The 115,343-nt window shown below is 62.3% G+C and carries 97 protein-coding genes, 3 tRNA genes, 3 rRNA genes and 2 pseudogenes (2 of these 105 running past the window's edge); 63 read left to right on the plus strand and 42 right to left on the minus strand.

Annotated elements, in window-relative coordinates; all coding sequences use genetic code 11:
• Positions 1–1,309, plus strand: the 3' portion of a protein-coding gene (locus ACSMEV_RS11625) for an aminotransferase-like domain-containing protein (protein ID WP_459205295.1). Its footprint begins 74 nt before the window's first position; only the last 1,309 of its 1,383 coding nucleotides appear in the window; its start codon lies off the left edge, out of view; it ends in the stop codon at positions 1,307–1,309.
• A 159-nt stretch (positions 1,310–1,468) separates the two neighbouring features.
• Here the strand turns inward: ACSMEV_RS11625 and ACSMEV_RS11630 are convergent, their stop codons facing one another.
• A complete protein-coding gene (locus tag ACSMEV_RS11630; protein WP_459205296.1) occupies positions 1,469–2,695 on the minus strand; it encodes an FAD-dependent monooxygenase in 1,227 nt (408 codons plus the stop codon).
• Positions 2,696–2,835: 140 nt separating this feature from the next.
• On the opposite strand from ACSMEV_RS11630, the gene ACSMEV_RS11635 reads away from it, so the two are divergent.
• Positions 2,836–3,777 (plus strand): LysR family transcriptional regulator, encoded by a 942-nt coding sequence (locus tag ACSMEV_RS11635; RefSeq protein WP_459205297.1) that lies wholly within the window; start codon positions 2,836–2,838, stop codon positions 3,775–3,777.
• A 47-nt stretch (positions 3,778–3,824) separates the two neighbouring features.
• Here the strand turns inward: ACSMEV_RS11635 and ACSMEV_RS11640 are convergent, their stop codons facing one another.
• Together ACSMEV_RS11640 and ACSMEV_RS11645 are read right to left on the minus strand one after the other, a co-directional pair.
• Entirely contained in the window at positions 3,825–4,076 is a 252-nt protein-coding gene (locus ACSMEV_RS11640; RefSeq protein WP_459205298.1) for a hypothetical protein, read from the minus strand.
• 188 nt (positions 4,077–4,264) lie between these two features.
• On the minus strand, positions 4,265–6,973 hold the full coding sequence (locus tag ACSMEV_RS11645; protein ID WP_459205299.1) for a LuxR C-terminal-related transcriptional regulator: 2,709 nt from the start codon (positions 6,971–6,973) through the stop codon (positions 4,265–4,267).
• Positions 6,974–7,180: 207 nt separating this feature from the next.
• On the opposite strand from ACSMEV_RS11645, the gene ACSMEV_RS11650 reads away from it, so the two are divergent.
• From ACSMEV_RS11650 to ACSMEV_RS11680, 7 genes and pseudogenes are all read left to right on the plus strand, one after another.
• The gene (locus ACSMEV_RS11650; RefSeq protein ID WP_459205300.1) at positions 7,181–8,140 is read left to right on the plus strand and encodes a thiamine pyrophosphate-dependent dehydrogenase E1 component subunit alpha; all 960 of its coding nucleotides are present in this window, start codon (positions 7,181–7,183) and stop codon (positions 8,138–8,140) included.
• An 11-nt stretch (positions 8,141–8,151) separates the two neighbouring features.
• A complete protein-coding gene (locus tag ACSMEV_RS11655; protein WP_459205301.1) occupies positions 8,152–9,171 on the plus strand; it encodes an alpha-ketoacid dehydrogenase subunit beta in 1,020 nt (339 codons plus the stop codon).
• 2 nt (positions 9,172–9,173) lie between these two features.
• On the plus strand, positions 9,174–10,745 hold the full coding sequence (locus tag ACSMEV_RS11660; RefSeq protein WP_459205302.1) for a 2-oxo acid dehydrogenase subunit E2: 1,572 nt from the start codon (positions 9,174–9,176) through the stop codon (positions 10,743–10,745).
• Positions 10,746–10,754: 9 nt separating this feature from the next.
• Positions 10,755–12,152, plus strand: a complete 1,398-nt coding sequence (gene lpdA / locus ACSMEV_RS11665; protein ID WP_459205303.1) for a dihydrolipoyl dehydrogenase — start codon at positions 10,755–10,757, stop codon at positions 12,150–12,152.
• A gap of 56 nt (positions 12,153–12,208) precedes the next feature.
• The gene (gene budC, locus ACSMEV_RS11670; RefSeq protein ID WP_459205304.1) at positions 12,209–12,967 is read left to right on the plus strand and encodes a meso-2,3-butanediol dehydrogenase; all 759 of its coding nucleotides are present in this window, start codon (positions 12,209–12,211) and stop codon (positions 12,965–12,967) included.
• 233 nt (positions 12,968–13,200) lie between these two features.
• Positions 13,201–13,491, plus strand: a pseudogene (locus tag ACSMEV_RS11675) (formate dehydrogenase subunit alpha); the annotation flags it as partial.
• Positions 13,488–13,698 (plus strand): annotated as a pseudogene (locus tag ACSMEV_RS11680) (formate dehydrogenase subunit delta). The pseudogenes ACSMEV_RS11675 and ACSMEV_RS11680, both read left to right, overlap by 4 nt.
• Before the next feature lie 61 nt (positions 13,699–13,759).
• Here the strand turns inward: ACSMEV_RS11680 and ACSMEV_RS11685 are convergent.
• Positions 13,760–14,545: a sulfite exporter TauE/SafE family protein gene (locus ACSMEV_RS11685; RefSeq protein ID WP_413047911.1), complete on the minus strand. Its 786-nt coding sequence runs from the start codon at positions 14,543–14,545 to the stop codon at positions 13,760–13,762.
• Between the two features lie 312 nt (positions 14,546–14,857).
• On the minus strand, positions 14,858–16,741 hold the full coding sequence (locus ACSMEV_RS11690; RefSeq protein ID WP_459205305.1) for a methyl-accepting chemotaxis protein: 1,884 nt from the start codon (positions 16,739–16,741) through the stop codon (positions 14,858–14,860).
• Positions 16,742–17,083: 342 nt separating this feature from the next.
• Between ACSMEV_RS11690 and ACSMEV_RS11695 the strand changes: the two genes are divergently transcribed.
• The 4 genes from ACSMEV_RS11695 (at position 17,084) to ACSMEV_RS11710 (ending at position 20,186) form a co-directional block, all read left to right on the plus strand.
• On the plus strand, positions 17,084–18,547 hold the full coding sequence (locus ACSMEV_RS11695) for an aminotransferase-like domain-containing protein (RefSeq protein ID WP_313741244.1): 1,464 nt from the start codon (positions 17,084–17,086) through the stop codon (positions 18,545–18,547).
• A gap of 121 nt (positions 18,548–18,668) precedes the next feature.
• Positions 18,669–19,154: a hypothetical protein gene (locus ACSMEV_RS11700; protein WP_459205306.1), complete on the plus strand. Its 486-nt coding sequence runs from the start codon at positions 18,669–18,671 to the stop codon at positions 19,152–19,154.
• Positions 19,155–19,292: 138 nt separating this feature from the next.
• Positions 19,293–19,547 (plus strand): YkgJ family cysteine cluster protein, encoded by a 255-nt coding sequence (locus tag ACSMEV_RS11705; protein WP_459205307.1) that lies wholly within the window; start codon positions 19,293–19,295, stop codon positions 19,545–19,547.
• 33 nt (positions 19,548–19,580) lie between these two features.
• Positions 19,581–20,186 carry an START domain-containing protein gene (locus ACSMEV_RS11710; protein ID WP_459208332.1) on the plus strand — a complete coding sequence of 202 codons (606 nt, stop codon included), beginning with the start codon at positions 19,581–19,583 and terminating at the stop codon, positions 20,184–20,186.
• 90 nt (positions 20,187–20,276) lie between these two features.
• On the opposite strand, the gene gltA is transcribed toward ACSMEV_RS11710, so the two are convergent.
• Positions 20,277–21,566 (minus strand): citrate synthase, encoded by a 1,290-nt coding sequence (gene gltA / locus ACSMEV_RS11715; protein WP_296263807.1) that lies wholly within the window; start codon positions 21,564–21,566, stop codon positions 20,277–20,279.
• A gap of 352 nt (positions 21,567–21,918) precedes the next feature.
• Between gltA and sdhC the strand changes: the two genes are divergently transcribed.
• The 11 genes from sdhC (at position 21,919) to ACSMEV_RS11770 (ending at position 35,862) form a co-directional block, all read left to right on the plus strand.
• Complete coding sequence (sdhC, locus tag ACSMEV_RS11720) at positions 21,919–22,305, plus strand: succinate dehydrogenase, cytochrome b556 subunit (protein WP_313741241.1); 387 nt, start codon at positions 21,919–21,921, stop codon at positions 22,303–22,305.
• Entirely contained in the window at positions 22,299–22,667 is a 369-nt protein-coding gene (gene sdhD, locus ACSMEV_RS11725) for a succinate dehydrogenase, hydrophobic membrane anchor protein (protein WP_459205308.1), read from the plus strand. Before sdhC ends, sdhD begins: the two co-directional genes overlap by 7 nt.
• Positions 22,668–22,670: 3 nt before the next feature.
• Complete coding sequence (gene sdhA / locus ACSMEV_RS11730; protein WP_296263812.1) at positions 22,671–24,443, plus strand: succinate dehydrogenase flavoprotein subunit; 1,773 nt, start codon at positions 22,671–22,673, stop codon at positions 24,441–24,443.
• Positions 24,444–24,455: 12 nt separating this feature from the next.
• A complete protein-coding gene (locus tag ACSMEV_RS11735) occupies positions 24,456–25,160 on the plus strand; it encodes a succinate dehydrogenase iron-sulfur subunit (protein WP_296263814.1) in 705 nt (234 codons plus the stop codon).
• A 247-nt stretch (positions 25,161–25,407) separates the two neighbouring features.
• Entirely contained in the window at positions 25,408–28,239 is a 2,832-nt protein-coding gene (locus ACSMEV_RS11740; RefSeq protein ID WP_459205309.1) for a 2-oxoglutarate dehydrogenase E1 component, read from the plus strand.
• 40 nt (positions 28,240–28,279) lie between these two features.
• Positions 28,280–29,503, plus strand: coding sequence for a 2-oxoglutarate dehydrogenase complex dihydrolipoyllysine-residue succinyltransferase (odhB, locus tag ACSMEV_RS11745; RefSeq protein WP_459205310.1), 1,224 nt, complete (start codon positions 28,280–28,282; stop codon positions 29,501–29,503).
• 96 nt (positions 29,504–29,599) lie between these two features.
• Positions 29,600–31,036, plus strand: coding sequence for a dihydrolipoyl dehydrogenase (gene lpdA, locus ACSMEV_RS11750; protein WP_296263820.1), 1,437 nt, complete (start codon positions 29,600–29,602; stop codon positions 31,034–31,036).
• A gap of 172 nt (positions 31,037–31,208) precedes the next feature.
• A complete protein-coding gene (gene sucC, locus ACSMEV_RS11755) occupies positions 31,209–32,375 on the plus strand; it encodes an ADP-forming succinate--CoA ligase subunit beta (protein ID WP_296263821.1) in 1,167 nt (388 codons plus the stop codon).
• A complete protein-coding gene (gene sucD / locus ACSMEV_RS11760) occupies positions 32,375–33,259 on the plus strand; it encodes a succinate--CoA ligase subunit alpha (RefSeq protein WP_296263823.1) in 885 nt (294 codons plus the stop codon). The genes sucC and sucD overlap by 1 nt, the downstream gene beginning before the upstream one ends.
• 360 nt (positions 33,260–33,619) lie before the next feature.
• Positions 33,620–34,933: a branched-chain amino acid transport system II carrier protein gene (brnQ, locus tag ACSMEV_RS11765; RefSeq protein WP_459205311.1), complete on the plus strand. Its 1,314-nt coding sequence runs from the start codon at positions 33,620–33,622 to the stop codon at positions 34,931–34,933.
• A 164-nt stretch (positions 34,934–35,097) separates the two neighbouring features.
• Complete coding sequence (locus tag ACSMEV_RS11770; RefSeq protein ID WP_459205312.1) at positions 35,098–35,862, plus strand: DUF599 domain-containing protein; 765 nt, start codon at positions 35,098–35,100, stop codon at positions 35,860–35,862.
• Positions 35,863–35,914: 52 nt separating this feature from the next.
• Here ACSMEV_RS11770 and ACSMEV_RS11775 read toward each other — a convergent pair whose 3' ends face one another.
• Positions 35,915–36,205 carry a hypothetical protein gene (locus tag ACSMEV_RS11775; protein WP_459205313.1) on the minus strand — a complete coding sequence of 97 codons (291 nt, stop codon included), beginning with the start codon at positions 36,203–36,205 and terminating at the stop codon, positions 35,915–35,917.
• 341 nt (positions 36,206–36,546) lie between these two features.
• Here ACSMEV_RS11775 and htpG point away from each other — a divergent pair, with 341 nt between their 5' ends.
• From htpG to ACSMEV_RS11790, 3 genes are all read left to right on the plus strand, one after another.
• A complete protein-coding gene (htpG, locus tag ACSMEV_RS11780) occupies positions 36,547–38,454 on the plus strand; it encodes a molecular chaperone HtpG (protein ID WP_459205314.1) in 1,908 nt (635 codons plus the stop codon).
• 98 nt (positions 38,455–38,552) lie between these two features.
• Positions 38,553–39,278 (plus strand): dienelactone hydrolase family protein, encoded by a 726-nt coding sequence (locus tag ACSMEV_RS11785; protein WP_459205315.1) that lies wholly within the window; start codon positions 38,553–38,555, stop codon positions 39,276–39,278.
• A 129-nt stretch (positions 39,279–39,407) separates the two neighbouring features.
• Positions 39,408–40,412, plus strand: a complete 1,005-nt coding sequence (locus ACSMEV_RS11790) for an amidohydrolase family protein (protein ID WP_459205316.1) — start codon at positions 39,408–39,410, stop codon at positions 40,410–40,412.
• A 77-nt stretch (positions 40,413–40,489) separates the two neighbouring features.
• Here the strand turns inward: ACSMEV_RS11790 and fabB are convergent, their stop codons facing one another.
• The 4 genes from fabB to ACSMEV_RS11810 form a co-directional block, all read right to left on the minus strand.
• The gene (gene fabB / locus ACSMEV_RS11795) at positions 40,490–41,710 is read right to left on the minus strand and encodes a beta-ketoacyl-ACP synthase I (protein ID WP_459205317.1); all 1,221 of its coding nucleotides are present in this window, start codon (positions 41,708–41,710) and stop codon (positions 40,490–40,492) included.
• Positions 41,711–41,721: 11 nt separating this feature from the next.
• Positions 41,722–42,237 carry a 3-hydroxyacyl-[acyl-carrier-protein] dehydratase FabA gene (fabA, locus tag ACSMEV_RS11800; protein WP_459205318.1) on the minus strand — a complete coding sequence of 172 codons (516 nt, stop codon included), beginning with the start codon at positions 42,235–42,237 and terminating at the stop codon, positions 41,722–41,724.
• Between the two features lie 226 nt (positions 42,238–42,463).
• On the minus strand, positions 42,464–44,383 hold the full coding sequence (locus ACSMEV_RS11805; protein ID WP_459205319.1) for a response regulator: 1,920 nt from the start codon (positions 44,381–44,383) through the stop codon (positions 42,464–42,466).
• A complete protein-coding gene (locus ACSMEV_RS11810; RefSeq protein ID WP_459205320.1) occupies positions 44,380–45,267 on the minus strand; it encodes an ABC transporter substrate-binding protein in 888 nt (295 codons plus the stop codon). Before ACSMEV_RS11810 ends, ACSMEV_RS11805 begins: the two co-directional genes overlap by 4 nt.
• Before the next feature lie 358 nt (positions 45,268–45,625).
• Between ACSMEV_RS11810 and ACSMEV_RS11815 the strand changes: the two genes are divergently transcribed.
• The 13 genes from ACSMEV_RS11815 (at position 45,626) to ACSMEV_RS11875 (ending at position 59,686) form a co-directional block, all read left to right on the plus strand.
• Positions 45,626–46,651, plus strand: a complete 1,026-nt coding sequence (locus ACSMEV_RS11815; protein ID WP_459205321.1) for an NAD(P)H-dependent glycerol-3-phosphate dehydrogenase — start codon at positions 45,626–45,628, stop codon at positions 46,649–46,651.
• 15 nt (positions 46,652–46,666) lie between these two features.
• Positions 46,667–47,041: a DUF4389 domain-containing protein gene (locus tag ACSMEV_RS11820; RefSeq protein WP_459205322.1), complete on the plus strand. Its 375-nt coding sequence runs from the start codon at positions 46,667–46,669 to the stop codon at positions 47,039–47,041.
• Positions 47,038–47,493 carry a phosphohistidine phosphatase SixA gene (gene sixA, locus ACSMEV_RS11825; RefSeq protein ID WP_459205323.1) on the plus strand — a complete coding sequence of 152 codons (456 nt, stop codon included), beginning with the start codon at positions 47,038–47,040 and terminating at the stop codon, positions 47,491–47,493. Before ACSMEV_RS11820 ends, sixA begins: the two co-directional genes overlap by 4 nt.
• Positions 47,494–47,591: 98 nt before the next feature.
• Positions 47,592–47,939 carry a hypothetical protein gene (locus ACSMEV_RS11830; protein ID WP_459205324.1) on the plus strand — a complete coding sequence of 116 codons (348 nt, stop codon included), beginning with the start codon at positions 47,592–47,594 and terminating at the stop codon, positions 47,937–47,939.
• 97 nt (positions 47,940–48,036) lie between these two features.
• Positions 48,037–48,825: an alpha/beta fold hydrolase gene (locus ACSMEV_RS11835; RefSeq protein ID WP_459205325.1), complete on the plus strand. Its 789-nt coding sequence runs from the start codon at positions 48,037–48,039 to the stop codon at positions 48,823–48,825.
• A complete protein-coding gene (locus tag ACSMEV_RS11840) occupies positions 48,822–49,676 on the plus strand; it encodes an alpha/beta fold hydrolase (protein ID WP_459205326.1) in 855 nt (284 codons plus the stop codon). The genes ACSMEV_RS11835 and ACSMEV_RS11840 overlap by 4 nt, the downstream gene beginning before the upstream one ends.
• Before the next feature lie 108 nt (positions 49,677–49,784).
• Positions 49,785–50,579, plus strand: a complete 795-nt coding sequence (locus ACSMEV_RS11845) for a DUF4892 domain-containing protein (RefSeq protein WP_459205327.1) — start codon at positions 49,785–49,787, stop codon at positions 50,577–50,579.
• An 11-nt stretch (positions 50,580–50,590) separates the two neighbouring features.
• On the plus strand, positions 50,591–51,655 hold the full coding sequence (locus ACSMEV_RS11850) for an AI-2E family transporter (RefSeq protein WP_459205328.1): 1,065 nt from the start codon (positions 50,591–50,593) through the stop codon (positions 51,653–51,655).
• A gap of 333 nt (positions 51,656–51,988) precedes the next feature.
• Positions 51,989–53,683: a potassium-transporting ATPase subunit KdpA gene (kdpA, locus tag ACSMEV_RS11855; RefSeq protein WP_459205329.1), complete on the plus strand. Its 1,695-nt coding sequence runs from the start codon at positions 51,989–51,991 to the stop codon at positions 53,681–53,683.
• Between the two features lie 11 nt (positions 53,684–53,694).
• The gene (gene kdpB / locus ACSMEV_RS11860) at positions 53,695–55,749 is read left to right on the plus strand and encodes a potassium-transporting ATPase subunit KdpB (RefSeq protein WP_459205330.1); all 2,055 of its coding nucleotides are present in this window, start codon (positions 53,695–53,697) and stop codon (positions 55,747–55,749) included.
• An 11-nt stretch (positions 55,750–55,760) separates the two neighbouring features.
• The gene (kdpC, locus tag ACSMEV_RS11865) at positions 55,761–56,327 is read left to right on the plus strand and encodes a potassium-transporting ATPase subunit KdpC (protein ID WP_459205331.1); all 567 of its coding nucleotides are present in this window, start codon (positions 55,761–55,763) and stop codon (positions 56,325–56,327) included.
• A gap of 3 nt (positions 56,328–56,330) precedes the next feature.
• Positions 56,331–58,988 carry a DUF4118 domain-containing protein gene (locus ACSMEV_RS11870; protein WP_459205332.1) on the plus strand — a complete coding sequence of 886 codons (2,658 nt, stop codon included), beginning with the start codon at positions 56,331–56,333 and terminating at the stop codon, positions 58,986–58,988.
• Entirely contained in the window at positions 58,985–59,686 is a 702-nt protein-coding gene (locus tag ACSMEV_RS11875) for a response regulator (protein WP_459205333.1), read from the plus strand. Before ACSMEV_RS11870 ends, ACSMEV_RS11875 begins: the two co-directional genes overlap by 4 nt.
• On the opposite strand, the gene ACSMEV_RS11880 is transcribed toward ACSMEV_RS11875, so the two are convergent.
• The 7 genes from ACSMEV_RS11880 to gloB form a co-directional block, all read right to left on the minus strand.
• Entirely contained in the window at positions 59,683–61,293 is a 1,611-nt protein-coding gene (locus ACSMEV_RS11880) for an ABC transporter ATP-binding protein (RefSeq protein WP_459205334.1), read from the minus strand. The genes ACSMEV_RS11875 and ACSMEV_RS11880 overlap by 4 nt on opposite strands.
• 1 nt (position 61,294) lies before the next feature.
• On the minus strand, positions 61,295–62,314 hold the full coding sequence (locus ACSMEV_RS11885; RefSeq protein WP_459205335.1) for an ABC transporter permease: 1,020 nt from the start codon (positions 62,312–62,314) through the stop codon (positions 61,295–61,297).
• Position 62,315: 1 nt separating this feature from the next.
• Entirely contained in the window at positions 62,316–63,389 is a 1,074-nt protein-coding gene (locus ACSMEV_RS11890) for a microcin C ABC transporter permease YejB (protein ID WP_296263871.1), read from the minus strand.
• Between the two features lies 1 nt (position 63,390).
• Positions 63,391–65,232: an extracellular solute-binding protein gene (locus ACSMEV_RS11895; RefSeq protein WP_459205336.1), complete on the minus strand. Its 1,842-nt coding sequence runs from the start codon at positions 65,230–65,232 to the stop codon at positions 63,391–63,393.
• On the minus strand, positions 65,229–67,058 hold the full coding sequence (locus ACSMEV_RS11900) for an extracellular solute-binding protein (RefSeq protein ID WP_459205337.1): 1,830 nt from the start codon (positions 67,056–67,058) through the stop codon (positions 65,229–65,231). Before ACSMEV_RS11900 ends, ACSMEV_RS11895 begins: the two co-directional genes overlap by 4 nt.
• A gap of 167 nt (positions 67,059–67,225) precedes the next feature.
• Positions 67,226–68,668: a transglycosylase SLT domain-containing protein gene (locus tag ACSMEV_RS11905; protein WP_459205338.1), complete on the minus strand. Its 1,443-nt coding sequence runs from the start codon at positions 68,666–68,668 to the stop codon at positions 67,226–67,228.
• A gap of 99 nt (positions 68,669–68,767) precedes the next feature.
• Positions 68,768–69,547 carry a hydroxyacylglutathione hydrolase gene (gloB, locus tag ACSMEV_RS11910; RefSeq protein ID WP_459205339.1) on the minus strand — a complete coding sequence of 260 codons (780 nt, stop codon included), beginning with the start codon at positions 69,545–69,547 and terminating at the stop codon, positions 68,768–68,770.
• Positions 69,548–69,649: 102 nt separating this feature from the next.
• On the opposite strand from gloB, the gene ACSMEV_RS11915 reads away from it, so the two are divergent.
• The 3 genes from ACSMEV_RS11915 (at position 69,650) to dnaQ (ending at position 71,726) form a co-directional block, all read left to right on the plus strand.
• A complete protein-coding gene (locus tag ACSMEV_RS11915; protein WP_459205340.1) occupies positions 69,650–70,408 on the plus strand; it encodes a class I SAM-dependent methyltransferase in 759 nt (252 codons plus the stop codon).
• A 47-nt stretch (positions 70,409–70,455) separates the two neighbouring features.
• A complete protein-coding gene (gene rnhA / locus ACSMEV_RS11920) occupies positions 70,456–70,902 on the plus strand; it encodes a ribonuclease HI (protein ID WP_296263882.1) in 447 nt (148 codons plus the stop codon).
• A gap of 83 nt (positions 70,903–70,985) precedes the next feature.
• Positions 70,986–71,726: a DNA polymerase III subunit epsilon gene (gene dnaQ, locus ACSMEV_RS11925; protein ID WP_459205341.1), complete on the plus strand. Its 741-nt coding sequence runs from the start codon at positions 70,986–70,988 to the stop codon at positions 71,724–71,726.
• 171 nt (positions 71,727–71,897) lie between these two features.
• Here dnaQ and ACSMEV_RS11930 read toward each other — a convergent pair whose 3' ends face one another.
• Entirely contained in the window at positions 71,898–72,116 is a 219-nt protein-coding gene (locus ACSMEV_RS11930) for a hypothetical protein (RefSeq protein ID WP_296263886.1), read from the minus strand.
• A gap of 154 nt (positions 72,117–72,270) precedes the next feature.
• Between ACSMEV_RS11930 and ACSMEV_RS11935 the strand changes: the two genes are divergently transcribed.
• The 9 genes from ACSMEV_RS11935 (at position 72,271) to ACSMEV_RS11975 (ending at position 84,327) form a co-directional block, all read left to right on the plus strand.
• Positions 72,271–72,828, plus strand: a complete 558-nt coding sequence (locus ACSMEV_RS11935; protein WP_459205342.1) for an NADPH-dependent FMN reductase — start codon at positions 72,271–72,273, stop codon at positions 72,826–72,828.
• Between the two features lie 72 nt (positions 72,829–72,900).
• Positions 72,901–73,920 carry an AraC family transcriptional regulator gene (locus tag ACSMEV_RS11940; RefSeq protein ID WP_459205343.1) on the plus strand — a complete coding sequence of 340 codons (1,020 nt, stop codon included), beginning with the start codon at positions 72,901–72,903 and terminating at the stop codon, positions 73,918–73,920.
• Between the two features lie 75 nt (positions 73,921–73,995).
• Positions 73,996–78,486: an NEL-type E3 ubiquitin ligase domain-containing protein gene (locus ACSMEV_RS11945; protein ID WP_459205344.1), complete on the plus strand. Its 4,491-nt coding sequence runs from the start codon at positions 73,996–73,998 to the stop codon at positions 78,484–78,486.
• Between the two features lie 177 nt (positions 78,487–78,663).
• Positions 78,664–79,431, plus strand: a complete 768-nt coding sequence (locus ACSMEV_RS11950; RefSeq protein WP_459205345.1) for an SDR family NAD(P)-dependent oxidoreductase — start codon at positions 78,664–78,666, stop codon at positions 79,429–79,431.
• Between the two features lie 20 nt (positions 79,432–79,451).
• Complete coding sequence (locus ACSMEV_RS11955; protein WP_459205346.1) at positions 79,452–80,645, plus strand: acetyl-CoA C-acyltransferase; 1,194 nt, start codon at positions 79,452–79,454, stop codon at positions 80,643–80,645.
• 8 nt (positions 80,646–80,653) lie between these two features.
• Positions 80,654–81,781 (plus strand): acyl-CoA dehydrogenase, encoded by a 1,128-nt coding sequence (locus ACSMEV_RS11960; RefSeq protein ID WP_459205347.1) that lies wholly within the window; start codon positions 80,654–80,656, stop codon positions 81,779–81,781.
• Between the two features lie 13 nt (positions 81,782–81,794).
• Complete coding sequence (locus tag ACSMEV_RS11965) at positions 81,795–82,568, plus strand: enoyl-CoA hydratase (protein ID WP_459205348.1); 774 nt, start codon at positions 81,795–81,797, stop codon at positions 82,566–82,568.
• A 263-nt stretch (positions 82,569–82,831) separates the two neighbouring features.
• Complete coding sequence (locus ACSMEV_RS11970) at positions 82,832–83,236, plus strand: TraR/DksA family transcriptional regulator (RefSeq protein ID WP_296263902.1); 405 nt, start codon at positions 82,832–82,834, stop codon at positions 83,234–83,236.
• Between the two features lie 620 nt (positions 83,237–83,856).
• The gene (locus ACSMEV_RS11975; RefSeq protein WP_459205349.1) at positions 83,857–84,327 is read left to right on the plus strand and encodes a hypothetical protein; all 471 of its coding nucleotides are present in this window, start codon (positions 83,857–83,859) and stop codon (positions 84,325–84,327) included.
• 202 nt (positions 84,328–84,529) lie between these two features.
• Here ACSMEV_RS11975 and ACSMEV_RS11980 read toward each other — a convergent pair whose 3' ends face one another.
• From ACSMEV_RS11980 to ACSMEV_RS12010, 7 genes are all read right to left on the minus strand, one after another.
• Complete coding sequence (locus ACSMEV_RS11980) at positions 84,530–84,892, minus strand: Na+/H+ antiporter subunit G (RefSeq protein WP_459205350.1); 363 nt, start codon at positions 84,890–84,892, stop codon at positions 84,530–84,532.
• Positions 84,889–85,167, minus strand: coding sequence for a K+/H+ antiporter subunit F (locus tag ACSMEV_RS11985; protein ID WP_296263909.1), 279 nt, complete (start codon positions 85,165–85,167; stop codon positions 84,889–84,891). Before ACSMEV_RS11985 ends, ACSMEV_RS11980 begins: the two co-directional genes overlap by 4 nt.
• Positions 85,164–85,652 (minus strand): Na+/H+ antiporter subunit E, encoded by a 489-nt coding sequence (locus tag ACSMEV_RS11990; RefSeq protein WP_459205351.1) that lies wholly within the window; start codon positions 85,650–85,652, stop codon positions 85,164–85,166. Before ACSMEV_RS11990 ends, ACSMEV_RS11985 begins: the two co-directional genes overlap by 4 nt.
• Positions 85,649–87,328, minus strand: coding sequence for a monovalent cation/H+ antiporter subunit D (locus tag ACSMEV_RS11995; RefSeq protein ID WP_459205352.1), 1,680 nt, complete (start codon positions 87,326–87,328; stop codon positions 85,649–85,651). Before ACSMEV_RS11995 ends, ACSMEV_RS11990 begins: the two co-directional genes overlap by 4 nt.
• Positions 87,325–87,669, minus strand: coding sequence for a Na+/H+ antiporter subunit C (locus tag ACSMEV_RS12000; protein ID WP_296263914.1), 345 nt, complete (start codon positions 87,667–87,669; stop codon positions 87,325–87,327). The genes ACSMEV_RS11995 and ACSMEV_RS12000 overlap by 4 nt, the downstream gene beginning before the upstream one ends.
• Complete coding sequence (locus ACSMEV_RS12005) at positions 87,669–90,584, minus strand: monovalent cation/H+ antiporter subunit A (RefSeq protein ID WP_459208333.1); 2,916 nt, start codon at positions 90,582–90,584, stop codon at positions 87,669–87,671. Before ACSMEV_RS12005 ends, ACSMEV_RS12000 begins: the two co-directional genes overlap by 1 nt.
• Positions 90,585–90,739: 155 nt before the next feature.
• Positions 90,740–91,684, minus strand: coding sequence for a DMT family transporter (locus ACSMEV_RS12010; RefSeq protein WP_459205353.1), 945 nt, complete (start codon positions 91,682–91,684; stop codon positions 90,740–90,742).
• Positions 91,685–91,761: 77 nt separating this feature from the next.
• Here ACSMEV_RS12010 and ACSMEV_RS12015 point away from each other — a divergent pair, with 77 nt between their 5' ends.
• A complete protein-coding gene (locus ACSMEV_RS12015) occupies positions 91,762–92,328 on the plus strand; it encodes a helix-turn-helix domain-containing protein (protein ID WP_459205354.1) in 567 nt (188 codons plus the stop codon).
• Between the two features lie 312 nt (positions 92,329–92,640).
• The gene (locus ACSMEV_RS12020; RefSeq protein ID WP_459205355.1) at positions 92,641–94,449 is read left to right on the plus strand and encodes an aminopeptidase P family protein; all 1,809 of its coding nucleotides are present in this window, start codon (positions 92,641–92,643) and stop codon (positions 94,447–94,449) included.
• Between the two features lie 41 nt (positions 94,450–94,490).
• Here ACSMEV_RS12020 and ACSMEV_RS12025 read toward each other — a convergent pair whose 3' ends face one another.
• Both ACSMEV_RS12025 and rhtA read right to left on the minus strand, forming a co-directional pair.
• Entirely contained in the window at positions 94,491–94,772 is a 282-nt protein-coding gene (locus ACSMEV_RS12025; RefSeq protein ID WP_459205356.1) for a hypothetical protein, read from the minus strand.
• A 175-nt stretch (positions 94,773–94,947) separates the two neighbouring features.
• Positions 94,948–95,835 carry a threonine/homoserine exporter RhtA gene (gene rhtA / locus ACSMEV_RS12030; RefSeq protein ID WP_459205357.1) on the minus strand — a complete coding sequence of 296 codons (888 nt, stop codon included), beginning with the start codon at positions 95,833–95,835 and terminating at the stop codon, positions 94,948–94,950.
• A 612-nt stretch (positions 95,836–96,447) separates the two neighbouring features.
• On the opposite strand from rhtA, the gene ACSMEV_RS12035 reads away from it, so the two are divergent.
• From ACSMEV_RS12035 to ACSMEV_RS12060, 6 genes are all read left to right on the plus strand, one after another.
• A 16S ribosomal RNA gene (locus tag ACSMEV_RS12035) occupies positions 96,448–97,984 on the plus strand.
• A gap of 86 nt (positions 97,985–98,070) precedes the next feature.
• A tRNA-Ile gene (locus ACSMEV_RS12040) sits at positions 98,071–98,147 on the plus strand.
• 31 nt (positions 98,148–98,178) lie between these two features.
• Positions 98,179–98,254 (plus strand) — tRNA-Ala (locus tag ACSMEV_RS12045).
• Positions 98,255–98,511: 257 nt separating this feature from the next.
• Positions 98,512–101,404 (plus strand): 23S ribosomal RNA (locus tag ACSMEV_RS12050).
• 125 nt (positions 101,405–101,529) lie between these two features.
• Positions 101,530–101,645 (plus strand): 5S ribosomal RNA (rrf, locus tag ACSMEV_RS12055).
• Together the 16S, 23S and 5S rRNA genes with 2 tRNA genes alongside form the textbook arrangement of a ribosomal RNA operon.
• Positions 101,646–101,813: 168 nt before the next feature.
• Entirely contained in the window at positions 101,814–102,431 is a 618-nt protein-coding gene (locus ACSMEV_RS12060; RefSeq protein ID WP_459205358.1) for a MiaE family protein, read from the plus strand.
• 25 nt (positions 102,432–102,456) lie between these two features.
• On the opposite strand, the gene ACSMEV_RS12065 is transcribed toward ACSMEV_RS12060, so the two are convergent.
• Positions 102,457–102,777: a DUF883 family protein gene (locus ACSMEV_RS12065; protein WP_459205359.1), complete on the minus strand. Its 321-nt coding sequence runs from the start codon at positions 102,775–102,777 to the stop codon at positions 102,457–102,459.
• Positions 102,778–102,907: 130 nt separating this feature from the next.
• On the opposite strand from ACSMEV_RS12065, the gene ACSMEV_RS12070 reads away from it, so the two are divergent.
• Positions 102,908–103,171 (plus strand): hypothetical protein, encoded by a 264-nt coding sequence (locus ACSMEV_RS12070; protein ID WP_459205360.1) that lies wholly within the window; start codon positions 102,908–102,910, stop codon positions 103,169–103,171.
• 78 nt (positions 103,172–103,249) lie between these two features.
• On the opposite strand, the gene ACSMEV_RS12075 is transcribed toward ACSMEV_RS12070, so the two are convergent.
• From ACSMEV_RS12075 to ACSMEV_RS12110, 8 genes are all read right to left on the minus strand, one after another.
• A complete protein-coding gene (locus ACSMEV_RS12075; protein WP_459205361.1) occupies positions 103,250–103,738 on the minus strand; it encodes an LEA/WHy family protein in 489 nt (162 codons plus the stop codon).
• A gap of 89 nt (positions 103,739–103,827) precedes the next feature.
• On the minus strand, positions 103,828–104,799 hold the full coding sequence (locus ACSMEV_RS12080) for a glutathione S-transferase family protein (RefSeq protein WP_459205362.1): 972 nt from the start codon (positions 104,797–104,799) through the stop codon (positions 103,828–103,830).
• Between the two features lie 91 nt (positions 104,800–104,890).
• The gene (locus ACSMEV_RS12085) at positions 104,891–105,892 is read right to left on the minus strand and encodes a glycosyl transferase family protein (protein ID WP_459205363.1); all 1,002 of its coding nucleotides are present in this window, start codon (positions 105,890–105,892) and stop codon (positions 104,891–104,893) included.
• Positions 105,889–106,224: a TusE/DsrC/DsvC family sulfur relay protein gene (locus ACSMEV_RS12090; RefSeq protein WP_459205364.1), complete on the minus strand. Its 336-nt coding sequence runs from the start codon at positions 106,222–106,224 to the stop codon at positions 105,889–105,891. Before ACSMEV_RS12090 ends, ACSMEV_RS12085 begins: the two co-directional genes overlap by 4 nt.
• On the minus strand, positions 106,221–106,517 hold the full coding sequence (gene tusB / locus ACSMEV_RS12095; RefSeq protein WP_459205365.1) for a sulfurtransferase complex subunit TusB: 297 nt from the start codon (positions 106,515–106,517) through the stop codon (positions 106,221–106,223). Before tusB ends, ACSMEV_RS12090 begins: the two co-directional genes overlap by 4 nt.
• Positions 106,517–106,876, minus strand: coding sequence for a sulfurtransferase complex subunit TusC (gene tusC / locus ACSMEV_RS12100; protein ID WP_459205366.1), 360 nt, complete (start codon positions 106,874–106,876; stop codon positions 106,517–106,519). The genes tusB and tusC overlap by 1 nt, the downstream gene beginning before the upstream one ends.
• 2 nt (positions 106,877–106,878) lie before the next feature.
• Positions 106,879–107,271, minus strand: coding sequence for a sulfurtransferase complex subunit TusD (gene tusD, locus ACSMEV_RS12105; protein ID WP_459205367.1), 393 nt, complete (start codon positions 107,269–107,271; stop codon positions 106,879–106,881).
• Between the two features lie 76 nt (positions 107,272–107,347).
• Positions 107,348–108,727 carry a nucleobase:cation symporter-2 family protein gene (locus tag ACSMEV_RS12110; protein ID WP_459205368.1) on the minus strand — a complete coding sequence of 460 codons (1,380 nt, stop codon included), beginning with the start codon at positions 108,725–108,727 and terminating at the stop codon, positions 107,348–107,350.
• A gap of 166 nt (positions 108,728–108,893) precedes the next feature.
• Between ACSMEV_RS12110 and ACSMEV_RS12115 the strand changes: the two genes are divergently transcribed.
• A protein-coding gene (locus tag ACSMEV_RS12115; protein WP_459205369.1) for an IS3 family transposase occupies positions 108,894–110,113 on the plus strand; the annotation gives its coding sequence in 2 pieces (ribosomal slippage) (positions 108,894–109,242 and positions 109,242–110,113; 1,221 coding nt in all).
• Between the two features lie 106 nt (positions 110,114–110,219).
• Here the strand turns inward: ACSMEV_RS12115 and ACSMEV_RS12120 are convergent.
• Complete coding sequence (locus ACSMEV_RS12120) at positions 110,220–110,891, minus strand: Bax inhibitor-1/YccA family protein (protein ID WP_459205370.1); 672 nt, start codon at positions 110,889–110,891, stop codon at positions 110,220–110,222.
• 123 nt (positions 110,892–111,014) lie between these two features.
• Here ACSMEV_RS12120 and ACSMEV_RS12125 point away from each other — a divergent pair.
• Positions 111,015–111,102: transfer RNA gene (locus ACSMEV_RS12125), tRNA-Ser, on the plus strand.
• 188 nt (positions 111,103–111,290) lie between these two features.
• On the opposite strand, the gene ACSMEV_RS12130 is transcribed toward ACSMEV_RS12125, so the two are convergent.
• The 4 genes from ACSMEV_RS12130 to ACSMEV_RS12145 form a co-directional block, all read right to left on the minus strand.
• Positions 111,291–112,298, minus strand: coding sequence for an alpha/beta fold hydrolase (locus ACSMEV_RS12130; protein WP_459205371.1), 1,008 nt, complete (start codon positions 112,296–112,298; stop codon positions 111,291–111,293).
• Positions 112,299–112,482: 184 nt separating this feature from the next.
• Positions 112,483–113,409: a pyridoxal-phosphate dependent enzyme gene (locus tag ACSMEV_RS12135; protein WP_459205372.1), complete on the minus strand. Its 927-nt coding sequence runs from the start codon at positions 113,407–113,409 to the stop codon at positions 112,483–112,485.
• Positions 113,406–114,614 carry an MFS transporter gene (locus tag ACSMEV_RS12140; protein WP_459205373.1) on the minus strand — a complete coding sequence of 403 codons (1,209 nt, stop codon included), beginning with the start codon at positions 114,612–114,614 and terminating at the stop codon, positions 113,406–113,408. The genes ACSMEV_RS12135 and ACSMEV_RS12140 overlap by 4 nt, the downstream gene beginning before the upstream one ends.
• Positions 114,611–115,343: the 3' portion of an alanyl-tRNA editing protein gene (locus ACSMEV_RS12145; protein WP_459205374.1), read on the minus strand. Its footprint extends 59 nt past the window's final position; 733 of the gene's 792 nt are visible here — the last part of the coding sequence; its start codon lies beyond the right edge, outside the window — the gene reads right to left on this strand; the stop codon is at positions 114,611–114,613. Before ACSMEV_RS12145 ends, ACSMEV_RS12140 begins: the two co-directional genes overlap by 4 nt.

The following is a 115,343-nucleotide window of genomic DNA, read 5'->3' on the forward strand; positions in this document are numbered from 1 at the left end:
CCCAGGCGCCAGAGTGCCCTCGGTGCGGGCCATGGCCCAGGCGTTGCAGGTCTCTGTCTCGACCGTGCTCGAAGCCTATGAGCGGCTGATGGCCGAAGGCGTGCTCAGCGCACGTCCAGGCTCGGGCTTCTACGTCGCGGGGCCCGTGGCGCCGTTGGCGCTCACCGAGCTCGGCCCCAAGCTCGACCATGCCGTCGACCCGCTATGGATCTCGCGCCAGTCCCTCGAAACCTCCAGCGATGCCTTGAAACCGGGGTGCGGCTGGTTGCCCGCTTCCTGGATGTACGAGGCGGGCGTGCGCAAGGCGCTGCGCGCCCTGGCTCGCGCCGATGCGCCGATGCTGGCCGACTACGCAGCGCCCCTCGGGCATCCGCCGCTCAGGCAGTTCCTGTCGCGACGCCTGGCGGGCATGGGAATCGAAGCCGCGGCGGGGCAGATCCTGCTCACTGAATCCGGCACGCACGCCATCGACCTGATCTGCCGGTTTCTGCTGGCGCCGGGTGACACCGTGCTGGTCGACGATCCGTGTTACTTCAACTTCCACGCCCTGCTCAAAGCCCATCGCGTAAAGGTCGTGGGCGTGCCGTACACGGCAACCGGGCCGGACGTCGAGGCCTTCGGCGCCGCCCTCGGCGCGCATGCGCCGCGGCTTTACATCACCAATTCCGGCCTGCACAACCCGACCGGTGCCAGCCTGTCTCCGGTCACCGCGCACAGACTACTGAAGCTGGCCGACGCATCCGATCTGGTGATCGTGGAAGACGACATCTTCGGCGACTTCGAGACCACGCCCGCGCCACGGCTGGCCGCCTTCGACGGCCTGTCACGGGTGATCCAGATAGGCAGCTTTTCCAAGACCGTTTCGGCCTCGATCCGCTGCGGCTACATCGCGGCCCGCCGCGAATGGATCGACAGCCTGGTCGACCTGAAGATCGCCACCACCTTCGGCGGCGGCCGGCTGGCGGCGGACATCGTCCACCACGCCCTCACCGATGGCGGATACCGAAAGCACATGGACGGTGTGCGCCTCAGGCTCGCCCACGCCAGGCAGAAAACGCTGGCGCGGCTTCAGGCCATCGGCATCGAACCTTGGTTGGTGCCGATGGCGGGGATGTATCTGTGGTGCCAGTTGCCTGCGGGCAGGGATGCCGCGACGCTGGCCAAAGCGTGCCTGGAAGAGGGCGTGATATTGGCACCGGGCAATGCTTTCAGCCAGTCGATGACGGCGGGGGATTTTCTGCGATTCAATGTTGCTCAGTCGGAGGATGGCAGGATCTTCGAGGTGGTGAAGCGGGCGTTGCGCGCCTGAACGCGGAGTGAATCCACGCTCGCTGGAAAGTCGAACCGCAACGCGTCGCACTGAGCCGACGGCGCCCATGCCCATGCAGCCCGTCGCATCCAAAGCGGCGGGTAGCGCATCTGGCACCGGACCGAAGAGGCAAACCTCAACGGCGTTCGAGCATTGTCATTATTCGGTGCGGTATAGGCTGTCGAAGCTGCCGCTTTCGACCGATGCGCTGCCAACCACATCCTGCAGCGGCAGGCCTTGCGCCCAGCCGGCCGCCAAGGCCTGCACGTCACGCACCGGGTCGGACGACTTGGCCCTTTCGTTGCGCAGGCGGCAGGTTTCAGGGTCCGTGGCGAACAGGCCGCGTGCGAAGACGCGGCCTTGTTCGGCCAGTCTCGCGGTTTTTGGCGCGCGGATGTTGGCAAACGTCTCGAAGACTGTTTGCAAGCCTCCACGTGCGTCGGCGAGGCACCGGGCCAGATGCCACGCATCCTCGAGCGCCTGACAGGCGCCTTGCCCGGACGTCGGCAAGGGCGCATGCGCGGCGTCGCCGATCAGCAGGACGTTCGCGCGGCTCCAGCTGTCCAGCGGCTCCAGGTCATGTACCGCAATCAGCCGGATGGCCTCTTCCGGCGTCGCGCGGATGACCTTCGAAACCTGCTCCGGCCACTGCGCGAACAGGCTGTCGAGTGCCTTGCGCGGACTGGCGGCGGGCGTGGCCGCTTGCAAGGGCCGTGTCTGCGCGGCGGCCCAATACACCAGGTCGGGGCGCACCGCGACGCAGCCAAAGCGCTCGCCCATGCCCCAGAAGTCCTGGATCGACATGTCTTCCACCAGCGCCCTTGACGCCTGTGCCACGCCGACCCAATTCACGAAGCCTTGATAGACAGGGGTGTTGTCCCCTGCGACGAACCTGCGCGCCACGGAGGCCATGCGTCCGTCGGCGCCGATGAGCAGATCCGGGCGGATGCTGGCACCTTGTTCGAAGTGGGCCACGGCTTTGCCGTGATCGTCCAGCTCGATGCCCGTCGCCTGCCGTCCGAACTCTACGACGATGCCCGCCCTGGCCGCATGGTCGAGCAACACCGCCTGCAAGTGTCTGCGCAGCACGGTGTAGGTGGGGTAGCCCATGGTGCGGTCGAGCAGACCGATGTCCAGGCCGCCCAGTGCGTTGCCCGCTGCATCGTGGCGACGCATCGCCAGCGGACGACCGCCGAGGCGCTCGATGTCGTGCAGCAGCCCCAATTGCGCCAGCACGAAGCTGGCATTGGGCCAAAGCGTCACACCGGCACCCAGGGTCGCCGGCACCGTGCGCCGCTCGTACACCCGCGGCCGGTGACCCTGTTGGTGCAAGGCCAGTGCTGCGCTCAAGCCCGCTATGCCGCCGCCCAATATTGCGATGTCCACGTGGAATATCTCCTCGATCACGCCGTGCCCAGTGCACGACTGTGCGCCCCGAATCGGACTGGACCGCAGCTTAGATTTCACTGTTACTGAGCACTAGCGTGCAAGAATGGGACGCTTTCATACCTCGAACGGGATAATCGATGCGCGATGCACTCGATCTGAATACGGTGCGGGTCTATACGGCAGTGGTCGACGAGCAGAGCTTTGTCGGCGCCTCGCGACTGTTGGGCATGCCGTCCTCCAACGTCAGCCGCCACGTCGCGGCCCTGGAGCGCACACTCGGCGTGCGCCTGCTTGAGCGAAGCACCCGCCACTTGCGCATGACCGAAGCCGGTCGGCTGCTCTACGAACGTGCCAAGCCTTTGCTCGACGCTTTGCTGTCCACGCAGGAAGCGCTAGGTGCGGCGCAGCGCGAACTGCGCGGGCCTTTGAAAATGTGCATGCCCACGGAGGCGCCCAGGCTGCTGGCGCCCATCCTTGCCGAGTTTTGCAGCCTGCACCCTGGCATCGAGCTCGAATGCGATACCCGCATGACAGGGTTGGAAGCGCTTCGCGAGGATGTCGACCTGTCCATCGTCTTCCACAGGGGGCAGCAGGAAGACAGCACGTTCATCACCCGCGAGCTCGCCATATTGCCAAGCATCGTGGTGGCCGCGCCTTCGTTGCTCGCCAAGACCGGCCTACCGCGGCATGTGCGCGAACTCAAGGCCTTGCCCTGCATCACCACCCTCAGTGCACTGAAAGGCCAACCCTGGCAGTTTCTGGACGCCTCCGGCCGGATCGTAAAAGTGCCGGTGCGCAGTCGTTACCGTGTCAACAGCGGCGAGCTGGCCGTGGCAGGCGCACGGCAAGGCATCGGTTTCGCGATCGTGGCGGCCCACCCTTGCCAAGAGGATCTGGCCGCGGGTCGATTGCAGGAAGTGCCGCTGGACTTGTGTCCTGCGCCGTTGCAGTTGCTGGGGGCCTACAGCCACCGCCATTCCGTGACCCGGCGGGTCCGAGCGCTGCTGGAGTTGATACAGCTGCGGTTGGCGGGAGCGGGTGGCCCGTGCACTGGCCCTGCATCTTCTGGCGCGGTCTAGACCGAGGTGACGAAGCTCGGTTGCGAGTGGTGACCCAGCGCTACGGATCAACGCCCAGCCGATCTTTCCTCAAGCCGCGCCTGCACGGCATCGTCGAACAGGATGTAGAGCGCTTCGACCTGTGGGCCGCGGATCTTCTTCGCGGCCTCCATGGCCTGCACGAATTCGATCTGAATTTGCGCTTCCTGGGCGATCTCGTCGGCGTCGGTGGCATCGTCCAGGGCGCGCATCAAGCGTTCGATGGGGGTGCGCAGGTCTTTGGCGATGCGCAGGGTGTCCAGTTGTTCGTTTAGGGTCATGGGTAGTCCCGGCAGATGAGGTGTTGAGGTACGGCGTGTCATAGGACGGTGCGCGGCTGGTACAGTAGCGCGCGCATGGACAGGCTATGGCACCCCTATCAATGTACTGACCCTACGCGCTGGCAAAATTCACATTCAACTTCGGTCTGCCACGAGCCAGGCACTCGCCGCAAAAGCGGGGCCCCCCTTCAATCCAACAAACTCAACGCCCGCGCCCGATGCAACGCCTGTATCCGGCTGGTCACTTCGAGCTTGGCGTACACATTCTTCAGGTGCCATTTCACCGTCTCGCTCGAGATGTCCAGGCTGCGCGCGATCTCCTTGTTCGACTGCCCCCGGGCGACCAACTGCAATGTCTGGCTTTCCCGCTCGCTGAGGTTCAGGGCTGCCCCCGATGACGCCTCGGGCACGCTCTGCAACACCTGCTGGGCGTACGCCTTGACCGAGGCGCTGAGTGTGGCGCACCGCTCCAGCAGAGGGACGACTGCGGGGCCGGCATCCAGCAGCGTCCGCTGCAAGCCTTGCCGCTGACCCATCTCCAACACGGGGAGCATCACCTCGGCCGCGCGCTTGGCCTGGCCGCTGCACCACAGGTGGGTCGCCCACTGCGTACGGGCGCGCAGGCCTTCCAGGGTCTGGCCGGCCCGTTCGTCGTCCTCGGCCTGTTCCGCCCAGCACTGTGCGGCTTCGGCGTGCTGCCCCTCGGCGGTGAGCAGCCAGGCGTGGCCGATTCGCCGGCATCGCTCGAGGGCGGGTTGGGCGTTGGTATCGCTCGGGTGCTCAGCACTCAGGCGCGTCAGTTGCTGGCACAGCTGCCGGGCCTGGACAGGCGCGTTGGCCAGCACCTGTAGCCGCACCTGTTCGGCCAGCAGCAGGCCTTGCATGCGTGGCCACCGGCGTAGGGTTGCCAGTTGCTGGGCGTGTTCCAGCAGGCGCATGGCCTGGTTGGGATCGCCCGTTTGCAGAGCACTGCGGGCGAGGGCGCGGTAGGCGCCGAACAGCGCATCCAGGGGCGCGATGGCATCTATCTGTTGCAGCCGCGGTTGCAGTTCGCGGGCCAGTGCCTGCCAATCGCCGCGTTCGTACCACAGCTCGGCGAGCAGGGCGGTAAGGGTAGCGCTGCCGCTGGACTGTGCCCCGGTGAGGTGTTCGGCGTGGCTCAGGGCCTGGCGATAGTGGTGCTCGCCACCCGAAAGGTCGCCTTGGCGTACGTGAGTCAAACCCAGGATGAATGCTCGGTAGACGCTGACGAACAGGTTGTCCGCCGGGCTGCTCGGGCAGGGCATGTGCCGCTGCACCGCTTGCGCATCGGCGTAGCGCCCACGCACCAGGTAGCCGTAGCTGAGGATGTTGCACACCAGCCCATCGACCCAACGATCGCCGCACGGCACCTGGGCCAGCAGCGGTTCGACCTGGGCCAGGCCGACACTCAGGCGTTCCGCGAACGAGGCATTGATGGCACAGATGACCTGGTGCTTGACCAGCAGGCGCGGGCTGAGGCCTGGGCTGGTCAACAGGGGTGCCAGGTCCAGCAGCAGCCGTTCGGCTTCTGCGAAACGGAAGCGATGGGCCAGCGCCCAGCTCAGGTTCAGTTGCAGGTCGATGCGTTGTTCGTCCGGTGCCGCCAAGGCGCTGGGCGGCAAGGCTTGCAGCCAGCGCACCAAGGTGTCGACGTCGCCTTCCTCGGCCAGCGACTGCGCGCCTTTGTCGGCACAACCGGTGGGGTGGCCCGACTGGCCGGCGGCCAAGGCATGGCGGATGGCCTCGGCCCAGTGCTGATGGGCCGCCAGCCAGTTGCTGGCGCGCTGGTGCAGCTGCGCGACGTCGAAGTCGCTGCTGGCCAGCCGCTGTTGCAGGGTCTCGGCGAACAGCGCGTGGTAGCGAAACCACTGGCCCTGGCCGTCCAGGCACGACATGAACAGGTTGTGCCGTTCGACGAACGCCAGCATTCGCTCGCCGTCGTCGCGACCGGTCAGCGCATTGCACAAGTCGGGGGTGAAGCGGTTGAGCAGCGAGGTCTGCATGAGGAAATCACGCACCTCGGTCGGCAACGGTGCGAGCACCACGTCTTGCAGATAGCTGCCGATCATCCGTGAACCCCGCACCAGGTGCGCCCAGCGCTCGCCGGAGGCGGCACTGGCGGCGGTGGACAGGGAAGCCATCTGGATGCCGGTGATCCAGCCTTCGGTCAGGTGCAACAGGCGTTGCAGTTCGGCCGTGTCCAGGCGCAGCTCGGTGGCGCGGGCGAAATAGCGCTCGGCTTCCTCGAGGGTGAAGCGCAGCTGGTCGGCGTCGATCTCGACCAGCTGCTGGCGGGCGCGCAGGCGGCTCAGCGGCAAAGCGCTGGCCGTACGGCTGCCGAGCGCCAGGTGCAGACAGGCAGGGGCGTGCAGCACCAGTTCGAGCAGGTCATGCTCGATGGCCGGATGGCGAACCAGATGCGCGTCGTCCAGCACCAGATACAAGGGCGTCGGACGCTGCCCCAGGTGGTTGATCAGGGTACGCATGAAGCCTTCGGCCGCCGCGCTCGCGGGGCCATCGGGCGCGTTCAGGCCGGGCTCGACGCTGCCCAGGGCGGCCAGCAGGTAGCGGCGGAAATAGGTCGGGTCGTCGTCCTGTTCGTCCAGGCTCAGCCAGACCACCGCATGGCCCTGGTCGAGCAGACGCTGGCGCCATTGGCTGAGCAAGGTCGTCTTGCCGAAGCCGGCGCCGCCACAGACCAAGGCCAAGGTGCGTCGGTGCAGACGATCAAGGCTGTCGAGCAGGCGCGTGCGCAGCAGTTGCGTGCCGGCCGCGCGGGGTGGGCCGAGTTTGGTGCCGATCAACGGCAAGCCCTGGCCGAGGCTGTGGACGCTGCGGCCATAGGCCGGGGCGCTAGGGGGTATCAGGTGATCCATCGACGGTCATCCTGCGGCGGTCGGGTGGCGATCATTGTTGTTGTAGACACGCGTTTGGCAAGGGTAATCCGCGCGGGGGGTGTTTGCCTCCCCCCCCAACCGGGTGGTTATGGGTTCGGGCAGAGTTTCCTACCGTAAGCCAACCCTGTCGTCGGTCGGCTGATCCGCACCGATCCTTTCTAAAAACAACACAGATGAGGGCGAGCCATGCTCAGCAAGGCCCAACTGCTCCAGGCCTACCGCAAGATGCGCGAGATCCGCGTGTTCGAAGAGCGCCTGCACCACGAGAACACCACCGGGGACATTCCCGGCTTCATCCACCTCTACAGCGGCGAAGAAGCCATCGCGGTGGGCGTGTGCGAGAACCTCACCGATGCCGACTACATAGGCTCGACCCACCGCGGGCACGGCCACTGCATCGCCAAGGGCTGCGACCTGCACGGCATGATGGCCGAGATCTTCGGCAAGGCTTCCGGGCTGTGCCGCGGCAAGGGCGGCTCGATGCACATCGCCGACCTGAGCAAGGGCATGCTCGGCGCCAACGCCATCGTCGGCGGCGCGCCGCCCCTGGCCATCGGCGCGGCGCTCACGGCCAAGACCCTGGGCACGCGCAACGTGGCGGTGTCGTTCACCGGCGACGGCGGCTCCAACCAGGGCCTGGTGTTCGAAGCCATGAACATGGCCGTGGTGCTCAAGCTGCCCGCTGTGTTCGTGTTCGAGAACAACGGCTTCGGCGAGGCCACCGGGCACGACTATGCCGTGGGCGGGCGCGACATCGCCAGCCGGGCGGCAGGCTTCGGCATGCCGGCGGTGAAGGTCGACGGCACCGACTTCTTCGCCGTGTACGAGGCGGCGGCGCAGGCCGTGGAGCGCGCCCGCAATGGTGAAGGGCCGAGTGCCATCGAAGCGGTGGCGCATCGCTGGCATGGCCATTTCGAAGGCGACCCGATGCTCTACCGCGCCGACGGCGAAGTCGAGCGTCTGCGCCGCGAGCACGACCCCTTGCAGCACTTCATCCAGCGCATAGGCGATCAGTTGAGCGCCGAGGAACTGCGCGCCATCGACGACGAGGTCCAGGCCCAGGTCGACGACGCCGTGACCAAGGCCCGCGCCGCCGAGTACCCCTCGGTCGACAACCTGCTGACCGACGTCTACGTCGCCTACTGAGGAGCTGCACCATGGCAATGCGTACTTATCGTGAAGCGGTCAAGGAAGCCCTGGCCCAGGAAATGCAACTCGACCCCCGCGTGGTGGTGATCGGCGAAGACGTCTGTGGCGGCCAGGCCGGCACCGCCGAGGTGGGCAGCAAAGGCGAAGCCTTCGGCGGTGTGCTCGGCGTGACCAAAGGCTTGTGGAGCGAATTCGGCTCGTCGCGGGTGATCGACACGCCGATCACCGAGTCGGCGATCATCGGCATGGCCGCCGGTGCGGCGGTGACCGGCCTGCGCCCGGTGGCCGAGCTGATGTTCATGGACTTTTTCGGCGTCTGCCACGACATGCTTTACAACCAGGCGGCCAAATTCCGCTACATGTTCGGCGGCAAGGCCAAGGCGCCCCTGGTGGTGCGCGGCATGATCGGTGCCGGCTTTTCCGCCGCCGCCCAGCATTCGCAGTCGCCCTACAACATCTTCGCCACCACGCCGGGGCTCAAGGTGGTGGTGCCGTCCAACCCCTACGACGTCAAAGGTCTGCTGATCCAGGCGATCCGCGACGACGACCCGGTGGTGTTCTGCGAGCACAAGCTCCTCTACGACCTCAAGGGCGAGGTGCCCGAACACAGCTATACCATTCCCTTCGGCGTGGCCAACTACACCCGCCAAGGCACCGATGTCACCGTCATCGCCCTGGCGGCGATGGTGCACAAGGCCAACGAAGTGGCGGACAAGCTCGCCGCCGAAGGCATTTCGGTGGAAGTGGTCGACCCGCGTACCGTGTCGCCGCTGGACGAAGAAGGCATTCTCGAATCGGTGGCTTCCACCGGGCGCGTGGTGATCGTCGACGAGTCGGCCGCGCGCATCGGCTTTGCCCACGACGTGGCTGCGCTGATCGCCTCCCAGGCGTTCTACCACCTCAAGGCGCCGATCGTCCTGGTCACCCCGCCGCATACCCCCGTGCCGTTCTCGCCGGTGCTGGAGCAGGCCTGGATTCCCAGCGCGCAACGTATCGAAGCTGCCATACGCACCGTGATGGAGGGCTGAGCATGAGTGAGATCCGCGCGATCGAAGTGCCGAAATGGGGGCTGTCGATGGAGGAGGGCACGCTGACCAGCTGGCTGATCGAAGAGGGCGCTGCCTTCGCCGAGCAGCAGGAGGTGTGCGAAATCGAAACCAGCAAGATCGCCAACGTGCTGCAAGTGCCGTTCGCCGGGGTGTTGCGGCGCAAGGTGGCACAGCCCGGCGACACCATCGCGGTCGGCGGCGTGCTGGGGGTGGTGGCTGAGGCTTCGGTCGGCGAGGCCGAGATCGATGCTTATTTGGCCCAGCGGGGTAGTGCCTCGGCCGTGGCCGACGCGGCGCCGTCCGCGCCTGGCGCGCCGCCCTCAACGGCGCCGGAGGCGAATGCAGCGTGTGCGGACGCGCAGGCGGGCAAGCAAGCCCAAGGCAACGATCCGTCTCGGCCCGCACCTGACGCCGCACAAGCGCAGTCGACGTCCGCCCCTGCCGATGCCGATTGGCAGATCCCCCAAACCCTGCGTGGGGTCAGCGCGGAGGATACCTTCGCCACGCCCCATGCCCTCAAGCTGGCCGCCGAGCTCGGCCTCGACCTGGGCCAGGTGCCTGGTTCTGGCCGGGGTGCTCGGATCAGCGTCGCCGACATCGAGGCCGCCGTGCGCGCCGCTGGCGGCCAGGTCGCCTGCCGTGCGCCCGTGCACAAGGCCACACAGCCGGCAGCCTCGCGCGCCGACGACAGCCAGGTCGCCGCCACACCCCTGGCCCGGCGTCTGGCCCAGCAGTGGGGCATCAACCTGCACGATTGCCGCGCCACCGGCAGCCGTGGCCGGGTGTGCAAGGCCGACGTGCAGGCGCAACGCAGCATCGCCTCGCCGTCGCCGAGCAGCGCCGAGCAGCCTGCCAGCGCGCCCGCAGCGTTCGACACCCTGCCCATGAACGGCATGCGCAAGGCCATCGCAGCGCGCTTGCAGGCTTCCAAGCGCGAAGCGCCGCACTTCCGCCTGCATGCCGATTTCGACCTGGAGCGGTTGCTGGCGCTGCGCAGCGAGATCAACGCCGCGGTGCCGGCGGTCAAGCTGTCGGTCAACGACCTGCTGATCAAGGCCTGCGCCCAGGCGCTGGTGGAGGTGCCTGGGGTCAATGTGCAGTACGACGCCGAGCGCCAGGAGATCCGCCGCTATGCCGATGCCGACATCGCCGTTGCAGTGGCGCTGGACGGCGGTCTGATCACGCCGATCGTGCGCCAGGCCAACCGCAAGCGCCTGGCCGAGGTGTCGGCCGAAATGCTCGCCCTGGCTACCCAGGCCAAGGCCGGCACGCTCAAGCCCGAGCAGTTCCAGGGTGGCACCTTCAGCCTGTCCAACCTGGGCATGCTGGGCGTGCGTCGGTTCGACGCCATCATCAACCCGCCGCAAGGCGCGATCCTCGCCATCGGCGCGGGCGAACAGCGGGTGGTGGTGCACGAGGGGCAACCGGCGGTGCGCATGCAGATGAGCGTGACCCTGTCGTGCGACCACCGGGTGATCGACGGGGCCCTGGGCGCGGCCTTCCTCAAAGCGCTCAAGCAACGGGTGGAAAACCCCACCCTGATGCTGGTCTAGGAGGCCACCATGCACGACACATTCGATGTACTGATCGTCGGCGGCGGGCCCGGTGGCTATGTGGCGGCGATCCGCGCAGCGCAACTGGGCCTGCGCACCGCGCTGGTGGAAAAGCAGCATCTGGGCGGGATTTGTCTGAACTGGGGCTGCATCCCCACCAAGGCCATGCTCAAGGGCGCCGAAGTGGCGAATACCCTGCGCCACCTCGACACCTTCGGCTTCAGCGTCGACAACGTGCAGTTCGACATCCGCACCTTGGTGGCGCACAGCCGCCAGGTGTCCACCACCCTCACCGGTGGGATCGCCCATCTGCTGCGCAAGAATGGGGTAACGCTGTTCGAAGGGCACGCCCGGCTGACCGGCAAGGGACAGGTCAGCGTGTCCTCGGCCGAAGGCGAGCAGGCGTTGCGGGCCAAGCACGTCATCCTCGCCACCGGCGCCCGCCCGCGGCCGCTGCCAGGCCTGGTGCCGGACGGCGAGCGGATCTGGAGCTATTTCGAGGCGCTGGTGCCGCAGCAGGTGCCGGCCTCGCTGCTGGTGGTCGGTTCCGGCGCGATCGGTGTGGAGTTCGCCAGCCTCTATGCCGACCTCGGCAGCGCCGTGACCCTGGTGGAGCTGGCGGGGCAGATCCTGCCCGCCGAAGACCACGAGGTGGCCGCCCTGGTCCAGCGTGAGTTCGCCCGGCGCGGTATCCGGGTGCTGACCCAGGCGAGCGTCGGCGCCGTGCACAGCGAAGGCGAGCAGGCGCACTGCAACGTGCGGCTGGCCGATGGCCGCGAAGAGCGGCTCAGCGTCGAGCGTGTGCTGCTCGCAGCGGGTATCCAGGCCAACCGCGAAGACCTCGGCCTCGAAGCGCTGGGGGTGGAGATCGAGCGCGGCTTCGTCAAGACCGACGCCTGGTGCCGCACCAATGTGGCCGGCCTTTATGCCATCGGTGACGTCGCCGGTGCGCCGTGCCTGGCACACAAGGCCAGCCATGAAGGGGTGCTGTGCGTGGAGAAACTGGCCGGGGTGGCCGGCGTGCATCCGCTCGACAAGGCCTTCGTGCCCGGCTGCACCTATGCCCGGCCACAGGTCGCCAGCCTGGGCCTGACCGAGGCGGCGGCGCGGGCCACCGGCAGGTCGCTGAAAATCGGGCGCTTCGACTATCAGGCCAATGGCAAGGCCTTGGCGATGGGCGAGGCGCAGGGTTTCGTGAAGACCATTTTCGATGCCGACAGCGGCGAGCTGCTCGGCGCGCACATGGTGGGCCCGGAAGTGACCGAACAGATCCAGGGCTTCGGCATTGCCCACGCGCTGGAAGCCACTGAGCAAGCCATGGGCCAGGTGGTGTTCGCCCACCCTACCTTGAGCGAAGCCATGCACGAGGCGGTCCTGGCCGCCAGTGGCCGGGCCTTGCACCGATAAACCCCAGTACGGCGCCAGCGGGCGCCGTGCCCATTCATTCGCACAAGGACACCGCAATGCATCGATTCCACGACAAAGTCGTATTGATCACCGGCGCCGCCGCCGGTATTGGCGAAGCCACGGCGCGACGCTTCGCCGAGGAGGGTGCCCAAGTGGTGCTGGCCGACTGGAACCTGGGCCAAGCCCAGGCCGTGGCCGCCGAGCTGCCGGCCGAGCGCGTCCTGGCCGTGCAGGTGGACGTCTCGGACCTGGCGTCGGTGCAACGGATGGTCGAGGCCACCGTCGCGCGCTTCGGCGGGTTGGACGTGCTGGTCAACAACGCGGGCGTGCACATCCCTGGCACCACGCTTGAGACCAGCGAGGCCGACTGGCGCAAGATCGCTTCGGTGAACATCGACGGGGTGATCTTCTGCAGCAAGTTGGCCCTGCCGCACTTGATCGAGCGCCGCGGCAACATCGTCAGCACGGCTTCGGTGTCGGGGCTGGGCGGGGACTGGGGCGCGGCCTTCTACTGCGCCAGCAAGGGCGCGGTGGTCAACTACACCCGCGCACTGGCGCTCGACCACGGCGCCCAAGGCGTGCGTGCCAATGCGGTGTGCCCGAGCCTGACGCGCACGGCGATGACCTGGGGCTGGGAGCAGTCGATCCGCGACAGGTTCAACGAGCGCATTCCCTTGCAGCGCGAAGCCTTGCCGAGCGAAGTGGCTGCGGTGATCGCCTTTTTGGCCAGCGACGACGCCAGCTTCGTCAATGGCGTCAACCTGCCGGTGGACGGCGGGGTAACGGCTTCGGACGGCCAGCCCAAGGTGTCTTGAGCGGCGCTTGGGCGATGCGTGGCGTGGGCGGCCGCGCGGTCTTGCACTACTGCTGCTGCTTTTGATCGCAGGTCGATCAACGTAGATGAAGCTTTTCTTCTACGGGGGTTCGAGGCATCGCCCCTGCATGTAGTCGCTTTCAGCGCGCTCTGTCGTGCGCGAACTACCGAAAGTTCAAAACGGTGCCATGCTTTCAGGATTCCGGCGGACCTGGCGCGTATAAACGCCCGGCCGTCGGCGGGCAGACCCGGCGCACCGGCTACAACGCCTGGCACGCCGAGGACCGTCTGAAGATCCACCCGAGCGACGCTGAGAGCCGCGGCATCGACGATGGCGACACCACCGACAACTCCGATTGGGCCACCAACTGTCCGGAATACAAGGTCACGGCGGTGGAGGTGGCCAAGGTCTTCCACCCTTCGGAATGGCAGAAACGTTACCAGCACTTCAGCGACGAACAACGCCGCCTGCTCAAGGAGCGGCGCCAGCGCAACACCACCGAGAACGCCGAGGTACGCCGATGAGAAACGACGACAGCCTGGTCAAGATGGCCAACCACATCGCCCATTACTTCGACAGCGAACCGGACCGGCAGTTGGCGGAGCAGGGGCTGCGCCAGCACCTGCACAGTTTCTGGACGCCGGCGATGCTCAAGCAGTTGGGCGAGAAGGCGCAGGGGGGAGGCTGCGCAGAGGCTCGATTCGTTGGTGGTCAGGGCCTTGCGCGCCTGAGGCACAAGGCTGTGCATGGACGATTGCAGCGGGCGGGCCGCAACTTCGGTCGCCTGCTGCCTCAGAACGCCAGTTTGCACCCGATCAGCAGCAGCATGCCGGCCAGGCAAGGGCGCAACACCGCATCGGAAATTCGCCCGGTCAAGTGGCTGCCCAGGTAGATGCCCGGCAGCGAACCGAGCAGCAAATAGCCCAGCAGCGACCAGTCCATGTTGCCCATGCTGGCATGGCCCAGGCCGGCGACCAGGGTCAAGGGTACGGCGTGGGCGATCTCGGTGCCGACCAAACGGCGGGTGACCAGGAAGGGATAAAGCAGGAACAGCGCCACCGTGCCGAGGGCGCCGGCGCCGATGGACGTCAGCGTGACCATGATGCCCAGCACCACGCCGGTGACCACCGTGAGGACGTTCAACGTACGTTCGCTCAAATGGTAGCGGTCGCCGGCATGGCGGCTGGCGAAGGCTTGCAGGCGCGACTTGAGCAGGATGGCCAGCGCGGTGAGGATCAGCACGGCCGCCAGGCCTTGCTTGATCACCGCATTGAGCGCCGAGGTGTCGGCATGCAGGGTGCTGAGGAACCATAAGGTCAGCGCCGCCGCCGGCACGCTGCCGAGGCTGAGCCAGCCGGTGATCTTCCAGTCGATGTTCTTGTTGCGGCCATGTACCCAGACGCCACTGGCCTTGGTGATGGCGGCGTAGAGGAGGTCGGTACCCACGGCCGTGGCCGGGTTGATGCCGAACCAGAGTAGAATCGGCGTCATCAAGGAGCCGCCGCCGACGCCGGTCATGCCGACGATGAAACCTACGATCAAGCCTGCGATGGTGAAACCGAAAGAACCTACATCCATACGTTACTCGACTGCCCAACTATGCCCGTTATCGGATGGCAGCCAGCATATAGATTGTTTTTATAGCGAAATAGACTTCTTGGTTATGAGGTTATAACCGTACACCTGCATGCTTATTCCCAATGCGCAGGTGGATGACTCGGGTGCTCAGGTACCCTTGCGACCAGCGCGTGGGCTGGCCTGCTGCGCGTTGCATGGATTTCTCAGGTGCGCGGGCCGGGCTATGCGACCCGCACGGCCCTCTGGCGAGGGGATCGAAAAGGCTCGGGAGCCGCACCCGGAACATCGGGCGCGACCCCTCGAGGGTGCGGGTCAGATGCGGAAACTGCCCACCAAGTGCTTGAGGCGACCGGCCTGCTGGCTCAGGGCGTCGCAATGGCGCAGGGTTTCGTTGAGGTTTTCCACACCTTGCTGGTTGAGCGCGTTGATCTGCGTGATGTCCAGGTTGAGGCTCTCGACCACGGCGGTCTGTTCCTCGGTGGCGGTGGCCACCGACTGGTTCATGCCGTCGATTTCGCCGATGCGCGAGGTCACGCTGGCCAGGCGCTCGCCGGCCTCGTTGGCCACCTGCACGGTCTGCTCGCTGGAAACCTGACTGGCGTGCATGGTGTGCACCGCTTCGCGCGAGCCCACTTGCAGGCTGGTGATCATGCGGTGGATTTCCTCGGCCGATTCCTGGGTCCGGTGGGCCAGGTTGCGCACCTCGTCGGCGACCACGGCGAAGCCACGGCCGGCCTCACCGGCGCGGGCCGCTTCGATGGCGGCGTTGAGCGCCAGCAGGTTGGTCTGCTGGGAGATGCCCTTGATCACGTCGAGAATCTTGCCGATATCGTCGGTGCTCGCGTTGAGCACTTCGATCTGTTGGCACGACTCGCTGATCTTCTGCGACAGACTGGTCATGGCGCTGATCGCCTCGTCGACCACTTGGCGTCCGCCGTTGGCCTGTTCGCTGGCGCCACTGGCGTGTTGCGAGGCGTCGGCGGCGTTGCGGGCGATCTCCTGGGTGGCGGCGCCCAGCTCGTTGATCGCCGCGGCCACGCTGTTGGTGCGCATGCTCTGCTCTTCGGAGCCGGAGATCGAGGCGTTCGACGAGTTGACCACCTGTTCGGACAGGTCATGCACTTGGCGTGTCGCCGAGGCCACTTCGCTGATCGAAGTATGGATACGCTCGACGAAGCGGTTGAACGACTCGGCCACTTCGCCGAACTCGTCCCGCTGTTGCACCTCAAGACGCCGGGTCAGGTCGCCTTCGCCATCGGCGATGTCGCGCATGGCGCGGCCCATGACGGTCAAGGGGCGCATCAGCACCGGAATCAGCAGGCCCAGCAAGGCGATGATGGCGACCACCGCCACCAGCATGGCGATGATGGCGGAGGTGCGGAACTTGCTAAGGGCCGCGTAGGCCTTTTCCTTGTCGATCGAAAGGCCGATGTACCACTGCGCAGACGGCAAGCCGCTGACCGGAGCGAAGGTGATGAGGCGCTCGCTGCCGTTGAGGGTAACGTCCTGCAATTTGTCGTTGAGGGTCAAGGCGCCGGTGTAGATGTCCTTGATGTTCTTCATCACCAAGGTCTTGTCGGGGCTGACGATGACCTGGCCTTCGCGGTCCACCAAGAAGGCGTGGCCGATGCCGCCGAAGTCCACGGAGTTGATGATCTCCACGAGGGTGTCGAGGGTCAGGTCGCCCCCGACCACGCCCAGCAAGTCGTTGCTGGTCTTGCTCTTCACCGGTGTGGCGATGGTCACCACCATGCCGCCCACGGCGCCTTCATACGGCGGCGTCAGCACGGTCTGGCCGGCCTGGGCCGCCGCGCCGTACCAGGGGCGTTTGCGCGGGTCGTAATCGGTCGGCATGGTCACGTCGGGGCGCTGCGTGAACACGCCGTTGGCCTGGCCCACATAGGTGAAGAGGAAATTGCGTGTGTAGGAGGGCTGGTCGACCAAGCCGCCCAGGTTGTCGCCGGCGCCTTGCTGGGCGATGTCCTGGGCCAGGTTCTCCAGCACCAGGATGCGGCCGCTCATCCAGTTCTGCACACTGCTGGCGGTCAGGGCGCCGGATTGGCGCATCGAAGTTTCCAGATTCTGCGTGATGGTGTTGCGCTGCAAATAATCGTTGTAGAGCGTGAACAATGCGAACGCGAGGACCACGATCGCGCACGCGCTCAGGAGAATCTTGTGGCGAAACTTCAGGTTCATGTTTCGAGACCTTGCCATTAAAAGGGAGGAGCCGCGCAACGGCGCGCGGGCAGTGCCTGTCAGCTCGCTATCGGCATGCCGTGACTTTGTCTGAGAGGTCAGCGCACAAGACTTTATCGTCAGGCGACGAACGGTCAAGCGTTGCTTTGGTCAGGGTGGCGGGTTTGTCTGTCGGGCGTTTCGGTGAAGGGTGCGAGGCGCTCGACGAGTGCTGGTCGTACCGGGCTGCGCAGGTGAATAATCGCGCAGCTGTTCCCATACACTTCTCAACTGTTACGGTATCCTTAAGCCAGCGCTGCGCCAGACAAGAACAATGAAACTCGTGACCCGAGAGTCCGCCCCATGACCAACCTGTTGCTCTACCAGCGAATCGCCCAGCAATTGGCCGAAGACATTCGCCGCGGTGTCTATCAGCCGGGCGAGCGCGTGCCCTCGGTGCGCAAGATGAGCGCCCAGCTCAATGTCAGCCATGCGACGGTGTTGCAGGCCTACGCCAACCTCGAGGACCAGGGCCTGATCCGTGCCCGCCCGCAGTCCGGCTACTACGTGCACCAGACTCCAGCGCTGACCGCGCCCACACCGGACATCGCGCGGGTCGAACGGCCGGGGCTGGTGACGCGGGCCAGCATCATCCAGCAAGTGTTGGCCGAGGCGCGGCGCGATGGGGTGTACGCCTTCGGGGCCGCCGTGCCGCATGTCGACTACTTGCCGGTGCGTGCCTTGCACCAGCAATTGGCCAAGGTCACGCGCTTCCACAGCCCGCGCGCCTTCAGCTACATGTTCAGCCCCGGCTTCGAACCGCTGCGCCGGCAGATCGCCATTCGCATGCGCGATGCCGGGGTGCTGGTCGATCCTCGGGAGGTGGTGGTCACCCATGGTTGCGTGGATGCCCTGCAGATGGCCCTGCGCGTGCTGACCCGCCCCGGCGATCTGATCGCCGCCGAGTCGCCGACCTACTATGGATTGTTGCAGTTGGCCGATCTGCTGGGCTTGAAAGTCATCGAGATTCCCAGCGACCCCTCCACCGGCATCAGCTTGGAAGCGTTACAGCTTGCGGCCAACCAATGGTCGATCAAGGCCCTGGTGCTTACCGCGCGGCTAAGCAATCCGCTGGGCGGCACCATCCCCGAAGAGCGGCAGAAGCAATTGTTGCGTCTGGCCTCGGACTTCGACATCCAGATCGTCGAGGACGACATCTACGGCGAGCTGATGTTCGAGCAAGGTCGTACCAAGGCCTTGAAGGCATTCGACCGCCTGGACCGGGTCATCTATTGCTCGAGCTTTTCCAAGACCTTATCGCCGGGCGTGCGGGTGGGGTGGATGATTCCGGGACGCTACCAGGACGAGGTACAGCGCTTGCAGACGTTCACCACCCATTCGGCGTGCAGCGTGACACAGATGGCCGTGGCGTCGTACTTGGAAAACGGCGGTTACGACCGTCATCTGCGCTACATTCGTCAGGAGTACCGCAAGAATCTCAGCGCCTACCAACTGGCCGTGCAACAGCATTTCCCGGAAGGCACGCAGATGACGCGGCCCACCGGTGGCTTCATCCTGTGGGTCAGCCTGCCGGGGCGGGTGAATACGCAGGAGCTGCATGTGCGGGCGCTGGAGCAGGGCATCAGCATCGCGCCCGGCCTGATTTTCAGCAACACCGAGCAGTTCAACCACTGCATCCGTCTCAATTGCGGTATTCCATGGAACAACGAGTCCGAGCGCGCAGTCATTACCCTGGGCCTGCTGGCCCAACAGCTATGCAAGGAGGCCGCCGGCACGCTGTATCGTTCACTGCCTGAAACGTCTTGAGCGCAGCCGGGCTGCTTCATGCAGTACAGCCGGCTTCGAGGCTTTGCAGGTGTGACGCAGGCTTGTCAGGCAGTTGGGTAAGGTGGAGCATGTCCACATCGCTATCACGGTATGGTTGCCGATGGAAATTCTACGTCGTATCGCATTGGTGCTCTTGTTGGCACCCCTTGGGCTGACCATGCACAACGTGCAGGCGGCGCAGTCGTCGGCACAGCCTGCAAGCGGTGCGGCGTCTTCGAGCGCAACGCCTGCCAAGGCGGTGGCCAAACCGCCGGCCAAGGCCAAAGCCAAGAAACCGGTCAGAAAGCATCGCACGGCAGCCAAAGCCGCTGCCAAGGACACCCGTCCTGCCGTGGCCGATCGAATCGATTTGAGCCTGCCCAAGGACATGGTCAAGCAGCTCAAGCCTGAGGTGGACACCTCGCCGACGGCGAAAACCGTACAAACGCCGCTGTTGCCCGCCATGTTCCCGGACACGCCCAGCAGCAACGACAGCAGCTTCCAGCTCAATGGGCGTCTGATCAGCAACGAAATGCAATTACAATTGCGCAATGACAGCCGTCGCGATCTCGAAGGCGCCGCCATCGAGTTTCAATTCCGCCAGTAGGCCAGCAGTCCTCACTATGAACCTGCCGAACTGACTGATTGGTCACGGCAGGTTATTGCCGTACGGTAATTTCAAACGTCCGTTTGAGCCGCTACTATCCGAGCTGCGCTTGCCATTTTTCCAGGAGTTCGACCGTCCATGAATTGTCGTGAGGGCTGCGGCGCTTGCTGCATTGCCCCCTCTATCAGTTCCGCCATTCCCGGTATGCCCAACGGCAAACCGGCCGGCGTGCGCTGCCTGCACCTCTCCGTGGTCAACCTGTGCGGCCTGTTCGGGCTGCCGGAGCGGCCTGCGGTATGCGGTGGGTTCAAGGCCGAGGCGGAGGTCTGCGGCACTGACCGGGAAGACGCGATCAGGATCATCGGCTGGCTGGAGAGCGTCACGGCGGCGTAAGCGAGTGGATCATCGACAACAAGGAACAACATGATGAGATCGATCAAGCGTATTGCTCTGCTGTGTAGCTTCGGCGCATTGCTGGCGCCCCTGGCCCAGGCGCAAACCTGGCAGGTCGCCAAGGACGAGGAGGGGATCAAGGTTTCGCTGAGTGAAGTGGCCGGTTCCAAGTACAAGGCCTACAAGGGGGAAACGCTCATCAAGGCGCCGCTGGCCAAGGTGCTCGCCGTGCAGGAAGACGTCGCCGGTGCCTGTGCCTGGGTGCATGAATGCAAGATGCAGAAGCTGCTCAAGCACGAGGGCGACCAGACCTGGACCTACACCCAGTTCAACACGCCCTGGCCGGTCACCCCGCGCGACTCGGTGTTGCGCATCACCACCTCCAAGGGCGCCGATGGCAGCGTGACCCGAAACATCGAGGAAGCGCCCACGTTGCTCCCGGAGGAAAAGGGCTTCGTGCGTGTGGCGCAAGTGGAAGGCTTCTGGAAGATGGTGCCGGAAGGCGAGGGCACCCGCGTCACCTATCAGGTCCACACCGAGCCGGGCGGTAGCGTGCCTTCATGGCTGGCCAACAAGTTCGTGGTCGATGCGCCGTTCAATACCCTCAAGCACCTGCGCGAGCGCGTCGAACGGCCTTAAGCGGCCGGGCAATGAAAAAGCCGGAACCCTCGTCGGGTTCCGGCTTTTTCGTTTGGCCCGCGTTGACGGGCCAACGAGGCTGAAGACAGCTTAGGTGCGGTCGTTCAGGTCGGTGATGTCGCGTTTTTGCTCGCCGGTGTACAGCTGGCGCGGGCGGCCGATCTTGTACGGGCTGGAGAGCATTTCCTTCCAGTGGGAAATCCAGCCGACGGTCCGCGCCAGGGCGAAGATCACGGTGAACATGCTGGTCGGAATGCCGATGGCCTTGAGGATGATCCCCGAGTAGAAGTCGACGTTCGGGTACAGCGAGCGCTCGATGAAGTAAGGATCGGTGAGTGCGATCTCCTCCAGGCGCATGGCCAGCTCCAGCTGCGGGTCATCTTTGATGCCCAGCTCGCGCAGTACTTCGTCGCAGGTCTGCTTCATCACCGTGGCGCGCGGGTCGCGGTTCTTGTAGACGCGGTGGCCGAAGCCCATCAGCTTGAACGGATCGTTCTTGTCCTTGGCCTTGGCGATGTAGGTGTCGATGTTCGAGACATCGCCAATTTCATCGAGCATGGTCAGCACGGCTTCGTTGGCGCCGCCGTGTGCCGGGCCCCACAGCGCGGCGATGCCGGCGGCGATGCAGGCGAACGGGTTGGCACCGGAGGAACCGGCCAGGCGCACGGTGGAGGTAGAAGCGTTCTGCTCGTGGTCGGCGTGCAGGATGAAGATGCGGTCCATGGCCTTGGCCAACACCGGGCTGATCGGTTTGATCTCGCACGGGGTGTTGAACATCATGTGCAGGAAGTTTTCGGCGTAGGTCAGGTCGTTGCGCGGGTACATCATGGGCTGGCCCATGGAGTACTTGTAGACCATCGCGGCGAGGGTCGGCATCTTCGCGACCAGACGCACGGCGGAAATTTCCCGGTGCTGCGGGTTATTGATGTCGAGCGAGTCATGATAGAAGGCCGACAGCGCGCCGACCACACCGCACATCACGGCCATGGGGTGGGCGTCGCGGCGGAAACCGTTGAAGAAGGTTTTCAGCTGTTCGTGAACCATGGTGTGGTTCTTGACGTTGCTGACGAACTTGGCTTTCTGCTCGGCGTTGGGCAGTTCGCCGTTGAGCAGCAGATAGCAGGTTTCCAGGTAATCGGATTTCTCGGCCAGTTGCTCGATGGGGTAACCCCGGTGCAACAGCACGCCTTTATCACCGTCGATGTAGGTGATCTTCGACTCGCAGGCGGCGGTCGCCATGAAGCCTGGGTCGAAGGTGAAGTGGCCGGATGCCCCCAACCCGCGGACGTCAATGACATCTGGACCCACGGTGCCGGTTAAAATCGGCAGGTCGACGGGGGCAGTGCCCTCGATGATCAACTGCGCTTTTTTGTCAGCCATGTGGCCTCCTATTAATGCTTGAAATCATCTGACAGACCCCCCACGCAGGGCCCGCACCACTATAGAGGGATAAATTCATATGTCAATTTGCCTAAAGGCTGCTTGAAACCTCGCTCAAGCCTTGTTTTTTCAGGGATTTCCCGCCCGTTTACGCCTTTTGCGGGCAGATGGCAATGCGCTCTTTGGGCGAGTCCCTCACGTTGTCATGAGCAGCCTAACTGTCTATACTCGGCAGCCGACTCCCAAGGGCTTTCCCTGGCCCGCTTCGATGGGTGTCGTGCTCTCTGAATGGTGGGTACCTGACCAGTACACTTACCAACAACTTTGCCCTGCTTGCTAGGGGCTCTTCAGTGTGAAAAAAGCCGTGAAAAGCCAACGACCTGTAAACCTAGACCTAAGGACCATCAAACTCCCCATTACCGGCGTAACGTCATTTCTTCACCGCGTCTCCGGCATCATTCTGTTCCTCGGCCTGGGCATCATGCTTTATGCATTGTCCAACTCGCTCGAGTCGGCAGATGGCTTCGGCGAAGTGAAGGCATACATGACCAGCCCGCTGGCCAAGTTCGTGGCGTGGGGCCTGCTGTCTGCCCTGCTGTATCACCTGGTTGCCGGCGTGCGCCACTTGATCATGGACATGGGCGTCGGTGAAACGCTGGAAGGCGGAAAGCTGGGCTCGAAAATCATCATCGCCATTTCCGTGGTGCTGATCGTGCTGGCAGGAGTTTGGATATGGTAACCAACGTCACGAACCTTTCGCGTTCGGGCCTCTATGACTGGATGGCGCAGCGTGTTTCTGCGGTCGTTCTCGCGGCTTATTTCATTTTCCTGATCGGATACCTCGTCGCGCACCCGGGCATCGATTATGTCCAGTGGCACGCGCTGTTCTCCCACAATGCGATGCGTATCTTCAGTCTGCTTGCCCTCGTGGCCCTCGGCGCTCACGCCTGGGTCGGCATGTGGACCATTGCCACCGACTATCTGACGCCGATGGCGCTGGGCAAATCGGCCACGGCGGTACGTTTCCTGTTCCAGGCGGTCTGCGGTATCGCGATGTTCGCGTACTTCGTCTGGGGTGTACAGATTCTCTGGGGTATCTGATCCATGGCTAGTGTTCCTACTATTTCCTTCGACGCCATCATCATCGGTGGCGGCGGCGCCGGCATGCGCGCAGCGCTGCAGCTGGCCCAGGGCGGTCATAAAACTGCCGTGATCACCAAGGTCTTCCCGACCCGTTCGCACACCGTGTCCGCCCAGGGCGGCATCACCTGCGCCATCGCCTCGGCCGACCCGAACGACGATTGGCGCTGGCACATGTACGACACCGTCAAGGGCTCCGACTACATCGGCGACCAGGACGCGATCGAGTACATGTGTCAGGAAGGCCCGGCCGCGGTGTTCGAGCTGGACCACATGGGACTGCCGTTCTCGCGTACCGAAACCGGCCGCATCTATCAGCGTCCGTTCGGCGGTCAGTCCAAGGACTTCGGCAAAGGCGGCCAAGCGGCCCGTACCTGCGCCGCGTCCGACCGTACCGGTCACGCGCTGCTGCACACGCTGTACCAGGGCAACCTGAAAGCCGGTACCACGTTCCTCAACGAGTACTACGCGGTCGATCTGGTGAAGAACCAGGACGGCGCATTCGTCGGCGTGATCGCCATCTGCATCGAAACCGGCGAAACCCTGTACATCAAGGCCAAGGCCACCGTACTGGCCACCGGCGGCGCAGGCCGTATCTACGCCTCGACCACCAACGCCCTGATCAACACCGGTGACGGCGTCGGCATGGCGCTGCGTGCAGGCGTACCGGTGCAGGACATCGAAATGTGGCAGTTCCACCCAACCGGCATCGCCGGCGCTGGTGTACTGGTCACCGAAGGTTGCCGCGGTGAGGGTGGTTACCTGATCAACGCCCATGGCGAACGCTTCATGGAGCGCTACGCGCCGAACGCGAAAGACCTGGCCGGCCGCGACGTGGTCGCCCGTTCCATGGTCAAGGAAATCATCGCCGGCAACGGCGTGGGCCCGAACAAGGACCACGTACTGCTCAAGCTCGACCACCTCGGCGAGGAAGTGCTGCACAGCCGCCTGCCAGGTATCTGCGAGCTGTCCAAGACCTTCGCCCACGTCGATCCTGTGGTCGCGCCGGTCCCGGTCGTTCCAACCTGCCACTACATGATGGGCGGCGTGGCCACCAACATTCATGGCCAGGCCATCACCATGGACGCCGAGGGTGTCGATCACATCATTCCGGGTCTGTTCGCCGTGGGTGAAGTGGCGTGCGTCTCGGTCCACGGTGCCAACCGCCTGGGTGGCAACTCGCTGCTCGACCTGGTGGTGTTCGGTCGTGCCGCCGGTCTGCACTTGGAGAAGGCGTTGAGCGAAGGTATCGAATACCGCGACGCCAGCGACACCGACGTCGACGTTGCGCTGAACCGCCTGGCCAAGCTCAACGAGCGGACCACCGGTGAAGACGTGGCTACCCTCAAACGCGAACTGCAAAGCTGCATGCAGAACTACTTCGGCGTGTTCCGCACCGGCGAATACATGCAGAAGGGTATCGCCCAGCTGCAGGATCTGCGTGAACGAATCGCCAACGTCAAGATCAATGACAAGTCGCAAGCGTTCAACACCGCGCGTATCGAAGCGCTGGAGCTGCAAAACCTGCTGGAAGTTGCCGAAGCTACCGCCATTGCGGCCGAAGCTCGTAAAGAGTCCCGCGGCGCCCACGCCCGCGAAGACTTCGAGGACCGCGACGACGAGAACTGGCTGTGCCACACCCTGTACTACCCGGGTGAGAAGCGCGTAGCCAAGCGCGGCGTCAATTTCGCGCCGAAGACCGTACCGGCCTTCGAGCCTAAAGTCCGGACTTACTAAGAGGTGGCCGACATGTTGAAAGTTGAAGTGTATCGCTACAACCCGGATACCGATTCGGCGCCGAAGACTCAGGTGTTCGACGTCGACACCGGTGGTAAGGACTTGATGGTGCTGGACGTTCTGGCCCTCATCAAGGAACAGGATGAAGGATTCTCCTACCGCCGCTCCTGCCGTGAAGGGGTCTGTGGCTCTGATGGCATGAACATCAACGGCAAGAACGGCCTGGCCTGCATCACGCCGCTGTCGGCCGTGGTCAAGGGCAATAAGCTGGTGGTTCGCCCACTGCCTGGCCTGCCCGTGATCCGCGACCTGGTCGTGGACATGAGCATCTTCTACAAGCAGTACGAGAAGGTGAAGCCGTTCCTGCAGAACGACACCCCGGCACCTGCCATCGAGCGCCTGCAATCGCCGGAAGAGCGCGAGAAGCTCGACGGACTGTACGAGTGCATCCTGTGCGCCTGCTGCTCCACCTCGTGCCCATCGTTCTGGTGGAACCCTGACAAGTTCCTTGGCCCCGCCGCGCTGCTGCAAGCCTATCGCTTCCTGGCCGACAGCCGCGACACCAAGACCCAGGAGCGTCTGGCGTCTTTGGACGATCCGTTCAGCGTGTTCCGCTGCCGCGGGATCATGAACTGCGTGAACGTCTGCCCTAAAGGTTTGAACCCGACCAAGGCGATCGGCCACGTGCGCAACATGCTGCTGCACAGCGGCACTTGATCCGGCAATAGATGCAACCGCAAGACACCGACGTGCGGGCCGCAAGGCCCGCACCGAAGTGAAACTCGGGCAAGAGCTGACAAAGCTCGCGCTCTTACCTATGAAGATATGAGACCAGCAGGGGCTTCCGGGCTGGTACCCGGAAAATCTGCAGGATCTTCGGTAGCGTGGTTCGGCCGCGGTATTGGGCTTTTCCACGAACATCGAGGCGCTTGCCGATCAGTCCCCTAACCGAGGGTGACCAAGCATGCAAGAAAGCGTGATGCAGCGCATGTGGGATAGCGCCCACCTTTCAGGTGGTAACGCTGCATATGTGGAAGAGCTCTACGAACTCTACCTGCACGACCCTAACGCTGTGCCAGAAGAGTGGCGCACCTACTTCCAGAAGTTGCCCGCCGACGGCAGCACCGCTACCGACGTATCGCACTCGACGATCCGCGACCATTTCGTGCTACTGGCAAAGAACCAGCGCCGCGCCCAACCGGTTTCCGCCGGGAGCGTGAGCAGTGAACACGAGAAGAAGCAGGTTGAAGTACTGCGACTGATCCAGGCCTATCGCATGCGCGGTCATCAGGCTGCCAAGCTCGACCCCTTGGGGTTGTGGCAGCGTCCCGTGCCCGTAGACCTGTCGATCAATCACTACGGCTTGACCAGTGCCGACCTCGATACGACCTTCCGTGCCGGCGACCTGTTCATCGGCAAAGAGGAGGCGAGCCTACGCGAAATCCAGGAGGCCTTGGAGAAGACATATTGTCGCACCATCGGCGCCGAGTTCACCCACATCGTCGATTCCGAGCAGCGCAGCTGGTTCCAGCAGCGTCTGGAAAGCGTACGTGGGCGTCCTGATTTCTCCGCCGACGTGCAGGCCCATCTGCTCGAACGCGTCACCGCCGGTGAAGGCCTGGAGAAATACCTGGGCACCAAGTACCCAGGCACCAAGCGCTTCGGCCTGGAAGGCGGCGAGAGCCTGATCCCGATGCTGGACGAAATGATCCAGCGCTCCGGCTCCTACGGCACCAAGGAAGTGGTCATCGGCATGGCCCACCGCGGCCGTCTCAACGTGCTGGTCAACACCTTCGGCAAGAGCCCGCGCGAGCTGTTCGACGAGTTCGAAGGCAAGAAGATGAACGAGCTGGGCTCGGGTGACGTGAAATACCACCAGGGCTTCTCCTCGAACGTGATGACCAGCGGCGGCGAAGTCCACCTGGCCATGGCGTTCAACCCGTCCCACCTGGAAATCGTTTCGCCCGTGGTCGAAGGTTCGGTGCGCGCCCGTCAGGACCGCCGCAACGACAAGACCGGCGACAAGGTATTGCCGATCTCCATCCACGGCGACGCGGCCTTCGCCGGTCAGGGCGTGGTGCTGGAAACCTTCCAGATGTCGCAGACCCGCGGTTTCAAGACCGGCGGCACCGTGCACATCGTCATCAACAACCAGGTCGGTTTCACCATCAGCAACCCGCTGGACTCGCGTTCCACCGAGTACTGCACCGACGTCGCCAAGATGATCCAGGCGCCGATCCTGCACGTGAACGGCGACGACCCGGAAGCGGTGCTGTTCGTCACCCAGCTGGCCATCGACTACCGCATGCAGTTCAAGCGGGACGTGGTCGTCGACCTGGTCTGCTACCGCCGTCGCGGCCACAACGAGGCCGACGAACCGAGCGGCACCCAGCCGCTGATGTACCAGCAGATCACCAAGCAGCGCACCACCCGTGAGCTGTATGCCGAGAAACTGATCCAGGCCGGCCGCATCGATGCCGAGCGGGCCCAGGCCAAGATCGACGAGTACCGCAACGCGCTGGACAACGGCCTGCACGTGGTCAAGAGCCTGGTCAAGGAGCCGAACCGCGAGCTGTTCGTCGACTGGCGTCCGTACCTGGGCCATGCCTGGACCGCGCGCCACGACACCCGCTTCGACCTCAAGACCTTGCAGGACCTGTCGGCCAAGCTGCTCGAGCTGCCGGAAGGCTTCGTCGTACAACGCCAGGTGTCGAAGATCTACGAAGACCGCCAGAAGATGCAGGTTGGCGGCTTGTCGATCAACTGGGGCTACGCCGAAACCATGGCCTACGCCACCTTGATCTTCGAAGGCCACCCGATCCGCATCACCGGTCAGGACGTGGGCCGCGGTACCTTCTCGCACCGCCATGCGGCGCTGCACAACCAGAAGGACGCCAGCACCTACCTGCCGTTGCAGAACCTCTATCCGGGCCAGCCGAAGTTCGACCTCTACGACTCGCTGCTGTCGGAAGAAGCGGTCTTGGCGTTCGAATACGGTTACTCGACCACCCAGCCCAACGCGTTGGTGATCTGGGAAGCGCAGTTCGGCGACTTCGCCAACGGTGCGCAAGTGGTGATCGACCAGTTCATCACCAGCGGCGAGCACAAGTGGGGCCGTCTGTGCGGTCTTACCATGCTGCTGCCACATGGCTATGAAGGGCAGGGGCCGGAGCACTCCTCCGCGCGTCTGGAGCGCTACCTGCAGCTGTGCGCCGAGCACAACATCCAGGTTTGCGTACCGACCACGCCAGCGCAGATCTACCACCTGCTGCGTCGTCAGGTCATCCGCCCTCTGCGCAAGCCGCTGGTGGTGCTGACGCCCAAGTCGCTGCTGCGCCACAAGCTGGCCATCTCGACCCTGGAAGATCTGGCCGAAGGCTCGTTCCAGACCGTGATCCCGGAAATCGACACGCTGGAGCCGTCCAAAGTCGAGCGCATCGTGCTGTGCAGCGGCAAGGTCTACTACGACCTGCTGGAAAAACGCCGTGCCGAAGGCCGTGAAGACATCGCCATCGTGCGTCTGGAGCAGCTGTACCCGTTCCCAGAAGACGATCTGGTCGAGATTCTGGCGCCGTACACCAACCTCAAGGCCGCCGTTTGGTGTCAGGAAGAACCGATGAACCAGGGCGCCTGGTATAGCAGCCAGCATCACATGCGTCGCATTCTGGGTCGCCACAACCAGGCACTGACCCTCGAATACGCCGGCCGTGATGCCTCTGCCGCGCCTGCCTGTGGTTACGCTTCCATTCACGCCGAACAGCAAGAGAAGTTGCTGAACGCCGCGTTCACCGTCTAACGCTTCGTGCACTGAAACCGAATTTAAGGAAACACTGCTAATGGCTATCGAGATCAAAGCCCCAACCTTCCCGGAATCGGTCGCCGACGGCACCGTCGCCACCTGGCACAAGCAGCCGGGCGACGCCGTCAAGCGTGACGAGCTGATCGTCGACATCGAGACCGACAAGGTGGTCCTGGAAGTGCTGGCCACCGCCGACGGCGTGCTGGGCGACATCGTCAAGGGCGAGGGCGACACCGTCCTGTCCGACGAAGTGCTGGGTTCGATCGTGGAAGGCGGTGCTGCAGCGCCTGCCCCTGCTACTGCCGCTGCACCAGCTGCCGCACCAGCCGCCGCTGGCAGCGATGCCGGTGAAGACGACCCGGTCGCCGCACCTGCCGCGCGCAAGCTGGCCGAAGAGAACGGCATCGACCTGGCTACCGTTTCCGGTACCGGTAAAGGCGGCCGCGTGACCAAGGAAGACATGGTCGCTGCCATCGCCAACAAGAAGTCCGCGCCGGCCGCAGCGCCCGCTGCCAAGCCTGCCGCCGCCGCTGCTCCGGTCGTCGCTGCCGCCGGTGACCGCACCGAGAAGCGCGTGCCGATGACCCGTCTGCGCGCCAAGATCGCCGAGCGTCTGGTCGAAGCACAATCGAACATGGCCATGCTGACCACCTTCAACGAAGTGGACATGACCGAAGTCATGGCCCTGCGCTCGAAGTACAAGGACCTGTTCGAGAAGACTCACAACGGCGTGCGCCTGGGCTTCATGTCGTTCTTCGTCAAGGCTGCCACCGAGGCGCTCAAGCGCTTCCCGGCCGTCAACGCCTCGATCGACGGCAACGACATCGTCTACCACGGCTTCGCCGACGTCGGTGTGGCCGTGTCCAGCGACCGTGGCCTGGTGGTGCCGGTATTGCGCAACGCCGAATCCATGAGCCTGGCCGAAATCGAAAACGGCATCGCCACCTATGGCAAGAAGGCCCGTGACGGCAAGCTGTCGATCGAGGAGATGACCGGCGGCACCTTCACCATCACCAACGGTGGTACCTTCGGTTCGATGATGTCGACGCCGATCGTCAACCCACCACAAGCCGCGATCCTCGGCATGCACAACATCATCCAGCGTCCCATGGCGGTCAATGGCCAAGTGGCCATCCGCCCGATGATGTACCTGGCGCTGTCTTACGACCACCGTCTGATCGATGGCAAGGAAGCCGTGACCTTCCTCGTCACCATCAAGAACCTGCTCGAAGATCCGTCTCGCCTGCTGCTGGACATCTAATCCCCGAGCTGCCCGCCGCACACTACAAGCTTCATGTAGAAGCCTGTAGTCTTGCGGCCTGTGGCTGGTAGCTAGAAGCTGATTAAGGAATCTTTTATGACCCAGAAATTCGACGTTGTTGTGATTGGTGCAGGTCCTGGCGGCTACGTTGCCGCCATCAAGGCCGCCCAACTCGGTCTGAAGACTGCCTGCATCGAAAAATACACCGATGGCGAGGGCAAACTGGCCCTGGGCGGTACTTGCCTGAACGTCGGTTGCATTCCGTCCAAGGCGCTGCTCGACAGCTCCTGGAAGTACAAGGAAGCCAAAGAGAGCTTCAACGTGCACGGCATCTCCACGGGCGAAGTGAAGATGGACGTGCCAGCGATGGTCGGTCGCAAGGCCAACATCGTCAAGAACCTCACCGGCGGCGTCGCGACCCTGTTCAAGGCCAATGGCGTGACCTCGATCCAAGGCCACGGCAAGCTGCTGGCCGGCAAGAAAGTCGAAGTCACCAAGCCTGACGGCAGCACCGAGATCGTCGAAGCCGACAACGTGATCCTGGCATCCGGCTCGCGCCCGATCGACATCCCGCCCGCGCCGGTCGACCAGAAGGTCATCGTCGACTCCACCGGCGCTCTGGAATTCCAGAGCGTGCCCAAGCGTCTGGGCGTGATCGGTGCCGGCGTCATCGGCCTGGAGCTGGGTTCGGTCTGGTCGCGCCTCGGCGCCCAGGTCACCGTGCTCGAAGCGCTGGACACCTTCCTGATGGCGGCGGACACCGCAGTCTCCAAGGAAGCCCAGAAAATCCTGACCAAGCAGGGTCTGGACATCAAGATGGGTGCGCGCGTCACTGGCTCCAGCGTCAATGGCGATGAAGTCGAAGTCACCTACACCGACGCCAACGGCGAGCAGAAGATCGTCTTCGACCGCCTGATCGTTGCCGTAGGCCGCCGTCCGGTCACCACCGAGCTGCTGGCCTCCGATTCCGGTGTGAACATCGACGAGCGCGGCTACATCTACGTCGACGACCAGTGCGCCACCAGCGTGCCGGGCGTGTACGCCATCGGTGACGTGGTGCGCGGCCTGATGCTGGCGCACAAGGCCTCGGAAGAGGGCATCATGGTCGTCGAGCGCATCAAGGGCCACAAAGCCCAGATGAACTACGACCTGATCCCGTCCGTGATCTACACCCACCCGGAAATCGCATGGGTGGGCAAGACCGAGCAGACCCTCAAGGCCGAAGGCGTCGAAGTCAACGTCGGTACCTTCCCGTTCGCAGCCAGCGGCCGTGCGATGGCGGCCAACGACACCGGCGGTTTCGTCAAGGTCATCGCCGATGCCAAGACCGACCGCGTCCTGGGCGTGCACGTGATCGGCCCATCGGCCGCCGAGCTGGTACAGCAGGGCGCGATCGCCATGGAATTCGGCACCAGCGCCGAAGACCTGGGCATGATGGTCTTCAGCCATCCGACCCTGTCCGAAGCCTTGCACGAAGCTGCACTGGCCGTGAATGGCGGTGCCATCCACGTCGCCAACCGTAAGAAGCGTTAACTATAAGAAACCACGGCGGGCTGCCCGTCGTGAGTCTTGCGTGCACGACTCACCGCGGAACGTTCGCCGGACCAGGCTCGCGGGACAACCCGAGGGCTGAGGGTCACAGGTGGCGCGGCACCGGAAACGGCGCAGCGCCGAAGCGCAGTACCTAACGAAGACGGTAAAAAGCATGAATCTTCACGAGTATCAGGGCAAACAGCTGTTCGCTGAGTATGGCCTGCCAGTATCCAAGGGTTTCGCAGTCGATACCCCTGAAGCTGCAGCAGAAGCCTGCGACAAGATCGGTGGTTCGGAGTGGGTCGTCAAAGCCCAGGTCCACGCCGGTGGTCGCGGTAAAGCGGGCGGCGTCAAGCTGGTTCGCAGCAAGGAAGACGCCAAGGCGTTCGCCGCACAATGGTTGGGCAAGAACCTGGTGACCTACCAGACCGACGCCAACGGCCAACCCGTTTCCAAGATTCTGGTCGAATCCTGCACCGACATCGCCAAAGAGCTGTACCTGGGCGCTGTGGTGGACCGTTCGAGCCGTCGTATCGTGTTCATGGCCTCCACCGAAGGTGGCGTGGACATCGAGAAAGTCGCGCACGAAACCCCCGAGAAGATCATCAAGGCGACCATCGATCCGCTGGTCGGCGCACAGCCGTTCCAGGGCCGTGAGCTGGCTTTCCAGCTGGGTCTGGAAGGCAAGCAAGTCACCCAGTTCGCGAAAATCTTCGTCGGCCTGGCCAAGCTGTTCCAGGACCACGACCTGGCCCTGCTGGAAGTCAACCCGCTGGTCATCAAGGCCGACGGCGACCTGCACTGCCTCGATGCCAAGCTGAACATCGACGCCAACGCCATGTACCGTCAGCCCAAGCTGAAGACCTTCCACGACCCGTCGCAAGACGACGCCCGTGAAGCCCACGCCGCCAAGTTCGAACTGAACTACGTCGCGCTGGAAGGCAACATCGGCTGCATGGTCAACGGTGCCGGCTTGGCCATGGGTACCATGGACATCGTCAACCTGCACGGCGGCAAGCCAGCCAACTTCCTCGACGTAGGTGGCGGCGCAACCAAAGAGCGCGTGACCGAAGCCTTCAAGATCATTCTGTCCGACAGCAACGTCGCGGCCGTTCTGGTCAACATCTTCGGCGGCATCGTCCGTTGCGACATGATTGCCGAAGGCATCATCGGCGCAGTGAAGGAAGTCGGCGTGAAAGTACCGGTTGTCGTCCGTCTGGAAGGCAACAACGCTGAACTCGGCGCTAAAGTACTGGCAGAAAGCGGTTTGAACATCATTGCTGCAACCAGCCTGACCGACGCTGCTCAACAAGTTGTCAAAGCTGCGGAGGGCAAGTAATGAGCGTCCTGATCAATAAAGACACCAAAGTCATCTGCCAGGGCTTCACCGGCTCGCAGGGTACCTTCCACTCCGAGCAAGCCATCGCCTACGGCACCAAGATGGTTGGCGGCGTGACCCCAGGCAAAGGCGGCACCACCCACCTGGGCCTGCCGGTGTTCAACACCGTCAAGGAAGCCGTCGAGACCACCGGCGCCGACGCTTCGGTGATCTACGTTCCGGCTCCGTTCTGCAAGGACTCGATCCTGGAAGCGGCCTTCGCCGGCATCAAGCTGATCGTCTGCATCACCGAAGGCATCCCGACCCTCGACATGCTGGACGCCAAGGTCAAGTGCGACGAGCTGGGCGTGACCCTGATCGGCCCTAACTGCCCAGGCGTCATCACGCCAGGCGAGTGCAAGATCGGCATCATGCCCGGTCACATCCACTTGCCAGGCAAGGTCGGTATCGTGTCGCGTTCCGGCACCCTGACCTACGAAGCGGTCAAGCAGACCACCGACGCCGGCTTCGGCCAGTCGACCTGCGTGGGCATCGGCGGCGACCCGATCCCAGGTTCGAACTTCATCGACATCCTCAAGCTGTTCCAGGAAGACCCGCAGACCGAAGCGATCGTCATGATCGGCGAGATCGGCGGTTCGGCTGAAGAAGAGGCGGCTGCCTACATCAAGGCCAACGTCACCAAACCAGTCGTTTCCTACATCGCCGGCGTTACCGCGCCTGCGGGCAAGCGCATGGGCCATGCTGGCGCCATCATCTCCGGCGGCAAAGGCACTGCGGACGAGAAGTTCGCCGCCCTGCAAGACGCCGGTGTGAAAACCGTGCGTTCGCTGGCCGACATCGGCAAGGCCTTGGCCGAGCTGACCGGTTGGGAAGTGAAGCGCTAATACGCTGACGCCCCCGCGCGGCACAGAAACCACCTTCGGGTGGTTTTTGTGTTTCCAGGGACCATACAGCCAGCCGATCGAAAGCATAGGAATTTTCGTACAGACGTTGCGCCATTCGGCGAGTAACTTTCCTACACGTCTGGTCGTTTAGACGACAAGAACAGTCGCCTATCGGACAGGGTGGCGGGGCGCCGTGTGTTTTTCCGGCAAATTGGTTAACCTACGCGCCATTTTGTGCCCGATCCCCAAAAGGGACCGACACGCTAAACGGGTCTGGCTCATCACGCCGGGCAGCATTTCCCTCATCCCTAGGGCAATCCCTTCTCGACTCCCGATTTCAGCAGTGTGGTACTTCCCTAAATGAAAGTGTTAAAAGGCCAGGACATCCTGGCGCTTGGCTTCATGACGTTCGCTTTGTTCGTAGGCGCCGGCAACATCATCTTCCCGCCCATCGTCGGCCTGCAGGCAGGCCCCAACGTATGGATGGCCGCCTTGGGCTTTCTGGTCACGGCCGTGGGCCTGCCCGTCATCACCGTGGTCGCGCTGGCCAAGGTCGGTGGCGGCATGGACGCGCTGAGCAGTCCAATCGGCAAGTTCTTCGGCGGCCTGCTGGCGGCGGTGTGCTACCTGTCGGTAGGCCCACTGTTCGCCACCCCGCGCACCGCCACCGTTTCGTTCGAGGTGGGTGTGGCGCCGCTGACGGGTGAAAGCCCGCTGGCGTTGTTCATCTACAGCCTGGTGTATTTCCTGATCGTGCTGGCCGTGTCGATGTATCCCGGCAAGCTGCTCGATACCGTGGGCCGCTTCCTGGCGCCGCTGAAAATCATCGCCCTGGCCGCGCTCGGCATCGCCGCCTTCGCGTTGCCGGCAGGCGATATCGGTGAGGCGCAACAGGCCTACGTGGCTTCGCCGTTCTCCCAGGGCTTCATCAGCGGTTATCTGACCATGGATACCCTGGGTGCGCTGGTGTTCGGCATCGTCATCGTCAATGCCATCCGCTCGCGTGGCGTCGAATCGCCCAAGCTGATCACCCGCTACGCCATCATCGCCGGCTTGATCGCCGGCGTGGGTCTGGCGCTGGTGTACGTCAGTCTGTTCCGCCTGGGTGCCGGCAGCCATGACATCGCCATGGGGGCCAGCAACGGCGCCGCAGTACTGCACGCTTACGTGCAGCACACCTTCGGCTCGCTGGGCAGCGGCTTCCTGGCGGTGCTGATCGCCTTGGCCTGCCTGGTCACGGCCGTCGGCCTGACGTGCGCATGCGCCGAGTACTTCAGCCAGATCCTGCCGGTGTCCTACCGTGCGCTGGTGGTGATCCTGGCCGGCTTTTCGCTGCTGGTATCGAACCTGGGCCTGACCAAGCTGATCATGTTCTCCATTCCCGTGCTGACGGCGATCTACCCGCCTTGCATCGTGATGGTGGCCTTGAGCTTCGTCAAAGGCCTGTTCAATTCGCCAGCGCGCGTGCTCGGCCCGGTGATGCTGGTGTCGCTGGTGTTTGGCATCATCGACGCCATCAAAGGCAGCAGTCTGGCGCATTACCTGCCGGACTTCGCCGCCAACCTGCCGCTGAGCGAGCAGGGCCTGGCCTGGCTGGTGCCGTCGCTGGCCGCACTGGTGGTGTGCTTCGCCGTGGATCGCATGCTCGGCCAGTCGCAGGAGGCCTTGGCCTGACGCCTCTTGGCAGACCGGGGTTCGTGACCGGGTGCTGAATCAAAAGAAACCCCACAGTACGCTGTGGGGTTTTTTTTATCTGCGCACAAAGGCGTGCCTTTTTGCCGCAGCGAACGTCGAACAGCGGTCCAAACCTGTGCATCGTTCATCGTTCGAGGCCGCCCATGACGTTCATCGAAAACAATCTCAGCCACCTGCTGGCCGTCTGCTGGTTCGCCCTGGCCTGGGGCGGTTACACCCGTTATGCCCTCTGGAAAGCGCGGGACACCGCGTGCCTGGCCAGCGTGCTGCACCTGTACCGGGAAGACTGGATGCGGCGCATGCTGCTGCGTGACAACCGCATCGCCGATGCCAGCGTGATCGGCAACCTGGAGCGCAATGCCTCGTTCTTCGCCTCCAGCACCCTGATCATCCTCGCCGGCATCCTAACCGTGCTCGGCGCCACGGACCGAGCCCTGTCGTTGCTGGCCGATCTGCCCTTGGTGCAGCCGGCCTCCCAAGGCACCTCGGAGCTCAAGCTGCTGTGCCTGGCCATGGTCTTCGTCTACGCCTTCTTCACCTTCAGCTGGTGCATGCGCCAATACAACTTCGCAGCGGTAGTCGTCGGTTCGGCGCCGATGATCGGCGAGCGCCAGGTTAGCGAGCAGCAGCGCAACGCTTTTGCGGCAAGGGCCGCGCGCGTGTTGTCGTTGGCGGCCAATCAGTTCAACTTGGGATTACGCGCCTACTACTTCGGAATGGCCCTGTTGACTTGGTTCATCAGCCCCTGGATGTTCATGCTGACCACCGTCGGTGTCGTGCTGATTCTCTATCGGCGCGAATTCCATTCGGATGTACTCGAAGTGATGGTGTTCACAGCCACCGAAAGTGCGCCAAATGAAGCGGCCAAAGACGCCGGGCCCGGTCAGTCGCAAACGCAATCGGTTTAATCGACGCATAAAAAAACCCGGCATCGCCGGGTTTTTTATTACCGCCAGGCAATTACTGCTTGGCAGGCTCTGCAGGAACGGTGGTGTTCGGTGCAGTGGTAGCCGGGGTGGCGTCGTCGCGCGCTTCTTCAGCGGCTTTCTGCTGTGCTTCGGCCTGGTCGGCAGCGGCTTTGGCTTTCTCTTCGTTCGCTTCGTTGACCTTGTCCTGGGCGTCGTTCATTTTTTCCTGAGCGTTCTGGGAATGCTCCTGTGCGTCCTGGGCTTTGTCTTCGCTGGCTTTATCGCAAGCGGCCAAGCCCATGGTAGCGGCCAACATCAGAGCAAAAGCAAAAGGTTTACGCATGATTGTGTATCTCCGTGGGTGAATAACTGACTTGTTGCTTCGAGTTGTGCCCTGCGAAAGAAGTTCCAAGCCTATTTCAGATAAACAGCGAGTTGTCGTCAGGGCGCACATACAGGTCTTGTTGCTTGCACACGTGCGGCCGGATGTGCGTTTTATTACTACCTGGTCGGACGCCAGTACTTTCTAAGTACGCGCACGCAGGCTTCGACAGATTCTAGAGCGGTTGTAAATCTCGCCCCTTGAAATGCCCGAGCCAGCCCCCATCTGTTGGACATCCCGCCCTGAAAGCAGGCCTTGGCCGTCACGGCGACCTCCGCCAACCAATTGGAGTTTTGAAGACCATGAGTGTGGATACTCAAAAGGAAACCCTGGGCTTCCAGACCGAAGTGAAGCAACTGCTGCACCTGATGATTCACTCCTTGTATTCGAACAAGGAAATCTTCCTGCGTGAGCTGATCTCCAACGCCTCGGACGCCGCCGACAAGCTGCGCTTCGAAGCCCTGGCCAAGCCCGAGCTGCTCGAAGGCGATTCGGAGCTCAAGATCCGCGTGAGCTTCGACAAAGCGGCCAATACCGTGACCCTGGAAGACAACGGCATCGGCATGAGCCGCCAGGACGTCATCACCCACTTGGGCACCATCGCCAAGTCCGGGACCGCTGACTTCATGAAGAACCTCACTGGCGACCAGAAGAAGGACTCGCACCTGATCGGCCAGTTCGGCGTGGGCTTCTACTCGGCCTTCATCGTCGCCGACAAGGTCGACGTGTTCAGCCGTCGCGCCGGCCAGCCGGCCGCCGAGGGTGTGCACTGGTCGTCCAAGGGCGAGGGTGACTTCGAGGTCGAGACCATCGACAAGCCCGAGCGTGGTACGCGCATCGTCCTGCACCTCAAAGCCGGTGAAGGCGAGTTCGCCGATGGCTGGCGCCTGCGCAACGTGATCAAGAAGTACTCCGATCACATCGCTCTGCCGATCGAACTGCCCAAGGAGCAGGCAGAAGCCGCCGAGGGTGAAGAGGCGCCTGTGCAGGAGTGGGAAACGGTCAACCGCGCCAGCGCGCTGTGGACGCGTTCGCGTTCCGAGGTCAAGGACGAGGAGTATCAAGAGTTCTACAAGCACATCGGCCACGACTTCGAAAACCCGCTGACCTGGAGCCATAACAAGGTCGAAGGCAAGCTGGAGTACAACTCGCTGCTGTACGTGCCGGCCCGCGCGCCGTTCGACCTGTACCAGCGCGAAGCGCCACGCGGCCTGAAGCTGTACGTGCAACGCGTGTTCATCATGGACCAGGCCGAGTCGTTCCTGCCGTTGTACCTGCGCTTCATCAAAGGCGTGGTCGACTCCAACGACCTGTCGCTGAACGTGTCGCGGGAAATTCTGCAGAAAGACCCGATCATCGACTCCATGAAAACCGCGTTGACCAAGCGCGTGCTGGACATGCTGGAGAAATTGGCCAAAAACGAGCCCGAGCAATACAAAGGCTTCTGGAAGAACTTCGGCCAAGTGCTCAAAGAAGGCCCGGCCGAAGACTTCGCCAACAAGGAAAAGATCGCTGTTCTGCTGCGCTTCGCCTCCACCCAGGGCGACAACGGCGAGCAGGACGTGTCGCTGGCCGATTACCTGGCACGCGCCAAGGAAGGTCAGGACAAGGTCTACTACCTCACTGGCGAGTCCTACGCGCAGGTCAAGAACAGCCCGCACCTGGAAGTCTTCCGCAAGAAAGGCATCGAAGTGCTGCTGCTGACCGATCGCATCGACGAGTGGCTGATGAGCTACCTCACCGAGTTCGACGGCAAGCAGTTCGTCGACGTCGCGCGCGGTGATCTGGACTTGGGCGCCTTGGATTCCGAGGAAGACAAGAAAGCCCAGGAAGAAGTCGCCAAGGATAAGGAAGGCTTGGTCGAGCGTCTGAAAGCCGCACTGGGCGACAGCGTCGCCGAAGTGCGCGTGTCGCACCGCCTGACCGATTCGCCGGCAATCCTGGCCATCGGCGAGCAGGACCTGGGCTTGCAGATGCGTCAGATCCTGGAAGCGAGCGGGCAGAAGGTGCCGGACTCCAAGCCGATCTTCGAATTCAACCCGAGCCATCCGTTGATCGAGAAGCTCGACCATGAGCAGAGCGAAGACCGCTTCGCCGAGCTGTCGCACATCCTCTTCGACCAGGCTGCCCTGGCGGCAGGCGACAGCTTGAAAGACCCGGCGGCCTATGTGCGCCGTCTGAACAAGCTGCTGGTCGAGCTGTCTGCTTGAGTTGATGCGTCTGTACGAAAGCCCGCTTCGGCGGGCTTTTTTCATGGGGCCGGCGCACGCTGCGTGGCGGCCGCGACGTGAAAACACAGGAGAAGTACATGAGCAAGGTCATCACCGAATCACTGACCTACCGTTGTTCCGGCCAGACCTTCGAAAGCCGTCTGGTCTATGCCCAGGACGGCCTGCCACGGCCGGCGCTGATCATGGCGCCGAACTGGATGGGTGTCACCCCAGGCGCCGAGCGCATCGCCCAGGAAGTCGCCAGCCGCGGTTACGTGGTGTTACTGGTCGACCTCTATGGCCAGACGCTGCGCCCGAGCAACGCGGACGAAGCGCTGGCAGCCATGATGCCCCTCAAGGACGACCGCCATGAGCTGCGCAAGCGCATGAACGAAGCGCTGGCACAGTTGCTGGGGCAGCCCCGCGCGGTGCTGGCACCGGGCAAGGTGGCGACTTTCGGTTTCTGTTTCGGCGGCTGCTGTGCGCTGGAGCAGGCACGTAGCGGTGCGGATCTCAAGGCGGCGATCTCTTTCCACGGCACGCTCGATACGCCCGATCCGGCCGACGCCAAACGGATCGAAGGTGCCGTATTGGTATTGCACGGTGCCCAGGACCCCCTGGTGCCCAAAGAGCAGTTGCCAGCCTTCGAGGCGGAGATGTCCGCCGCCGATGTGGACTGGCAGTTGACCAGCTACGGCGGTGCGGTGCACTCGTTCACCGACCCCGATGCCAACGTGCCGGGCAAGAACCAGTACAACCGCAAGGTGGCGGAGCGGGCGTTCACGGCGATGTACAACCTGCTGGACGAGGTGTTCGCTCGCTGACCGGACGAACGTCCGTGCCGAGGCGTCGGCCCGTTACCCCAGGGCTGGCGCACAGGGCAGGGCAGGGCTGAACCCCAGGCTCCAGGCGCGGGTCTACCTGGCTTCAATTCGATGAAGGAAGCCCCCGCCATGATCGCCAGAGCGCTCGCCGCCGTGATCTGTTCCGGCCTGCTGTCGCAACCCTGCCTGGCGCGCGAATACCGCTACACCGATGCCCACCTGCATTACGTCGACTTCTTCCAGGAGACTGAAGGCATGCCCGCCTTGCTCAAGGCCATGGACGAGGCGGGCGTCGATCAGTCGATGATTTCCGGCATTCCGGTCGCGAAGAAATGGCACGAAGACGAACCCAAGCGGCCGCGTTACTACGCAGGCGATGACGCCAGCGCCTACTGGTACAGCGCCACCGACGTGTACGTCGCCGCAGCCCTGCAGGCCTTGAGCCCGGAGCAGCGTCAGCGCTTCCATCCGTTTCTCAGCGGCTTCAACCCGGTCGACAAGAACTCGGCCAAGCACATCGAGCGCATGCTCGACCTGTACCCAGGGCTCTGGCAAGGCATCGGCGAAGTCTTCACCCGGCACGACGACCTCACGGCCCTGACCAGTGGTGACACCCCCAGGGCCAACAACGAGGCCATGAACCTGATATACACTCTGGCCGGCAAGCGCGACCTGCCGGTGTTGGTGCACTCCAACATCACCTCCAAGCGTGAGCGCAACGCGTTGTACCTGGAGGAGATCGAGCAGCCGCTGCGCGATCATCCGGCCACGCGCTTCATCTGGGCCCATGCCGGCAGCAGCATGGAAATCCATCGCCATCAGACGCAGATGAAATTCCTTCTGCCGACCCTGACCCGGCTGCTGGAAACCTACCCGAACCTGTACGTCGACCTGTCCTGGAGCGTGCTCGAACCCTATCTGCTGGACGAGCAGGGCAAGCCGCGGCAGGGCTGGCTCGATCTGGTCGAGCGTTTCCCGGACCGGTTCATGCTCGGCTCCGACGTGGTGGGACGTTTCGACAGCATCGGCGAGCAGATGAAGGGCTTCGATCCCTTTCTAGATGCCTTGCCCGAGACGGTGGCCCATAGGGTGGCACGCGATAACTTTCTCGCTTTATTGCCTAAAGGTCGTTGACGCCCAGTCAGCAGGCCAACCGCAGATACGAAAACGCCCCGAACCAGTCGGGGCGTTTTCATTTGTTGCCTACAGTGTCACTTGCCCTGCCAGCGCTTGAGCACCAGGGTAGCGTTGGTGCCACCGAAGCCGAAGCTGTTGCTCATCACGGTGTCGATCTTGGCGTTTTCGACGGTGGTGCGCTGGATCGGCAGGTCGGCGACCGCTGGGTCCAGTTCGTCGATGTTGGCCGAACCTGCGATGAAGTTGTTTTCCATCATCAGCAGGCAGTAGATCGCCTCGTGCACACCTGCGGCGCCCAGCGAGTGACCGGACAGGCTCTTGGTCGAGCTGATCGCCGGTGCCTTGTCGCCGAACACTTCACGTACGCCCTTCATCTCGGCGACGTCGCCGACCGGGGTGGAGGTGCCGTGGGTGTTGAGGTAGTCGATCGGGGTGTCGACGGTGGACAGCGCCTGCTGCATGCAGCGGATGGCGCCTTCGCCGCTTGGCGCGACCATGTCGTAGCCGTCGGAGGTGGCGCCGTAGCCGACGATTTCGGCGTAGATCTTGGCGCCGCGGGCCAGGGCGTGTTCGAGTTCCTCGACCACCACCATGCCGCCGCCGCCGGCGATCACGAAGCCGTCACGGTCGGCGTCGTAGGCGCGCGAGGCCAGCTCCGGCGTCTCGTTGCGCTTGGTCGACAGCGCACCCATGGCGTCGAACAGGAACGATTGGCTCCAGTGCTCCTCTTCGCCGCCGCCGGCGAAGACGATGTCCTGTTTGCCCCACTGGATCTGCTCCAGTGCGGTGCCGATGCAGTGGGCGCTGGTGGCACACGCCGAAGAGATCGAGTAGTTGATGCCCTTGATCTTGAACGGTGTGGCCAGGCAGGCCGAAACGGTGCTGCCCATGGTGCGGGTGACGCGGTAAGGGCCGACGCGCTTGACGCCTTTTTCACGCAGGGTGTCCAACGCTTCCATCTGGTTCAGCGTGGACGCACCACCGGAACCGGCGACCAGGCCGGTACGCGGGTTGGAGACCTGCTCTTCGGTCAGGCCGGCATCCTTGATGGCGTCCTGCATGGCCAGATAGGCATAGGCGGCGGCATGGCCGACGAAGCGGAACACCTTGCGATCGATCAGTTCTTCGAGGTTGAGGTCGATGGAGCCGGACACCTGACTGCGCAGGCCTTGTTCCTTGTATTCCGGGTTGTAACGGATACCTGGACGGCTGTTGCGCAGGCTTTCGGTGACAGTAGCTTTGTCATTGCCCAGGCACGAAACGATGCCCAAACCAGTAATAACGACGCGGCGCATGCGAATGACCCTTAGAAGTTGTCTGTGGAGGTGAACACGCCGACCCGCAGGCTTTCAGCGGTGTAGATCTCTTTACCATCGACGCTGACCATGCCGTCGGCAATGGCCATGTTCAGCTTGCCCTTGAGGACGCGCTTGATGTGGATGTTGTAAGTGACCTTCTTCGCGGTCGGCAGGACCTGCCCGAAGAACTTCACCTCACCCGAGCCCAGCGCCCGGCCGCGGCCAGGCAAACCCTGCCAGCCCAGGTGGAAGCCAACCAGTTGCCACATGGCGTCGAGGCCCAGGCAGCCTGGCATGACGGGGTCGCCTTCGAAGTGGCAGGCGAAGAACCACAGGTCAGGCGTGATATCCAGCTCGGCGACCAATTCACCTTTGCCGTACTTGCCACCCTCGGCGCTGATATGGGTGATGCGGTCCACCATCAGCATGTTCGGGGCGGGCAGTTGCGCATTACCTGGGCCGAACAGCTCACCGCGACTGCAGCGCAGCAGGTCTTCCCGAGTAAAGGCGTTTTGTTTGGTCATGCGAGCTCCTCAATAACCCCCTGTGGCAGGGGACGAATCTTCCCGGCCAACCCCCGAACGTCTTGCGTCAGTGGGGGCGGCAGCCTACAGGTAGACTATTGCGTTGTAGTGAAAGTCACAGTGCATCCGGTAAACAAGTACAGGTGTTCACTGAAACGTGCATTTTCAGGCTATGCGGCGGTCCTGTCCAGTGCGGGCAGCACATTAAGACTGCCGCAATTCTTTCTCAATCGCTACCCGACACGTCGTGATCGGGCAGCCAGCGCTGCAAAACGTCCAGCAATTCGGTGCGTTTGAGTGGTTTGCTCAGGTAGTCGTTCATCCCGGCTGCCAGGCAGCGCTCGCGGTCGCCCTGCAAAGCGCTGGCGGTCAGGGCGATGATCGGCAGGTCGCGCCCTTCGGCCAGCGCGCGGATTCGTCGCGTCGCCTCGTAGCCGTCCATCAACGGCAAACGGCAGTCCATCAATACTGCCGCGAAACGCCGCTGCTGGATCTGCTCCAAAGCCTGCTGGCCGTCGCCCGCGATGCAGGTCTGGAAGCCCAGGCTGCGCAGCATGGCTTCGATCACGCTGCGATTCACCGGATTGTCCTCCACCAGCAGCACCGGCCGCTCCTGTCCGGAGGCTGCAGGCACGGCCGGCGCCCGCGGCGCCAAGGTCGGCAGTTGCGACAGCGCGAGCGGCATTTCCAGGGTGAAGGTCGAACCCAGGCCTTCGCGGCTTTGCGCATACAGCACGCCGCCCATGCGCTCGGCCAGGGTGCGCGCGATCGACAGGCCCAGGCCGGTACCGCCATAACGGCGCGAGATCGAACTGTCGGCTTGCTGGAAGGCGACGAACATTGTCTCCAGACGCTGGTCATCGATGCCGATGCCGGTATCGCGCACCGCGCAGACGAAGCGAATCTGTTCGTGTTCGATCAACCGCCACCCAGCCTCGACCACCACCTCGCCACGTTCGGTGAACTTCAGGGCGTTGCCGATCAGGTTGAGCAGGATCTGCCGAATCCGCGTCGGATCTCCTTTCACCTGCAAGGCTTCGAGACTCTCCGGCGCTTGCAGGCGCAAGTTCAGACCGCGCTGATCGGCGCCATGCTGGAAGGAATGCACGCAATTGGCGATCAGTTCGCCCAGGTTGAAATCGATCGACTCCAGTTGCAACGTGGTGCGTTCGATGCGCGAGAAGTCGAGGATGTCGTTGATGACCTTGAGCAGGTGCCCGGTCGATTCGCTGGCCACGCTGGTGTACTCGGCCTGCTCGGGGGTCAGTTCCGTGGTGTCGAGCAACTGCAGCATGCCCAGCACGCCGTTCATCGGTGTGCGCAGCTCGTGGCTCATCATCGCCAGGAAGTCGGATTTGGCGCGGTTCGCCTGCTCGGCTTCCTCACGGGCCTGCACCACCTGGGCCATGGCTTGGCGCTGCTCGTCGCTGGCCTGCTCCAAGGCGAAGGCCAGGTTGTTGATGTGCGCTGCCAAGTGGCCGAGTTCGCTGTCGTCCACCACCGGCACATGGGTGGTGAAGTCGCCTTGCTGGATCGCCCGTACCGCCTCGCCCATGGCGCTGATTGGGGTCGACAGCCGGGTCGCCAGGCGCCGTGCCAGGAAAAAGGTGAATAGCAGGGCGCACAAGGCCAGGATGCCGGCTTTGACCACCATTTCCTGCTGGCGCTCGCTGAAGGCGTCGTCCGACATGCCGACGATCACCCGGCCCAGATAGTCGTCGCCGACATTAGGCGCGGCGGTGCCCGGCTGCAGAAAGTCGTCGTCCAGGCGAATCTGCTGCAAACGGATGGCCGCTTGGAACACTTCCACCCGTTGCGCGCGGTTGAGACTTTCGTCCGCCTGCTCGACGTACACCAGGATGTGGTTGCGGCTGTCCTGCACTTCGAGAAAGCGCACGTGGGGAATGCTCAAAGTGGCCCGCATGAGGCTTTCGAGCATGTCGTTGTTGCCCGAAATCACGCCGTACTCCGAGCCCGGCGCCAGTTGGTTGGCGATCAGTTGGCCAGTGTGGTTGAGCTCTTGGCGCAGGTCCTGCAGGCGTACGAAGGTGAAGAAGCCGATCAGCAGCAGGGTCAACAACAGGGCAGGGCCGAGGCTGATGATCTGGGTGCGGGTATGGATGTCCCAACTCAGGCGCTTGCTCATGGGCTTGGCGCCTCTTCGATCGCCAGGGCGGCAGCGGTGGAGTCGATGGGCTCGAGCCCCAGGGTATGCGCCACCCGCTGGTTGCCGCTGACGCCGAACTGGCTGGGGTAGAGGCTGCGCGGCCACTGCGCGGCGGGCTGGTCGAGCAGACGGTCGAGCACGGCCAGCCAGTCGGTCTGGTCGCTGAAGGTGCTGGCCAGGGCACCGGCACGCACGAAGCCTGCGGTGGGGCCGATCAACGCGAGTTGACGGCTGTAACTGCTGAGGAGCAGGTTCTTCGCGGTGAGGGCGTTGTACAGTTCGGGGTCGTCCAGGCCTAGCAGTACGTCACTGTCGGCCAGTACCTGTTGCAGCGCGCGGCTGTCACGCGGGCCGTTCCAGGCTTGCGGCACGATCTCCAGGCCCAGGCGACGGGCGACGGGGCGTAGTTCATCGAGCAGAAACTGGCTGCGTTCGCTGTACAGCACGCCGACCCGGCGAGCCTTGGGCAGCAGGTAGTGGATCAGGCGCAATTGCCGGGCCGGTGGCGGATCGCTCCATAGCAGGGTCAGGAAGGCTGGGCGCTGATGCGGCCAGCGCTGCTGGGCCTGGACGCGGTTGATGCGCAACACCAGGGCCGTAGGGCCGGCGCTTTGCCTCAGGCGCCAGTCCAGCGCCGCATCGTCGAGCAGGATCAGGCGCACATCAGGCTTGAGGGTGGCCGGTGCGGGCATTTGCTCAACGCTGCGAAACTGCACGACGTCGTCGCCACGGCGCACTTGCAGGCCGGCGCTGAAGCTTCGGTAGCTGGGCTGCGCCTGGGCACCGACCAGCAGCACTTCGGCGGCGGACGATCCGGCCAAGGGCAGCAGCCACAACCCCACGATGCGTAATGCCCGCCACATCAGCGCCGCGCTCCAGCGACGGCATCGCGCGGTATCGCCTGGGTCCGGGCGACACCGCTGAATCCTTTGAGCCTGGCTATTGTCATACCGCTACACGCCAGCCTGACAGGCAGCGGCAGGCGAGCGCCCACGGCGAAGTCGTCGCATGGGCCACAGCAGGGTAGGCAAGGGACTATTGACGCGCCAGGGGACACAGGACGGCCTTGGGTCGAGGGCAAGCCGGCTATGGTAAACCACCACGCGGCTTTTACCAGTGCGCTCGGCGCGAGCGGCAGCTTGCCTGCCAGCGCTGGTGATGCGCAGGCACACCCGTATAATGCGCCTGGCGCACTCAATTCAACGGTTCGATGGACGACATATGACTCAACAGCAACCCGTCGCGGTGCTTGGAGGCGGCAGTTTCGGCACCGCCGTGGCAAATCTGCTGGCCGAGAACGGCGTACCGGTACGCCATTGGATGCGCGACCCGCAGCAAGCCGAAACGATGCGTGTAAAGCGTGAAAACCCGCGTTACCTCAAGGGCATCCGTGTACACGATGGCGTCGAGCCAGTCAGCGACCTGCTCGCCACCCTGCAAGGCTGCGACCTGATGTTCGTGGCCTTGCCTTCCAGTGCCTTGCGCAGCGTGCTGGCGCCCCATGCCGCCTTGCTCGGCGGTAAGGGTTTGATCAGCCTGACCAAAGGCATCGAAGCGCAGAGCTTCAAGCTGATGAGCCAGATTCTCGAGGAAATCGCTCCGCAGGCGCGTATCGGCGTGCTCTCGGGCCCCAACCTTGCGCGCGAAATCGCCGAGCATGCGTTGACCGCCACTGTGGTGGCCAGCGAGGACCAGGCCCTGTGCCAACAGGTACAGGCCGTGCTGCACGGCCGCACCTTCCGTGTCTACGCCAGCACCGATCGTTTCGGCGTGGAACTGGGCGGGGCCTTGAAAAACGTCTATGCCATCATCGCCGGCCTGGCCGCAGCCTTGGGTATGGGCGAGAACACCAGGAGCATGCTGATCACTCGCGCCCTGGCCGAGATGACCCGCTTTGCCGTCAGCCAAGGTGCCAACCCCATGACGTTCCTGGGCCTGGCCGGGGTCGGCGACCTGATCGTCACCTGCTCTTCGCCCAAGAGCCGCAACTACCAAGTGGGCCACGCGCTGGGCGAGGGTTTGTCGCTGGCCGAGGCGGTCGAACGCCTGGGCGAAGTCGCCGAGGGCGTCAACACCATCAAGGTGCTGATGGCCAAGGCCCAGCAGGCGCAGGTGTACATGCCCCTGGTCGCCGGCCTGCATGCCATTCTCTTCGAAGGGCGTACGCTGGATCAGGTGATCGAGCACCTGATGCGCGCCGAACCCAAGACCGACGTCGACTTCATTTCGATCGACGGCTTCAACTGAGCCAAGGAGTGACACATGAACCCGACCCCGGAACACGGTGAACACGAATCGATCCTGCTGCGCGTGCTGTGGATGCTGGTCTTTCTGCTGATCTGGCAACTGGCCGAGGTGCTGCTCGGCGCGTTGGTGCTGGTGCAACTGGTCTACCGCCTGGTCTACGGCGCTCCGAGCGCCAGCGTGATGAGCCTTGGCGACAGCCTCAGCCAGTACCTGGCGCAGATCGGTCGCTTCGGCACCTTCCATACCGACCAGAAACCCTGGCCGTTCAGCGACTGGCCAACTCCGCGGCCACCACAGGGCGAAGCGGCGCACGTGGTCGAACCGGCCGTGCAGCCGGCCCATCCCGTGCAGCCGGCCGCGCCTGCCGAAGACGAGACGCCCAAACCATGAAGCTGTGGGTACTGCGCCACGGCGAGGCCGAGCTGCGCGCCAACAGCGATGCCGAGCGACGCCTCACCGCCCAGGGTCGCGAGCAGGTGCTGCGCAGCGCCCTGCACCTGCAAGACCAGCCGCTCCAGGCGGTCCTTGCCAGTCCCTACGTGCGGGCCCAGCAAACCGCCGCGCTGGTGCACGGCGCGTCGAACTTGGCGCTGCCGGTCACGACGGTCGACTGGCTGACGCCCGACAGCGATGCGCAGCACGTCATCGCCATGCTCGAGAGTCTGGAGCTGGAGCAGGTGTTGCTGGTCAGCCATCAACCCTTGGTCGGCATTCTGGTGGCGTTGCTCGAACAGGGCCACCGTCAACAGCCCGCGCCGCTGGGCACCGCCAGCCTGGCCGAACTGGAAGGCGACTGGCCGTTGCCTGGCCTGATGACCCTCAAGGCGCTTCATCATTCCTGAAGGCCGCGCAACTGACATTTTTGTCAGTTGTCGATCGCTGCGGGCCCTTGCTAGTTTTTCGCTATCACGCAGGGGCAGAGCCCAGGGAAGTCGTCTTGATGAGCACTCGGTATCTGGAGTTGGTAGGGTCGGCGGATCTGCGCGCGACCGTGTTGAAAGTGGAGAGCGACCAATCGCTCGATTTTGCCGAGTACCGCCTGCTTCAGGACAGCGCCAACGCCAAGCTCGATCAACTGATCCGCAAGCTTGGCCACCCCGACGACCTCGAAGAGCTGCGCATGCTCAGTGCGCGCATGGCGCACCTGCTGCAAAGCAGTTGCCTGGCCCTGCGCCGGCGCAAGCTCGGGCGCCCGGACCAGACCCTGGCGCGTGAAGCGCTGGAGGCGCAAATCGCGTACATGCAGGCTTGCCTGCGACGCTCGCTGCTCAGTTTCGACTCGCCGTGACTGACCTGATCGCCATGGGCAATGACCGTTCTGGGCATTGCCGGCCTCCCGGGCCGAACAGACAATGGGCGCTCATTCCGTCTTCGGACCCGGCGCCATGTCGCAGCCCATCTTCTTCGCCCACGCCAACGGCTTTCCTTCGGCCACCTACGGCAAACTGTTCGCCGCGCTGGCGCCGGATTACACCGTCACCCACCTCGATCGGCACGGCCATGACCCACGCTTTCCGGTCGATGACAACTGGCTGCAGTTGGTCCAGGAACTGCTGCACCACCTGGCTGGCCAGGCGGCGCCGGTCTGGGGGGTAGGGCATTCGCTCGGTGGGTTGCTGCACTTGCACGCCGCGCTGCTCGCACCGCAGTTCTATCGCGGCCTCGTCATGCTCGACTCGCCGCTGCTGACCCGTGTCGATCGCTGGATGATCCACCTGGCCAAGCGCCTGGGCTTCATCGACCGCATCACGCCGGCCGGACGCACCCTGGGTCGTCGCGAGGCGTTCGCCGACCGCGACAGCGCACGGACCTATTTCAGTGGCAAGACGTTGTTCCGCCAGTTCGACCCCGAGTGTCTGGACGCCTACCTCGAACACGGCCTGCAACACGCTGAGCAAGGCCTGCGTTTGCGCTTCGACCCCGCTACCGAGATCAGCATCTACCGCACATTGCCGCATCGCCTGCCCAGGCCCGCCCAGCACCTGCAACTGCCTGTGGCGATGGTGCGTGGGGCACAGAGCGGGGTGGTGCGGCCGCACCATGGCCGGGCCGTGCGCGGCCTACCGCTTGGCGAGTACCACTGCCTGCCGGGCGGACACATGTTTCCGCTGGAACGACCGGCCGACACCGCCAGCCTGCTGAAGGCACTGTTCGCGCGTTGGGGGCAGGCATGAGCAGGCCAGTCGAAGAAGTGCGTCTGGACCTGGGGCACATCGAGTTGGCCGCGCACCTGTTCGGGCCGGCCGAGGGCCTGCCGGTCATCGCCTTGCACGGCTGGCTGGACAACGCCAACAGCTTCGCCCGCTTGGTACCCCGACTCAAAGGCCTGCGCATCGTCGCCCTTGACCTGGCCGGGCACGGTCATTCCGCGCACCGTCCGGCGGGCGCGAGCTACGGCTTGGCCGACTATGCCTTCGACGTACTGCGCGTCGCCGAGCAACTGGGCTGGCAGCGCTTCGGCCTGCTCGGCCACTCCCTGGGTGCGGTGGTCGCCGTGCAACTGGCCGGCGCCTTGCCGGAGCGGGTCAGCCACCTGGCGCTGATCGACGGCGCGTTGCCACCCACCGGCGAGGAACAGAGTGCCGCCGAACGGCTGGGCATGGCCCTCAAAGCGCAGCTTCGCCGCGAAAGCCGGCCCAAAACGGTCTACCCCACGCTGGAGCAAGGTGTGGGTGCGCGCATGAAGGGGATGGTCGCAGTCAGTCGCGAGGCGGCCGAGCTTCTGGCCCAGCGCGGATTGATGCCGGTGCCCGGGGGTTACAGCTGGCGCAGCGACAGCCGTCTGACCCTGCCGTCGCCAGCGCGCTCGAGCCAGGCGCAGGCATTGGCCTTCGCTCAGCGCGTCGGTTGTCCGACCTGCCTGGTGGTGGCGGCCGACGGGCTGCTGGCCCCACACCCTCGGCTGCTGGAACAGCTACCCTTCGAACAGGTGGTGCTGCCAGGCGGCCATCACCTGCACCTGAACGACGAACCCGGCGCAACCCTTGTTGCAGACTGTTTCAATCGCTTTTTTGGCTTTCCTTGACTTGCACCCGGCAAGTGTCGAGGCTTGCCGGGCCGACTAGGGAGAAAGTCATTCCATGCCAAACGTCCAACCACCTCATCGCCACCTGTGCCACTGCGAGTGTGGCCGATGAGCGCCCTCGTTTTCCTGCGCAGCGCGCTCGCTGCCGGCCTGGTGCTGTCCAGCTCTTGTCTCTTGGCAGGCAATTTGCCGGTTCCGCAGGATGCCAAGGTGGTCGACCAACGCCCAGCCACCGAACAGGAACGCGTCTATCCGCTCAGCCCACTGCGCAAGATCAGCGGTCGTTTGCGCCTGGACGAGAAGGTCGAAGCCCGCGGGCAGGTCAGCTCGCTGACCTACGAGTTGCCGGTTGAGCGCAGCGCGCGTGAAGCCTTCACCCAGGCACGCGAGGCCTTGCAGGCCGAGGGCGGTTACCCGCTGTTCTGGTGTCAGGGCCGCGATTGTGGCGAAGCCAGCCTGTGGGCCAACGACGTGTTCGCCAACGCCCGGCTCAACGGCGGCGACGAGCGTCAGGCGTTCATCCTGCTGCGCCGCTCCGCCGAGCAGGCCGACACTCTGGTGGCGCTGTACAGCGTGACCCGCGGCAATCGCCGCGCGTACCTGCACGTCGAAGAGTTCGTCGCCGCCGCGCCCCTGGGCGAGCTGCTACCCACGCCAGCCACCGTGCTGCGCGAGATGCGCGATACCGGCAAGCTCGACTACCCTGACCTCGGCACGCCGCAAGCGGCCTGGGTCAAGCTGCTCGGGCGCAGCCTCAACCTCGACAGCACCTTGCGCGCCAGCCTCAGTGGCGCCCAGGCCGAAGACTGGCGCCAGCAACTGATCAAGGCCGGTGTGCGCAGCGCCCGCCTGGAAGTGGGCGAGGCCGCCACCGAAGGTTTGCATTTGGAATTGATCCGCTGAGTAGTCTCGTGATGCCCAACAACGATCGTTTGTTCGTGCAGATCCTTCTGCTGGCGCTATTGGGCGCCGCCCTCTGGGTCATGGCACCGTTCATTTCCGCGCTGCTGTGGGGCGCGATCCTGGCCTTCGCCAGTTGGCCGCTGATGCGCCTGCTGACCCGCCTGCTGCACGGGCGCGAAACGCTCGCGGCGGGCATCCTCACCAGCGCCTGGATCGTGGTGGTGGTGCTGCCGTTGGTGTGGCTGGGGTTCAACCTGGCCGACCATATCCGCGATGCCACGGCCTTCGTGCGCGATGTTCGGGTCGATGGCCTGCCGCCGGCGCCGGCCTGGCTGGGCGCGTTGCCCCTGGTGGGCGAGCGGCTGGTAGGCATGTGGGACACGGTCGACCAGCAAGGCCCGGCACTGCTGGCGTCGGTCAAGCCGTACCTGGGGCAGACCGGCAACTGGCTGCTGGCACGCAGTGCGCAGATCGGCAGCGGGGTCCTCGAACTCAGCCTGAGCCTGATCTTCGTGTTCTTCTTCTACCGCGACGGCCCGCGCCTGGCGGCTTTCGTGCTGCGCTTGCTGCAGCGTTTGATGGGCGCGCGCGCCGGTTACTACCTGGACCTGGTGGCCGGCACCGTCCAGCGGGTGGTCAATGGGGTGATCGGCACGGCGGCCGCACAGGCGCTGCTGGCCCTGATCGGCTTTCTCATCGCCGGCGTGCCGGGGGCCATCGTGCTGGGGCTGGTCACCTTCATGCTCAGCCTGATTCCCATGGGCCCGCCGCTGGCTTGGTTGCCCGCCACGGCCTGGCTGGCGTGGAAGGGTGAGTACGGCATGGCGGTGTTCCTCGGCATCTGGGGCACGTTCGTCATCAGTGGCGTGGACAACGTGCTCAAACCCTACCTGATCAGCCGCGGCGGCGACCTGCCGTTGGTGATCGTGCTGCTTGGGGTGTTCGGCGGCCTGATCGCGTTCGGGTTCATCGGTTTGTTCATCGGCCCGACGCTGCTGGCGGTGGGCTACAGCCTGTTGCTCGACTGGAGCCACAATGCCGGGGCGGCGGACGACCCCAAGGCGCCCGACGCGTGAGGTAGCGGCGGCGGTTGCCTTGGCGGCGGCCGCTGGGTGGTCGGCACTGCTTATGTGACGCTTGTGCCTGGGCAGCTGTACCGCGCCCGGGCCGTCATGGTTCGCCGACAAGCCGAAACCCACCTTTTTTACGCATTCTTTACGCCTTCCTCCGGCAATCGCCCTCGCGCCTTTACGGCGCGTCCTCGGACAATTTCCCCACGGCGCCGGTCGCCATCACTTGGGGAATGCATCGATGACCATCCTTGACACCGTCTCACTGCTGCTGGCCGTCGCGCTGGCGGCTTACCTGTTGCACGCGCTGCTATGCAGCGACCGGAACTAGGGGCGGCCATGCACAGCTACGACTACGCCTTGCTGCTCGGCTTCTTTCTCCTGATCCTGCTGCCGGCGCCCTGGCTGGGGCGCTTCTACTACCGCGTGATGGAAGGCCAGCGTACTTGGCTCAGCCCGGTAGTCGGCCCTGTGGAGCGCGGCTGTTATCGTCTCGCCGGGGTCGACACGGGCCGTGAACACACCTGGCAGCAGTACACCCTGGCTTTGCTGGTCTTCAATCTGGCGGGTCTGGCTTTGCTGTTCGGCGTGCTGAGCCTGCAACAGCACCTGCCGCTCAACCCCCAGCGACTGCCCGGGCAGTCCTGGTCGCTGGCCCTCAACACCGCAGTGAGCTTCGTCACCAATACCAATTGGCAAGCCTACAGCGGCGAGACCTCGCTGAGCCCGTTCAGCCAGATGTTCGGCCTCAGCGTGCAGAACTTTCTCAGCGCCGCCACGGGTCTGGCCGTGCTGGTCGCGCTGTGCCGCGGTATCGCACGGCGCTCGGCGCGCAGCCTCGGCAATTTCTGGGTCGACCTGACCCGCGCCACGCTCTACGGCCTGTTGCCGCTCAGTGTGCTCCTGGCGCTGCTGCTGGTCTGGCAGGGCGTGCCGCAGACCTTTCTCGACCAGGTGCAAGCCGTCACCTTGCAAGGCAACGGTCAGGCCCTGCCCCTGGGGCCGGTCGCCAGCCAGATCGCGATCAAGCAGCTGGGCACCAATGGCGGCGGTTTTTTCGGCGTCAATTCGGCGCATCCGTTCGAAAACCCCAGTGCCTGGAGCAACCTGTTCGAGTTGGTCGGCATCGTGCTGATCCCGGTGGCGCTGGTGTTCACCTTCGGCCATTACGTCAAGGACCTGCGCCAGAGCCGAGCGATTATGGGCTGCATGCTGGCGCTGTTCGTGCTCGGCGGCGCCACCGCGCTGTGGGCCGAGCATCAGCCCAATCCGGCGCTGGCAAGCCCGCTGGTGGAGCAGGGCGCACCGCTCGAAGGCAAGGAAGCGCGTTTCGGCACCACCGCCTCGGTGCTGTGGGCGGTGACCACCACGGCTGCGTCCAATGGCTCGGTGAACGCCATGCACGACAGCCTCAACCCGCTGACCGGTCTGGTCACGCTGGCCAACATGATGGTCGGCGAAGTGATCTTCGGCGGGGTCGGGGCCGGGCTGTACGGCATGCTGCTGTTCGTGCTGATCGCGGTGTTCCTGGCCGGATTGATGATCGGCCGTACGCCGCAGTACCTGGGCAAATCGTTGCAGGCGCGGGAGGTCAAGCTGCTGGTGGCGACCTTGCTGGTGATGCCCTGCGGCGCCCTGGTGCTCGGCGCGCTGGCCAGTAGCCTGCCCGGCGCCCAAGGCGCATTGAGCAACCCGGGGCCGCACGGGTTCAGCCAACTGCTGTATGCCTTCACCTCCAGCGCCGCCAACAACGGCTCGGCCTTCGCCGGCTGGGCCGCCAACACCCCGGCGCACAACCTGCTGCTGGCCCTGGCCATGCTGATCGGCCGCTTCGGCTACATCCTGCCGGTGCTGGCGCTGGCCGGCAGCTTGGCGGCCAAGCGCGGCAGCGCAGCGGGGGTGGACAGCTTCCCCACCCACGGGCTGCTGTTCACCAGCCTGCTGTTGATGACCGTGCTGCTGGTGGGCGGGCTGACCTTCCTGCCGACCCTGGCCCTGGGGCCGATCGCCGAACACCTGAGCTTGGGTTTCTGAGGAATCGAATGATGAACCTACCCGTTGCCGATCTCGGCACCCCTGCCGACCCGAACCAGGCCACGCGCTTCAGTGCGCTGTGGCGTCCGGCGCTGCTGCAAGCTTTCGTCAAGCTCGACCCGCGCCAGCTCAAGCGCTCGCCGGTGATGCTGGTGGTGCTGCTCACCGCCGTACTGACCACCGCCTTGTGCCTGGCGCCCAACAGCGGCGTCGAGACGGGCGTCGCGGTGCAGATCACCTTGTGGCTGTGGTTCACGGTGCTGTTCGCCAACTTCGCCGAAGCCTTGGCCGAAGGCCGCGGCAAGGCGCGCGCCGACAGCCTGCGCGCCGGTAGCCAGGGCCTCAGGGCCCGCCGTCGCAGCGCCGATGGCCGCTTCGAACCGGTCGCGGCCAGCAGCTTGGTCAAGGGCGATGTGGTCGAGGTGCTGGCCGGCGAGCTGATCCCCGCCGACGGCGAAGTGCTGGAAGGCATCGCTGCCGTCAACGAAGCGGCCATCACCGGCGAATCGGCACCGGTGATCCGCGAGTCCGGCGGCGACCGCTCGGCGGTGACCGGCAATACGCGGCTGGTCTCGGACCGTCTACTGGTACGCGTCACCAGCAACCCCGGCGAATCCACCCTGGACCGCATGGTGGCGCTGGTCGAAGGCGCCAAGCGGCAGAAGACCCCGAACGAGGTGGCGCTCGACCTGTTGCTGATCGGTCTGACCCTGGTCTTTCTCATCGTCGTGGTCACCTTGCAGCCGTTCGCGCGCTTCTCCGGCGCCGGCCTGCCGCTGATCTTCCTCGCCGCGCTGCTGGTGACGCTGATTCCCACCACCATCGGCGGCCTGCTGTCGGCCATCGGCATCGCTGGCATGGACCGCCTGGTGCGGCTCAACGTCATCGCCCGCTCGGGCCGCGCGGTGGAGGCGGCCGGCGACGTGCAGACCCTGCTGCTGGACAAGACCGGCACCATCACCTTCGGCAACCGCCGCTGCGCGGCGCTGCACGGTGCGCCGGGGGTCGGCGCTGAGACGCTGGCCGAGGCGGCACTGTTCGCTTCGCTGGGCGACGATACCGCCGAGGGCAAGTCGGTGGCCGAGTTCGTGCGTGCCGAACGGGCGTTGATCGAACCCGCCGCCAGCCAGTACCAGGCCATCGCCTTCACCGCGCAGACCCGTTTGTCGGGCATCGATGTGCGCGGCCAGCGCTACCGCAAGGGCGCGGTGGATGCGGTGCTGGACTTCGTCGGCCTTGCGCCCGAGCAACTGCCCGCGTCGTTGCGTGTCGAGGTGGATCGCATCGCGCAAAGCGGCGGCACGCCACTGCTGGTCTGCGTCGACGACCGCGTGCTGGGCGCGATCCACCTCAAGGACGTGGTCAAGCCCGGCATTCGCCAGCGTTTCGCCGAGCTGCGCGCCATGGGCATCCGCACGGTGATGATCACCGGCGACAATCCGCTGACCGCCGCCGCCATCGCCGCCGAAGCCGGGGTCGACGACGTGCTGGCCCAAGCCACGCCGGAGAAGAAACTGGCGCGCATCCGCCAGGAACAGCAGGAGGGCCGCTTGGTCGCCATGTGCGGCGACGGTGCCAACGACGCCCCGGCGCTGGCCCAGGCCGACGTCGGCGTGGCCATGAACGAAGGCACCCAGGCGGCGCGTGAGGCGGCCAACATGGTCGACCTGGACAGCGACCCGACCAAACTGCTGGACGTGGTGCAGGTGGGCAAGGCGTTGCTGGTCACCCGCGGCGCGCTGACCACATTTTCCATCGCCAACGATGTGGCCAAGTATTTCGCCATCCTGCCGGCGCTGTTCGCCGCCATCTACCCGCAACTGGGCGCGCTCAACCTGATGCAATTGCACAGCCCGCAAAGCGCGATCCTTTCGGCCATCGTGTTCAACGCCTTGATCATCGTCGCGTTGATTCCGCTGGCGCTGCGCGGCGTGGCGGTGAAGGCGGCCAATGCCGCGCAACTGCTGCGGCGCAACGTGCTGATCTACGGGCTGGGCGGGCTACTGGTGCCGTTCGCCGGGATCAAGCTGATCGACCTGTTGCTCACTGCCTTGAATCTGGTCTGAAGGAGATTGTGATGATCGCTTACCTGCGTCCGGCGCTGTGCCTGTTGCTGTTGATGACGTTGTTCACCGGGGGGCTGTATCCGTTGCTGGTCACAGGCCTCGGCCAATGGCTGTTTCCGACCCAAGCCAATGGCAGCCTGCTGCATGACCAAACCGGGCAAGTACGGGGTTCTTCCCTGATCGCCCAACCGCTGGCGGGGGCCGGTTGGTTCCAGTCGCGGCCTTCGGCGGCCGACTATGCCACGCTGCCCAGCGGCGCCAGCAACCTGGCACCGAGCAATCCCGCGCTGGCCGAGCGTGTGCTGGCCGAGGCGCAGCGTTGGCAGGGCGCGAGCCGGGGGGCTGTGCCATTGGCGCTGCTGACCACTTCGGCCAGCGGCCTCGACCCGCACCTGCCGCTCTCGTCCGTGGCCTGGCAGATGCCCACTGTGGCGGCTGCGCGCGGCCTGCCGCTGGCGGACTTGCAAGGCCTGGTCGATGGGGCCACGCTGCGGCCTTTGCTCGGCCCACCCGTGGTCAATGTGTTGTTGCTCAATCAGGCGTTGGCGCATAGGGCGCCGATGGCCAAAGAAGGATGATCCATGACTGACTCGCAACGCGCCGATGCGCTGCTCGGCGCGCTGCCGCGCCCGGGCCGCGGCCGGCTGAAAGTGTTTCTCGGCGCCGCGCCCGGCGTCGGCAAGACCTACGCCATGCTCCAAGCCGCCCACAGCGACCGGCGCCAGGGTGTCGAAGTGTTGGCGGCGGTGGTGCAGAGCCATGGCCGCAGCGAGACCGAGGCGCTGTTGCTCGACCTGCCGCAGTTGCCCTTGCTGCGCTGCGAGTACCGGGGCGCGCAGTGGCAGGAGATGGACCTCGACGGGCTGCTGGCGGCGGCACCGCAATTGGCCCTGGTGGACGAGCTGGCGCACAGCAACGTGCCCGGCAGCCGCCACGCCAAGCGCTGGCAGGACGTGCAGGAATTGCTGGCCGCCGGTATCGACGTCTATACCACGGTCAACGTCCAGCACCTGGAAAGCCTGAACGACAAGGTGCGCGGTATCACCGGCGTGCAGGTGCGCGAAACCGTACCTGACTGGGTGGTGCAGGAAGCCTTCGAACTGGTGCTGATCGACCTGCCGCCACGCCAGCTGCTGGAGCGCTTGCGCCAGGGCAAAGTGTACGTGCCCGAGCAGGCGCGGGCGGCCATCGACGCGTTCTTTTCCCCGACCAACCTCAGCGCCTTGCGCGAGCTGGCCTTGCAGACCGCCGCAGCGCAGGTCGATGCCGACCTGGCCCAGGGTTACCGCCAGCGTGGCGAGCGGGCGCCGGCGGTGCAGGGACGTCTGTTGGTGGGCGTCGACGGCGATGCCCAGGCTGAGCGCCTGGTGCGCCATGCCAGCCGCATCGCGCAGCGCCGTCATTTGCCCTGGAGCCTGGTGCACATCGAGCGTGATCAGCCCCGCGACGACGCCAGCCGGCTACGCTTGCAGGCCGCACAGCAATTGGCCGAACGGCTGGGCGGCGAGGTGGTGGTGCTGCGCGCGGCCGAAGTGGCGCGCAGCTTGGTCCAGCACGCCCGCGAGCGCCGCGCCAGCGTGTTGCTGGTCGGGCAGAGCCGTCGACGCTGGTATCGCCCGTGGCTGGGGGCAGGCGTCGGGCAGCGCCTGTTGCGCCAGCGCTGCGGCCTGGAAGTCACGGTGCTCGATGACGAGCTGGACGCCGTAGCCACCCCACCCACGCCGCGTCGGCCCTTGGGGCCGCTACGGCATTACCTTCAGGCGGTGCTGGCCACGGTATTGGCCGCCGCGTTGGCCTGGTCGGTCGCCAGCGTGCTGGAACTCCCCAACATTTCCCTGGTGTTTCTCGCGGCAGTGCTGCTGGTGGCCGTGCGCAGTAGCCTCGGCCCGGCCCTGACCTGCGCGGTGCTGTCGTTTCTGAGTTACGACTTCCTGTTCATCGCGCCGAGCTTTTCCCTGAGCATCCAGCGCGAAGAAGACGTGCTGACCTTGCTGTTCTTTCTCCTGATGGCGGCCCTGACCGGCAACTTGGCGGCGCGCCAGCGTCGTCAGTTGCAGGTGTTGCGCCAGACCCAGGACGAAACCCGGCAACTGCTCGAGCTGTCGCAGCGCCTGGCCCGGGCCACCGACCGCGAGGCGGTGTTCGCCGCCGCAGGCCAGCACCTGGCCGATGCCACGGGGCTACAGGTGTGCCTGGTACGCCGCGACGCCGAGGCAGGCCTGGGCGCGACCGGCCCTGAGCCGCAGACCTTCGCGGTCAACGAGCGCGCTGCCGCCGAATGGGCCTGGCAGCACGGGCAGGCGGCCGGTGCCGGCACCGACACCTTGCCCGAGGGCCGTTGGTGGTGGTGGCCGCTGCGCGACGACGAACAGTCGCTGGCCTTGCTCGCGGCCCGCGCCTGCGGCGGGCGGCCATTGGCGCGGCAAGCGTTGGGGCGGTTGCGGGCGCTGGCCCAGCCCGTGTCCTTGGCCCTGGCCCGGGTTAGCCTGGCCGAGCAACTGGCGGCGGCGCGCCTGCAAGGGGAAACCGAACAGTTGCGCAGTGCCCTGCTGGCCTCGGTGTCCCACGACCTGCGCACACCCTTGACGGCCATGCGTGGCAGCATCGACAGCCTCTTGGCCCTGGGTGAGGTGATCGCGGCCAGCGAGCGCCGCGAACTGCTCGAAGGCACCCGCGACGAAGCCGAGCGGCTGGACCGCTACATCCAGAACCTGCTCGACATGACCCGTCTGGGCCACGGTTCTCTGGCCCTGGCGCGCGACTGGGTGGCACCGGCCGATATCGTCGGCAGCGCCTTGCAGCGCCTGCGCGGCGTACTGGCACCGTTGCGGGTCGAGCTCGACCTGCCCGGCGACCTGCCGCTGCTGTTCGTCCACGCCGCGCTGATCGAGCAGGCGTTGGTCAACGTGCTGGAAAACGCCGCGCGCTTTTCGCCCGTCGAGGGCCGCCTGCGGCTACAGGTCAGCACCCGCGGGCAGCTGTTGTGTCTGGCGGTCAGTGACCAGGGGCCGGGTATTCCCGAGGCCGAGCGCAGCCGGATCTTCGACATGTTCTACACCGCCGCCCGCGGCGATCGCGGCGGGCAGGGCACGGGCCTGGGCCTGGCCATCTGCCAGGGCATGGTGGGCGCCCACGGCGGGCAGATCGAAGTCGCTGACGGGATCGATGGCCATGGCACCTGCATCACCCTATGCTTGCCACTGCCCGAGCAACCCGACCCGGACCCCGAGACGCCATGAACCCACCTGCGACCGTACTGGTCATCGACGACGAACCGCAGATTCGCAAGTTCCTGCGCATCAGCCTGGGTTCCCAAGGCTATCGAGTGGTCGAGGCCGCCACGGGCCAAGAGGGGTTGGCCCAGGCGGCACTGGCGCAGCCGCATCTGGTGGTGCTCGATCTGGGCTTGCCCGATCTGGACGGCCAAGACGTATTGCGCGGCCTGCGCGAATGGAGCGATGTGCCGGTGATGGTGCTGTCGGTGCGCGCCAGCGAAGTGCAGAAGGTCGATGCCCTGGACGGCGGCGCCAACGACTATGTCACCAAGCCCTTCGGCATTCAGGAGTTCCTGGCACGGGTGCGCGCGCTGCTGCGTCAGCCACGGGCGGGCAGTGGGGTGGCCGGGGCTGGGGAGCCGACGGTCAGTGTCGGCCCCCTGACCATCGACCTGGCCGAGCGCCGCGTCACCCTCGCCGGTGCCGCCATCGAGCTGACCCGCAAAGAGTACAGCCTGCTGGCGCAGCTGGCCCGCCATCCCGGCCGGGTGATCACTCAACAGCAACTGCTCAAGGACATCTGGGGTCCGAGCCACGTCCACGACACCCATTACCTGCGCATCGTGGTCGGCCACCTTCGGCAAAAACTCGGCGACGACCCCACCGCACCGCGCTTGATTCACACCGAAGTCGGCGTCGGCTACCGTCTGCTGGCGCCCTAGACGGTTCTACCCGGCGCGAGGAAGGCCGCCTCCAGCAACTGCCGGGTGTAGGCATGCTGCGGATCGCGGAAGATCGCCTGCGCTTCACCTTGCTCGACCACCTGGCCTTGCTTGATCACCATCAGTTGATGGCTCAGGGCTTTGACCACCGCCAGGTCGTGGCTGATGAACAGGTAGGTGAGGTTGTACTTGCTCTGCAAGGAGCGCAGCAGTTCCACCACCTGGCGCTGCACGGTGCGATCCAGGGCCGAGGTGGGTTCGTCGAGCAGGATCAGCGCCGGCTTCAGCACCAGCGCCCGCGCGATGGCGATGCGCTGGCGCTGGCCTCCGGAGAACTCATGGGGGTAGCGATGGCGGGTGGCCGGGTCCAGGCCCACCTCCTGCAACGCGGCGACGATCGCCGCTTCGCGTTCTTGGGCAGTGCCGATACCGTGAATCTGCAACCCTTCACCGACGATGTCGGCCACGCTCATGCGTGGGCTGAGGCTGCCGAACGGGTCCTGGAACACCACCTGCATCTGCCGGCGCAGCGGCCTGACCTGCTTGGCGTCGAGGTGTTCCAGCGCCTGGCCGTCGAAGCGGATATGCCCCTGGCTGGCGATCAGGCGCAGGATCGCCAGGCCCAGGGTCGATTTGCCCGACCCGCTTTCGCCGACGATGCCCAGGGTCTGGCCCCTGGGCAGGCTGAAGTGGATGCCGTCCACCGCCTTGACGTGGTCGACCGTGCGCCGCAGCAGGCCTTTCTTGATCGGGAACCAGACTTTGAGCGCGTCCACTTCCAGCAAGGGCGGGGCGACGGGGTTGACGGCCGGTTCGCCGCTCGGTTCGGCGTTGATCAGCATCTGCGTGTAAGGGTGCTGCGGTGCGTCGAACAGCGCGGAGCAGTCGGCCTGCTCGACGATCTTGCCCTGCTGCATCACGCATACCCGATGGGCGATGCGCCGCACCAGGTTGAGGTCGTGGCTGATCAGCAGCAGCGCCATGCCCAGGCGCGCCTGCAGGGACTTGAGCAATTCGAGAATCTTCAGCTGCACGGTGACGTCCAGCGCCGTGGTCGGCTCATCGGCGATCAGCAGCTCCGGCTCGTTGGCCAAGGCCATGGCGATCATCACTCGTTGACGCTGCCCGCCGGACAGTTCGTGGGGCAGCGCCTTGAGGCGCTTGTGCGGTTCGGGAATGCCCACCAGCTCCAGCAGCTCCAGGGTGCGCGCAGTGGCTTGCGGCCCGGTCAGGCCTTTGTGCAGCAGAAGGATTTCGTTGATCTGCTTTTCGATGTTGTGCAGCGGGTTGAGCGAGGTCATCGGCTCCTGGAAGATCATCGCGATGCGGTTGCCGCGAATGCGCTGCATGGGCTTTTCGCCCAGTTGCAGCAGGTCCTGGCCTTGGTAGCCGATGCTGCCGCTGGGGTGGCGGGCTATGGGGTAGGGCAGCAGGCGCAGGATCGAGTGCGCGGTGACCGACTTGCCCGAACCGCTTTCGCCGACCAGGGCCAGGGTCTCGCCACGGCGGATGTCGAAGCCGATGCCATCGACCACGCGGTTGATCTGGTCGCCGCTGGTGAACTCGACGGCCAGGTCGCGTACTTCGATCAGGTTGTCTGGGTGCATGTCATTTCCTCGGATCGAAGGCGTCGCGGGCGGATTCGCCGATGAACACCAGCAGGCTCAACATCACCGCCAGCACGGCGAAGGCGCTGATGCCGAGCCACGGCGCTTGCAGGTTGGATTTGCCCTGGGCCACCAGTTCACCGAGCGACGGCGCCCCGGCCGGCAGACCGAAGCCGAGAAAGTCCAAGGCGGTCAGGGTGCCGATGGCGCCGGTGAGGATGAACGGCATGAAGGTCATGGTCGAAATCATCGCGTTGGGCAGGATGTGCCGGTACATGATCGCCCCGTCACGCATCCCCAAGGCACGAGCGGCGCGCACGTACTCCAGATTGCGCCCACGCAGGAACTCGGCGCGCACCACATCGACCAGGCTCATCCACGAGAACAGCAGCATGATGCCCAGCAGCCACCAGAAATTGGGCTGCACGAAGCTCGCCAGGATGATCAGCAGGTACAGCACCGGCAGCCCCGACCAGATTTCCAGGAAGCGCTGCCCGGCCAGGTCCACCCAGCCGCCGTAGTAGCCCTGCAAAGCGCCGGCGATCACGCCGATGATGGAGCTGGCCACGGTCAGGGTCAGCGCGAACAGCACCGAGATGCGGAAGCCATAGATGACCCGCGCCAGCACGTCGCGGCCCTGGTCATCGGTGCCCAGCCAGTTCTGCGCCGAGGGCGGCGCAGGGGCCGGCACCTTGAGGTCGTAGTTGATGCTCTGGTAGCTGAACGGAATCGGCGCCCACAGCACCCAGGCCTTCTGTTCGGCCAGCAGTTGGCGGATGTACGGACTCTTGTAGTTGGCCTCCAACGGGAATTCGCCACCGAAGGTGGTTTCCGGATAGCGCTTGAAGGCCGGGAAGTACCACTGCTCGTCGTAGTGCACGGCGATGGGCTTGTCGTTGGCGATCAGCTCCGCGCCCAGGCTCAGGCCGAAGAGGATGAGGAACAGCCACAGCGACCACCAGCCGCGCCGGTTGGCCTTGAACCGCTCGAAGCGTCGGCGGTTGAGAGGGGAAAGAGCCATGTCAGTGCTTCCTGCTGGCGAAATCGATGCGTGGATCGACCAGGGTGTAGGTCAGGTCGCCGATCAGCTTCACCACCAGCCCGAGCAGGGTGAAGATGAACAGGGTGCCGAAGACCACCGGGTAGTCGCGGTTGATCGCCGCCTCGAAGCTCATCAGGCCCAGGCCGTCGAGGGAGAAGATCACCTCGATCAGCAAAGAGCCGGTGAAGAAGATGCCGATGAACGCTGACGGGAAGCCGGCGATCACCAGCAGCATGGCGTTGCGGAACACATGCCCGTACAGCACCCGCGACCGGCTCAGGCCTTTGGCCTTGGCTGTCACCACGTACTGCTTGTTGATTTCGTCGAGGAAGCTGTTCTTGGTCAGCAGGGTCATGGTGGCGAAGTTGCCGATCACCAGCGCGGTGATCGGCAGCACCAGGTGCCAGAAATAGTCGAGCACCTTGCCGGTGGTCGACAGTTCCTCGAAGTTGTTCGACGTCAGCCCGCGCAAGGGGAACCAGTCGAAATAGCTGCCGCCGGCGAACAGCACGATCAGCAGAATGGCGAACAGGAAAGCCGGGATGGCGTAGCCGACGATGATCGCCGAGCTGGTCCACACGTCGAAGTGGCTGCCGTGGCGTACTGCCTTGGCGATGCCCAAGGGGATGGACACCAAGTACATGATCAGCGTGCTCCACAATCCGAGCGAGATCGACACCGGCATCTTCTCGGCGATCAGGTCGATGACCTTGGCGTCGCGGAAGAAGCTGTCGCCGAAATCAAGGTGGGCGTAGTTCTTGATCATGATCCACAGCCGCTCGGGCGCTGGCTTGTCGAAGCCGTACATGTGCTCGATCTCGGCGATCAGGGCCGGGTCCAGGCCCTGCGCGCCACGGTAGTTGGAGCCGGCCACCGACACTTCCGCACCGCCGCCGGCGATGCGGCTGGTGGCGCCTTCGAAGCCTTCGAGCTTGGCGATCATCTGCTCCACCGGCCCGCCGGGCGCAGCCTGGACGATGAGAAAGTTGATGACCAGGATGCCCAGCAGGGTAGGGATGATCAGCAGCAGGCGGCGCAGGATATAGGCCAGCATGTCAGTGCGCCTCGTCGGCAGGGGCGGTAGGCTTGGACGCGGCCGGCGCCACGTCGGGCTTGATCCACCAGGTGTTGATGCCGATCTCGGATTTGGGCGAGGCCGGGGGGTGGCCGATGTGGTTGGCGTACACCACCCGCCAGGTTTTGATGTGCCAGTTGGGGATCACGTAGAAGCCCCACAGCAGGACGCGGTCCAGGGCACGGGTATGGTCGAGCAGCGATTGACGCGAATCGGCGCCGATCAAGGATTCGACCAGTTGGTCGATGGCCGGGTCGCGCAACCCGATGGTATTGCGGCTGCCGGGGTTGTCGGCGGCGATGCTCGACCAGAACTCCCGCTGCTCGTTGCCCGGCGAGCTGGATTGGCCGAAGCTGCCGACCATGATGTCGAAGTCCCGCGAGCGCACGCGGCTGATGTACTGCGAGACGTCGACCCGGCGGATATTCAGCTCGATGCCCAGGTCGGCGAGGTTGCGCTTGAACGGCAACAGCACGCGCTCGAACTCAGGCTGTACCAGAAGGAACTCGATGGAGACCGGTTTGCCCTGGGTATCGACCATCTTGTCGTCGACGATCTTCCAGCCGGCGGCCTGCAACAGGCCATAGGCCTTGCGTTGCTGTTCGCGGATCATGCCGCTGCCGTCGGTGACCGGATTGTGGAACGCCTCCGTCAAGGCGCGTTCGGGGATCTTGCCACGCAGCGGTTCGAGGAGGGCCAGTTCGGCCGGGCTCGGCGTGCCGCGAGCGGCCATGTCGGAGTTCTCGAAATAGCTGCCAGTGCGGGTGTAGGCCCCGAAGAACAGTTGCTTGTTGGTCCACTCGAAGTCGAACAGCTGGCTCAGGGCTTCACGCACGCGTACGTCCTGGAACAACGGCCGGCGCAGGTTGAAGACGAAGCCCTGCATGCCGCTGGGCGTGCCGTTGGGCAGTTCTTCGCGCAACAGGCGGCCGTCGCGCACCGCCGGCACGTTGTAGGCGGTGGCCCAGTTCTTGGCGATGCGCTCTTCCCAGAAGTCGAACTCGCCGGCCTTGAGGGCTTGCAGAGCGACCACGTTGTCACGGTACGAGTCGAAGGTCATGGCATCGAAATTGTACTGGCCGCGGTTGATCGGCAAGTCTTTGGCCCAGTAGTCCTTGACCCGCTCGTAGCGGATCGAACGCCCCGGCTTGACCTCGGCGACCTTGTACGGCCCGCTGCCCAGCGGAATGTCCAGGCTGCCGCGGTCGAACTCGCGTTCGGCGTACCAGTGCTTGGGCAGTACCGGCAGCTCGCCGAGGATCATCGGCAGTTCGCGATTGTTGCCATGTTTGAAGTCGAAACGCACTTGCAACGGGTTTTCCACCACCACGTCGGCGACGTCGCCGTAATACTGGCGATAGAGCGGCGAGCCTTTGGTAACCAGGGTCTTGAAGGTGAAAGCGACGTCTTCGCCGCGGATCGGGTGGCCGTCGTGGAAGCGCGCCTCGGGGCGCAGGTAGAAGCGCACCCAGCGATTGGCCGGATCTTTCTCGATCTTGCCGGCGACCAGGCCATATTCGGTGAACGGCTCGTCCAGGCTCTTGCGGGTCAAGGTGTCATAGATCATCTCGACGCCGTCAGCCGGCACGCCCTTGGTGATGTAAGGGTTGAGGCTGTCGAAGCTGCCGAAGCTGGACTGGCGGAAGGTTCCGCCCTTGGGCGCGTCAGGATTGACGTAGTCGAAGTGGCGGAAATCGGCCGGGTATTTGGGCGGCTCGTCGTACAGGGTCACGGCGTGCTGGGGAGCGGCCGTGGCGCCCAGGCTCAGGCAGGCGAGCAGCAGGCCGGCGGCCAGGGCGCACAGGCGCGGCATCGGCGTCATGGATTGGTCTCCGGGTGTTTGAGCCACCAGCTGTTCAGCCCCAATGTGTAGGGCGGCGTGGTGACGAAGGCGAACCGGTTGCGGTAAGCCAGGCGGTGGTTGTCGAGGTACCAGTTGGGGATCATGTAGTAGTGCCAGGACAGCACACGGTCCAGGGCCTTGGCAGCGGCGATCTGGTCGTCGCGGTTCTGCGCGGCGAGCAGGGTGTCGAGCAGATTGTCGACCACCGGGTCGTTGATTCCGGCGTAGTTCTTGCTGCCCTTGATCGAGGCCTGGCTGGAGTGGAAGTACTGCCACTGTTCCAGACCTGGGCTGAGGGTCTGGCCGAGGGTCATGAGGATCATGTCGAAATCGAACTGGTCCAGGCGCTGCTTGTACTGCGCCCGGTCGACGGTGCGCAGGCCCGCCGCGATGCCGATGCGCCTGAGGTTTTCCACATAGGGCTGGAAGATCCGCTCCAGGTTTGGGTTGACCAGCAGGATCTCCAGGCGCAGTGGTTCGCCCTTGGCATCGACCAGGCGTTGCCCGTCAAGGGTGTAGCCGGCCTTGGCGAACAGCGCCAGCGCCTGGCGCAGGGTCTGCCGTTCGATACCGTGGCCGTGGGTGTGGCTGACCTGGTAGGGCTCGGTGAACAGCTTGGCGGGCAGTTGATCACGGAACGGCTTGAGCAGCAGCCACTCCTTGCCCACTGGCAGGCCGCTGGCAGCGAATTCGCTGTTGGGGTAGTAGCTGGTCGAGCGCTTGTAGGCGTCGCTGAACAGAGCGCGGTTGCTCCACTCGAAGTCCAGCATCAGGCCCAGCGCCTGGCGCACGTGCGCATCGTCGAACGGCGCGCGGCGGCTGTTCATGAACAGGCCTTGCGTCTGGGTGGGGATGCGGTGGGGGATTTGCGCCTTGATCACCTCGCCACGGCGCACGGCCGGGAAGTTGTAGCCGTTGGCCCAGTTTTTCGCCTGGTGCTCGATGTACAGGTCGAATTCACCGGCCTTGAAGGCTTCGAACGCCACCGTGGCATCGCGGTAGAACTCGAATTCCACCCGGTCGAAGTTGTATTTGCCACGGTTGACGGGCAAATCCTTGCCCCAGTAGTCCTTGACCCGCTCGAACACCAGGCGCCGGCCCGGGCGCACTTCGCTGATGCGGTACGGGCCGCTGCCCAGCGGCGGTTCGAAGGTGGTGGCCTTGAAATCGCGCTTTTCCCAGTAGTGCTTGGGCAGCACCGGCATTTCACCCAGGCGCAGGATCAGCAGCGGGTTACCAGCGCGTTTGAACACGAAGCGGATGCGCAGTGGGCCGAGAATGTCGACCCGCTGCACTTCCTGCAGGCTGGTGCGGTACTGCGGATGGCCTTCCTTGAGCAAGGTGCGGTAGCTGAAGGCGACGTCGGCGGCGGTGATCGGCCTGCCGTCGTGGAAGCGGGCCTCGGGCCGTAGATTGAACACCACCCAGCTGCGGTCTTCGCTGTACTCGACCGAGCGGGCGATCAGGCCATAGCTGGAGGTGGGTTCGTCACCCGAGGGATCGTACTGGCCCGTACCGACCATAAGGGTTTCGTTCAGCTCGCTGACCCCATATTGCTGGAAGTTCGGCGTGCTGACCGGGCTCGAGCCCTTGAAGGTGTAGGGGTTTAGCGTGTCGAAGGTGCCAAAGGCCATGGCCCGCAACGTACCGCCCTTGGGCGCTTGCGGATTGACCCAGTCGAAATGGGTGAAGCTGGCGGGGTATTTGAGCGTGCCGAACTGCGCGTAACCGTGGCTTTCGCTAACGGCGGCGCTGGCGCAAAAGCTCAAGGCCAGACTGATTGACAGCAGGAGGGGACGTATCAAATCGGCATCCGATCCACAGGCGTTGGGCTTGGGTCGGGCTACAGTAACAGCTTGTCCGGGTTGGAAAAAGATGCCTGTGCGTGGTGCCGGACAATACGCTCTGGGGCTGTCTCGACGCCTCGTGGTCGGAGGCGTCGATCAGCTGGACAAGGGCATTGCCGAAGGGCTCAGCGACCCACGTACACGGTCAGGGTCTGGCCTGGCTTGAGGGCTTTACCGCTGCGCGGATTCCAGCGCTTGAGGTGCTGCATCTCGACGTTGAAGCGTTTGGCGACCAGGTACAGGGAATCGCCTTGGCGCACCTTGTACTGGGTCGAGCGCTTCTGCGCGGCGGCTACACGATTGGCGGCGGCGCTCGGTGCGCTGGAGGCCTTGCCGCCCCGCAGCGCCAGTACCTGGCCAGCCTTCAGGCTGCTGCCGGACATACGATTCCAGCGCTGCAGGTCACGCACCGAGACGCGGTTGGCGCGGGCGATGGCGGCGAGGTTGTCGCCACGCTTGACCCGGTAGCTGCGCGTGGCCGCCACCGGCGCTTTGGCTTCGGCCAGGGCTGCCTGGAACACGGCTTTGTTCGGCTGCAGGCTGACCAATTGCTCGGGCTTGAGGTTGGACAGGCTGGCGGCCAGCAATTGGGCTTTGGCGGTGGGCACCAGCAACTGCTGCGGGCCATCGACGGTCATGCGTTTCTTGAAAGCGGGGTTGAGCTGGATCAGCTCGTCTTCGTCGATGTCGGCGAAAGCCGCTACCCGCGACAGGTCCAAGCGCTCGTTGATGGCGACCGCTTCGAAGTAGGGCTCGTTGGCGATGGGGCTAAGGGTGATGCCATAGGCTTCCGGGGCGTTCACCACCTGCGACAGGGCCAGCAGCTTGGGCACGTAGTCGCGGGTTTCCTGGGGCAGCGGCAGGTTCCAGTAGTCGGTGGGCAAGCCCAGTCGCTCGTTGCGCTCGATCGCCCGGCTGACCGTGCCTTCGCCCGCATTGTAGGCGGCCAGTGCCAGCAGCCAGTCGCCGTTGAACATGTCGTGCAGGCGGCTCAGGTAGTCCAGCGCGGCGTTGGTCGACGCGGTGATGTCGCGTCGGCCATCGTAGAAATTGGTCTGGCGCAGGTTGAAGTGCTTGCCGGTGGAAGGAATGAACTGCCAGAGGCCGACGGCATGGGCACGCGAGTACGCCATGGGGTTGTAGGCGCTTTCGATGGCAGGCAGCAGGGCCAGCTCGAGGGGCATGTCGCGCTCTTCGAGACGCTCGACGATGTAATGCATGTAGAGGCTGCCGCGCTCGCCGGTGATCTCCACCGAACGCGGGTTGCTGGCGAACCACAGGCGTTGCTGCTCGATGCGCGGGTTGGCGTCGATGTCCTGCAAGGCGAAGCCTTGGCGCATGCGTACCCAGACGTCTTGCGGCGGCTGCGGGGCGACGGGCGCGAGCACCCGGACGACGGGCTTGTGCTTGATCCGAGCCTGGTAGTTGGGCGCGCGAACACTATCGCTTTCGTCGACCTTGGGTGTGCTCTGGCAACCCACCAAGGTGGCTGCCAGGGCCAGGGCGCTGGCTTGGGCCAAGCGCCTGAGGGCGATGGAATGAGAGGGTCTGCAGCTACGGAATGACATCGGCAGGCACGTTTATCCGGGCAAAAAAGTTGGGCGATTCTAGGAACCGCTTCCCGGATGGTCAACCTTGGTGCAGCCTTGCGATATATCTTGGGGTTATCAGAAAGCGTTCTTCCAGGCCCGCAAGGCAGCAAAAACCTCGATGGAACTAGGGTTTACCCGATCTGTCCGCTCGTCTGCTTTTTGTTTAACAGATGTTTCAGCAGTGCGCAGGAAGGGATTGGTGCGAAGCTCCAGACCCAAGGTGGAGGGCAGAGTGATGCGCTGCTGGGCACGCAGCTTTTCCACCTCGCTCAGGCGCTGGCGTACCTCTGCGTTGTCGGGCTCGACGGCAGCGGCGAAGCGCAGGTTGCTCAAGGTGTATTCATGGGCGCAGTACACCTCCGTGGTCCGAGGCAGAACCGCCAGCCGCTCCAGCGAGGCATGCATCTGCGCAGGCGTGCCCTCGAACAGGCGCCCGCAGCCACCGGCGAACAAGGTATCGCCACTGAACAGCAAAGGGGCCTGGGGTTGCGCGCTATAGAAGGCAATGTGCCCAAGGGTATGGCCTGGCACCTCAATGACTTCGAATGCCAGGCCCAGCACCGCGACCCGATCGCCATCGCGCAACGCCACGTCACGGCCGGGAATACGTTCGCTGGCCGGACCGTGCACCCGCGCGCCGGTCTTGGCCTTGAGCGTCTCGACGCCGCCGACGTGGTCCTGGTGGTGGTGGGTGATGAGGATGTCGGTCAGGTGCCAGTCAGGGTGGGCGTCGAGCCAGGCGGACACAGGCTGGTCGTCCCCTGGGTCGACCACCACACAGCGCTGTGTGGCAGTATCCTGCAACAACCAGATGTAATTGTCGGAGAAAGCAGGCAGTGCATCGATCTGTATCATGGCGCGGATCCGAATCTCTAGGTGGGACATACAGGCATCTTAGCCTTTCAGACCCGGTCTGATGCTGGAGGTGCGGCCAGAGAACTACCCGAGGAACATGCAATGAGCGACCAAGTGTTTGCCCAGGCCGATGCCGAGTGGGTCGAACTGATCGGGCAGGCCCGGCACTGGTTCGACAGCCCCATCGGGCGATTGATGCTGAATGAAGAGCAGGCGCTGCTCGAAGAAGAGCTGGCGCGTTTCTTCGGCGGCTTCCTGGTGCATTACGGGCCCTGCGCCGAAGCCTCGCCCAATGCGCCGCAGGTCCAGCGCAACGTGCGTTTGGGTGCGCCGTTTCCAGGGGTCGAGATCGTGTGCGAAGAGCAGGCCTGGCCGCTCAGCGAGCATGCGGCCGACGTGGTGGTGTTGCAGCATGGCCTGGACTTCAGCCTGTCGCCCCACGGCCTGCTGCGCGAGGCCGCCATGGCGGTGCGCCCCGGGGGGCACCTGCTGGTGGTCGGCATCAACCCCTGGAGTACCTGGGGCGTGCGCCACCTGCTGGGCAAGGGCGCCTTGCGCAAGGCGCGCTGCATCTCGGCGTCGCGGGTCGGCGACTGGCTCAACCTGCTGGGTTTCGCGCTGGAGAAACGTCGGTTCGGGTGCTATCGTCCGCCGCTTTCCTCGAAGGCTTGGCAACAGCGCCTGATGGGCTGGGAACAGCGCGCCGGTCGTTGGCAGCTGGGCGGCGGCGGGGTCTACGTGTTGGTGGCGCGCAAAATGGTGGTGGGCCTGCGGCCCTTGCGCCAGGCACGCCGCGAGCCCATGGGCAAGCTCTTGCCCCTGCCACTGGCCAAGGTCAATCGCCGGCGCAGCGATGGCTGAACGTCGCCGCTGCCGAGCCTCGATCATTTCAAGCGAATAGGCAGTACATGACCGATAGCGTCGAGATCTACACCGATGGTGCCTGCAAGGGCAACCCCGGCCTGGGTGGCTGGGGCGTTCTGATCGTCTACAAGGGCGCGGAAAAGGAACTCTGGGGGGGCGAGCTCAACACCACCAACAACCGCATGGAGCTGATGGCCGCCATCCAGGGCCTGATGGTGCTGACCCGCGAATGCGACGTGGTGCTCACCACCGACTCGCAATACGTCATGAAGGGCATCACCGAATGGATGAGCAACTGGAAAAAGCGCGGCTGGAAGACCGCCGCCAAGGAGCCGGTGAAGAACGCCGATCTGTGGGTCCTGCTCGATGAGCAGGTGAACCGCCACAACGTGACTTGGAAATGGGTCCGCGGCCACATCGGCCATCCGGGTAACGAACGTGCCGATCAGTTGGCCAACCGCGGCGTCGACGAGGTCCGCGCCAGCCGTTGACCGGTCGTACCTTGGCTCGGCGCCGTTGGCTGGGCTGCGGTACAATCCAGGTCATTTCCTGTGATGCAAGTTGGAGTCACCGCGTGGAGCAGCAGCAAGACAAACGGCTCATCATCCTCGACACCGAAACCACCGGCATGCCCGTGACCGAGGGTCACCGGGTCATCGAAATCGGCTGTGTCGAAGTCATCGGCCGGCGCCTGACCGGCCGCCACTTCCATGTCTATTTGCAGCCTGACCGCGAAAGCGACGAAGGCGCCATCGGCGTGCATGGCATCACCGACGCGTTTCTGATCGGCAAGCCGCGCTTCGCCGAAGTGGCCGACGAATTCTTCGACTTCATCCAGGGCGCCACCCTGGTCATCCATAACGCGGCGTTCGACGTCGGCTTCATCAACAACGAATTCGCCTTGGTCGGCCAGCAGGATCGCGCCGACATCTCGGTGCACTGCCCGATTCTCGATACCCTGATGATGGCGCGCTCGCGCCATCCGGGGCAGCGCAACAGCCTCGATGCCCTGTGCAAACGCTACGGCATCGACAACTCCGGGCGCGACCTGCACGGCGCCTTGCTCGACGCCGAATTGTTGGCAGACGTCTACCTGGCCATGACCGGCGGGCAGACCAGCCTGTCGCTGGCGGGTAATGGCGCCGAGGAGGGAGACGGTTCGGCTGCCAGGCCCAGCGAGATCCGCCGCATCAGCGGTCGCCAGCCGGGCCCGGTGGTGCTGGCCAGTGCCACTGAGCTGGAGGCCCACGCCGAGCGCTTGGCCGCCATCGCCAAGGCAGCGGGCGCGCCAGCGCTTTGGGAAAATCTGGGTTGAGAAGCGCCAGGCCTGCGCGCAGCGGGTACCGGGTAGGTTAGGCGGAAATGGTGGTGGAGTTGCTGAGTGACGGTTGGCCCTGCGTATCCTTAGCCTATGCGAGACCAGTGTGGGGAGAACGCTTGGTTCGTGGCGGACGCGGGGACGAGGTGTTCCCGTCCCCGACCATGCTCATGGCACGCGAATCAGCTCCACACCGTTGCTAACCAGTTCGAAGCGGTTTTCACCCAAATGGTTGACGCGATCGCCGATTGCCAGACGATAGGTGACGATGGGCGAACCCAGGGAGCTACCGTCTTCTTGCAGGGTGGATTCTTGAAACTCATGAACGGGATAGATACGGCCTTCGGCGTCACGAGCGTGGAATTGGCCGACCATTACTGCTGCCATGGGCGAGGAAACCTCTGAAATATTAGGAAATGTCTGTAGGCATAGACCGATACAGCAGCCAGTAAGTTTTCCGTAGAACCGAAAAAACCTTGAACGCGCGTGGTGGTCATCTATGGCTACAGCCTTTCATTCACAGCAGAGTCGGGAAATCGCCATGAGCCATGAGTATTCGGTAGCCGTCGTCGTCGGCAGTCTGCGCAAGGATTCCTATAATCGTAAGGTGGCGCGCGCGCTCGCGGAGCTTGCGCCCTCCAGCTTGTCGCTGAAGATCGTCGAGATCGGCGACCTAGCCATGTACAACGAGGATATCGAAGCTGACGCGCCCGCGGCCTGGACGCGTTTTCGCAAAGAGATCCACGCGAGCGACGCGGTATTGTTCGTTACGCCCGAATACAACCGCTCGATCCCCGGCTGCTTGAAAAATGCCATCGACGTAGGCTCGCGCCCCTACGGCCAAAGTGCTTGGAGTGGCAAGCCAGCGGCCGTGGTAAGCGTCTCGCCCGGTGCGCTGGGCGGCTTTGGTGCCAATCATGCCGTGCGCCAGACCCTGGTTTTCCTCGACATGCCGTGCATGCAGATGCCGGAAGCCTATGTCGGCGGCGCTGCCAACCTGTTCGACGATGCCGGCAAGTTGAACGAAAAAACCCGTCCCTTCCTGCAATCGTTCATCGACCGATTCGCCGGTTGGGTGAAGCTCAACCGCTCGGTATGAGTCGAGCAGGTTTGTCCGGGTGGGCCAGCTCGGTAAGATGGCCCATTTCCCTGCGCCTGGATGCCTGCGCCGATGAGCGACAAAGACACCATTTCCATGCACTTGGTGCGCGAAGCACTGCTGCAAAGCTGTCCAGCCGGGTCTGACAGCGACGCCCTGTTGGAACGTCTGGGCATCGACCCGCGGTCCGTTCAGCAGCCTGACGGGCGTCTTCCCAGCCAGACCTACGCCGCCCTGTGGCGACGCCTGGCGCGACAGTGTGACGACGAGTTCTTCGCCATGGACCCGCGCGGTTTGCCGCTCGGCAGCTTGGCCTTCATGGGGCGTGCGAGTTTGGTCCAAGCGAGCGTCGGCGATGGGCTCGACACCGCACTGCACTACCTCAGCCTGGCATTGGCCCACCTCAAGCCTCGACTGCTGCGCGAGCGCAGCATTGCGCAGATCGTGTTCGACGAACCCTGCTCAGCGCCCCAACGCGCTTTCACCTACTTCACGTTGTGGATGATCGTCCATGGGTTGGCGTGTTGGCTGGCAGGGCGACGCATCGCCATTCTGGCCGTGGACCTGCGTTGCGCAGCGCCGCCGTTCTGCGATGACTACCGGGTGATGTTTTCCGAACACCTGCGCTTCGATCGCACCACCACGCGCATGATCATCGCGGCCGACAGTCTGGATCAGCCGATTCGGCGCACCCCCCAAGACCTGCAACGGTTCCTTGCCCATGCGCCGGGCAACATCCTGGTTCGTTACCGAGACCCGTCCAGCCTGGGGCGACGCATTCGTTCAGACCTACTGGCGCTGGATCCGGCACAGTGGCCCGACGCGGACTGCCAGGCCAAGCGGTTGTGCCTGTCGTTGTCGACGCTGCGGCGGCGCTTGGCCGAAGAAGGGCAGAGCTATCAGGGCCTGAAAGACAGCGTCCGTCGCGAACTGGCGGTGAGCTGGCTGGCCGATCCGCAGCTCAGCCTGGTCGAGGTCGCCGAGCGGCTTGGTTATGCCGAAAGCAGCTCGTTCTACAAAGCGTTCCGCAAGTGGTTCGGGTGCAATCCTGGCCACTACCGCACGCTCAGCGGCGCTGCGGACAAGCACTGACCCGTGGAGCGGATTCCAGCTGCTGCTTGCGCCGCCGCTTGTTCACCTTGGGCATCTTTTGTTCAGGAGCTGCTCATGACCGTCCCCGCCGATCCACAAAGTGCCCCCTACACCGACCAATTCATCAGGACGTTGCTCAAGCCTTGGCTGGTCGATGCGACACCGGCCCAAATCAACAGCCTGCGTGACCGCTTCCAGGCCTATCGCATCAGCCACGAGCGGATGCGCCAGGCTACCGTCGAGCTGATTTCGTTGCAGGACTTCGCCAAGCATGAGTTCAATCGGCACCTTGTCGGATTTCTATCTCAGGGTACGACGGTCGAGCAGCTCGAATGGCTGGTGGTGAAACCGAGTATTCCCAGTATCACGATCCCCGGCTGGACCATTCTGCAGCCGGTCTACCGGCGCGAGCCGGCGCTGCTGAGGCTGATGCAGAATTTTCCGGCCGATACCTCCTACTACGTGGGGACAGGTCTGGTGGCGGCAGGGGACTTCGACCTTGTGGTGTCTGACACCGATGCCTTGATCGCGCAGTGCCGTCTCGTCGATGTCGGCGCTGCCTATCAGCAGTTGCTCGACGATGTCTTCACCGAGCAGACCTGCGCCTTGCTGGCCGAAGACAAGCGTGCCGGCTGTTTGCTGACGGCCGAAGTGGCCTTGCTCAAGGGGCAGTTACCGGCGCCTGCGCATACTGCACTACAGATCTTGCTCAGTCCGACCGCACCTGTCTGTGGCGATTGCCTGCGCGCGAGCGTGGTCCGCGTGAGCATGCTTGGACGCTTGCTGACCGATGCACTAGCCTTCGAACTGCGCGACGCTGAGGGCCAGTGGAAAGGCGTTGTGCTGTACCTGCCGAGCGATCCAAAGCGGCCACTGCGTGCGTTCGACGATTGGGAGGCATTGAACACGGCTCTGCTCGACGATCTGCGCCCTAACACCGATCAGCAGGCGTTCGCTCGACTCATCCGCCTGGAGCAGCGCCCAGCCTTTCTCAAGCAGCTCGGTCAACGGCTCAAGGACGACGTCCCAGACCTCCAGGTGCAAGCTCAGGCGATCGCAGGCGATCCCTTCACAGAACTGGTCACTTCGCAGGTCGGGGGCCTCAAGGCCGATGCCAAACTGCTGTTGGTGCCATCTGCACTGGCCGACGCAACGGCGGCTCGTGAGCGGCTCGAGCAATGGGAGAGCGCCGGATTGGCGTTGGCGGGCCTGGCCGGTTTCTTCATTCCAGCAGTGGGCGCCGTGCTGCTTGGGCAAATGCTGGTACAGGTACTGTCGGAGGCGTTCGAAGGCGCGCAGGACTGGAGTCATGGACATCAGCACGAAGCGCTGGAGCACTTTCTGGGGGTAGCCGAAACGGTTGCCGTGACTGCCGCCGTCGCTGGCGGCGCGACGGTGGTCGCGCGTGGCTTCGCCCGTAGCGCACTGGTCGATGGGCTGCAACCTGTGGCTCTTGACAACGGCGATAGGCGTCTGTGGTCGCCCGACACCAGCGCCTACGTGGTCCCGGCGCCGCAGGCCCCTTTACGCCCCGATGGTTTGTACGGCGAGGGCGAGCGACGCTGGATGCGCCAAGGCCAAGCCTGGTACGAAGTGCACCGGCCCGATCCCGAGGGTCTATGGCGGCTGCGCCATCCGCAACGCCCGCAGGCCTATGCCCCCGTCGTCCAGCACAATGGCCAGCGTAGCTGGCGGCTGTTCTTCGCACGGCCCCTTGAATGGCATGACGATGTACGAATGCTGAACACCCTCTGGCCCCATGATCCGCCATTCAACGCCACGCAGGTCAGGCAAGTGCTGCGTATCGCCGGCATGGATGGCGACGAATTGCGCGGTTTGCTGGTGGAGAATCGTCCGCTGCCCGTGAACTTGCGTGAAGCACTACGACATTTCGAAACGCGCTTGCGTATCGATAGATTCTTCAGTGGATTGGTCCATGGGCATCCAGTGGTCGATGAGCAGATCCAGGCTTGGTGCTTGAGACAGCCGGGCATCGATGGACTCTATGGCGAGTTGATGCGCGAGACGCTGTTGGCGCAGGAGGCGAGTTTACGCCGACCGCTGTTCGAGTATCTGAACCAGGTGCGCTTGCCGGACGATGCATTGATGCGTCTGGTGCAGCGCGATTTTCCAGGCTTGACGGATGCATACGCGGCCGAGGTGGTACGAGATTGTGGCGAGGTCGAACGACAAGTGGCTTTGGTCGAACGCCGCCTGCCCTTGGCGCTTGCGCGGCGTGCACGTTCGATCAGGCAGCATGCCCGTCTAGGGAGGGCGATCGAGGGGCTGTACTTCGACGAGGCCTATAACGACGACACGGCCGATCTAGTGGTGGCCTTGCTTCGGCGCCTGCCGCACTGGCCGGCTGCGCTCAACATTGAGGTGCGTGAAGGCAGTGTCTGGGGGCGGCGTATTTCGATCATGGACCCTCAAGCCGATCCAGACGCGCTACGCATACTGGTCCGTACGGACGATCATTTCATGTTGTACAACTATCAAGAGCGCGTCCTGGAGTTGGAGATCAACGATCCGCAAGGGTTGTTCGAGACGCTGACGGCACTGCTTACGACCGAGCAGGCGCAGCGCATGGGCCTGGGCGTCGATTCGAGGGCAACCGACCTGCGCGAACGCCTGCTGTTGAAATTGCCCGAGACCCCTGCTCGTCGGCTGCAACTGCTCGGCTGGCGTGCCGAGGCGCCTTGGCTCAACCCTGGACAACGCCTGGCCGACGGCCGGATCGGCTACTTACTCAGTGGTCGAGGCAGCGTGGCGTCGTCCAATCAGGCTTTGCGCAACCGTATTCGGGCGCTGTACCCAGGACTCAACGAGCAAGACGTCGAGCGTTATCTGGAGATGATCTCGAACTCGAACATGTCGCCTTTACAGATACTGCTCGAACAGGAAGCGACCTATGCTCGTCTAGACCGAACGCTGGTGAGTTGGGCGGGCGAGACATCGACAACCAATCATCACGGTTGGCGACAGCAGGTGGCATTGCGCTTGCGCAATTGCTGGCGCTTAGTAGGCACGCGCGCGCCTGGCTCAGGCGGCCTTGCCTTCGAGACACGCCTGGATCTCAGTGGCATCCCTGTGGTGCATCTGCCGGAACTGCCCGATGGAGTGGATTTCCCTCACGTCACCGTCGTAATCCTACGCAACATGCGCTTGAGGACAGTGCCGACCAGCTTCCTGCGGGCGTTCGATAACCTGCGCCGACTCAACCTCGGCAGCAACGAACTGATTGGTATCCCTTCAGGCTTGTCTTATCTCATCCGCTTGCAGAGATTGAGCCTCGACCATAACCGCATACGCTTGAGCGCCCAAAGCGAGAACGCCATCACCAGTCTCCCGAACCTGCGGTCCGTGAATCTGAGTTACAACCCCTTGGGCAGCTTCGAGCTGCGTTTCCATCTTTTGCATCGGCTGTCTTGGATCAGCTTGCGCTATTGCCAACTGAGCGTATGGCCGGTTGGGCTCGATCTCTGCGGCTTGCTCGAAGCGGCCGACTTGCGCAACAACTACCTCAGTACCATTCCTGATGCCGTGCTGCAGATGCCCTTGGCCTATCGACGCGCCTTTATGATCCAGGACAATCCGCTCGGTCAGGAGCAACTGCGCGCCCTGGTCCGCCTGGACGCACACCCTAATGTCCATGCGCTCGAGCAGCAGGCGCCCGGCGTGGGCCTGACCCCGGCCGCTGCACGCGCAGAGTGGTTGAGCCGAGTGGAGAGCGCCGACCGAGCTGCACAGGCCAGCCGCTGGGATCGCCTATCGGTACTGCCTGGCAGCAGCGGTTTGATCGATCTGTTCGCACAACTCCCGCGTACCTCCGACTTCACTCAGGCACCGGCGCACCTGGCCGATCAGGTCTGGTCGATGGTCACCGCGTTGGACAGCGATCCCGAACTGCGGGAAGCCATATTCAGCCGTGCCAACGAGGCAACCACCTGCGCCGACAGTGTCGCCGAGCGTTTCAGCGACCTGCAGGTGCAGGTTCTGGAAGCCCGGGCCAATGCCGATGCCAATGAGCAGGGGCGTGCGGCGCGCTTGATCGCGTTGGGTCGACGTCTGTGGCGTCTGGCCCAGGTCGAAGCGTTCGCCCGCCAGGACATGCAAAACCGTGTGGCACAGGACCGCGGCGTCGACGAGATCGAAGTTAGCCTTTATTACCGCATACACTTGGCCGAGGCTCTGGAGCTGCCGTTTCAGCCCAGCAGCATGCACTACGTGAGAATCGCCAACGTGCCGCCGCAGGATCTGGAGCGGGCCTTGCAGTACGTACGCGATGGTGAGACCAACCAGGCTATAGCTGAGAGCCTGGTGCAGCGCACATTCTGGCAGCGCTACCTTGACGTGCACCATGAGCAGGCCTTCGCTCAGGTCCGGGAGGACTTTGACGCCGAAGGCTCCACCTTAGACCAGGACATGGACAACCTCAGCAGCGAGGAGTACCGGCAACGTTGGGACGCACTCAACGTGCGCCGCGAAAGCGCTTTGGAGGCGCTGCGTCTGCAACTGACTCTGGAGCTGCTCGACACCCTCGATACGCAGGTACCGCCGCGCTAACATATCCACGCTGAAGTGCGACGACCGGAACAATGGCCAAAGCGGTCATGCAGGCTGACGGCTTTGACCATTGTTCCGGCCAATGTGCGGCGCGAACATCGTCGCCACGACGGTTGCGCTTTTTTTCTCCCAACGAGGCCCCTTACAACCACCGTCGTCGGGCTGAGGACGACGGACATGCTCATAGGCGATTCCCATTTCATGGTCAGCGGCGCCGCGTCAGGGTTAGGTGCAGCAACTGCGCGGATGCTGGTCGAGGCCGGCGCACGAGTCACCCTGGTCGATCTCAACGCCGACCGAGTCGAAGCCAAGGCCCGCGAACTGGGCACCAACGCCCGCTTCGCGGTTGCCGACATCGGCCAAGAAGGCGCCATGCAGACGGCGATGCAGCAGGCGCTTCGCGACTTCGGCAACTTGCATGGGTTGGTCAATTGCGCCGGCATCGTGGCGGGCGAGAAGGTGCTGGGCAAACAAGGGCCCCATGCGCTCGACAGCTTTGCCCGGGTCATCGGCGTCAATCTGATCGGTAGTTTCAACCTCATGCGCCTGGCCGCCGCTGCCATGGCTGAAAACCCTGCCAATGCCGAGGGCGAGCGCGGGGTGATCATCAACACGGCCTCGGTCGCCGCCTTCGACGGGCAGATCGGGCAAGCCGCCTATGCGGCGTCCAAGGGCGCCATCGCCAGCATGACGTTACCCGTTGCGCGCGAGCTGGCCCGTCATGGCATCCGGGTGATGACCATTGCTCCCGGCATCTTCGAAACACCCATGATGGCAGGCATGAGCGACGACGTGCGTGCCTCGCTCGCCGCCGGCGTACCGTTTCCACCGCGCCTGGGGCGCCCCGAGGAGTACGCGGCGCTGGCGCGTCACATCATTGAAAACAGCATGCTCAACGGCGAGGTGATCCGCCTGGACGGCGCCTTGCGCATGGCCGCTCGCTGACGATTTCCAAGGAAACCATCATGACCCTTCCCGCTGATCCCATCGTCATCGTCAGTGCCGTGCGCACGCCCATGGGTGGGCTGCAAGGCGACTTGGCGTCGAAAACCGCACCGCAACTTGGCGCCATCGCCATCGCGGCTGCCGTCGAGCGTGCCGGCGTCGCGCCCTCGGAGGTCGAACAGGTGCTATTCGGCTGCGTATTGCCCGCAGGCCTGGGCCAGGCGCCGGCGCGTCAGGCGGCACTGGGCGCGGGGCTGCCGACCTCGACCACCTGCACCACTCTGAACAAGATGTGCGGCTCGGGCATGCAAGCGTTGATCCTGGGCCACGACCTGCTGCGTGCCAAGAGCGCCGAGGTGGTGGTGGTCGGTGGCATGGAAAGCATGAGCAACGCACCTTATTTGCTCGACAAGGCCCGCAGCGGTTACCGCATGGGCCATGGCAAAGTGCTCGACCACATGTTCCTCGACGGCCTGGAAGACGCCTACGACAAGGGTCGGTTGATGGGTACCTTCGCCGAGGACTGCGCACAGACCCACGGCTTGAGCCGCGAGCAGCAGGACGCCTTCGCCATTGCCTCGCTGACCCGCGCGCAACACGCAATGGCCGCGGGCCGCTTCAGCGCCGAGATCGTCCCGGTGCAAGTCACCGAAGGCAAGCAAACCCGTCTGGTCAGCGAAGACGAGCAGCCGCCCAAGGCGCGTCTGGAGAAGATTCCCCAGCTGCGCCCTGCGTTTCGCGCCGACGGCACGGTGACCGCCGCCAACGCCAGCTCGATTTCCGATGGCGCTGCAGCGCTGTTGCTGATGCGTCGCTCCCAGGCCGAACGGCGCGGCTTGAAGCCGTTGGCGGTGATCCATGGCCATGCGGCCTTCGCCGACGCGCCCGCGTTGTTTCCCACCGCGCCCATCGGCGCCATGGAGCGCCTGATGGCACGCACCGGCTGGTCCCTGGCCGAGGTCGACCTGTTCGAAATCAACGAGGCCTTCGCCGTGGTGACTTTGGCAGCCATGCAGCGCCTGGCGCTGCCGCATGACAAGGTCAATGTGCATGGGGGCGCCTGCGCCCTGGGCCATCCCATCGGCGCCTCGGGTGCGCGCATCGTCGTGACTCTGCTCTCGGCGCTGCGCCAGAACGGCCTACGCCGAGGCGTGGCCGCTATCTGCATCGGTGGCGGCGAAGCCACGGCAATCGCCGTCGAATGTCTGTATTGAGGGAAGCCATGTTGATCAACGAAGAGCAGCAACAGATTGCCGACGCCATCCGTGGGTTCGCCCAGGAGCGACTCAAACCTTTCGCCGAACAGTGGGACAAGGCCCATCGTTTTCCTCGCGAAGCCATCGACGAGATGGCCGCCCTGGGTTTGTTCGGCATGCTGGCGCCGGAACAGTGGGGTGGCAGCGACACCGGCTACGTGGCCTATGCCTTGGCCCTCGAAGAGATCGCAGCCGGTGACGGCTCATGTTCGACCATCATGAGCGTGCACAACTCGGTAGGTTGCGTGCCGATCCTCAACTTCGGCAATGAGGAGCAGAAACGGCGTTTCCTCACGCCGCTGGCGCAAGGCCAGATGCTCGGCGCCTTTGCCCTGACCGAACCCCAGGCCGGTTCTGACGCCAGCCACTTGAAAACCCGCGCCCGGCGCGACGCTGAGCACTACGTGCTCGACGGCAGCAAGCAGTTCATTACCTCTGGGCAGAACGCAGGCGTGGTGATCGTCTTCGCGGTGACCGACCCCGAGGCCGGCAAACGTGGCATCAGCGCTTTCATCGTGCCTACCGATACGCCGGGCTACCACGTCGCGCGGGTCGAAGACAAACTCGGCCAGCACGCCTCCGACACCTGTCAATTGCATTTCGACGGGCTGCGCATTCCGCTTACCAATCGTCTGGGCGAGGAGGGCGAGGGCTATCGCATTGCCCTGGCCAACCTCGAAGGCGGGCGCATCGGCATTGCGGCGCAGTCGGTGGGCATGGCCCGAGCGGCGTTCGAGGTGGCGCGCGACTACGCCCGCGAACGGCAAAGCTTCGGCAAGGCGCTGATTGAGCACCAGGCAGTCGCATTCCGCTTGGCCGACATGGCTACGCGCATCGCCGTGGCGCGACAGATGGTGCTGCATGCCGCAGCACTGCGTGATGCCGGGCGTCCTGCATTGGTCGAGGCGTCGATGGCCAAGCTGTTCGCCTCAGAAATGGCCGAGCAGGTCTGCTCCGATGCCTTGCAGACCTTGGGCGGATATGGCTATCTGAGCGACTTTCCGCTGGAGCGGATCTATAGGGATGTGCGTGTGTGCCAGATTTACGAGGGCACCAGTGACATCCAGCGCATGGTCATTGCGCGCAACCTTTGAAGGAGCAGACTGCATGGCATTCGAAAGCATCGTGTTAGACATTCACGGCAAAGTCGGCCTGATCACACTCAATCGCCCCCAGGCCCTCAATGCCCTGAATGCGCAAATCGTCGCCGAGATCAATCAGGCTCTCGACCAGCTCGAACGCGATCCTCAGATCGGCTGTGTGGTGCTGACCGGCTCGGCCAAAGCCTTCGCCGCAGGCGCCGATATCAAGGAAATGGCCGAGCTCAGCTACCCGCAGATCTACACCGAAGACCTGTTCAGCGACGCCGACCGCATCGCCAACCGGCGCAAGCCGATCATCGCAGCCGTCTCCGGCTTCGCTTTGGGTGGCGGTTGCGAACTGGCGATGATGTGCGATTTCATCCTCGCCGCCGACAACGCCAAATTCGGTCAGCCCGAGATCAACCTCGGTGTGCTGCCGGGCATGGGCGGCACCCAGCGCCTGACCCGTGCCGTGGGTAAAGCCAAGGCCATGGAGCTGTGCTTGAGTGGTCGCTTGATGGACGCCGAAGAGGCAGAGCGCGCTGGATTGGTAGCGCGTATCGTGCCCCAGGCCGATTTGCTCGAAGAAGCCTTGAAAGTGGCGGCCACCATCGCTAGCAAGTCGATCCCTGTGGCAATGATGGTCAAGGAAAGCGTCAACCGCGCGTTCGAAGTCACGCTGAGTGAGGGTGTGCGTTTCGAGCGGCGCGTATTCCATGCGGCCTTCGCCACCGAGGATCAGAAAGAGGGTATGGCTGCATTCGTGGCCAAGCGTACCGCCCAGTTCAAAGACCGCTGAGGCAGCGTTTCACCCGATTTCCAACCAATATAGCGACCGGCGTCGTCTATAGTGTCCGGCAATCACGGCGCCGTGCCGGACCCGTGGGCGCACCCCTTTTCGGGGCGAGTCGCTTCATTTAGGTTGCCCACCGCGACGCGGCACCTTAGACTGCCGCCCCCTGCAAACGAGCATCGCACTGGCGCTCGAACAATTCCGTTGCCTCTGCGCGACGCTGGCGGCCCACGGACTGCCCAAATGCACCTTTTTTCATAGAGAAGTCGATGACCAAGGAACAGTTACTGGCCATGTCGGCCGATGACTACATGAATGCCGATCAGCTCGCCTACTTCACTTCGCTCCTGCAAGCGATGAAAGTCGACACCCACGAGCGCATCGAGCTGAGCCGTAGCACCATCGAAAGCCTGGACACCCCGTCGGACCCGGCCGATGTCGCTTCCGTCGAAGAAGAACGGCACTGGCTGGTCAATGCCATCGAGCGCGACCAGCGTTTGCTGCCGCAACTGGAAATGGCTCTGGGTCGTATTCAAGACGAAAGCTTTGGCTGGTGCGACGACAGCGGCGAACCTATCGGCTTGCAGCGTTTGTTGATCAGCCCGACGACCAAATATTGCATCGAGGCTCAAGAGCGCCACGAGCAGCTCGATCGCCACTTGCGTCAAGTGTGATCGACAGGTCGCCGGAAACCCCAGGGAGCGATCCCTGGGGTTTTCGCATGTCTGTGGTGAAGAGAAGGCTGAACCTGTGTGCTGGCATGCGGTCAAGTGCTGGCGTCACGCGACGTCAGGGCTCGAGTGATCTGGCCAGTAGGCAGGCATCCAGGTGGAGTCGACGAAAACCCTTGATCCGTCCGGTGGCGCTTTCCTTGATGTGGAAGAAGTCGACACCTGCTGGAATGACAATGAATCGCGGTAAGTTTATGCCGAGCTTTGCGCAGGGAACGTTCATTTCCTCTCGACGAATTTTGGCATTTTCGTGCATATTCTTTTCTCGGAATGTTTAGGTGGATACCAAGGCTGATTCTCTCTGAATGCCTGGATATCTATCGCACCTTTGTTGGCCTTCAGGGTGTCAGACGTTACGTTTCGTTCCGACAGAAAACACCGTATGCCTGGTCGGGAAAACGACCTAGGCATGGATGTCACCATTCCTGCGTGAGTCGTAGCCTAGTTCGACAGACACCGTATGGGGTGATCAGTAGTCTTCCACTTCAACTTGAAGTCCCGCTGTCCGGTCTTACACGCATGCCGTCCGGGAGCAGGGTATAACCGTTTCGAGGATTTATTCATTGGCAGTCAGTACGCTGGATACACACGCATTGTTTGTCCTGGGTGATTTGCGTGCCCAACTCGTCAAACTGTTCCAAGGGCGTTTCGTTTACATCAGCGAACAAAGCCCGGAAGGGTTGTACATGGCTGAAGTTGATCTTGAAAGCGCGCTGGTGGTCGACGATAAGCAGCGCTTGGAGCTCAAGGTCGGTGACCATTTTCGCGCTGCCGTGTTGCCGAGCCGCGAGGGCGGAAAGCTGGAACTACGCTTTCGCGATATCAAATTCAACGTTTATGGCGTAGGCGACTACGCATTCGTTTCGGTCGAGCAAGGCGAAGGCATCGTGTTCCGCGAAGGGCATGGCGTCATGTTGGTGTTCGCCGCGCACGAACAAGTCGCCGAGGGTCTGGGCAAGCTGCTTAAAGCGGTCACGGGTAAAGTGGCGAAATGGCGTAAAGGCGAGCTGACCACGTTCAAGGCCAGTGAATGACGTCTAGCCAAGCTCAGTGCAGGAGTGCGGACGACTTTGGGCGTCAAGCCACGGCACTGGCCGAGCAGTGGCTGAGCAGGCGTAGCGAGCATGTGGGGAATTGGCACAATTGGGTCGCGACGCAGCTCTATCGGACGCGTCCCCTAGCGCTGGCCAAGCAAGCGCGACGGGAGCTGCAGCGTCTTGCAAAAGACCTATGCGCTTAGTTGCCTCCATCCCGTCCGCTCACCTCTTCAGGAACATCGTCGCCCGCAGCACGTTTGCGAAACAGCGCAGCCCTTGCCAACAGCAGCGTTGTGACCGGCACGGTGATCGACAACAGTATCGGTATCAGCCAAGCGTGCAGCACCAGGCTTTGCTTGAGGCTGGAAAAATACAGGATCGACGCCAGCGCCACACACCAGGCGCCCAGGGTCGAGGCGAGTGCAGGGGGGTGCATGCGTTGGAAATAGTCTTTCAGACGCACCAGCCCAAATGCACCCAGCACCGCGAACAGGCTACCGGTCAGCAGCAGCGCCGCCGTGATCGCTTCCAGCCAGAACGGCAGTTCGACGGTTTCGCTCATTCGATCACCTCGCCCCTCAACAAGAATTTGGCCAGTGCGAATGAACCTACGAAGCCGAACAGTGCAATCAATAGCGCACCTTCGAAGTAGGTGTCACTGGCGTAACGGATACCCAGCACCAACATCATCAGCATTCCCAGTATGTACAGGTAGTCCAACGCCAGCACCCGGTCTTGCGCTGAAGGACCGCGAAATAGTCTGACCAATGCCAGGCACATGGCGATGCTGAGGATGAACAGGCTGGCAAGAACGGCATTGGCGAGCAACCCGGTCATTCGAAGATCTCCATCAGGGGGCGTTCGTATACGCGCTTGAAATGCTCGATGAAGGCGGCTTCATCCTCGAGATGAAACACATGTAACAGCAACATGCTGCGGTCCAGCGCCAGCTCAGACCAGACCGTGCCTGGTACGACCGTGGTGATCATCGATAGCGCAGCCAGCCCATGCGTGTCGCGTAGGTCCAGGGGGATATGGACGAATACCGAACGGGGAGGGCTAGCGTGCAAGGTCAGCACCTTCACTGCCACTTGCAAGTTGGAATGGACGACATCGTAGCCCACGCGCCCGATCAGCTTCGCAATGGTCCAAGGACGCTTTACGTGAGCATGCTGAGGACGAAGTGGGGCCAAAAGCAGCGGTGCGAACAGCGCAAGCCCAGCCGCCAGCAAGACGTTGCCAGGGCTGACCGAAAGGTTGAGCAATAACCACAGTACGAAGAGCGCCGCCGATAACAATGGAGCGGGAAACAGACGGCTCATGGCTGTACCTCCAGTTGCTGGGTGGTCGGCCCTGGCAAGGGTTTGCTCGACAGTACGGCCTCGATGTAACGGTCTGGCGTTTGCAGGCTGGCAGCGGCGTCTTGCGTGTACCTGAGTACCGGTTCGGCTTTGATGCTCAGGGCCAGGCACAAGCCCAGTAGAATGACGATTGGCACGCACTCGTAACGGTGCAACACAGGGGATGGACGTTCTTCGGGCTTCCAGAACCGCTGGATGCCTACGCGTCCAAAGGCGATCAGTGAAGCAAGACCCGAAAGTACCAGCAAGGTGATCAGCAGCCAGCCGGTAGAGGGCAGCGGTTGCTCGGGCGCCATGCCCAGGCCCAAAGGATTGAACAGCGCACTGATCAAGCCCAGCTTGCCGATAAAGCCTGACAGAGGCGGCATGCCGATGACCAGCAAGGCGCAGGCGATGAAGCTCAAGCCCAGGAACGCCATGGTCCAAGGGATAACCTGGCCGATGACCGCCTTTTGATTGTCATCGAGGTTGATCCCCCGGGGTGGGTGCAACGACTCCAGCGGTGCCGGTACGGCATCCTCTTCGTCATACAGCGGTTGTTCGTTGGCCGAGCGCGAGCGTTCGATCAGTTCGGCCAGCAGGAACAGTGCGCTCAATGCCAGTGTCGAGCTGATCAAGTAAAACAGCGCGGCGCCGGTCAGCACTGGCTGGCCGAACCCAACTGCCGCTAATAGAGTCCCGGCCGATACCAGGATGCTCAGCGATGCCATGCGCTCCAGGCGTTGCGCTGCAAGTAGCGATACTGCCGCCACTGCCAGGGTGGCCAGGCCACCGCCGATCAGCCATTGGCCGCCGAAATACGCCGATGCCCCCGCCTGACCGGAAAATAACAGCATCCATAAACGCAACAGGGCATACAAACCTACCTTGGTCATGATGGCGAAGAGCGCTGCCACTGGTGCGCTGGCCGAGGCGTAGGCCGGGACCAGCCAGAAATTCAGCGGCCAGATACCTGCCTTGGCCAGGAAAGCCACTGCCAGGATTGCCGCGCCGGCATGTAAAAGGCCGCGATCCGCTTCGGGCACCAGCGGGATTTTCAGCGCCAGGTCGGCAAGGTTCAGCGTTCCCGTAACGCCGTAGATCATGGCTGCGCCGATCAGAAACAAGGATGAGGCGAACAGGTTGATCGCGATGTAGTGCAGACCAGCCTTGACCCGTGCGCGGCCAGAACCGTGCAGCAGCAAGCCATAGGATGCGGCGAGCAGCACCTCGAAGAACACGAACAGGTTGAACAGGTCTGCCGTCAGGAAGGCTCCGTACAGACCCATCAGTTGCACTTGAAAGAGGGCATGGAAACTGGCGCCTGCGTTGGCCCAACGTGCCCGGGCGAAGAGTAGGGCACTGACACCGAGTATCCCAGTCAAGGTCAGCATCAACGCTGATAGATGATCGACCACTAGTACGATGCCGAAAGGGGCCGGCCAGTTACCGGGCAGGTAGACGCCGATCGATTCGGCCGACCCCTGACTTTTGACCCACAACAACAGGGTGATCGCCACAGCGAGCCCGACACAACTCGAGAGCAGGTTGAGGCGCGCCTTGAGCTGGCGGTGCTTCTCGCCAAGCAGCAGCATCAAGGCGGCGGTGAGCAACGGCAGCAGAATGGGTATGACGATCATCTGGTTCATCACGCTCATTCTTCGCGCTCCCGGCCATCGACATGGTCGGTCCCGGTCAGGCCCCGCGAAGCCAACATCACCACCAGAAAAAGAGCGGTCATGGCAAAGCTGATGACGATCGCGGTCAGTACCAGGGCTTGCGGCAATGGATCGGTGTAGTGCAGTAAGTCTTGCGGTACACCGTCTTTGATGATCGGCTCCTTGCCGATGAACAGGCTGCCCATGCTGAAGATGAACAGGTTCACCCCGTAGGAAAGCAGGCACAGACCCATGATCACTTGATAGGTACGGGGGCGCAGGATCAACCATACGCCCGACGCGGCGAGCACCCCGATGGCAACGGCTATGACTTCTTCCATCAGGCAGCTCCTGCTTGTTTGGGTTTGCTCTGGCCACTCGGTCGGTAGGCGCGGATCGACTGGTGGGCAAGGGCAGTCAGAATCAGCAGTGTCGACCCGACCACCACGCTGAACACGCCGACATCGAACAACAGCGCACTGGCCACATGCATATCACCCAGCACTGGCAAATCCAGGTGAGCGGTATGTGTAGTAAGGAATGGGTAGCCCAGGGTCATGGCGCCGACGCCTGTGAGCGTTGCGCACAGCAGACCGACACCCATCCAACGCAGAGGCCGCAGGCTCATCTGCGCTTCGACCCACTGAGTGCCCGCCACCATGTACTGCAGAATGAATGCCACGGACATCACCAGGCCCGCGACGAAGCCGCCACCAGGTTGGTTGTGGCCTCGCATGAACAGGTACATCGACACCAGCAGCGCCATGGGCAACAGCAGGCGCACCAGTACCGCAGGTACCATCATGAAGCCCAGCGCGGTGTCGGCGGCGTTTCGCGGGTTGACCAGGTCGGTGATCACATCAGGTGCCAGGCGGCGCTGCTGAACAGGCAGTTGCATGGTTTCCTTGGGTGGCCTGAAGCGCCGGAGCAGGGCGAATACGGTCATGCCTACCGCTACCAGCACGGTGATCTCGCCGAGGGTGTCGAAACCGCGGAAATCGACCAGCATCACGTTCACCACGTTGGTGCCGCCACCTTCGGGCAGGGCTCGACTCAGATAGAAGGAAGAGATGATGTTGGGCGTAGGGCGCGTCAACATCGCGTAGGAGAGCAGCGCCATGCCGCCGCCGACCAAACTTGCCAACACCAGGTCGCGCACTCGCCGCATCCGCGCCCGATCCAGGCTGCCCGGCAGCGGCGATACGCCCTCCAGCCGTCGTGGCAGCCAGCGTAAGCCGAGCAGGATCAGCACGGTTGTTACCACTTCGACCACCAGTTGAGTGAGCGCGAGGTCGGGTGCCGAAAACCAGACGAAGGTGATACAGGTCATCAGGCCACAAACGCTGACCATGGTCAGCGCGGCCAGGCGATGGTACTTGGCTTGCCAGGCGGCGCCGATGGCGCAGGCGATCGCGATCAGCCAAAGCGCCACGAATACACCTGAGCCCGGAATCTTCGGTCGCTCGCCCCAGGTCAAGCCGCTGTAGAACATCGGGATAAGCCCCGCGATGAACGCAGCCAGCACCAACATGAACAGCTGGGTTTGAAGACGCCGGCTGGTCAACGATTTCTCGATACGTTGCGCCAACAGCATGAGGTGAACCTGGCCTCGCTCGAACAGCCGCTTCCCGTTCAATCGTCCAATCAGCGGGGCAGAGTGGAAGCGGCCAAGGCGCAGTTGCTTGCGCAGCACCAGATAAAGCACGACGCCACCGGACATGGCCACCAGGCTCATGATCATGGGCAGGTTCCAGCCGTGCCAGATGGCCAGGCTGTACTCGGGCAACGGTCCGCCCACCACGGGCAATGCCGCGGCGGCCAGCAAGGGCGCGATGGACTGTGCCGGGAAGATACCGACGACCAAGCAGGCCAGGACCAACAGCTCGACCGGGGCACGCATCCAGCGTGGCGGCTCGTGGGGAATGTGGGGTAGATCTTTGGCGGGAGGCCCGAAGAACACATCGACCGTGAAGCGCAGCGCGTAGGCCACGCTAAAAGTGCCGGCAAGGGTGGCGATGACCGGTAGTGCGATTTCGACCCACATTGAAGAGCTAATGAAAACGGTTTCCGCGAAAAACATCTCTTTGGACAGGAAACCGTTGAGCAGAGGTACGCCGGCCATCGAGGCGCTGGCGACCATAGCTAATGTCGCGGTGTAGGGAAGCAAGCGGAACAAGCCACTCAAGCGCCGAATATCACGAGTGCCGCTTTCGTGGTCGATGATGCCTGCGGCCATGAACAACGAGGCTTTGAACGTGGCGTGGTTGAGGATGTGGAATACTGCGGCCACCGCCGCCAATGGGCTATTGAGCCCCAGCAGCAGAGTTATCAAGCCCAGGTGGCTGATGGTGGAGTAAGCCAGAAGCCCTTTCAGGTCGTTCTGGAACATGGCGGCGAAGGCTCCTAGCAAGAGCGTACAAGCACCTGCACCGCCGACGATCCAAAACCACTCCTCGCTCCCAGACAGTACAGGCCAGAACCTTGCCAGCAGGAAGACGCCCGCCTTGACCATGGTCGCCGAATGCAGATAGGCCGACACTGGTGTAGGTGCTGCCATTGCATGCGGTAGCCAGAAATGAAACGGGAATTGCGCACTCTTGCTCAATGCACCAATCAGGATCAGTGGCAGCAGCACCGGATACAGCGCGTGCTGGCGAATCTTGTCCCCCGCCGCGAGGATTTGGTCCACATCGTAACTGCCTACCACATGCCCCAACAGCAATGCGCCGACCAAGAGGCACAAGCCTCCTGCGCCGGTTACCATCAATGCCATGTAGGCGCCGCGCCTGGCATCCGCCCGGTGGTGCCAGTAACCGATGAGCAGGAAGGAGAACAGGCTGGTCAGCTCCCAGAAGAACACCAATTGAATGAGGTTGCCGGAGATCACTAGGCCCAGCATGGCGCCCATGAACGCGAGAAAGAACGCAAAGAACCGTGGTACTGGGTCCTGGGGAGACATGTAATAGCGCGCATAGAGCGACACCAGTGCGCCGATCCCCAGCACCAAAAGACTGAACATCCAGGCGAAGCCGTCCATGCGTAGGACCAGGTTGAGCCCGAGGCTCGGAAGCCAGAGAAATTCCTCGCGAATGACGCCGCCGTCAGCGATTTGCGGGTAGAGAAAGGCAACCTGAAGGGTGCCGGCCAGCGCTACCACCCCCGCAAGAATGGATTCGGCGTTGCGCGCGTTGTGCGGCAAGACGGCCGCCAGGCAACTGCCTATGAAGGGCAGAAGCAATAGCACTATCAAGGACATAGCGTTCCAATCGGCAGGAGTTTGCAAAGAATGATACGTGCCGAAATGTTGATCACCAACACGTAAGCTGTCGCAGAATCCTACAAACCGACGGCAATCTCGTACTTTTCTATTACATGGTTTTGCGAGCTGCCGCGGTTGGCATGGGAGCGCTGCTAGGTTTTGTCCTCGCAGCATCGCCCAGGTTCAAAGTCTTTGCCAGGAGTGGGTCGGCGCTGAAGCTTGAGCTCGCTGACCACTACCGCAAGCACGATCAAGCCTGCGCCTACCAGTGCCAGGCCTGGCAGGCGCTCGCCGGCAAGGCGTCCGATCAGGCCAGCCCAGACCGGCTCGCCGGCGTAGATGAGGGTTGCTCTTGTCGGCGATACCGACTTCTGTGCCCAGTTCATCGCCACCTGAATGATTGCGCTCATCAGGCCCAGGCCCAGTGCACTGAGTACCAGAAACCATGAAAAATCGGGTACCGGCTCTTGCGTGGGGGCCATCATCAGGAATGAAAGCAGCGAGGCCGTGGCCAACTGCACGACGGTCACTCGACGTACATCGACCTTACCTGCATAACGGCTGATCAAGATAATCTCGGCGGCGATGGCTACGGCGCTTACCAGTGTTACGCCTTCGCCCCAACTCAACTTCAGCGTACCAGCCTCAGGCCCTGCCAGAAGCATCAAGCCGACGAAGGCTAGACCAATGCCCACACTTGGCATCAGCCCCGGGCGGCGGCCGAGTACCAACCATTGCAACAAAGGGACGAAAGGGACGTACAGCGCGGTGATAAAAGCCGATTGACTGCTGCTGATCGTTTGAAGGCCCATGGTTTGCAGGCCATAGCCAAACATGATGCAGGTGCCGATCAGCAATCCTGCCCTCAACTCCAACAACGTCAGCCTAGCCAGGCTGCGCGAGCAGATCATGCCCACGAACAGGGCCGCTGCCGCAAAGCGTAGCCCTACGAAAAACATCGGTCCGCTGACTGCCATGACGTTGTGCACCAACAGGAACGTGCCGCCCCACAAAAAGGTGATGAAGATCAGCACAATTTCTGCTTGGCTTAGTTGAAACGAAAAAGGCGGACGCTTGCTGTTTGGAGCACTGTTCATCGGCTTGCACGCTCGAGAAGGGCGGCGCCCAATCGCCGCAAAATGAGCAGTATACTGCGCAATTTATGAAAGTGAGCATGAGTGTGCCCAAATCGTCCGAAGGTCGTGAGTCTGTACTGCAACATGTCAGTCATAACGTTCGCCTGTTGCGCAATGCGGCCGCGATGAGCCAAAGCGCATTGGCGGAACGTTCGGGCGTGAGTCGCAGAATGCTCGTAGCCATCGAGGCGGGTGAGAAGAACGTCAGTCTTGCGACGCTCGACCGTGTGGCCCACGCGCTACAGGTGCCTTTCACTCAACTGATTCAGGCGCATGATGAGCGGGACGACCGTCGTATCAACGCATTGGCATGGGTTGGCAAGGCTGGCAGCAAAGCCGTTTTGTTGGGCGCAAGCCCATCCACGCGTGAAGTGGAGTTATGGGAGTGGCGTCTGGAGCCTGGTGAGCACTACATCAGCGAAGCGGATGCAGAGGGTTGGAGCGAGCAGATCTATATCGCTGAAGGTTGCCTGACCCTCGTCATTGAAGGTGTCGAGCATGTCCTGCCCGCAGGTGATTTCTTCGTGTTCGCCAGCAACTGTCAATATGGGTATCGCAACGACGGCGACGTTTTGGTTCGGTTCGTGCGCAATGTGGTCATTTGATTCGGTGCTCAGGGTTCATCGAGGTCGAGTTTGGGGCCGCGGCGGTGGTTTGCTCGCTAGATGTATGGACTCAACGGCTCGATGGTCATCCACATGCGTTGCCGCTTCGGTAGCTGGGGTCGGCAAGGTTGAGTCGTCGTGTCTTGCATCGAACCTTAACTGCCGCTTAGTGAGCTCTTAAGGATATCTGTAGGAAAAGACTATAAATGCTGTCGAACTTTCCGCATCTGACAGTAGGTGTTCAGTGCAGGTCATAGGTATGAATTGGGCTGCTACAGTGAGGCTCTTGACTAATTTGGAGGCGAAGCGTGCATGAGCAATGAGTCCTTGGTTCCGCCAACCGCGCTGCAGCGTATCGAGCAAATGCGCGAAGCGATGCGGCGCGCCAGCGTGGACGCGTTATTGGTACCTTCTGCCGACCCGCATCTGTCCGAATATCTACCCGAGCATTGGCAAAGTCGCCGATGGCTCTCGGGCTTTCAGGGGTCGGTCGGGACGCTGATCATCACTGCGCAGTTTGCGGGGTTGTGGGCCGATAGTCGTTACTGGGAACAGGCGGAGTTAGAGCTTGGCGGCAGTGGCGTAAAGTTGATCAAGTACGAGCCAGGTCAGCTTTCGCCTGCCCAGTGGCTGGCCGAGCAGCTACCTGCCGGGAGCGTAGTGAGCGTCGACGGCAATGTGATGGCTCTGGCGAGTGGCCGTGATTTGCAGGCCAATCTGAAGGTGCGTGGTATTACCCTCCAGACACATACCGATTTGTTAGATGACATCTGGACCGACCGCCCTGCATTGCCACGCTTTCCTGTGTATGAACACGAATTCCCATACGCAACCGTCGATCGCTCCAGCAAGCTCGCTGCACTGCGTGAGGCCATGCGTCATAAAGGCGTGCAAACGCATGTCATCGCTTCGCTAGACGATATCGCCTGGTTGCTCAATTTGCGCGGTAGCGATGTGGCCTATAACCCATTGTTCCTAGCTTATGTATTGGTCGAGCCGCAGCGAGCGCTAGTGTTCATCGATAAGGGCAAAGTCGATGAACCCTTGCGTCGGTCACTCGAAGGCGACGGTGTGGAGTTACGCGATTACAGTGAGACAGCCGAGGTCTTGCAGGCTCTTAGCCCTGGCACGCGGTTGCTCTTAGATCCGGCTCGGGTAACTTTAGGGTTGGTCGCAAATCTGCAGCCGACTATCGAGTTGGTCGAAGCCATCAATCCTACCCAGTTCAGCAAGTCCCAAAAAGCCGACGGTGATCTGGTTCACGTTAGACATGTCATGGAGCAGGACGGTGCTGCCTTGTGCGAGTTCTTCGCATGGCTCGAGTCCAATCTCCACCGTGGAGAAGTCACCGAGCTCACCATCGATGAGCAACTGACCGCAACGCGCGCTAAGCGCCAAGGCTTCATTTCGCCAAGTTTCGCCACCATTGCAGCGTTCAATGCGAACGGTGCCATGCCTCACTATCGTGCCACTGCCCACTCCCATGCTCGGATCGAGGGCAATGGCTTACTGTTGATCGATTCTGGAGGGCAGTACCTGGGTGGGACAACCGACATCACTCGCATGGTGCCCATCGGTGAGCCAAGCACCGAGCAGCGGCAGGATTGCACGCGGGTGCTCAAGGGTGTGATCGCTTTGTCGCGGGCGCGTTTTCCCGAGGGCACCCTTTCACCCATGCTGGATGCGATCGCGCGTGCGCCGATCTGGGCTGACCAGGTGGACTATGGGCATGGGACCGGTCATGGCGTCGGCTATTTTCTCAATGTTCACGAGGGGCCGCAGGTGATTGCCTTTCGTTCAGCAGCGTCAGCGCATACAGCCATGCGTGCCAGGATGATCACTTCGATTGAGCCTGGTACCTATCGTCCTGGGCGATGGGGTGTGCGGATCGAAAATCTAGTAGTAACGCGCGATGTGGGTGGTAGCGAGTTTGGCCGTTTCCTTGATTTCGAGACCTTGACCTTGTGCCCCATTGATACGCGTTGTCTGCTGATCGAGATGCTCGATGCGAACGAGCGTGCATGGCTGAATGCCTACCACGGTCTGGTGTTCCACCGGCTTGCTCCGCTACTGGAGCGCGATGCCCTGATTTGGTTGGAGAAGCGTACTCAAAGCATATGAGTCGATTGGGCAAGGCAGCCTGCATAGCTGCCTTGTAGGTCTCAGCGGCAGATGACGATCATGCTACGGCTGGTATAGCCAGCCGGATTTATCCCAAACAGATAGTCACCAGGCTCGGACTTCGCAGCGCCAGAGCGGGCGATGACCTTGTAGTCTTTTGGATTGCAAGCACTAGCAGCACTGCTGAAGCACTTTTCCCAGGAGGATGAGAGGCCGGAGCAGTCAATGTGCAGACCTTTCTTACCCCGTTTGACCTCTGTTTTGGTATTCGCGGCGCAGCCCGCTAAAGCAAGGATCGTCAGGATGAGGACGATACGTTTCATTTCTGTCCTTATACATGCCAGGTGGTTGACCTGGCGGTGTGGTAATCACAGGGTCGGATCCTGAATGCATTACAGGATCATATCGGCTCGAGTGAAACGGCTGAAACGAAGACCAGCTTAAAGCGAGGCGATGGGTGGGACAATAGCTTTGTCGTGAATGCAAACAATTCTTACGTCAGTCGACTGCCAAGGGAGGAGGCGCCTGTTTTCGCATGGTCATGGTCGCGCCTACGGAGGCGATGATGATGGCTAAAATCGCCAGCCATTGGGTCTTGGTCAGCGTCTCGCTGAGAAAGATCAATCCGGATAGTGCGGCGATCGCAGGCTCGATGCTCATGAGCGTGCCAAAGGTGCGGGCTGGGAGTCGGGTGAGAGCGATCATCTCAAGGCTATAAGGAAGGGCGGTGGACAAAACAGCTACGCCTAAAGCCGCTGGTATGAGTCCAGGGTTCAACAGTGCGCTCCCTGCATGTGCGATACCCACTGGCGCGATGAACACCGCCGCAATGACTACGCCCAAGGCAGCGGTTTGCACGCCATGCTCAGCTCCGGCCTTTTGACCAAAGAGAATATAAAGTGCCCAACACACGCCGGCACCTAGGGCGTAGCTGGCGCCTGTCAAGTCGACAGCTGCACCAGATCCGCCCAAGGGTATTAGCAGAGCAAGTCCGGTGACTGCCAGCAGGATCCAGATGAAATCTATCAACCGGCGTGAGCCCAAGAGGGCAACAGCTAGTGGGCCGGTAAATTCCAAAGCGACGGCGATACCTAAAGGGACGGTGCGCACCGACATATAGAAGAGCAGGTTCATGCCGCCAAGCGCCATCCCATAGATAACGACGCTACGCCATGTGGCGGCCTCCATGCGTGCCCTCCAGGGCCGAAGCAGGAGCACCATTATTGCGCTAGCGAAGATCAGTCGTAGCGAGGTAGTGCCTTGTGCGCCAATGAGAGGAAATAGGCTCTTTGCCAGCGAAGCGCCAGATTGAATGGACAGCATCGCGATCAGCAAAAGGCCAACGGGGAATATAACGCCTGCAAGAGGGCGGCGGGAGGTGCTCATAGGTAGCGCGTGCATCCTGATGGATTGATTGTGCGCATTATAGTGCGCAATACCGAGCATGGGCGGCAAGCAGGTGCGCTATAAGATGCCTGAGGCAAGGCAGAAGAAATTTCTGCAGAAATTCCGAATAAGCCCTTGACCCCTCGCCAGATCTCTTTATACTGCGCACCACTTCCGGGGCAAACGGAGCGGAAAACTCCTTGAGATTCAATGAGTTGAACGTTTTCTGAAGGCTGGAAGCGCTTCGATCTTCTGATCGGCAGCGGTGAAAAAGGCAGTTGACAGCAGGTTGTAACGCTGTATGATTCGCCTCCCGCTACGAGAGATCGCAGCGAGCCAAGTGGTTGAAGTTGAACGAGATTCTCGCAAAACACTTCAAAATAAACACTTGACAGACACTGAGGACGGCGTAGAATGCGCGCCTCGGTTGAGACGAAAGGCTCAACCAACCGCTCTTTAACAATTTGAATCAAGCAATTCGTGTGGGTGCTTGTGAGTACGGACTGATAGTCACCAAGATTATCAGCATCACAAGTGACCATGCGAGAAATCACATAGTCATTTGAGATTGCTGAGCCAAGTTTAGGGTTTCTTAAAAACCCAAGCAGTATTGAACTGAAGAGTTTGATCATGGCTCAGATTGAACGCTGGCGGCAGGCCTAACACATGCAAGTCGAGCGGATGAGAAGAGCTTGCTCTTCGATTCAGCGGCGGACGGGTGAGTAATGCCTAGGAATCTGCCTGGTAGTGGGGGACAACGTTTCGAAAGGAACGCTAATACCGCATACGTCCTACGGGAGAAAGCAGGGGACCTTCGGGCCTTGCGCTATCAGATGAGCCTAGGTCGGATTAGCTTGTTGGTGAGGTAATGGCTCACCAAGGCGACGATCCGTAACTGGTCTGAGAGGATGATCAGTCACACTGGAACTGAGACACGGTCCAGACTCCTACGGGAGGCAGCAGTGGGGAATATTGGACAATGGGCGAAAGCCTGATCCAGCCATGCCGCGTGTGTGAAGAAGGTCTTCGGATTGTAAAGCACTTTAAGTTGGGAGGAAGGGCAGTCAGCGAATACCTGGTTGTTTTGACGTTACCGACAGAATAAGCACCGGCTAACTCTGTGCCAGCAGCCGCGGTAATACAGAGGGTGCAAGCGTTAATCGGAATTACTGGGCGTAAAGCGCGCGTAGGTGGTTTGTTAAGTTGGATGTGAAATCCCCGGGCTCAACCTGGGAACTGCATCCAAAACTGGCAAGCTAGAGTATGGTAGAGGGTGGTGGAATTTCCTGTGTAGCGGTGAAATGCGTAGATATAGGAAGGAACACCAGTGGCGAAGGCGACCACCTGGACTGATACTGACACTGAGGTGCGAAAGCGTGGGGAGCAAACAGGATTAGATACCCTGGTAGTCCACGCCGTAAACGATGTCAACTAGCCGTTGGAATCCTTGAGATTTTAGTGGCGCAGCTAACGCATTAAGTTGACCGCCTGGGGAGTACGGCCGCAAGGTTAAAACTCAAATGAATTGACGGGGGCCCGCACAAGCGGTGGAGCATGTGGTTTAATTCGAAGCAACGCGAAGAACCTTACCAGGCCTTGACATGCAGAGAACTTTCCAGAGATGGATTGGTGCCTTCGGGAACTCTGACACAGGTGCTGCATGGCTGTCGTCAGCTCGTGTCGTGAGATGTTGGGTTAAGTCCCGTAACGAGCGCAACCCTTGTCCTTAGTTACCAGCACATTATGGTGGGCACTCTAAGGAGACTGCCGGTGACAAACCGGAGGAAGGTGGGGATGACGTCAAGTCATCATGGCCCTTACGGCCTGGGCTACACACGTGCTACAATGGTCGGTACAGAGGGTTGCCAAGCCGCGAGGTGGAGCTAATCTCACAAAACCGATCGTAGTCCGGATCGCAGTCTGCAACTCGACTGCGTGAAGTCGGAATCGCTAGTAATCGTGAATCAGAATGTCACGGTGAATACGTTCCCGGGCCTTGTACACACCGCCCGTCACACCATGGGAGTGGGTTGCACCAGAAGTAGCTAGTCTAACCCTCGGGAGGACGGTTACCACGGTGTGATTCATGACTGGGGTGAAGTCGTAACAAGGTAGCCGTAGGGGAACCTGCGGCTGGATCACCTCCTTAATCGACGACATCAGCCTGCTGATGAGCTCCCACACGAATTGCTTGATTCATTGTACGAAGACGATGCTGTAACGCGACCCTGTTATAGGTCTGTAGCTCAGTTGGTTAGAGCGCACCCCTGATAAGGGTGAGGTCGGCAGTTCAAATCTGCCCAGACCTACCATTTCATGGTGCGGCTAGACGCTACGACACACGGGGCCATAGCTCAGCTGGGAGAGCGCCTGCCTTGCACGCAGGAGGTCAGCGGTTCGATCCCGCTTGGCTCCACCACTTTTTAGCATCGTTTTGCTGTTCAGAACTTAGAAATGAACATTCCACTCAACGCTTGAGTGCACTGAATGTTGATTTCTGACTTTTGTCAGATCGTTCTTTAAAAATTCGGATATGTGATAGAAATAGACTGATGGCCACTTTCACTGGTGGTGATCAGGCTAAGGTAAAATTTGTGAGTTCTGCGCGTAAGCGCAAATTGCGAATTTTCGGCGAATGTCGTCTTCACAGTATAACCAGATTGCTTGGGGTTATATGGTCAAGTGAAGAAGCGCATACGGTGGATGCCTTGGCAGTCAGAGGCGATGAAAGACGTGGTAGCCTGCGAAAAGCTTTGGGGAGTCGGCAAACAGACTGTGATCCAGAGATCTCTGAATGGGGGAACCCAGCCAGCACAAGCTGGTTATCTTGTACTGAATACATAGGTGCAAGAGGCGAACCAGGGGAACTGAAACATCTAAGTACCCTGAGGAAAAGAAATCAACCGAGATTCCCTTAGTAGTGGCGAGCGAACGGGGACCAGCCCTTAAGTTGGTTTGAGATTAGTGGAACGCTCTGGAAAGTGCGGCCATAGTGGGTGATAGCCCCGTACACGAAAATCTCTTGTCAATGAAATCGAGTAGGACGGAGCACGAGAAACTTTGTCTGAATATGGGGGGACCATCCTCCAAGGCTAAATACTACTGACTGACCGATAGTGAACCAGTACCGTGAGGGAAAGGCGAAAAGAACCCCGGAGAGGGGAGTGAAATAGATCCTGAAACCGTATGCGTACAAGCAGTGGGAGCCTACTTTGTTAGGTGACTGCGTACCTTTTGTATAATGGGTCAGCGACTTATATTCAGTGGCGAGCTTAACCGAATAGGGGAGGCGTAGCGAAAGCGAGTCTTAATAGGGCGTTTAGTCGCTGGGTATAGACCCGAAACCGGGCGATCTATCCATGGGCAGGTTGAAGGTTAGGTAACACTGACTGGAGGACCGAACCGACTACCGTTGAAAAGTTAGCGGATGACCTGTGGATCGGAGTGAAAGGCTAATCAAGCTCGGAGATAGCTGGTTCTCCTCGAAAGCTATTTAGGTAGCGCCTCATGTATCACTGTAGGGGGTAGAGCACTGTTTCGGCTAGGGGGTCATCCCGACTTACCAAACCGATGCAAACTCCGAATACCTACAAGTGCCGAGCATGGGAGACACACGGCGGGTGCTAACGTCCGTCGTGAAAAGGGAAACAACCCAGACCGTCAGCTAAGGTCCCAAAATCCTGGTTAAGTGGGAAACGATGTGGGAAGGCTTAGACAGCTAGGAGGTTGGCTTAGAAGCAGCCACCCTTTAAAGAAAGCGTAATAGCTCACTAGTCGAGTCGGCCTGCGCGGAAGATGTAACGGGGCTCAAACCAGGTACCGAAGCTACGGGTATCACCTTTTGGTGATGCGGTAGAGGAGCGTTCTGTAAGCCTGTGAAGGTGAGTTGAGAAGCTTGCTGGAGGTATCAGAAGTGCGAATGCTGACATGAGTAACGACAATGCGAGTGAAAAACTCGCACGCCGAAAGACCAAGGTTTCCTGCGCAACGTTAATCGACGCAGGGTTAGTCGGTCCCTAAGGCGAGGCTGAAAAGCGTAGTCGATGGAAAACAGGTTAATATTCCTGTACTTGCGATTGTTGCGATGGAGGGACGGAGAAGGCTAGGCCAGCTTGGCGTTGGTTGTCCAAGTTTAAGGTGGTAGGCTGAGATCTTAGGCAAATCCGGGATCTTAAGGCCGAGAGCTGATGACGAGTTGCCTTTAGGCGACGAAGTGGTTGATGCCATGCTTCCAAGAAAAGCTCCTAAGCTTCAGACAATCGGGAACCGTACCCCAAACCGACACAGGTGGTTGGGTAGAGAATACCAAGGCGCTTGAGAGAACTCGGGTGAAGGAACTAGGCAAAATGGCACCGTAACTTCGGGAGAAGGTGCGCCGGTGAGGGTGAAGGACTTGCTCCGTAAGCTCATGCCGGTCGAAGATACCAGGCCGCTGCGACTGTTTATTAAAAACACAGCACTCTGCAAACACGAAAGTGGACGTATAGGGTGTGACGCCTGCCCGGTGCCGGAAGGTTAATTGATGGGGTTAGCGCAAGCGAAGCTCTTGATCGAAGCCCCGGTAAACGGCGGCCGTAACTATAACGGTCCTAAGGTAGCGAAATTCCTTGTCGGGTAAGTTCCGACCTGCACGAATGGCGTAACGATGGCGGCGCTGTCTCCACCCGAGACTCAGTGAAATTGAAATCGCTGTGAAGATGCAGTGTATCCGCGGCTAGACGGAAAGACCCCGTGAACCTTTACTATAGCTTTGCACTGGACTTTGAATTTGCTTGTGTAGGATAGGTGGGAGGCTTTGAAGTGGGGACGCCAGTCCTCATGGAGCCATCCTTGAAATACCACCCTGGCAACTTTGAGGTTCTAACTCAGGTCCGTTATCCGGATCGAGGACAGTGTATGGTGGGTAGTTTGACTGGGGCGGTCTCCTCCCAAAGAGTAACGGAGGAGTACGAAGGTGCGCTCAGACCGGTCGGAAATCGGTCGTAGAGTATAAAGGCAAAAGCGCGCTTGACTGCGAGACCCACACGTCGAGCAGGTACGAAAGTAGGTCTTAGTGATCCGGTGGTTCTGTATGGAAGGGCCATCGCTCAACGGATAAAAGGTACTCCGGGGATAACAGGCTGATACCGCCCAAGAGTTCATATCGACGGCGGTGTTTGGCACCTCGATGTCGGCTCATCACATCCTGGGGCTGAAGCCGGTCCCAAGGGTATGGCTGTTCGCCATTTAAAGTGGTACGCGAGCTGGGTTTAGAACGTCGTGAGACAGTTCGGTCCCTATCTGCCGTGGACGTTTGAGATTTGAGAGGGGCTGCTCCTAGTACGAGAGGACCGGAGTGGACGAACCTCTGGTGTTCCGGTTGTCACGCCAGTGGCATTGCCGGGTAGCTATGTTCGGAAGAGATAACCGCTGAAAGCATCTAAGCGGGAAACTTGCCTCAAGATGAGATCTCACTGGGATCTTGAATCCCCTAAAGGGCCGTCGAAGACTACGACGTTGATAGGTTGGGTGTGTAAGCGCTGTGAGGCGTTGAGCTAACCAATACTAATTGCCCGTGAGGCTTGACCATATAACACCCAAGCAATCTGCCAAGCGCAGGTTGGGTGGAAGACGCATCGACGAAGATTCGCACACAGATCATCACATATCCGAATTGGCTGGCCCGTCGGCAACGACGAACCGGCAACCGAATTTCTTGACGACCATAGAGCATTGGAACCACCTGATCCCATCCCGAACTCAGCAGTGAAACGATGCATCGCCGATGGTAGTGTGGGGTTTCCCCATGTGAGAGTAGGTCATCGTCAAGATTCATTTCGCAAAACCCCTATCTGCACATGCAGGTAGGGGTTTTGTCTTTTATGCAACGCCGAATTATCTTGTTTAAAGGCTGTTCAAGCCCCTCAGTACAACCCTGGCATCGGCTCGCGCCATCGGTATAATCGCCCGTCTAGCTAGTCCGCATATTGAGAAAACCCATGTCCCTGACACCTGAAATTGACGCTTTTCTAGGTTGCCGTACCCCCGATGCCTGGATCGAAGCCGCACTCGCAGATCAGGAAACGCTATTGATCGATCATAAAAATTGCGAGTTCAAGGCCGCCAGCACTGCACTCAGCCTGATTGCCAAATACAACGGGCATCTCGATTTGATCCATATGATGTCGCGCCTGGCGCGCGAAGAGCTGGTGCATCATGAGCAAGTCTTACGCATCATGAAGCGGCGGGGAGTGGAATTGCGTCCAGTGTCCGCAGGCCGGTATGCCTCAGGCCTGCGGCGCGCGGTCAGGGCACATGAGCCGGCCAAATTGGTGGACACGCTAGTGGTAGGGGCTTTTATAGAGGCTCGCAGCTGCGAGCGCTTTGCGGCCCTGGTTCCACATTTGGACGATGAGCTTGCCACTTTCTATCACGGGCTATTGAAAAGTGAGGCACGGCATTATCAGGGGTACCTCAAACTTGCGCATCACTATGGAGAGCGCTCGGATATCGCTAGGGTGATAGAGAAAGTGAAAGAGGTTGAAGCCGACTTGATCAGTTCAGTAGATCAGGAGATGCGTTTTCACAGTGGCGTGCCTATGGTCAGGGCCGCTTGATCATTCAAACGGCCCGGCAATCGATTCAGTAGCGGCGGCCCAGCAACAAACCTACGACAAGACCGAAGCCGGCCGAGACAGCCACTGTCTGCCAGGGGTGGCCACCGATATACTCCTGGGTGGCTTCGACGGCAGGTTGGGCCTTGTTGCGTAGATTGCTCGCAGCATCACGAGCCTCGCGCAGCTTGTTGCTGATCTGCCCGCGTAGGGTGTCGGCTTCTTCGCCTACCAGCGTAGCGCTCTGGCTGAGCAACTTTTCAGACTCCTCGATCAGTGATTGCAGATCGCTGAAGACTTGATCCTTGATCTGATCGGCGTCGACTTGGGCATTGGATTTTCTGGCCATGAATACGTCCTCATTGAGTGGGAATATAGAAATGGATACCGCTGGGTAAGGAAAGTTGCAACCGACTCCCGCTATCCTGGGCCTCCCGTGTAGAATGCCCGCCTCGATTTCAGGCAGGAGGACCGTCAGCATGAGTTTCAATTTGGCCAACATGAGCTTCGTCGAGCGCGCACAAATCGAGGCTGAAAAATCCAGACTCTTCGATTTTTGGCAAGGCAATCTCGGTAAGGCTAAGGGCGAGGCGGCTAGGCTCATCTCGGAAAAGTCTCGACGCAAAGGCAAATGGTCCGAGTGGGCCAGAGCAGAGTTGGATGCTCTGAGTCCAGCAGAGTACGGCAACTTGGTACGCCTCGAAGTAAACAAGATGATGTCTGCGGCCGGCAGCAACCGCTGAATGTGCCTGCAGGAGTAGCGCAGCGTCCGGGCTGGCATCTTCCTTTCTAGACGCTAGGTAACGTAAACAGTCAATCGCTCACATGCCTTCGCTATCGGGCATGCTCAAGCGTCCCTTTTCTTCAAAACGCACGGCGCCCAATGGCCCGGTTGCCAGCTTTCCTTGCAATCGGTAAGGCATGCCCTCAAACGATACCGCCCTGCCCATGCCATAAGCCTGGCGTAGTATTGCCAGCGCGCTGATGCTCATAGGTACTGTAACTGTCTGTTCGCTGTACCCTTCGATACGTCCTTGCTGGCGGCTGACGCCCGAGGCGAAGGGTTGGCCATTGAGGCTCAATTCCATGGCCAACCCTTTGAAATCCACGACTTCCTGGTTAGGATTTTGCACCCTGAGTCTGACCTCCATGCGCAGCTCAAGATCTTCTCTAGGCAGTGGCTCGATGCCAATGACAGTGACCATCACTGGGTCTTGTGGCGCAAACATTGAACAGGCGCTCAGCACAGACACCGTGGCTAGGGCCACCAGTAACCGCATGACAAAAGAAAAACGTGCTAGTACCGCCATGAGTGAGATCCCAAGCAATCTGCAGGTAAGCCCAAGCCGTTGATAGGATCAGGTCGGGCAATATCGCTCGCTGTTCATACGCATCTGTATCAGTCTGCAGCGACAGCCTGCCAGATTCCTCGGCCCGATAAACGCTCTCGGTCGTGTGGGGCATTGAAGTTCTGCTGAGGCCCCTTGGGCACGATCCCGTTCGGGTTGATGGTCTTGTGGCTCAGGTAGTAGTGCTTTTGAATATGCTCCATGTTCACAGTCGAAGCGATACCGGGCCACTGGTACAGTTCACGTAACCAGTTCGACAAGTTTGGATAGTCTTCAATACGACGCAGATTACATTTGAAATGCCCGTGGTACACAGCGTCGAATCGGATCAAGGTCGTAAACAAACGCACATCTGCTTCGGTGAGATACGCCCCCGCCAGGTAGCGGCTGTATTGCAACCGACCTTCTAGCGCTCGTAGCTCACCGAAGACGTCGTCGAAGGCCTGCTCATAGGCTTTTTGAGTCGTGGCGAAACCAGCTTGATAAACGCCATTGTTGACGGCTGGGTAAATGCGCGAATTGAGCTCGTCGATCGTGGCACGTAGCGGCCCAGGATAGAAGTCCAGGGTATTGCCGGTCAATTCGTCGAACGCTGAGTTGAACAGGCGGATGATGTCCGCCGATTCATTGTTCACGATGCGCTGATCGTGGCAGTCCCACAAAACCGGAACCGTCACGCGTCCACTGTAGCGGGGGTCGTCTTGGGTGTAGCGCTCATAAAGGTATTGGAACCCGTCAAGCTTGTCGCCCGACGAGCCTTCACGCTGGTCGAAGGTCCAGCCATGCTCGGCCATCCGCCAGCTCACCACAGACACGTCGATCAGCGGGGCCAGGCCCTTCAGTTCGCGAAGGATCAGCGCTCGATGCGCCCAGGGGCAGGCCAGCGATACGTAGAGGTGGTACCGACCCGGTTCGGCTTTGGGCAGCGAGTTGCGTCGTTGCGCCTGTTCGCGTTTGAACGCACCGTCTTCGTCGCTTTCATACCATTGGTCATGCCACTGCCCATCGATCAAAAGGCCCATGCCGTACTCCTCGCCACGTGATGTTTGTCGTTGGAGCCCAGCAGGCTGGCGGTGTTCGAATGGATGAAGCGGAAGTTGCCTTTTGTGGGTGCTATTGAGCGCTGCAGCGTGCGTTCCAGTACTGGCGCGCTATCGCGAAAGCCTGCTCGCGCTCGCTGCCTAGGCCGCGCAATGCCAGGGCCATAGTAGAGACGATCGCCAACTCGCCATAGCTGTCCTGCGCCTTACCTTGCCAGACATCCACAAGGTGCTGAGGCTGCAAGGATGCGGGCTTCACATGGCGCTGCGTGCTCAATGCAGGCCATTGTTCGTCCCAAGCCTGGCCGTCGGTTGCACCGTACAGATGACTGAGCACGTCCGGGTTGATTTCGATCTCGCCGCCGTCACCTTTCACGACGATGGCATGGTCGCCCAATAGCTGGCTGGCCTCACGGTGCACGGCTTGGTAGCCGGGATGGAAGATGCTTTGCAGGGCGCAGCGAGCGGCCAACGGGTTGAGAATCCGAGCCAGCGAATGGATAGGGGAGCGTAAGCCAAGCACGTTGCGCAGGTCGATCATTCGCTGCAGTTGCGGCGCCCAGTCTTGCAGCGGGAAAAAGGCCAGGGCGTGTTCTTCCAGCGCAATGGCCACCGCCTGCCAACTGCGACACAAGGGTATGTCCAGCAGGCTGAGCACTTGTTCGGTGTACAGCCGCCCTGCGGTATGCGCGCCGCCACCGTGCAGCACGATACGTATGCCATTGGCGGCCAGACATTTGGCAGCGAGCAGATACCAAGGCAGATGGCGTTTTTTGCCAGCATAGGTCGGCCAGTCGAGATCGACCGCGATAGACGGCGGGTTCAGATGCTGGCGTAGCGCTTCGGTAAATCCGGCCAGCTCCTCGGCAGTTTCTTCCTTGTGCCTGAGCAGCATGAGAAATGCGCCCAACTGGGCATCCTCCACTTGTTCTTCCAACAACATGCCCATGGCGGCTCGAGCTTCCTCGCGAGTCAAGCCACGCGCTCCGCGTTTGCCTTTGCCAAGCGTGCGGACGAATTCAGCGAAAGGGTGTTCGGCTGGTGTTTCCAGGGTTAAGGGGCGCGGTTCGGTCATATGCAGTTGGTCGGTTTAGGAAGGCCGGCAAGCTTGGCGGCGAGCTTGGCAGGAGTGCCGTTGAACAGGCGGTTGAGATGGGGACTGTTGCCTTTTTCCGGGCCTAGATGGAGGGCCGCATATTTGATCAGGGGGCGGGTGGCAGGCGATAGCTGATATTGTTCGTAGAAGGCTCTGAGCAAGACGAGAATCTGCCAATGATCGGGTGTCAGTTCGATGCCTTCGCGCTGCGCCAACGCCAGCGCCACAGGCTCGGACCACTCGTTCAGGTCGGCGAGGAAACCTTCTTCATCCAGGCCAACCAGGTGTCCACAGATATCCAATGCGTTCATAACCAGCTGTTCACCTTGTCGTAATGCAGCGACAGTTCGACGAAGCCTGAGTAGTCGAGCGCTTTGGCGTAATCCTGAGAAATGGCCCTGGCGTGCAGATCTTCTTGCAAGGCGAACAAGCGCCCCTGGAGCTGCGCGGCACACAACTGCAATGCGGTTTCACTGCCAGGGCGCAGCCCATTGACCGCCTCGCCACATAAGAGCACAGCGTCTTCAGCGCCAAGCAGACACAGGCAGCTGTCAAGCCGATCGTCGTTCCAAGGAGAATGCGCGATTATGTGCAGAGTCGTCATTACAGGGTCACCACGTGGTCGAAACGCTCAAGCAAAGCGCTCAGTTCATCGTCATCGAGCACCTCGACGGCCAAAGTCAGTGACTGTTCACCAAGGCCACGCCTGATCAGACTCGAGCGGCTGGCGAACAGTTGGTCGACGCCGAACATGGGCAATGCTTGCAAGTTGGCGCTGAGGTTCTTTTGCTCAAGGTGCACAGGTCGTTGGTCGATCGCCAGTTGCAAGACACCGTCATCGAGAAACAGCATGCCCAGCTCCAGATCGAACGCGCCCCCCGCCAGGGCGATGTCCAAGGCTTCGCGAGCCGCAGGGCCACTCCAAGGTCCTTGACGGCTGATGATCAACATGGATTTGGCCATATTCAGTCGCCTCCGAAGCAGATCAGGCGATCTGCCAATTGCGCCGCTTCATGCAGCTGGCCCAAGCCGGACAATTCCCAAGGCGCTGGCAGGTTCGCCGCAGGCCGTTGATAGCGTTGGGCTTCCTCCTGGTTGAGTACGCCACGACGCAACGCTGCGGCAATACAGACAACTGCATCGAGCCGGTGATTCTGAATGAAAGCACGCCACTGCGCAGCGACATCGATCTCGTCTTGAGGCGCGACGATGTTGGCTGAGGCGCTGTGAACGCCATCTTGGTAAAAGAACAGGCGCGTGATGTCGTGCCCGCCCTCGAGCACCGCTTCGGCGAAACGCAGTGCACGACGGGAGGAAGGCGCATGGGCGGGAGAGAAGACCGCGATCGCGAATTTCATGAACGACTCTGACAGAGAACTGCCGCCATGATAGAGCAAAACGCCCCAGGCGGCAGTCTCGCATCGTTGCTGCGGCTCAGGGTTGGCGAGTGCCTTCGGGCAGAAACCAGTTGAGCAGCAAGGCGCAGATCCCGCCAGTGGCCACGCCGGATTCCAACACGGCGCGTACGGCGCCTGGCATATGCGCAAGGAATTCCGGCACTTGGGCGACTCCCAATCCCAGGGCCAGGGACACGGCGATGATGAGCAGCGCCCTACGATCGAGCGTCGTGCTGGCCAGGATGTTGATGCCCGATGCCGCTACCGCGCCGAACATCACCATGGCCGCTCCGCCCAACACCGGTTCAGGCACGGCCTGGATGATACCCGCCACACTCGGGAACAGCCCCAACAGCACCAGCATGGCAGCGACCCAGATGCCGATATGGCGGCTGGCAATGCCGGTCAGCTGAATGACCCCGTTGTTCTGGGCGAAGATTGAGCTGGGGAAGGTATTGAACACGCCTGCCAGCAACGAATTGGCACCGTTGACCAAGACCCCGCCTTTGATCCGCTGCATCCACAACGGGCCTTCCACCGGTTGCTGGGACACCTTGCTCGTGGCAGTCACATCGCCGATGGCTTCCAGGGAAGTCACCAGGTAGATGACCAGCATGGGAATGAACAATGCCCAGGAAAATCCCAGCCCGAAGTGGAGGGGGGTTGGTACCTGAAACAATGCCGCCTCGTGCATGCCGGTGAAATCGAGCCTTCCCAGGTAGCCGGCCAACGCATAGCCAGCCATCAATGCAATCACGATTGCGCAACTGCGCATCCAGACCACGGGAATGCGGTTGAGCAGTACGATGATTGCGAGTACCACCCCCGACAGCAGCAGGTTTTCGCGATTGGCGAAGGTACCGTCGGCCATTGCCGAAAAGCCTCCACCCATGCTGATCAAGCCGACCTTGATCAGTGTGAGACCGATCATCAGTACGACAATCCCAGTTACCAGAGGAGTAATCAGGCGTTTGACGAAGGGCAAGGTCCGCGAAATACCCATCTCGATGAACGAGCCGGCGATCACCACCCCAAAGATGGCCGCCATCACCGTCTCCACGGGCGTACCTTGCTTGACCATCAACGATCCGCCGGCGATCAGTGGTCCGACGAAGTTGAAACTGGTTCCTTGCACGATCAGCAGCCCTGCGCCGAACGGTCCGAAGCGTCGACATTGCACGAAGGTGGCGATGCCGGAGATTACCAGTGACATCGACACGATCAGGTTGGTATCACGCGATGACACACCCAGTGCCTGACAGATCAAAAGGCCAGGTGTGACAATGGGTACGATGATGGCCAGCAGGTGCTGCAGCGCTGCTAGGACGCCGATCCACGGCCGGGGTTTGTCATCAAGCCCGAGGATTAAATCGTGGGTAGGCGCAGACGCGCCGGTACCGTGCTCGTGCGAACTCATGGAAGGCTGCCCCAGGAAAAGGAGCGCATTCTACGGCCATGGTGGGCGTTGGGGTAGGGGTACGGGTTGAACCTGTGCCGCTTGTTGAAAAGGGCGGCGGTGTTGATCGACATGTCCCGTCCTGAATAAGGTTTACACCTCTAATCCCGAGTTTCTGGAGAGTCAGATGGAGCAAGGTGTAAAGCGCACACAGGGTGATTACTCGCTGTCTTTTAAATTGGCGGTGGTTGATCAGATTGAAAAAGGCGAACTGACTTACAAGCAGGCCCAGGTGCGGTTTGGCATCCAGGGTCGGTCGACGGTTCTGGTATGGTTGCGTAAGCATGGTCGGCAGGATTGGAGCCAGGGGGCCTCGATCCGCGACGAGAGGAGCTGCGCGATGTCTGACCTCAAACCGCTCACTCCAGAGCAGCGGATCAAAGAGCTTGAGCAACAGCTTGAGCTGATGAGCCATAAGGCCCAGTTCTTTGAAACGGTCGTTGATGTTCTGAAAAATGACTATGGCGTCTCGGTCGTAAAAAAGCGATCCGGCAAGTCCTCTCGCAAGGTCAAGTCGCAGGACTGAGCATTGCCAGGGCTTGTCAGTTTCTAGGCATCAGTCGTCAGGCTTACTACAAGCGCAACCGAGCTGCTGATAGAAAGGAACGCCAGGCAGATCGGGTGGTTGAGTTTGTGCAGCAAGTCCGGATGCGCCAGCCTCGTCTGGGTACACGCAAGCTGCACTATCTGCTGCATTGCCAGCCTGACAAACGATTCCAGGTCGGTCGAGATAGGCTGTTTCAGGTCTTGGGAGAGCGCCGTTTGCTGGTGCTGCCCAAGCGGGCCTATCACAAGACAACACAGAGTTTTCATCGATTCTACCGCCATCCCAACTTACTCAAGGCCGGCCCAAGCCAAGTCGTTCCGACAAGGCCGGAGCACGTCTGGGTTGCCGACATTACTTACCTGCCCGCGCGTAACGGCCCGCTGTACCTGAGTCTGTTAACGGATGCGTACTCCAGGAAAATTGTGGGTCACCACGTCCATGAAAGCCTACATGCCGAGTCAGTGGCACAAGCCTTCAAGCAGGCATTACGAAAGCGGCGTCGTCGCCAGCCATTAGTTCACCATTCGGATCGAGGCATCCAATATTGCTCGGCGCTATACCAGTCACTGCACCAACGACACGATGTTCAGTGCTCCATGACTGATGGGTATGACTGCTACCAGAACGCGCTGGCCGAGCGAATCAACGGAATCCTCAAGATGGAGCTGCTGTTGAGCAGCCCTGAAGATCTTGAGCAAGCGAGGCAGATGGTTGACGAGGCGGTACAGATCTACAACACAGAACGGCCCCATACGGCCCTGAAAAACAAAACGCCCGATGCGGTGCATCGGGCGTTTTGAGGCCTGTCGGCCTACCTGAACAGGTGTAAACCTATTTCAGGACTAGACAACAGGTAATGAAAAGCCCGCCGAAGCGGGCTTTTTATGGCATGTCAGCGATAGGGCATCAGTCGTCGCGGCCCATCAGGCCAAACAGTTGCAGCAAGCTGACAAAGAGGTTGTAGATCGACACATATAGACTGATCGTCGCCATGATGTAGTTACGTTCGCCACCATGGATGATCGCACTGGTCTGGAACAAGATGCAGACCGAGGAGAACAGGACGAAGCCGGCGCTGATCGCCAACTGCAAACCACTAATCTGGAAGAAGAAGCTGGCAACCACCGCGCCTAAGAGGACGAAGAAGCCTGCAGTGATGAAGCCGCTGAGGAAGCTCATGTCCTTGCGGCTGATCAGCACGTAGGCCGACAGGCCACCGAACACCAGCGCCGTCATGGCGAAAGCCGAGCTCACGACTTCGGCGCCGCCAGCCATGCCCAGGTAACGGTTGAGAATCGGGCCAAGGATGAAGCCCATGAAACCGGTCAGGGCGAAGGTTGAGACCAAGCCCCATACCGAATCGCGTAACTTGGCAGTCAGGAAGAACAAGCCATAGAAGCCAATCAACACCACGAACACGTTCGGGTAGCCGACACGCATCTGTTGGGCGACGAAGGCCATGAGGCCACTGAAAGCGAGGGTAAGTGCCAATAGGCCATAAGTGTTGCGCAGGACTTTGCTGACCTCCTGCTGCTCGATCTGCTGACCGTCCCGGACGGCGTAATCCTGTTCGCGCATGGCGACACTCCTGTGAGTATTGAAACATGTTGTCGCAAGAGCATATCAGAGCCCTGAGAAAGCGCGACATAGAGAGTTTGACAGCGTGTGTCATTGAGGTATTATGGCGCCCGCAAAACAGCTGGAAGCGTGGCCGAGTGGTTTAAGGCAACGGTCTTGAAAACCGTCGATGGGCAACTATCCTAGAGTTCGAATCTCTACGCTTCCGCCACATTCAAACCCCCGAGAAATCGGGGGTTTTTGCGTTCTGAGCAGGCCAAAGGCACCAGGCCGACCTGCCCTCGGCGCGATACCTCTGGGACGCTCCAGAGGCTGCCCAAGGTCCCGGGCAGCCCGCTCAAAGAACGACCCCGCTTCCTCGATTCAGCACGCAGTGCGATGGCGTCCGGCCCCTCAAAATCAATTCCCCAACCAGCGCACCAACGCCTCATTGAACGCCTCCGGCTCCTCCATCTGCGGCGCATGCCCCAATTTGGCAAACTCGATCAGCTCAGCCTTCGGTATGGCTTTCTGCGCAGCCTTGCCAAGCGCCGGGTAGTCTCCCAATTTGGCTTTCACCTCTGCCGAGGCGATATCGCTACCGATGGCCGTGGTGTCGGTTTGTCCGATCATCAACAGAGTAGGCACCTGGATCTTGGGGAACTCGTACACCACCGGCTGCGTGAAGATCATGTCGTAGACGAGCGCCGAGTTCCAGGCCACCTCTTTCTTGCCAGGGCCGGCGTTCAAACCGGCCAGCATGTCCACCCACTTATCGTACTCAGGCTTCCAGCGGCCGTCGTAATAGGTCTTCTGTTCGTAGGCTTTGATGGATTGGGCAGTGACTTTCAGTTCACGCTCGAACCACTGATCCACCGTTCGATAGGGAACGCCCAAGGCCTTCCAGTCTTCCAGACCGATCGGGTTGACCAGTACCAGCTTCGACGTGTCGGCGGGGTACATCAGCGCGTAGCGAACGGCCAGCATGCCGCCGGTCGAGTGACCGACCACGCTTGCCTTCTCTACCCCCAAGTGCTGTAGCAGGGCGTGCGTGTTGCGAGCCAACTGCTGAAACGTGTACTGGTACCGTTCGGGTTTGCTCGAAGAGCAGAACCCGATTTGGTCGGGCGCGATGACCCGGTAGCCGGCGTCGCTAAGCTGCTTGATGATACCTTCCCAGGTCGCGGCGCAGAAATTCTTGCCGTGCAGCAGAACGGCGGTGCCTAGCGTCGACTTCGGATCTTTGGCCGGTACGTCCAGGTACCCCATCTGCACATGTTCGCCCTGCGACGTCAACGCCAGATGTTTCAAAGGGTAGGGATAGGCGAAGCCTTCCAGCTGGGGGCCATAGGTATTGGCCGCATTGGCCTGTTGCACGCCTGCGCACAACAGTCCCACGAGAATTACTGATCGTATTCTGCTTTTCATGTTTGCTTGCCTCCGTCTCCAGCACTTGCGCACCCTCGACAATCACGGGGATCGATATGCCCTTGGCGTGACGACAATTGCCGAAGGCTTCCTCTACGAGAACAACGCGCAAGCAATAATTCCCGCTTGCGACCGCTAATTTACGCCAGGCACCCCATGTGGCATGCCCGCCTACTGCTTGTCATCAACCTTCGCACCCCTCTACCGAGCGCCGCGCCTGCTCGGTCACCGATTTCTGCAGATCCTGATACCAGAGCCCCGCATCGTAGGCGATGGTCACGATCGTCCTGTGCGCGTGCTCAGGTTCGCGCACCATCCGTTGAGCGACTGCCAAACACGCGGCTGCCGTGTTGCCGACAAAGGCACCGCTCTGCATATAAAAGGTGCGCTGCGCCATCAGCATCTCTTCCTGTGTGACGCTGCAATGCCGATCGACCAATACCCAGTCCAGAAACGGCGGGCAGACGCCGACCGCCATGCCTTCGAAGCGGTGGTCAGCGAAGATGCCCGCTTTCGAATCGCAGCCGGCCGGATCGACCAGCACGGTTTCGACGTCGAAACCCTGATCCTTGAGCCCCAACGTGATTCCGGAAAAGCTTGCGCCAGTGCCTGCACAACCCACGAACAGCAATTCCTTGCCGGCCCGGGCCTGGATCAGCTGACACGCCAGCTCCGTGGCGGTCTGATAGCGATGGGCGTCGACCCCCACGGCATTGTTGAACTGGTCGGTATAGAAGTACGACTTGCCCAGTGCTGCCTGTTGCTCCAGCCGATACATCACCACGTCCTTGGGGGTGGCGCCTGCCAGCAGCATGTCCTTGCCAATCAGCGTAGCGCCGAAGCATTCGAGCAGGTCGCGTTTGGTCTGGCTGAAGCTCAACCCCACCGCCAGCTCCACGGCGATATCATGGCGGTGGCAAGCGGCGATCAGACCGAAGCCGAAGTTGCCACCGGTTTTCTCGATGACCGTGGTTTCACCCGGCACGATATCGCCGTTGCGCACCGCGCAGTCGATGATGTGCTTGGCGGCGCGGTATTTATGGCTACCGCCCGGGTTATGCATTTCCAGTTTGGTGAGGATGCGCTCTGCGGTGCGGATCAGTTTGCTCATTTGCTGTTGCCCACGGCCGTGTAGTGCGGCTGCGCGTTGCTATGCAACACATAAAGGGTCGCCAGCAACAAGATCACGCACAGGCTCAGGCACAGGGCGTTGGTGCCCACCCAGCCGATCGAATTGAGCAGCACGGCCGGCGTGAAGGCGCCCAACGTGGCGCACACGGCGATGGCCAGATCGTTCTTGCCTTGCATCTGCATGGCGCCGGGGCTGTTTTGCAGACTTTGCGCCAGCAACGCGCCGCCGCCGACGTAGGTCAGGTTCCAGCCCAGACCCAGCACGATCAGCGATACGGTCATGGCCGCGTAACCGTGCAAGGTCATGTTGAGCAGGGTGCAGCCGATGAGCATGGCCAGGCCCGTACACAGCGTGGTGCGCAGACCCAGCTTTTCGATGATCGTGCCTGTGAAGAAGGAGGGCGCGAACATGGCGATGACATGCCATTGGATCGCCAGACGCACGTCGGAGAACGAGTCGTGCATGTGCTGCATGTGCATCGAGGCCTGGATCATCAGCAAGTTCATGATGCCGTAGCCGATGGCGGCGATCGCCATGGCAGTGACCAGCGTCGGTGTGAGAGGGATGGCGGCGTCGCGGTTGGCCTTCGGCCTTTGTGCGCTGGCCGGGTTGGCTGGCGAGGCAGGCAAGCACAAAGCGATCAGCAGCGACAGGCCGGCCAAGACGATGAACGCGGCGTAGCACAGCGAGAACAGCGCATAGCCCGCCACCTCACGCAGCAGCTCGGTCAGCGTCGGGCCGACCACGGCGGCGACCACGCCGCCGGCCACCACCAGCGACAGCGCCTTGGGCTTGAGCGCTTGCAGGAGGTTGTCGGTAGCCGCGAAGCGGTTGAAGTTGGCGAAGGCGATGTACACCCCCAGCGCGGCGTGGCTAAGCACCAGTAGCGCGAACTGCCGATGCTCGACTGCCATGAAGCCGCTGACGCCAGACACCACCAACGGCAGCGCGCCCAGCATGAACGCCGGTTTGCGACCGGTGCGGCTCATCAAGCGGGACGCAGGGTAGGTGGCCAGCATCACGCACAGAAATTGCACGCCGTAGGGCAGGGTGGACCACTGCGCAGCTGGTGCCAGCGCCGAGCCGACGATGGCGGCCATGGTCACCGACATCACCGCTGTGGTGAGGTTGATCGACTGGGCGGTGAAGTACAGGTAGGTGCGGCGGGGCAGGCGAGGGTTCATGCGTGCTGCTCCCTATAGATCGACAGGTCGGTCGAGGCTTCGGGGAATTCGCAGATCAGCCGTTCCTTGCTCTTGCCCAGGCGTTTGCGGCGTACGCTCAGCCGGCCGATGCGCTGCGGCGATTGCAGGTGGGTGCCGCCACAGGGGATTTCGATCCCTCGGTACGACCACAGTCGTGCGTCTTCCAGGCCTTGTACGGCGGTGTTGCCGATCACGTCCTCATGCGCGATCAGTTCATTGGCCAGGCGCTCGATCTCGCGCACTTCCTCGGCGCTGAAGGATTCTTCGACGAGGAAATCGAAACGCGCGCCGTCTTCCTTGATGTGGCAGCCGATGGTCCACTGCTCCAGTTCCTGACGAAGTTGCACGGCGGCGGCGTAGAGAAAGTGGCTGGCACTGTGAGACAGCGTCAGGCGATCGCGCCGCAGCGCGTCGATACTGACCCGGGCCGGCATGTGCGCGGTGACCCGCTCCAATAAATGCAAGTCGTCCGGATGGATCATGTGCAAGATGATGCCGCCCAACTTTCCGCCCTTGAAACCGTCCAGGCGAATGGGCGTGCCATAGAGTTTTTTCGCCCAGATGAAGCGCAGCGTGCCGATGGGCAACTCGATGGTGCCGTGGTCGGCCTCTTGGCCGCCGCCTTCGGGATAGGCCACGGTACTGTCGAGTTCCAGCGCGTCGGCATGCACACGGGTGACTTGCGTGGTGGCCGACGTTAAATACTGG

This window comes from Pseudomonas sp. MLB6B (assembly GCF_054508135.1).

Coding starts and splice junctions, on each gene's coding strand:
- rhtA (WP_459205357.1), bottom strand. CDS start 95,835: ATGAGCACCTCCCGCCGCCCTCTTGCAGGCGTTATATTCCCCGTTGGC.
- tusB (WP_459205365.1), bottom strand. CDS start 106,517: ATGACGACTCTGCACATAATCGCGCATTCTCCTTGGAACGACGATCGG.
- ACSMEV_RS11815 (WP_459205321.1), top strand. CDS start 45,626: ATGACTCAACAGCAACCCGTCGCGGTGCTTGGAGGCGGCAGTTTCGGC.
- ACSMEV_RS11650 (WP_459205300.1), top strand. CDS start 7,181: ATGCTCAGCAAGGCCCAACTGCTCCAGGCCTACCGCAAGATGCGCGAG.
- ACSMEV_RS11655 (WP_459205301.1), top strand. CDS start 8,152: ATGGCAATGCGTACTTATCGTGAAGCGGTCAAGGAAGCCCTGGCCCAG.
- ACSMEV_RS12080 (WP_459205362.1), bottom strand. CDS start 104,799: ATGGGCCTTTTGATCGATGGGCAGTGGCATGACCAATGGTATGAAAGC.
- rnhA (WP_296263882.1), top strand. CDS start 70,456: ATGACCGATAGCGTCGAGATCTACACCGATGGTGCCTGCAAGGGCAAC.
- ACSMEV_RS11700 (WP_459205306.1), top strand. CDS start 18,669: ATGGAAATTCTACGTCGTATCGCATTGGTGCTCTTGTTGGCACCCCTT.
- ACSMEV_RS11870 (WP_459205332.1), top strand. CDS start 56,331: ATGACTGACTCGCAACGCGCCGATGCGCTGCTCGGCGCGCTGCCGCGC.
- ACSMEV_RS11880 (WP_459205334.1), bottom strand. CDS start 61,293: ATGCACCCAGACAACCTGATCGAAGTACGCGACCTGGCCGTCGAGTTC.
- tusC (WP_459205366.1), bottom strand. CDS start 106,876: ATGGCCAAATCCATGTTGATCATCAGCCGTCAAGGACCTTGGAGTGGC.
- sucC (WP_296263821.1), top strand. CDS start 31,209: ATGAATCTTCACGAGTATCAGGGCAAACAGCTGTTCGCTGAGTATGGC.
- ACSMEV_RS11935 (WP_459205342.1), top strand. CDS start 72,271: ATGAGCCATGAGTATTCGGTAGCCGTCGTCGTCGGCAGTCTGCGCAAG.
- tusD (WP_459205367.1), bottom strand. CDS start 107,271: ATGAAATTCGCGATCGCGGTCTTCTCTCCCGCCCATGCGCCTTCCTCC.
- ACSMEV_RS11710 (WP_459208332.1), top strand. CDS start 19,581: ATGAGATCGATCAAGCGTATTGCTCTGCTGTGTAGCTTCGGCGCATTG.
- ACSMEV_RS11635 (WP_459205297.1), top strand. CDS start 2,836: ATGCGCGATGCACTCGATCTGAATACGGTGCGGGTCTATACGGCAGTG.
- ACSMEV_RS11970 (WP_296263902.1), top strand. CDS start 82,832: ATGACCAAGGAACAGTTACTGGCCATGTCGGCCGATGACTACATGAAT.
- ACSMEV_RS11840 (WP_459205326.1), top strand. CDS start 48,822: ATGAGCAGGCCAGTCGAAGAAGTGCGTCTGGACCTGGGGCACATCGAG.
- sixA (WP_459205323.1), top strand. CDS start 47,038: ATGAAGCTGTGGGTACTGCGCCACGGCGAGGCCGAGCTGCGCGCCAAC.
- ACSMEV_RS11945 (WP_459205344.1), top strand. CDS start 73,996: ATGACCGTCCCCGCCGATCCACAAAGTGCCCCCTACACCGACCAATTC.
- ACSMEV_RS11940 (WP_459205343.1), top strand. CDS start 72,901: ATGAGCGACAAAGACACCATTTCCATGCACTTGGTGCGCGAAGCACTG.
- ACSMEV_RS11850 (WP_459205328.1), top strand. CDS start 50,591: ATGCCCAACAACGATCGTTTGTTCGTGCAGATCCTTCTGCTGGCGCTA.
- ACSMEV_RS12005 (WP_459208333.1), bottom strand. CDS start 90,584: ATGTCCTTGATAGTGCTATTGCTTCTGCCCTTCATAGGCAGTTGCCTG.
- ACSMEV_RS12020 (WP_459205355.1), top strand. CDS start 92,641: ATGAGCAATGAGTCCTTGGTTCCGCCAACCGCGCTGCAGCGTATCGAG.
- ACSMEV_RS11890 (WP_296263871.1), bottom strand. CDS start 63,389: ATGCTGGCCTATATCCTGCGCCGCCTGCTGCTGATCATCCCTACCCTG.
- ACSMEV_RS11985 (WP_296263909.1), bottom strand. CDS start 85,167: ATGACCGGGTTGCTCGCCAATGCCGTTCTTGCCAGCCTGTTCATCCTC.
- ACSMEV_RS11845 (WP_459205327.1), top strand. CDS start 49,785: ATGAGCGCCCTCGTTTTCCTGCGCAGCGCGCTCGCTGCCGGCCTGGTG.
- ACSMEV_RS11770 (WP_459205312.1), top strand. CDS start 35,098: ATGACGTTCATCGAAAACAATCTCAGCCACCTGCTGGCCGTCTGCTGG.
- ACSMEV_RS11875 (WP_459205333.1), top strand. CDS start 58,985: ATGAACCCACCTGCGACCGTACTGGTCATCGACGACGAACCGCAGATT.
- ACSMEV_RS11905 (WP_459205338.1), bottom strand. CDS start 68,668: ATGTCATTCCGTAGCTGCAGACCCTCTCATTCCATCGCCCTCAGGCGC.
- ACSMEV_RS11660 (WP_459205302.1), top strand. CDS start 9,174: ATGAGTGAGATCCGCGCGATCGAAGTGCCGAAATGGGGGCTGTCGATG.
- ACSMEV_RS11950 (WP_459205345.1), top strand. CDS start 78,664: ATGCTCATAGGCGATTCCCATTTCATGGTCAGCGGCGCCGCGTCAGGG.
- ACSMEV_RS11690 (WP_459205305.1), bottom strand. CDS start 16,741: ATGAACCTGAAGTTTCGCCACAAGATTCTCCTGAGCGCGTGCGCGATC.
- ACSMEV_RS12015 (WP_459205354.1), top strand. CDS start 91,762: ATGAGTGTGCCCAAATCGTCCGAAGGTCGTGAGTCTGTACTGCAACAT.
- ACSMEV_RS11965 (WP_459205348.1), top strand. CDS start 81,795: ATGGCATTCGAAAGCATCGTGTTAGACATTCACGGCAAAGTCGGCCTG.
- ACSMEV_RS11820 (WP_459205322.1), top strand. CDS start 46,667: ATGAACCCGACCCCGGAACACGGTGAACACGAATCGATCCTGCTGCGC.
- ACSMEV_RS12110 (WP_459205368.1), bottom strand. CDS start 108,727: ATGAGTTCGCACGAGCACGGTACCGGCGCGTCTGCGCCTACCCACGAT.
- odhB (WP_459205310.1), top strand. CDS start 28,280: ATGGCTATCGAGATCAAAGCCCCAACCTTCCCGGAATCGGTCGCCGAC.
- lpdA (WP_459205303.1), top strand. CDS start 10,755: ATGCACGACACATTCGATGTACTGATCGTCGGCGGCGGGCCCGGTGGC.
- ACSMEV_RS11810 (WP_459205320.1), bottom strand. CDS start 45,267: ATGTGGCGGGCATTACGCATCGTGGGGTTGTGGCTGCTGCCCTTGGCC.
- ACSMEV_RS12070 (WP_459205360.1), top strand. CDS start 102,908: ATGAGTTTCAATTTGGCCAACATGAGCTTCGTCGAGCGCGCACAAATC.
- ACSMEV_RS12135 (WP_459205372.1), bottom strand. CDS start 113,409: ATGAGCAAACTGATCCGCACCGCAGAGCGCATCCTCACCAAACTGGAA.
- ACSMEV_RS12130 (WP_459205371.1), bottom strand. CDS start 112,298: ATGAAAAGCAGAATACGATCAGTAATTCTCGTGGGACTGTTGTGCGCA.
- ACSMEV_RS11735 (WP_296263814.1), top strand. CDS start 24,456: ATGTTGAAAGTTGAAGTGTATCGCTACAACCCGGATACCGATTCGGCG.
- ACSMEV_RS12085 (WP_459205363.1), bottom strand. CDS start 105,892: ATGACCGAACCGCGCCCCTTAACCCTGGAAACACCAGCCGAACACCCT.
- ACSMEV_RS11915 (WP_459205340.1), top strand. CDS start 69,650: ATGAGCGACCAAGTGTTTGCCCAGGCCGATGCCGAGTGGGTCGAACTG.
- ACSMEV_RS11805 (WP_459205319.1), bottom strand. CDS start 44,383: ATGAGCAAGCGCCTGAGTTGGGACATCCATACCCGCACCCAGATCATC.
- ACSMEV_RS11895 (WP_459205336.1), bottom strand. CDS start 65,232: ATGACGCCGATGCCGCGCCTGTGCGCCCTGGCCGCCGGCCTGCTGCTC.
- ACSMEV_RS12075 (WP_459205361.1), bottom strand. CDS start 103,738: ATGGCGGTACTAGCACGTTTTTCTTTTGTCATGCGGTTACTGGTGGCC.
- ACSMEV_RS11785 (WP_459205315.1), top strand. CDS start 38,553: ATGAGCAAGGTCATCACCGAATCACTGACCTACCGTTGTTCCGGCCAG.
- kdpC (WP_459205331.1), top strand. CDS start 55,761: ATGATCGCTTACCTGCGTCCGGCGCTGTGCCTGTTGCTGTTGATGACG.
- sdhD (WP_459205308.1), top strand. CDS start 22,299: ATGGTAACCAACGTCACGAACCTTTCGCGTTCGGGCCTCTATGACTGG.
- fabB (WP_459205317.1), bottom strand. CDS start 41,710: ATGCGCCGCGTCGTTATTACTGGTTTGGGCATCGTTTCGTGCCTGGGC.
- ACSMEV_RS11885 (WP_459205335.1), bottom strand. CDS start 62,314: ATGGCTCTTTCCCCTCTCAACCGCCGACGCTTCGAGCGGTTCAAGGCC.
- ACSMEV_RS12010 (WP_459205353.1), bottom strand. CDS start 91,684: ATGAACAGTGCTCCAAACAGCAAGCGTCCGCCTTTTTCGTTTCAACTA.
- ACSMEV_RS11685 (WP_413047911.1), bottom strand. CDS start 14,545: ATGGATGTAGGTTCTTTCGGTTTCACCATCGCAGGCTTGATCGTAGGT.
- ACSMEV_RS12060 (WP_459205358.1), top strand. CDS start 101,814: ATGTCCCTGACACCTGAAATTGACGCTTTTCTAGGTTGCCGTACCCCC.
- ACSMEV_RS11835 (WP_459205325.1), top strand. CDS start 48,037: ATGTCGCAGCCCATCTTCTTCGCCCACGCCAACGGCTTTCCTTCGGCC.
- ACSMEV_RS12025 (WP_459205356.1), bottom strand. CDS start 94,772: ATGAAACGTATCGTCCTCATCCTGACGATCCTTGCTTTAGCGGGCTGC.
- gloB (WP_459205339.1), bottom strand. CDS start 69,547: ATGATACAGATCGATGCACTGCCTGCTTTCTCCGACAATTACATCTGG.
- brnQ (WP_459205311.1), top strand. CDS start 33,620: ATGAAAGTGTTAAAAGGCCAGGACATCCTGGCGCTTGGCTTCATGACG.
- ACSMEV_RS11960 (WP_459205347.1), top strand. CDS start 80,654: ATGTTGATCAACGAAGAGCAGCAACAGATTGCCGACGCCATCCGTGGG.
- ACSMEV_RS12000 (WP_296263914.1), bottom strand. CDS start 87,669: ATGGAAGAAGTCATAGCCGTTGCCATCGGGGTGCTCGCCGCGTCGGGC.
- ACSMEV_RS11995 (WP_459205352.1), bottom strand. CDS start 87,328: ATGAGCGTGATGAACCAGATGATCGTCATACCCATTCTGCTGCCGTTG.
- sdhA (WP_296263812.1), top strand. CDS start 22,671: ATGGCTAGTGTTCCTACTATTTCCTTCGACGCCATCATCATCGGTGGC.
- kdpB (WP_459205330.1), top strand. CDS start 53,695: ATGAACCTACCCGTTGCCGATCTCGGCACCCCTGCCGACCCGAACCAG.
- ACSMEV_RS12120 (WP_459205370.1), bottom strand. CDS start 110,891: ATGCGCGAACAGGATTACGCCGTCCGGGACGGTCAGCAGATCGAGCAG.
- ACSMEV_RS12140 (WP_459205373.1), bottom strand. CDS start 114,614: ATGAACCCTCGCCTGCCCCGCCGCACCTACCTGTACTTCACCGCCCAG.
- ACSMEV_RS11830 (WP_459205324.1), top strand. CDS start 47,592: ATGAGCACTCGGTATCTGGAGTTGGTAGGGTCGGCGGATCTGCGCGCG.
- gltA (WP_296263807.1), bottom strand. CDS start 21,566: ATGGCTGACAAAAAAGCGCAGTTGATCATCGAGGGCACTGCCCCCGTC.
- ACSMEV_RS11705 (WP_459205307.1), top strand. CDS start 19,293: ATGAATTGTCGTGAGGGCTGCGGCGCTTGCTGCATTGCCCCCTCTATC.
- ACSMEV_RS12065 (WP_459205359.1), bottom strand. CDS start 102,777: ATGGCCAGAAAATCCAATGCCCAAGTCGACGCCGATCAGATCAAGGAT.
- ACSMEV_RS11790 (WP_459205316.1), top strand. CDS start 39,408: ATGATCGCCAGAGCGCTCGCCGCCGTGATCTGTTCCGGCCTGCTGTCG.
- ACSMEV_RS11645 (WP_459205299.1), bottom strand. CDS start 6,973: ATGGATCACCTGATACCCCCTAGCGCCCCGGCCTATGGCCGCAGCGTC.
- budC (WP_459205304.1), top strand. CDS start 12,209: ATGCATCGATTCCACGACAAAGTCGTATTGATCACCGGCGCCGCCGCC.
- ACSMEV_RS11695 (WP_313741244.1), top strand. CDS start 17,084: ATGACCAACCTGTTGCTCTACCAGCGAATCGCCCAGCAATTGGCCGAA.
- ACSMEV_RS11740 (WP_459205309.1), top strand. CDS start 25,408: ATGCAAGAAAGCGTGATGCAGCGCATGTGGGATAGCGCCCACCTTTCA.
- ACSMEV_RS11640 (WP_459205298.1), bottom strand. CDS start 4,076: ATGACCCTAAACGAACAACTGGACACCCTGCGCATCGCCAAAGACCTG.
- htpG (WP_459205314.1), top strand. CDS start 36,547: ATGAGTGTGGATACTCAAAAGGAAACCCTGGGCTTCCAGACCGAAGTG.
- ACSMEV_RS11990 (WP_459205351.1), bottom strand. CDS start 85,652: ATGAGCCGTCTGTTTCCCGCTCCATTGTTATCGGCGGCGCTCTTCGTA.
- fabA (WP_459205318.1), bottom strand. CDS start 42,237: ATGACCAAACAAAACGCCTTTACTCGGGAAGACCTGCTGCGCTGCAGT.
- kdpA (WP_459205329.1), top strand. CDS start 51,989: ATGCACAGCTACGACTACGCCTTGCTGCTCGGCTTCTTTCTCCTGATC.
- ACSMEV_RS11955 (WP_459205346.1), top strand. CDS start 79,452: ATGACCCTTCCCGCTGATCCCATCGTCATCGTCAGTGCCGTGCGCACG.
- ACSMEV_RS12090 (WP_459205364.1), bottom strand. CDS start 106,224: ATGAACGCATTGGATATCTGTGGACACCTGGTTGGCCTGGATGAAGAA.
- ACSMEV_RS11775 (WP_459205313.1), bottom strand. CDS start 36,205: ATGCGTAAACCTTTTGCTTTTGCTCTGATGTTGGCCGCTACCATGGGC.
- ACSMEV_RS11980 (WP_459205350.1), bottom strand. CDS start 84,892: ATGAGCGAAACCGTCGAACTGCCGTTCTGGCTGGAAGCGATCACGGCG.
- lpdA (WP_296263820.1), top strand. CDS start 29,600: ATGACCCAGAAATTCGACGTTGTTGTGATTGGTGCAGGTCCTGGCGGC.
- sucD (WP_296263823.1), top strand. CDS start 32,375: ATGAGCGTCCTGATCAATAAAGACACCAAAGTCATCTGCCAGGGCTTC.
- ACSMEV_RS11930 (WP_296263886.1), bottom strand. CDS start 72,116: ATGGCAGCAGTAATGGTCGGCCAATTCCACGCTCGTGACGCCGAAGGC.